Annotated in this window: 69 protein-coding genes and 1 pseudogene (2 of these 70 cut by a window edge); 44 read left to right on the plus strand and 26 right to left on the minus strand. The window is 62.2% G+C overall.

The genetic code is table 11. The features are described 5' to 3' along the window. Positions 1–302 carry the 5' end (the start) of a coiled-coil domain-containing protein gene (locus tag ACZ5B4_RS00225; protein WP_464912425.1) on the minus strand. Its footprint begins 1,261 nt before the window's first position, so the window shows 302 of its 1,563 coding nt (coding positions 1–302); it begins with the start codon at positions 300–302; its stop codon lies beyond the left edge, outside the window. A 462-nt stretch (positions 303–764) separates the two neighbouring features. Here ACZ5B4_RS00225 and ACZ5B4_RS00230 point away from each other — a divergent pair, with 462 nt between their 5' ends. The 4 genes from ACZ5B4_RS00230 to ACZ5B4_RS00245 all read left to right on the plus strand — a co-directional run bounded on the left by ACZ5B4_RS00230 (position 765) and on the right by ACZ5B4_RS00245 (position 7,661). After that, positions 765–1,718, plus strand: coding sequence for an alpha/beta hydrolase (locus ACZ5B4_RS00230; protein WP_464912426.1), 954 nt, complete (start codon positions 765–767; stop codon positions 1,716–1,718). Between the two features lie 200 nt (positions 1,719–1,918). Further along, positions 1,919–2,863 carry a carbohydrate kinase family protein gene (locus ACZ5B4_RS00235; RefSeq protein ID WP_464912427.1) on the plus strand — a complete coding sequence of 315 codons (945 nt, stop codon included), beginning with the start codon at positions 1,919–1,921 and terminating at the stop codon, positions 2,861–2,863. A gap of 129 nt (positions 2,864–2,992) precedes the next feature. Beyond that, entirely contained in the window at positions 2,993–5,437 is a 2,445-nt protein-coding gene (locus tag ACZ5B4_RS00240; protein WP_464912428.1) for a glycoside hydrolase family 10-like protein, read from the plus strand. 226 nt (positions 5,438–5,663) lie between these two features. Then, a complete protein-coding gene (locus ACZ5B4_RS00245; RefSeq protein ID WP_464912429.1) occupies positions 5,664–7,661 on the plus strand; it encodes an FG-GAP repeat domain-containing protein in 1,998 nt (665 codons plus the stop codon). A gap of 92 nt (positions 7,662–7,753) precedes the next feature. On the opposite strand, the gene ACZ5B4_RS00250 is transcribed toward ACZ5B4_RS00245, so the two are convergent. Genes ACZ5B4_RS00250 through ACZ5B4_RS00260 form a run of 3 tightly spaced genes read right to left on the minus strand, consistent with a single transcriptional unit; the run spans position 7,754 to position 11,375 of the window. Then, positions 7,754–8,149, minus strand: coding sequence for a DUF488 domain-containing protein (locus ACZ5B4_RS00250; protein WP_464912430.1), 396 nt, complete (start codon positions 8,147–8,149; stop codon positions 7,754–7,756). A gap of 57 nt (positions 8,150–8,206) precedes the next feature. Continuing rightward, positions 8,207–8,938: an iron-sulfur cluster repair di-iron protein gene (gene ric, locus ACZ5B4_RS00255; protein WP_464912431.1), complete on the minus strand. Its 732-nt coding sequence runs from the start codon at positions 8,936–8,938 to the stop codon at positions 8,207–8,209. A 34-nt stretch (positions 8,939–8,972) separates the two neighbouring features. After that, positions 8,973–11,375, minus strand: coding sequence for a nitric-oxide reductase large subunit (locus tag ACZ5B4_RS00260; protein WP_464912432.1), 2,403 nt, complete (start codon positions 11,373–11,375; stop codon positions 8,973–8,975). Positions 11,376–11,510: 135 nt separating this feature from the next. On the opposite strand from ACZ5B4_RS00260, the gene ACZ5B4_RS00265 reads away from it, so the two are divergent. Continuing rightward, positions 11,511–11,942, plus strand: coding sequence for an RrF2 family transcriptional regulator (locus ACZ5B4_RS00265; RefSeq protein WP_464912433.1), 432 nt, complete (start codon positions 11,511–11,513; stop codon positions 11,940–11,942). Between the two features lie 376 nt (positions 11,943–12,318). Here the strand turns inward: ACZ5B4_RS00265 and ACZ5B4_RS00270 are convergent, their stop codons facing one another. Further along, positions 12,319–13,293, minus strand: a complete 975-nt coding sequence (locus tag ACZ5B4_RS00270) for a glycoside hydrolase family 16 protein (RefSeq protein WP_464912434.1) — start codon at positions 13,291–13,293, stop codon at positions 12,319–12,321. Between the two features lie 276 nt (positions 13,294–13,569). Here ACZ5B4_RS00270 and uvrA point away from each other — a divergent pair, with 276 nt between their 5' ends. The 3 genes from uvrA (at position 13,570) to ACZ5B4_RS00285 (ending at position 19,141) form a co-directional block, all read left to right on the plus strand. Next, entirely contained in the window at positions 13,570–16,626 is a 3,057-nt protein-coding gene (gene uvrA, locus ACZ5B4_RS00275) for an excinuclease ABC subunit UvrA (protein ID WP_464912435.1), read from the plus strand. A 140-nt stretch (positions 16,627–16,766) separates the two neighbouring features. After that, positions 16,767–17,798 carry a ThiF family adenylyltransferase gene (locus tag ACZ5B4_RS00280; RefSeq protein ID WP_464912436.1) on the plus strand — a complete coding sequence of 344 codons (1,032 nt, stop codon included), beginning with the start codon at positions 16,767–16,769 and terminating at the stop codon, positions 17,796–17,798. A gap of 218 nt (positions 17,799–18,016) precedes the next feature. Beyond that, positions 18,017–19,141 carry a calcium/sodium antiporter gene (locus ACZ5B4_RS00285; protein WP_464912437.1) on the plus strand — a complete coding sequence of 375 codons (1,125 nt, stop codon included), beginning with the start codon at positions 18,017–18,019 and terminating at the stop codon, positions 19,139–19,141. Between the two features lie 21 nt (positions 19,142–19,162). Here ACZ5B4_RS00285 and ACZ5B4_RS00290 read toward each other — a convergent pair whose 3' ends face one another. From ACZ5B4_RS00290 to glmM, 3 genes are all read right to left on the minus strand, one after another. Beyond that, the gene (locus ACZ5B4_RS00290) at positions 19,163–22,090 is read right to left on the minus strand and encodes an MMPL family transporter (protein WP_464912438.1); all 2,928 of its coding nucleotides are present in this window, start codon (positions 22,088–22,090) and stop codon (positions 19,163–19,165) included. A 316-nt stretch (positions 22,091–22,406) separates the two neighbouring features. Further along, a complete protein-coding gene (mnmA, locus tag ACZ5B4_RS00295) occupies positions 22,407–23,522 on the minus strand; it encodes a tRNA 2-thiouridine(34) synthase MnmA (RefSeq protein ID WP_464912439.1) in 1,116 nt (371 codons plus the stop codon). 293 nt (positions 23,523–23,815) lie between these two features. Then, positions 23,816–25,174: a phosphoglucosamine mutase gene (glmM, locus tag ACZ5B4_RS00300; protein ID WP_464912440.1), complete on the minus strand. Its 1,359-nt coding sequence runs from the start codon at positions 25,172–25,174 to the stop codon at positions 23,816–23,818. A gap of 1,457 nt (positions 25,175–26,631) precedes the next feature. Here glmM and ACZ5B4_RS00305 point away from each other — a divergent pair. Both ACZ5B4_RS00305 and ACZ5B4_RS00310 read left to right on the plus strand, forming a co-directional pair. Next, positions 26,632–28,458 carry a phospho-sugar mutase gene (locus ACZ5B4_RS00305; RefSeq protein ID WP_464912441.1) on the plus strand — a complete coding sequence of 609 codons (1,827 nt, stop codon included), beginning with the start codon at positions 26,632–26,634 and terminating at the stop codon, positions 28,456–28,458. A 367-nt stretch (positions 28,459–28,825) separates the two neighbouring features. Further along, positions 28,826–29,323 carry an RNA polymerase sigma factor gene (locus ACZ5B4_RS00310; protein WP_464912442.1) on the plus strand — a complete coding sequence of 166 codons (498 nt, stop codon included), beginning with the start codon at positions 28,826–28,828 and terminating at the stop codon, positions 29,321–29,323. Between the two features lie 299 nt (positions 29,324–29,622). On the opposite strand, the gene ACZ5B4_RS00315 is transcribed toward ACZ5B4_RS00310, so the two are convergent. Together ACZ5B4_RS00315 and ACZ5B4_RS00320 are read right to left on the minus strand one after the other, a co-directional pair. Then, positions 29,623–31,068 (minus strand): hypothetical protein, encoded by a 1,446-nt coding sequence (locus ACZ5B4_RS00315; RefSeq protein WP_464912443.1) that lies wholly within the window; start codon positions 31,066–31,068, stop codon positions 29,623–29,625. Positions 31,069–31,320: 252 nt separating this feature from the next. Further along, on the minus strand, positions 31,321–32,424 hold the full coding sequence (locus ACZ5B4_RS00320; RefSeq protein ID WP_464912444.1) for a polysaccharide biosynthesis/export family protein: 1,104 nt from the start codon (positions 32,422–32,424) through the stop codon (positions 31,321–31,323). A gap of 371 nt (positions 32,425–32,795) precedes the next feature. On the opposite strand from ACZ5B4_RS00320, the gene ACZ5B4_RS00325 reads away from it, so the two are divergent. Next, positions 32,796–34,352: a sulfatase-like hydrolase/transferase gene (locus ACZ5B4_RS00325; protein ID WP_464912445.1), complete on the plus strand. Its 1,557-nt coding sequence runs from the start codon at positions 32,796–32,798 to the stop codon at positions 34,350–34,352. A 28-nt stretch (positions 34,353–34,380) separates the two neighbouring features. Here ACZ5B4_RS00325 and ACZ5B4_RS00330 read toward each other — a convergent pair whose 3' ends face one another. Together ACZ5B4_RS00330 and ACZ5B4_RS00335 are read right to left on the minus strand one after the other, a co-directional pair. Next, positions 34,381–34,782: a GlsB/YeaQ/YmgE family stress response membrane protein gene (locus tag ACZ5B4_RS00330; RefSeq protein ID WP_464912446.1), complete on the minus strand. Its 402-nt coding sequence runs from the start codon at positions 34,780–34,782 to the stop codon at positions 34,381–34,383. Between the two features lie 302 nt (positions 34,783–35,084). Then, complete coding sequence (locus tag ACZ5B4_RS00335) at positions 35,085–35,318, minus strand: hypothetical protein (RefSeq protein ID WP_464912447.1); 234 nt, start codon at positions 35,316–35,318, stop codon at positions 35,085–35,087. Positions 35,319–35,592: 274 nt separating this feature from the next. On the opposite strand from ACZ5B4_RS00335, the gene ACZ5B4_RS00340 reads away from it, so the two are divergent. The 3 genes from ACZ5B4_RS00340 (at position 35,593) to ACZ5B4_RS00350 (ending at position 44,018) form a co-directional block, all read left to right on the plus strand. Further along, positions 35,593–38,235: a hypothetical protein gene (locus ACZ5B4_RS00340; RefSeq protein WP_464912448.1), complete on the plus strand. Its 2,643-nt coding sequence runs from the start codon at positions 35,593–35,595 to the stop codon at positions 38,233–38,235. 536 nt (positions 38,236–38,771) lie between these two features. After that, positions 38,772–41,981, plus strand: a complete 3,210-nt coding sequence (locus tag ACZ5B4_RS00345) for a CHAT domain-containing protein (protein ID WP_464912449.1) — start codon at positions 38,772–38,774, stop codon at positions 41,979–41,981. A 180-nt stretch (positions 41,982–42,161) separates the two neighbouring features. Further along, entirely contained in the window at positions 42,162–44,018 is a 1,857-nt protein-coding gene (locus ACZ5B4_RS00350) for a tetratricopeptide repeat protein (RefSeq protein WP_464912450.1), read from the plus strand. A gap of 693 nt (positions 44,019–44,711) precedes the next feature. On the opposite strand, the gene ACZ5B4_RS00355 is transcribed toward ACZ5B4_RS00350, so the two are convergent. Beyond that, positions 44,712–45,197 carry a division/cell wall cluster transcriptional repressor MraZ gene (locus ACZ5B4_RS00355; RefSeq protein WP_464912451.1) on the minus strand — a complete coding sequence of 162 codons (486 nt, stop codon included), beginning with the start codon at positions 45,195–45,197 and terminating at the stop codon, positions 44,712–44,714. 774 nt (positions 45,198–45,971) lie between these two features. On the opposite strand from ACZ5B4_RS00355, the gene cimA reads away from it, so the two are divergent. The 3 genes from cimA to mutM are packed head-to-tail and all read left to right on the plus strand — an operon-like array spanning position 45,972 to position 51,579. Continuing rightward, complete coding sequence (gene cimA / locus ACZ5B4_RS00360) at positions 45,972–47,582, plus strand: citramalate synthase (protein ID WP_464912452.1); 1,611 nt, start codon at positions 45,972–45,974, stop codon at positions 47,580–47,582. After that, complete coding sequence (locus tag ACZ5B4_RS00365) at positions 47,557–50,646, plus strand: class I tRNA ligase family protein (protein ID WP_464912453.1); 3,090 nt, start codon at positions 47,557–47,559, stop codon at positions 50,644–50,646. The genes cimA and ACZ5B4_RS00365 overlap by 26 nt, the downstream gene beginning before the upstream one ends. A gap of 6 nt (positions 50,647–50,652) precedes the next feature. Next, positions 50,653–51,579 carry a bifunctional DNA-formamidopyrimidine glycosylase/DNA-(apurinic or apyrimidinic site) lyase gene (gene mutM, locus ACZ5B4_RS00370; RefSeq protein WP_464912454.1) on the plus strand — a complete coding sequence of 309 codons (927 nt, stop codon included), beginning with the start codon at positions 50,653–50,655 and terminating at the stop codon, positions 51,577–51,579. Between the two features lie 76 nt (positions 51,580–51,655). On the opposite strand, the gene ACZ5B4_RS00375 is transcribed toward mutM, so the two are convergent. From ACZ5B4_RS00375 to ACZ5B4_RS00390, 4 genes are all read right to left on the minus strand, one after another. Continuing rightward, positions 51,656–53,083 (minus strand): DUF3999 family protein, encoded by a 1,428-nt coding sequence (locus tag ACZ5B4_RS00375; protein WP_464912455.1) that lies wholly within the window; start codon positions 53,081–53,083, stop codon positions 51,656–51,658. Continuing rightward, the gene (locus ACZ5B4_RS00380) at positions 53,080–55,212 is read right to left on the minus strand and encodes a DUF2339 domain-containing protein (protein ID WP_464912456.1); all 2,133 of its coding nucleotides are present in this window, start codon (positions 55,210–55,212) and stop codon (positions 53,080–53,082) included. Before ACZ5B4_RS00380 ends, ACZ5B4_RS00375 begins: the two co-directional genes overlap by 4 nt. A gap of 161 nt (positions 55,213–55,373) precedes the next feature. Continuing rightward, the gene (locus tag ACZ5B4_RS00385; protein ID WP_464912457.1) at positions 55,374–58,799 is read right to left on the minus strand and encodes an SUMF1/EgtB/PvdO family nonheme iron enzyme; all 3,426 of its coding nucleotides are present in this window, start codon (positions 58,797–58,799) and stop codon (positions 55,374–55,376) included. A 211-nt stretch (positions 58,800–59,010) separates the two neighbouring features. Then, positions 59,011–61,122 carry a DUF5585 domain-containing protein gene (locus ACZ5B4_RS00390; RefSeq protein ID WP_464912458.1) on the minus strand — a complete coding sequence of 704 codons (2,112 nt, stop codon included), beginning with the start codon at positions 61,120–61,122 and terminating at the stop codon, positions 59,011–59,013. A gap of 302 nt (positions 61,123–61,424) precedes the next feature. Between ACZ5B4_RS00390 and ACZ5B4_RS00395 the strand changes: the two genes are divergently transcribed. Continuing rightward, positions 61,425–64,229, plus strand: a complete 2,805-nt coding sequence (locus ACZ5B4_RS00395; protein WP_464912459.1) for an alpha-galactosidase — start codon at positions 61,425–61,427, stop codon at positions 64,227–64,229. Positions 64,230–64,328: 99 nt separating this feature from the next. Further along, a complete protein-coding gene (locus ACZ5B4_RS00400) occupies positions 64,329–64,757 on the plus strand; it encodes a DUF423 domain-containing protein (protein WP_464912460.1) in 429 nt (142 codons plus the stop codon). A 67-nt stretch (positions 64,758–64,824) separates the two neighbouring features. Here the strand turns inward: ACZ5B4_RS00400 and ACZ5B4_RS00405 are convergent, their stop codons facing one another. The 5 genes from ACZ5B4_RS00405 to ACZ5B4_RS00425 all read right to left on the minus strand — a co-directional run bounded on the left by ACZ5B4_RS00405 (position 64,825) and on the right by ACZ5B4_RS00425 (position 72,826). After that, complete coding sequence (locus ACZ5B4_RS00405; RefSeq protein WP_464912461.1) at positions 64,825–65,481, minus strand: RNA polymerase sigma factor; 657 nt, start codon at positions 65,479–65,481, stop codon at positions 64,825–64,827. 813 nt (positions 65,482–66,294) lie between these two features. Continuing rightward, positions 66,295–69,456, minus strand: a complete 3,162-nt coding sequence (locus ACZ5B4_RS00410; protein ID WP_464912462.1) for a DUF5696 domain-containing protein — start codon at positions 69,454–69,456, stop codon at positions 66,295–66,297. 162 nt (positions 69,457–69,618) lie between these two features. Continuing rightward, positions 69,619–70,062: a COG1470 family protein gene (locus ACZ5B4_RS00415; protein ID WP_464912463.1), complete on the minus strand. Its 444-nt coding sequence runs from the start codon at positions 70,060–70,062 to the stop codon at positions 69,619–69,621. 169 nt (positions 70,063–70,231) lie between these two features. Continuing rightward, positions 70,232–71,686, minus strand: a complete 1,455-nt coding sequence (gene uxaC, locus ACZ5B4_RS00420; RefSeq protein WP_464912464.1) for a glucuronate isomerase — start codon at positions 71,684–71,686, stop codon at positions 70,232–70,234. A gap of 261 nt (positions 71,687–71,947) precedes the next feature. Then, on the minus strand, positions 71,948–72,826 hold the full coding sequence (locus tag ACZ5B4_RS00425; protein WP_464912465.1) for a hypothetical protein: 879 nt from the start codon (positions 72,824–72,826) through the stop codon (positions 71,948–71,950). A gap of 1,102 nt (positions 72,827–73,928) precedes the next feature. Here ACZ5B4_RS00425 and ACZ5B4_RS00430 point away from each other — a divergent pair. Together ACZ5B4_RS00430 and glgB are read left to right on the plus strand one after the other, a co-directional pair. Next, a complete protein-coding gene (locus tag ACZ5B4_RS00430; RefSeq protein ID WP_464912466.1) occupies positions 73,929–74,645 on the plus strand; it encodes an RNase H family protein in 717 nt (238 codons plus the stop codon). A 235-nt stretch (positions 74,646–74,880) separates the two neighbouring features. Beyond that, entirely contained in the window at positions 74,881–77,091 is a 2,211-nt protein-coding gene (gene glgB / locus ACZ5B4_RS00435) for a 1,4-alpha-glucan branching protein GlgB (protein WP_464912467.1), read from the plus strand. Positions 77,092–77,230: 139 nt separating this feature from the next. Here the strand turns inward: glgB and ACZ5B4_RS00440 are convergent, their stop codons facing one another. Then, positions 77,231–77,854: a PH domain-containing protein gene (locus ACZ5B4_RS00440; protein WP_464912468.1), complete on the minus strand. Its 624-nt coding sequence runs from the start codon at positions 77,852–77,854 to the stop codon at positions 77,231–77,233. Between the two features lie 342 nt (positions 77,855–78,196). Here ACZ5B4_RS00440 and ACZ5B4_RS00445 point away from each other — a divergent pair, with 342 nt between their 5' ends. Then, on the plus strand, positions 78,197–79,447 hold the full coding sequence (locus ACZ5B4_RS00445; protein WP_464912469.1) for a ribonuclease D: 1,251 nt from the start codon (positions 78,197–78,199) through the stop codon (positions 79,445–79,447). Positions 79,448–79,543: 96 nt separating this feature from the next. Here the strand turns inward: ACZ5B4_RS00445 and ACZ5B4_RS00450 are convergent, their stop codons facing one another. Next, on the minus strand, positions 79,544–81,898 hold the full coding sequence (locus ACZ5B4_RS00450; protein ID WP_464912470.1) for a hypothetical protein: 2,355 nt from the start codon (positions 81,896–81,898) through the stop codon (positions 79,544–79,546). Between the two features lie 604 nt (positions 81,899–82,502). Between ACZ5B4_RS00450 and ACZ5B4_RS00455 the strand changes: the two genes are divergently transcribed. The 8 genes from ACZ5B4_RS00455 (at position 82,503) to ACZ5B4_RS00490 (ending at position 93,946) form a co-directional block, all read left to right on the plus strand. Further along, entirely contained in the window at positions 82,503–83,642 is a 1,140-nt protein-coding gene (locus ACZ5B4_RS00455; protein ID WP_464912471.1) for a peptidyl-alpha-hydroxyglycine alpha-amidating lyase family protein, read from the plus strand. 649 nt (positions 83,643–84,291) lie between these two features. After that, entirely contained in the window at positions 84,292–85,365 is a 1,074-nt protein-coding gene (locus tag ACZ5B4_RS00460) for a glycosyl hydrolase family 28-related protein (RefSeq protein WP_464912472.1), read from the plus strand. 758 nt (positions 85,366–86,123) lie between these two features. After that, complete coding sequence (gene larC / locus ACZ5B4_RS00465; RefSeq protein ID WP_464912473.1) at positions 86,124–87,326, plus strand: nickel pincer cofactor biosynthesis protein LarC; 1,203 nt, start codon at positions 86,124–86,126, stop codon at positions 87,324–87,326. A 32-nt stretch (positions 87,327–87,358) separates the two neighbouring features. Further along, positions 87,359–87,922 (plus strand): hypothetical protein, encoded by a 564-nt coding sequence (locus tag ACZ5B4_RS00470; protein WP_464912474.1) that lies wholly within the window; start codon positions 87,359–87,361, stop codon positions 87,920–87,922. Positions 87,923–88,076: 154 nt separating this feature from the next. Beyond that, the gene (locus ACZ5B4_RS00475; RefSeq protein ID WP_464912475.1) at positions 88,077–89,183 is read left to right on the plus strand and encodes an FAD:protein FMN transferase; all 1,107 of its coding nucleotides are present in this window, start codon (positions 88,077–88,079) and stop codon (positions 89,181–89,183) included. A 621-nt stretch (positions 89,184–89,804) separates the two neighbouring features. After that, on the plus strand, positions 89,805–91,598 hold the full coding sequence (locus tag ACZ5B4_RS00480; RefSeq protein WP_464912476.1) for a B12-binding domain-containing radical SAM protein: 1,794 nt from the start codon (positions 89,805–89,807) through the stop codon (positions 91,596–91,598). 84 nt (positions 91,599–91,682) lie between these two features. Continuing rightward, entirely contained in the window at positions 91,683–92,333 is a 651-nt protein-coding gene (locus ACZ5B4_RS00485) for a CPBP family intramembrane glutamic endopeptidase (protein WP_464912477.1), read from the plus strand. Positions 92,334–92,542: 209 nt separating this feature from the next. After that, positions 92,543–93,946, plus strand: a complete 1,404-nt coding sequence (locus tag ACZ5B4_RS00490; protein WP_464912478.1) for a choice-of-anchor Q domain-containing protein — start codon at positions 92,543–92,545, stop codon at positions 93,944–93,946. A 109-nt stretch (positions 93,947–94,055) separates the two neighbouring features. Here ACZ5B4_RS00490 and ACZ5B4_RS00495 read toward each other — a convergent pair whose 3' ends face one another. Together ACZ5B4_RS00495 and ACZ5B4_RS00500 are read right to left on the minus strand one after the other, a co-directional pair. After that, positions 94,056–95,027: a hypothetical protein gene (locus ACZ5B4_RS00495; protein ID WP_464912479.1), complete on the minus strand. Its 972-nt coding sequence runs from the start codon at positions 95,025–95,027 to the stop codon at positions 94,056–94,058. Between the two features lie 88 nt (positions 95,028–95,115). After that, entirely contained in the window at positions 95,116–96,708 is a 1,593-nt protein-coding gene (locus ACZ5B4_RS00500) for a sulfatase family protein (RefSeq protein ID WP_464912480.1), read from the minus strand. 277 nt (positions 96,709–96,985) lie between these two features. Between ACZ5B4_RS00500 and ACZ5B4_RS00505 the strand changes: the two genes are divergently transcribed. The 14 genes and pseudogenes from ACZ5B4_RS00505 to ACZ5B4_RS00570 form a co-directional block, all read left to right on the plus strand. After that, entirely contained in the window at positions 96,986–97,771 is a 786-nt protein-coding gene (locus ACZ5B4_RS00505) for an ion transporter (protein ID WP_464912481.1), read from the plus strand. Between the two features lie 178 nt (positions 97,772–97,949). Further along, positions 97,950–99,413 carry an alpha-L-fucosidase gene (locus tag ACZ5B4_RS00510; protein ID WP_464912482.1) on the plus strand — a complete coding sequence of 488 codons (1,464 nt, stop codon included), beginning with the start codon at positions 97,950–97,952 and terminating at the stop codon, positions 99,411–99,413. Between the two features lie 490 nt (positions 99,414–99,903). Then, complete coding sequence (locus ACZ5B4_RS00515; RefSeq protein WP_464912483.1) at positions 99,904–100,551, plus strand: hypothetical protein; 648 nt, start codon at positions 99,904–99,906, stop codon at positions 100,549–100,551. 9 nt (positions 100,552–100,560) lie between these two features. Beyond that, positions 100,561–101,907 (plus strand): hypothetical protein, encoded by a 1,347-nt coding sequence (locus ACZ5B4_RS00520; RefSeq protein WP_464912484.1) that lies wholly within the window; start codon positions 100,561–100,563, stop codon positions 101,905–101,907. 125 nt (positions 101,908–102,032) lie between these two features. Then, a complete protein-coding gene (locus tag ACZ5B4_RS00525) occupies positions 102,033–104,291 on the plus strand; it encodes a GAP1-N2 domain-containing protein (protein ID WP_464912485.1) in 2,259 nt (752 codons plus the stop codon). 69 nt (positions 104,292–104,360) lie between these two features. Then, positions 104,361–107,375 carry an AAA family ATPase gene (locus tag ACZ5B4_RS00530; RefSeq protein ID WP_464912486.1) on the plus strand — a complete coding sequence of 1,005 codons (3,015 nt, stop codon included), beginning with the start codon at positions 104,361–104,363 and terminating at the stop codon, positions 107,373–107,375. A 130-nt stretch (positions 107,376–107,505) separates the two neighbouring features. Further along, complete coding sequence (locus tag ACZ5B4_RS00535) at positions 107,506–108,396, plus strand: DUF4339 domain-containing protein (protein ID WP_464912487.1); 891 nt, start codon at positions 107,506–107,508, stop codon at positions 108,394–108,396. 30 nt (positions 108,397–108,426) lie between these two features. Then, on the plus strand, positions 108,427–109,329 hold the full coding sequence (locus ACZ5B4_RS00540; RefSeq protein ID WP_464912488.1) for a MotA/TolQ/ExbB proton channel family protein: 903 nt from the start codon (positions 108,427–108,429) through the stop codon (positions 109,327–109,329). Further along, on the plus strand, positions 109,322–110,116 hold the full coding sequence (locus ACZ5B4_RS00545; protein WP_464912489.1) for a hypothetical protein: 795 nt from the start codon (positions 109,322–109,324) through the stop codon (positions 110,114–110,116). Before ACZ5B4_RS00540 ends, ACZ5B4_RS00545 begins: the two co-directional genes overlap by 8 nt. Positions 110,117–110,144: 28 nt before the next feature. Then, on the plus strand, positions 110,145–111,029 hold the full coding sequence (locus tag ACZ5B4_RS00550) for a hypothetical protein (protein WP_464912490.1): 885 nt from the start codon (positions 110,145–110,147) through the stop codon (positions 111,027–111,029). A 100-nt stretch (positions 111,030–111,129) separates the two neighbouring features. Continuing rightward, a pseudogene (locus ACZ5B4_RS00555) lies at positions 111,130–112,170 on the plus strand (S1C family serine protease); the annotation flags it as partial. A 30-nt stretch (positions 112,171–112,200) separates the two neighbouring features. After that, a complete protein-coding gene (locus tag ACZ5B4_RS00560) occupies positions 112,201–112,344 on the plus strand; it encodes a hypothetical protein (RefSeq protein ID WP_464914039.1) in 144 nt (47 codons plus the stop codon). A gap of 84 nt (positions 112,345–112,428) precedes the next feature. Further along, a complete protein-coding gene (locus tag ACZ5B4_RS00565) occupies positions 112,429–112,803 on the plus strand; it encodes a hypothetical protein (protein ID WP_464912491.1) in 375 nt (124 codons plus the stop codon). Positions 112,804–113,890: 1,087 nt separating this feature from the next. After that, positions 113,891–115,343 carry the 5' portion of a heavy metal-binding domain-containing protein gene (locus tag ACZ5B4_RS00570; protein WP_464912492.1) on the plus strand. It continues 485 nt past the right edge of the window, so the window shows 1,453 of its 1,938 coding nt (coding positions 1–1,453); its start codon is at positions 113,891–113,893; the stop codon falls past the right edge of the window.

Genomic DNA, 115,343 nt, shown 5'->3' on the forward strand with positions numbered 1-115,343 from the left:
CGCTCGGGCAAGGATGCCGTTTCGGTCGCGGTTAGCTCCCATTCCTCCTCGCAGAAGACGGCTTCAGCGGCTTCATCCTCGCCGTGCGGCGGCGATTTGACGCCGGGTGATACGCCCGGGCCGTGAGGCGTCGGTAGTTTTTGCGCTACGTGGGGAGCGTCCAGGCGTGCCTCCACGCCCGATTCCGATTCCCTCGGCTCGCCCGGCCGGTCCGTTTCGACGAAGGCGCTCGCCTCGTCCTCCACGGTCGTGCGGAGGTCGCCAAGCGTCGGAGAAGGGCGTTCGGCCGAGGGATCGTTCATGGGATGCGAAAAAATTGGGCTTATCACGGGCGGCTGCGGCGATTCGACGTGAAACGAGCGCCCACCGCCGGAGACTCTACACTCCGTAAAGAGTCACGCGTCCCGATTCATCGGCAGTAAAACGCGCAAAGTTTAATGATTATTCGGAATGCAGCGACCCGGGTGGGTGTGTCTCGAGAAAGAACCGCATTCGTCCCACATCTCGGGTGGACTGACAGGGGGAACAAATTCGGCAAGAAACGCGGTACCGCCGTCATCGAAATGTGATCGGATGCCCTTGAGGCGGCCCGACGCGATTGCCGGCGCGACAGAGTCCCCGATAGTGTGATGTGCCTTCCTTTGCTTTTCGCCGCGAGAGGGGATAAACTCACTTCCTACTGCGGAAGAGGTTCCGAAATCGCTCGGCCGGCGCCGTTCGGTCGGCGGGCACGAGGTTCCCGTGATGTGGGAGGAGACACCACGATGCGAATGCACCTTTTGCGTGTGGGATTGTTGGCGCGTCCGAGCCGGCCGGCAGCGGGGATCGGCCTATGGATCCTGGGTTGTGCGATCGGTGCGGCTTTTTGCGGCAGCGTTCGCGCCGCGGAGCCGACCACGGAACTCCTTTGGCCGCAGGGGGCGCCTCTTGCAAAGGGAGACAAGCCGGAAGACAAACCGGGATTGATTATCTATTTGCCGGAAAAAGACTCGGCCGTCGGCGCCGGGGTGGTCATCTGCCCGGGCGGTGGCTACGGTTTCTTGGCGATGGACCACGAAGGGCATCAGATCGCCCAGTGGCTCAACTCGCACGGCGTGGCCGGCTTCATCCTCGACTATCGTCACAGGAACAAAGGGTACATGCACCCGGCCCCAATGCTGGATGTGCAACGGGCGATTCGCTGGGTTCGCGCCCATGCCGAGGAAGTGGGCGTGCTGCCCGACCGTATCGGAGTGCTGGGCTTTTCGGCGGGCGGGCACCTGGCCTCGACGGCGGCCACCCACTTTGACGCCGGCGATCCCAACGCCGCCGATCCCGTCGATCGCGTCAGTTGCCGGCCGGACTTCGCCGTCTTGTGCTATCCCGTCATCATGTTCGACGAAAAGGAAACCCATCGTGGATCGCAGCGGAACCTGCTGGGTGACAATCCCGACCCCGAGTTGGTCCGCAGCATGTCCAGCGAAAAACAGGTCACGCCGGAGACGCCGCCGACCTTCCTGTGGACGACGAACGAAGATACGGGCGTGCCCGCCGAGAATAGCCTGCAATTCTTTTCGGCCCTCCGCCGAGCCGGCGTGCCGGGAGAGCTGCACGTCTTCGAGAAGGGCAAGCATGGGCTGGGTTTAGCCCAAGGCGTGCCGGGCACCGAGTTGTGGCCCGCCGCCTGCATCGAGTGGATGAAGAATCGGGGGCTCTTGGAGCCTCCCAAGCGGCAGTAGCGCGTTCCCAGGCCGCGGCGGCTCGACTCCCAAACGGAATCGCGGCGGAGGTGCCTCCCTCAGCTCACGACCGATCCGGGTGGGGTCGGCTCGCGAGCCTGCTTTCGGGGAGGCACGCACAGCCGGGGCGAGGTCGCTTGCGTTGACCGGGCGACGAAGCGATAAACGGCGTCACAAAACAGAAGATAGGGGGAACGCCGGTGAGTGAAGAGAAATGGGTGCTAGGGCTGGGAGAAGTCCTCTGGGACTGTTTCCCGGATCGCGAGCTGCCGGGCGGCGCGCCGGCCAACTTTGCCTTTCATGCGGCTCAACTCGGCTGCCGAGCTGCCGTGCTCTCCCGGGTAGGAACCGACCGCCGCGGCGACGAGCTTTTGGCTTTGCTGCAAAGCGGCAGCGTCGTTACGGACTTCATTCAGCGAGATGCCGCCCACCCGACCGGTGCCGTCGAGGTCGATACCTCGCGGCCGGATCAACCGCGATTCACCATCCGCCCCGACGCGGCTTGGGATTTCATGGAATGGACGCCGCAGTGGCGGTCCGTATCCGAAAACGCGGACGCCGTGTGCTTCGGTACGTTGGCCCAGCGCTCGCCGGTTTCGCGCGATACGATCCGGCAACTTTTGTCGTCCGTCAGGGATCACGCCTTGGTGGTTTACGACGTCAATTTGCGGCAAGACTATTTCGATCGCGCGCGGATCGAGGAGTCGCTTCGTCTCTGCCACGCGGTGAAACTGAACGAAGAGGAAGAGGCTACCCTGACGGAATTGTTGGAATTGGGTCCCTGCTACCCGCGCGAGTTCGCCGCGCGACTGCAAGATCGCTACGGCGTTCAGGCGGTGTGCATTACGCGGGGAGCCAACGGCTGTTTGCTGATCGAGGAAGACCGGGTCGCCGACGAGCCGGGCGTACCCGTCGAGGTCGCAGATACGGTCGGAGCGGGCGACGCCTTCACGGCCGCTTGGGTCTTCGCCCGACTCCACGGCCGGCCGTTACCCTGGCAGGCCCGATTCGCCAATCGCGTGGGTGCGCTGATTGCCTCGCGTCCGGGTGCGATGCCCGTCGTGAAGGACGAGTTACGCGCATTGCTGCAAGAGTTCTCCGTCGAAGCCGATCCGAACTGCGGCGGCCCCTCCCCGCAATCGTGACGGCTCGCCAATTGCCCCGCTCCACCGTCAATGGAGGCCCCGACCATGGTTCCGCGTCGCATCGCCCAACCATCGAGCCGTGATTTTGCGGGATCTCGCCGGCACCGTTCCAGAGGGGCAAGCCGGGCCGTGCTACTGCTGTTGCTTGCTTTACCGGTTTGGACGGTGCGTCTTGCTCCGGCGGAGGAACTCGGCCGCGCATCCGCGGGATTCCAGGATGACGTGATCGAAACGTTTTCCTACGCCGCGGATTCCGAGGCTCAAGCCGCGTGGAAACCCGACGAGCGATCACAACCGGTTCGCCGAGCCGAGGCAGACGGTATCGCGTGTTTGGAAATTCGGCTTCCCTTTGCGGCGGATACGCAGCGGGCAAGGAGCGTTCACGATCGGGACGTCCGGCTCGACCTATCATCGGCAGGCGTGTTCTTGTTGGAGGCGGCCGTCGACCGCCCCGAGGCTGTGGGATCGGTCTCGCTCTACTTCCGCAGCGGCCGGGGCTGGTACGCCGGATCGGGGCGAGTGACGGAATCGCAGCGTAGCGTCCTGCGATTCCCCAAGTCGCAGTTTCGTACCGAGGGGGACCCTGCGGGATGGAATCAGGTGGACGGCATCCGCATCGCCTTTTGGCGGGGACGGGATGTGGACGCTTCGGCCCGGCTGTTCTCGCTGACCGCGCGGCGTCACGATATCGCGCTGTTGGTGCCGTCGCAAAAGCGACACGGGACCAAGCCGGAGTATCGCACCGCCGAGGAGACGGGCCGCCGCGTCTCCGATTACCTGGAGACTCTGGGCTTGGGGACCGACTGGTTGGAGGACGATGCCGTAGATGAGGGCGTGCTGGCCGCGCACCCGCTGATCATCGTGCCCTACCACCCATTCCTGGACGAGCAGACGACCGAAGCCTTACTGTCCGCCATGCGGAGCGGCAGCAAAGGATTCTTTTTCTATCAGGTGCCGAACGCCGTCTATGCATACCTCGGGATCGGCGGCGCCCGATACGCGGCTCAACGGCAGGAAGGGCAATTCGCGGAGATTCGCTTCGAGCCGTCCGCCGTTCCCGACCTGCCGCAATCGGTCCGGCAGTCGTCCTGGAACATTACGGACGTGCGGCCGGCATCGGACGATGCCCGGGTCATCGGTTGGTGGTACGACCGCGAAGGAAACGCCGCAGACCGAGCCGCGTTGACGATCTCGCCCCGGGGCGCGTTTTTCAGTCATATCCTGCTCAGCTCGGACGCGGCCAACAAGCAAATGATGCTGGCGGCGGTGTTGGGCTATCTGCGGCCGGAACTCCGCGAGGTCATGCTGCACGCCGCCGTGGCGCGGGCGGGAAAGATCGGACATCTGGACGGCATCCCGGCCCTGGAGGATTGGGTATCGCGGCATGCCGCGGGCGACGCTTCGGCGAGTCAGGCTCTGAAGGAAGGCAAGGACCTGTTGGCGACCGCGCAAGAGGCCCCGCCCTCGCAGCCGCGTTTGGCGATGGTCCGAGACGCTCGTGAACGCCTCACCGCGGCCTACCTGGCGGCTCAAGACAGCCCCGCCGTTGAAGGCCGCGCATACTGGAACCATTCAGGTTTGGGAGCTTACCCCGGCGACTGGGAAAGGACGGCCAAGGAACTGAAGGCGGCCGGATTCAATATGGTGCTGCCCAACATGCTGTGGGGAGGCGTGGCTCACTATCCGAGCGATTTGTTGCCCCGCAGCTCGACCTTGGAACAATACGGCGATCAGATCGAGCAGTGCGTACGCGCCTGCCATGCCCACGGGATCGAAGTGCACGTGTGGAAGGTGAATTTCAACTTGAGTACCGCGCCCAAACAGTTCGCGGCGGCGATGCGGGAGGCCGGACGAACGCAGGTCGATCCGGACGGCAATCCGATCGGTTGGCTTTGCCCCTCTCATCCCGAGAACCGGCAATTGGAGCTGGAATCGATGCTCGAGGTGGCGAAAAAGTATCCCGTGGACGGCCTGCATTTCGACTACATCCGTTATCCCGGACCGAACGGTTGCTACTGCGACGGTTGTCGCCGGCGGTTCCAAGCGGAGACCGGTTTGCGAGTGGAGCGTTGGCCGCAGGACTGTTACTCCGGCGGGCTAAAGGAACACTACCGCCGGTGGCGATGCGAGCAGATCACGCGGTTGGTGGCCGCCGTGGCACGCGAAGCCAAGAGCTTGCGTCCCGAGCTTAAAATCTCGGCGGCGGTCTTCGGCGACTATCCGTCCTGCCGCGATTCCGTCGGCCAGGATTGGGTGCAATGGATCGACGCGGGCTACCTGGATTTCGTCTGTCCCATGGATTACACCAATGACGATGCCCGATTCGTCTCGTTGGTACGGCGTCAACGAGAGCTGCCGCAGCGGCGGATTCCGCTTTATCCCGGCATCGGGGCTTGGCAAATGTCCGGCGAGGATCAGGTTATCGGCCAGATCGTGCTGGCGCGGGAATTGGGGGCGGACGGTTACACCATTTTCAACTTGCAGCCCGACTCCACCGTAACCACGCTGCCCGCCGTGGCCGTCGGCGTGGGTCGCAACCCGGCCGTACCGCCGCATCGGCGGCCGAGCCGTTGACGCCTCGCGTGCCGACGGCGGTCCATCCCCCGGCTAAGGAACCGGCCCGCCCGCGGCGACCGGCGGAACCGCCGACCCTCCGCACGAATTGCTTGACACGCCCGCGGCCGCCGTCCAACATGGAACCAATGCAATCGGGGCAAGCAAGAGAAGGTATAGGCGGCTTGCTCAGGTGATCGGCTTGGTTTCAGGTGATCCGTTCGCAACTTCGGAAACGGGAAGCAACATGCATCCGCGCGGGGGGGCCAATGAGCCGGACGCGTGCCAAAACGCGGTTGCGACCCAAGAGTCGCACGACTCTCAGCGATGCCGACGGCGACATCGCCGTTGCGTCCGGGTACTGACGCTATTCCAACTCATCATTTGCATTTGGGGGGGAGCGGCGGAAGCGATGCAAGGTCCTGCCGCCGCCGCGCCCGGTGCCGACGCCGCCCAGGGAGTTACCGCCCCGCGTCGCGTGTTCTTATTAGGGGACAACACCTTTTCCGCCGGAAGCGTGACCAAGATCTTGCAAAAGTTTTTTGCGGCTCGCGGCGAGTTGACGGAGGTACGGGAAATTCCCCTGAAGGGCAGACCGCTGCCGGAGGCGGCCGAGGCGGTCAAGCCGGAAGACACCCGCTCGCAAGACGCCCTCGTCGTGTTCGATCATCCTTTGCGTCTGGTCGTCAAGCGGTCGCCGGATCAGGTGGCGAAGGATCTGGCGGTGTTGGGCGAATGGCTGCCGGTGCGATACGTCCTTTCGCCCTCCCCGCTGCTGAACGATTCCCTGTACCGAGAGCGACGCACGGCGGCGGAAGCCGCAGCCCGGGACACTCCGACGATCTACCTGCCTTTAGTCGGCGCGCTGAAGCAGGCCCAATCGGAGGGAGCGGGACGCCCTTGGCAGTCCGATCTCTCGTTCGAGCGTGCAACGTTATTGACCGACTACCTGACGGCCTGCCTTTTGTACGCCTCGATCTCGGGACGGTCTCCGCAGGGCTTGCCGGCGGATATCCCGCTCGATGAAAAGACGTCGCTTCATGTGGCGCCGGACGCCGCGGAGGTGCTGCAACGGACGGCGGAAGCGATTCTGGCGACCGGCCTCCAAAGGGAATCGCCCGATTTCGTTTACGATGCGGGGCTGGAATCGCCTGTTCAAGTCCTCGCCGCAGGCTCGCCCATCGCCGTTCCCACCGAGGGATTGCAGCCGCTCATCGTCGACTGGAACGGCGACGGGGTCTACGACCTTGTTGCCGCCGGAGTCGGCACCGGCTGCGCCGAGGTATTTCTCGTCCAAAAGACGGCCGAGGGATTCGCGGTTGCCGCGGGAATACCGCTTGAGGCATGCGGCCTCTGGGCGAATCTGCAACCTCAAGGCGTGACCGTCTCGCAGTTTTTGGACTGGGATGGGGACGGGACGACCGACCTCCTACTCGCCACGGGTCGCGGAGAGATATGGTTGGCGACATCGCCGAAGGCGGGTGAATGGGCGCCGCCGCGCCCGTTGCAAGGCCCCAAAGGCGAACCGTTACGCTTGGCCTACGTCGCTTCGGTTTGGGGCGCCGACCTGGATCAGGACGACGACGTGGACCTTTTGTTGGGCGACGAAGCGGGCCAAGTGTGGATCGCCTGGAACGGGGGCGACCGAACCAAGGAGGCATTCGAAGAACCGCAGCCCGTCACCATCGGCGGGTTGGATTTGATGGTAGATCACGACGCCTCGGTGGTTGCCGCCGATTGGGATTGCGATTCCCGCTTGGACCTGATCGTGGGAAGCCACAACGGGGCCGTGTATTGGTGCCGCGGTCTAAAGTCCGAGGGGCGTCCGAGTTGGGCGCCGCCGCTGACCTTGATCGAGCCTTGCTCTGAGGAAAGCCCGGCCGGAACGCCGCAGCGGCCCGGAGCGCCGCTTTGGGCGCCCGTCCCCGGCTGGTCCCCGCGGCCGGCGGTCCTGGATTGGAACGGCGATCACTGGCCCGACTTATTCATCGGCGATTCCAACCGCAAGGTGGTCAAGTATCGCGAGCTGACGGCGGAGGAAGAAGCTGAGCTGAAGGCCCTGCTGGCACAACGCGAGAGCTTGCTGGCCGAGATGGCGGCTCGAGCCGGGGGCCCGACCGCCACCCAAAGGGCCGCCCTACTCGAGCTTACGCTGGCCGTCATCGAGAAGAGCCGCGATCGCCGCTACGAGCGCTGCGGTTGGCTCTGGTACTTCGAACGACGCCCGCCCGCCCCTTCGCCGTAGATCCTCGGCGGGCTCCACGGTTCGTCACGCCGTACGGACCGCGACCGGCCGTCCCGTCATGGATCGGACGACTCCCAAAGGCCGACACGTCGTCATCGGCTCCGGGCACGCGAACGGCGGATCGCGGCACGCACGAAGCGCAGCAGGACCACGGCGCTGTTATGCCTCGGGTCGGATGTGGAATAAACCAGGGTTACAGGACCGGTCCGCGCCAGGTCCAAAAGTTCCCCCACGGCGGCATTCCGTGACAATTCGTCCCGGTAGCGCCGTTGGAATTCCTTCCATTTGACCGGATCATGCGCGAACCACCGGCGCAGTTGGGGCGACGGTGCGGCGGCCTTGAGCCAGAGGTCAATGCGGGCTTTGTCCTTCTTGATGCCGCGCGGCCACAGCCGTTCGACCAGCACCCGCGTGCCGTCTTCCTCGACGGGTGTTTCGTAAACCCGTTTTATTTGAATCGGACCGATTTCAGGAGGCGAGCCGGCCATCGTGGTCGTTCCCCGGTTGCCGGGAAGGCGGTGGGGTCATTTCGATACGAACGAACCTTAGGGGTGCGCTGCGGCGGACCCGGAATGCAGTTGCTCGGCCCGAGGGAACAGGATGTTGTTCTCCTTATGGATGTGCAAATGCAAATCCGTCTCCAGCGCCTGCAAGGCGTCCAACATCGCGCGGTAGGAATTGCAGGCGTCCTCCGGCGGTGCAAAGCCGTCCGTGAGTTCCCGCAGGTCCTTGAGCGCGGTTCCGGCCTGGTCGTGCTCGTACCGCATCATGGCGATCGGGTTGCTGATGGCGCCGAAGGGGAACCTCGGCGGCGCGGACGCCTGCTCGAGCCTACGGATGGCCGGAAAGAGAACCTGCTCCTCCTTCATCATGTGCGGCTCCAATTCGGCTCGCAATTGCGAGAATCGCAATTGGACGTCGCGAAGTTTCGGATGTCGCGGGCCGTGCACGCCGACCACCTTGTCGATCAAGTTCGTCAGGCGCGGCAATTCCGCCTTCAGGTAATCGTGATGGGTGCGTTCGATGTGATCGCAAAGTTCGGTCAGGGATCGCCGCAGCCAGTCGACGTCGGCCTCGTTTCGGCGTCGCTCGCTCGTCGCTTCCTCTGCCGCTATCTTTGCAAGCACGTCCTCCGCGTCGATGCCTTTCTTGCGGCACGCCTCGGCCAAGGATTGCCCTCCGCCGCAGCAATAATCCAGGCCGTATCGCTCCAACACGGCGGCCGCGGCCGGCCGCTCCGCCACCAATTGTCCAAGAGTCGATTCCAAGGGGTTCATTGTTCACTCCTCCGAATGAAATTGGGAAACGGTTTCAGTGCGACGCCGCCACTTGGGCGCGTTCCGCGGACGGTTCGACGGCAGGTGACGCTTCGCGCGGATGCTGCAATGACCAGCCGGTTTTCAGGCCGGCGACGAACCATCCCAGCCCCACGATTCCGAGGGCGAAGATCGTATCGCCGACGATCCGCAGCCAGCGTAGGGTGTCCATGCCCTCCGATTGCAGGAATTCGGCGGAGCGGGCAAACCACAATCCGTGCTCCACCGAAGCCCAGGTCTGGAGCAAGCCTACCGGTAATAGGGACAGCAAAACCATCAACGCCAGACCGATATTGATGGCCCAAAAACTGGCGGCCAGTACGCCCGTCCGCCACCCCGTTTGCGGCGACAGACCTTTGAGGCAGAAGAGCGTGAGGCCGATCCCCAGCATGCCGTAAACGCCGAAGAGGGCCGTGTGGCCGTGAACCGGCGTGGTGTTGAGGCCTTGCATGTAGTAGAGCGCGATGGGCGGATTGATCAAAAAGCCGAACAGTCCCGCGCCCACGAGGTTCCAAAACGCGACCGAAACGAAAAAGTAAATCGGCCACTTGTAAGCGCGAACCCAAGGGCGGACGCGGGCCAGCGAGAGGTTCTCGTACGCCTCGAAGCCCATCAATACCAGCGGCACGACTTCCAGCGCGCTGAAGCTGGCGCCCAGGGCCAGAATTGCCGTCGGCGTGCCGGTGAAGTAGAGGTGGTGAAACGTCCCAATGATTCCGCCGAACAAGAAGATCGTGCAAGAGAGCAATACGGCGGCCGTCGCGGTGGTCGTCCGGAGCAGTCCCATCCGGGTGAAGAGGAATGCGATCACGACGGTGGCGAAGACTTCGAAGAAACCTTCCACCCACAGATGCACCACCCACCAGCGCCAGTATTCGGCGATCGCCAGGTTCGTCTGGCGTTGCCACATGATGCCGGCGGCGTAAAAAAACGCGATGGCGGCCGATGCGACGACGAACAGCCCAAGCAAGTGCTTGTGCTCCCCGGGTTGACGGAAGGCGGGCCACAAAGCGCGGCACATCAGCCCCAGCCAGAGGAATAATCCCACCAACAGGAACAATTGCCAGAATCGCCCCAAATCGACGTATTCGTAACCTTGGTGGCCGAACCAAAAATTGGTTACCAATCCCATGCGTTGGCGCGTGGCGTACCAGGTGCCGAAGAGGGAGCCGACGACGATGATCAGCAGGCATACGAACAGAAAGTTGACGCCTGCCCGCTGCCACCGCGGCTCATGACCGGATACGGCCGGCGCGATGAACAAGCCCGTGGCCAACCAGGCCGTGGCAATCCAGAAAACGGCAAGCTGGGTGTGCCAGGTGCGCGTCACGGCGTACGGCAGCCACTCGGCCAGGGGAATCCCGTAGAATCCCTGACCCTCCACGCCGTAGTGTGCGGTGACGGCTCCCAGCCCGACCTGTGCCAAGATCATGCCCACCACGACCCAGAAGAATTTCTGCGTCGCCCTCATCGACGGCGTGGGGCGTGTGGCCAGTAGCGGGTCTTGCGAGGGAACCCCGGACGGTTCACCCTCGCCGTGCTTAGCCGCGGCATAGTACCAGGCCAATCCGCCGATGCCGGCCAAGAGCAACACCACGCTGAAAACCGACCAAACCACGATCGCGCCGCTTGGTTCGTTGCCGATCAGACGCTCGGCCGGCCAATTGTTGGTATACGTCACGGCAGCCGCCGCAGGGGTGAAGCTTCGCCCGGCGGCGCTTGTCGCATCCCCCGCTGCTTCCCTGGGGCGCTCCGTGCCGCAGGCCCAGGCGGCCCAAAAGAAAAACGCATGGAGCTGCTCGTGACGCTGAGGATCGCGGATCGTGTTCGGCGGAATAGCATACGCCGATCGCAGTTCCGGCGGGGACATGCCGCCGTCGGCAATCCTCGCCAAATCCTCGGGAAAGGTCTCCGCGTCGCCGAAGATGGCGGCGTAGTACCGACCGAGCGCCTCCGTCGCTCGGGCACGGTCGGGGGAAATGGTGATCTGATTCGTCTTTGCGTCGTACGTATTGGTTCGGATTTCCTTCTTGAGCCGAGTCTGTAAGACCGCTTGAGCGTCCGCATCCAGTGACTCGAAGGAAGTTCCATGCTCCCGCCGCGACCAATCCTCCAACAGCCAAAGACACTCGCGGTGCAACCAGTCGGCGGACCAGTCGGGAGCGACGTACGCCCCATGTCCCCAGATGCTCCCGAGCTGTTGGCCCCCGATCGATTGCCAGACGTTTTGGCCGTCCTTGATCTGTTGACCGGTGAACACCACCTTCCCGTCCGGTGTCGCGACATGGTCCGGAATCGGCGGGGCCTGCCGATAAATCTCCCGACCGAAATAACCCAGCACGGCGAACGATCCGATCACAACCGCCGCGAACGCCAGCCATAATCCACGATAGCGCATCCTTCTCAATCTCCTTGTCGCCGCCGGTCCGAACAGGCTAGTACCAAAACCTAGACAAATCTACATGGCCTTATGTAGAATTATCGCGGATTGTATTCTGCACGTCAAGGTGTAGAATCTAAGGGGAGGTAAAAAATGTTGCCCAAGACCGCTGAATACGCACTGCGAGCTGTCGTATGGTTGGGGCGGACGCCGGACCTTCCCCGATCGGCTGAGGAGCTGGCCGGGTCCATCCTGGTCCCGCGCCGCTATTTACACAAAGTGCTGCAAGATTTGGGCAGGGCGGGGTTGGTGCGGTCCCAGCCCGGACCGGGAGGAGGTTACGCCCTCCAACGGCGGCCGGAGGAAATCTCCATCCTCGACGTGATCCGGGCGGTGGGGACCATCCAGCGAATCGTCAGTTGTCCCTTGGGGCTTTCCTCGCACACCAGCTTGTGTCCGCTCCACAGGGAATTGGATCAGGCCTATGCAGCCATGGAACAGGCCTTTACCCGCGTGACGGTAGCCCAAATCTTGAATACGCCCGACGACATCCCCGCGCTCTGCGAGGCCGCCGGCAAGGGTTGAGGGCCGGGACCTCGGAACCGAGGATTGCGACGTGTGCATGGGCAGGGCCTGCTCCTGCTCGGGCGATCACAGCCGGTCGTGTTAGAAGTTCCGCGGCCGACGGACCCATAGCGTCGCCGACTTACGAGGATGGAAACGCGTGGAGTACTCTCGGCCGGGGCCCTGTCGTTCTTGGGTTCTTCTTCTTCGGGGGTGACGGCTACGATGGGAGCCGCAGAGACGGCGAGACGCATCGGAGTCGCGCCATACGGCGTCAGCACGCTTGCGACGACGTTATCGCCCCCAATGCGCGACGCCGCGCTTCGGCGTTACTCCTTATGACAAGCGAGCGGGAAACCCGATCGGCCGGCGGCGAGGCCGCGGCACGCCCGAGCGTCTAGCGATGAAACGGGAGTTTGCCCTCTCCCCGTGGTTTCGGACCGTCGTGCGGCTCGATTCGTTCGTAGACCCGCACGTAATCGACCAGCATTTCGGCCGGGAATGCGGTTGTGCGGTCCGGATTCCCCACGAATCCGCCGCCGACCGCGAGGTTCATGATGAGGTAGAAGGGCTGATCGAATGGGGCCGGCCAAGGATTCAATTCCGATTCGTTGGAGGGGGCGACGCCGCGTCCGCCCTCCATCTTGCCGGAACTCCACCAGAATGACTGAGCCGCGTATTGCCGGTCATCTACGAACCAGCGGATTTCGCCCGGATCCCATTCGATTGCATACACGTGGTATTCGGCGATGCCTCGTCCCTCGGAAAAGACGAATTCTCGGCTGCTGTGGGTATTCGCGGGCCAACGCGCTCCGTAGTGCAACGTTCCCAGAACCTTGTTCGGCTCGTGTCCTCGGGCTTCCATGATGTCGATCTCTCCCGAGGCCGGCCAAGCCCCGTATCTATCCTCCTGGGGCATCATCCACAGCGCCGGCCAGATGCCGCGGCCGGTGGGCAGCTTCGCCCGAAACTCGATCCTTCCATACGTGGTGCAAAACAAGGGACTGCCGTCGCGTTTGCGCGATTTCAGTCGGGCCGAGGTATAGCCGCAACCGTGCAGCGATTCCTTGATCGCCCGAATATGCAATACACCGTCCTTCACGAAGGCGTTTTCCGGTTCCCTCGTGTAGTATTGCAATTCGCCGTTCCCCCAACCGGTGATCCATTGGTTGGCATCGTAGTCGTAGAAGCCGTTTCCGAGATCGAAATCCCATTTGGATGGGTCGATCCGGTCCGCTTGGAACTCGTCGTTCCACACCAGGCGCCAACCGTTGGGCGGCGACTCGGCGTGCAAGCCGCCGAAACAGGCCGCGACGTTCGCCGCCAAGAAGCCGACCACGATCCGTTGTCGCGAGGCACGCCGCAAAGTCATCCGCTGGCCTTTCTCTCCACCTTGCACCCGCGCGTCCAAACGAGATCAGCAGCAGCCGCGCTCGGGTTCGAAATGCAACACGTCTCTATGATAGTCGGCTCGGTGCGGCCGGCCAATTCCGTGGAGCCGTTCCGCCGTCCCAAGCACGACGATTGCTGATCGCGGCAAAGCAGCCCTTGCTTGGATCTTGCGAGACGCGCTTTACAGGCGTCGCCGGCGGGGCATAGACTAAAGGTTTTTGACGTTCCCCGGCAACCGCCCTTGGATAGCGCGTAGATGAGTTTCGCGGGAAACATCGTACTCCGCGGAGTACGGGTGCACAATCTGAAGAATATCGACGTCGATATCCCCAAGAAGCGGCTCGTGGTCCTGTGCGGTCCGAGCGGCAGCGGTAAGACGTCGCTCGCGATGGATACGGTGTACAACGAGGGCCGGCGTCGCTACCTCGAGAGCTTTTCCGCGCACACCCGCCAGTTCCTGGACAATCTCCCCCGGGCCGATGCCGACCTGATCGAGGGCATTTCTCCGGCCGTCGCCGTCACGGCAGGGCAAAGTCCCAGATCGCACCGGGCCACAGTGGCCACGGTGACCGAAATCTACGATTATTTGCGTCTCCTGTACGCCTCGCTGGGCCGGGTGTTCTGCACCGAGTGCGGCCGTCCCGTCGTGCAACACACGCCGCGGACCCTCCTTCGGCTATTGGAGGCTTTCCCCGGCGGGACCCGCATGATGGTGGCCTTTCCGGCCGTCACGCGAAGTAGGAATACCGAGTCGACCGGTCTGCCGGAAGAACTCCGTGCGGAAGGATATACCCGGATCATCGTCGGCGATCGGTCCTACAGCTTGGACGCAGTGCCGTCCGACCTCGCCGCGTCGTTGCCGGCCGAGAGCGAGGTGCTGGTCCTGCTGGACCGCATAATTTGGGGACAGACCGATGCGATTCGGGTTTTGGAGTCGCTGGAATCGGCGTTCCGCGCGGGAGACGGCGTGTGCGTGGTCCTGGCGCAGGAGGGTGCGGATCGCCCGCGTGATGCCGGCGGTGCCCGAGGCGCCTCGTCCGGATCGTCGGCCTTTCAGAACCACGCTACGCCTCCCGGCGAACCTTCCGGCGGCGAAGAGGGGGTGAATTCGGCGGCATATCCTCGCGTCGAAGTGGACGGCGTCCGTTACGTCCGAATGAGCTTTCGCGATCGCTGGACCTGCGCGGAGTGCGGCGCGGAATATGCGGCACCGGAGCCGCGACTGTTCAATTTCAATTCGTCGCACGGTGCGTGTCCTACGTGCGAAGGCTTCGGGACCGTGATGGAAGTGGATCTCGACCGTATTCTGCCCGATCGCGGTAAATCCTTGGCGGAGGGCGCCGTAGTCTTGTGGGAGGGCCGAGGTCGTTCCGAGTACCGTGACCGCATGCTACGAGCGGCTGCCGAGCGCGGGATATCGCCCGAGCTGCCCGTCTCGCAATGGACCGAGGAACAAATTCGCTGGCTCTTGGAAGGGGATTCGGAAACCGGTTTCGGCGGGATTCGGGGCTATTTTCGCGATTTGGAAAAGAAACGCTATCGTGCGGACGTCCGGGGCGTTTTGACGCGATACCGGATCCACCGCACCTGCCCGGACTGCCGTGGAGCCCGGCTGCGGCGCGAGGCCCTGGCCGTCCGGCTGCCGCTTCCGCCGGAATTGCCGGCGGTGGATGAGCCGCACGGCGCAACAGCGGAATCCTCGCTCGTCGCCTCGCCCCAAGCCCCCAATATCACCGAACTCTGCGGCTTCCAGGTCGCTGAAGTTTTGAGGCTGGTCCGACGGCTGGAGCTTTTGCCGGAAGCGAGCCGCATCGCACCTACCGTGCTGGAGCAATTGATCGGCCGGCTTGCCTATCTGGATCAAGTGGGGTTGGGCTACTTGTCGTTGGACCGCCCGATCAAGACCTTGAGCGGCGGTGAACTGCGGCGGGTCCTCTTAGCCGGAACGCTCGGTTCATCGTTGGTAAATATCGTGTACGTATTGGACGAACCTTCCGCGGGCTTGCACCCGCGCGACGTCGCCCGGTTGGTGCAAGCCGTCGCCGCTCTTCGCGATCGCGGCAACACGGTCTTAGTCGTGGAGCACGATGAAGCCTTCTTGCGCAGCGCCGATCGGGTGATCGAATTGGGCCCGGGGGCGGGCGAGCGCGGCGGTCAAATCGTGTTCCAAGGCTCTCCCGCCGAACTGGCTGCCGCCGGGACGCTGACCGCCGACTATTGGAATCGCAAACACGGCTACCGGGAACGCGCAACACGCCGGCGGCACGCCGACGGATGGATCCGTCTGTGCGGCGCCAAGGGCCACAATCTGAAAAACGTCACGGTCGAGTTCCCTTTGGGCGTTCTCTGCGTGGTCAGCGGCGTGAGCGGAGCGGGCAAGAGTTCTCTGGTTCAGCAAACGCTTTACCCCGCGTTGTGCCGTCGCTTCCGCAAGACCTTCGATCCGCCCTTGCCCTACGACGACCTCTTGGGCGACGGGCAAATCGCGGACGTAATTCTCGTGGACCAAAGCCCGGCGGGGCATACGTCGCGATCCTGCGTGGCGACATTCCTCAAGATCTGGGACGACATTCGCCGGGTCTTCGCCGAGACGGCCGACGCCCGCACGCGAGGCATGGGGCCGCGGCACTTCAGCTTCAACTCCGATGAAGGAGCCTGCGAGGAGTGCGGCGGCGAAGGTTATCTCGAAATCGACATGCAGTTCCTGGCCGATGTCCGCATCACGTGTCCCCGTTGCCAAGGGCGCCGCTTTCGCGAGGAAATCCTCGACGTGTACCATCGGGGTAAAAACCCGGCCGACGTCTTGGAAATGACGGTCCGCGAGGCATTCGCCTTCTTTCGCGGTCATCCCAAGGTACAAGCCAAATTGAAGCGGCTGATCGAAGTCGGACTGGACTACCTCCGCTTGGGTCAAGCTGCACAGACCCTGTCCGGCGGTGAATCGCAGAGGCTGCGCTTGGCCGCCCACCTCTCAACGGCTAGGCGGGGCGGCTCGCTTTTCATCTTGGAGGAACCCAGCACCGGCCTGCACGACGCCGACGTGACCCAGCTTCTCGATAACTTCGAGTCGCTGCTGAACGTCGGCCATTCGCTGATCGTTGTGGAACATCATTTGAGGATCTTGGCGGCGGCCGACTATTTGATCGACCTGGGACCCGGGGCGGGGGACGCCGGCGGTCGGGTAGTAGCTTCGGGAACGCCGGAACAGGTGCTCCGCTGTTCGGAGTCCGTCACGGCCTCCTACCTGGCACCGCTGTTGAAACCGCGGACGCGGGCCAAGGCCGCGTCCGAGCAGAATGGGCAGCCGGGGTGATTGCATCGCGGCCGGGGCAGGGGCTTCGGCGGCGATCGTTCACGGCGTAAAATCCCGGAGACTCGGCGGCCGGAGCGACTCGACCGCTTTAAGGAAGGGACGATCCCAATCGTTGGCGGCTTGCGGAGAACCGTTTGACCATGCACGCTTCCGACGCTCGCTACGTTCGCCAAACCCGGTTCGCGCCGTTGGGAATCGAAGGCCAGGCGGGGTTGGCGCGAGGTCTGGCCGTGATCTGTGGTTGCGGGGCCTTGGGCACGACCGCGGCCGATCTGCTGGTCCGCGCGGGAGTAGGCCGAGTCCGCATCATCGACCGGGACCTTGTGGACTGGACGAATCTGCACCGGCAGGTATTGTTCGATGAGGCAGATGCTCGGCAGGCCCGCCCCAAGGCCCTGGCGGCCGCCGAAAAGCTCCGCGCCGTGAACTCGCAAGTGGAGATCGAAGCCGTCACCGCCGATCTCTCCGCCCGGAACGTGTCGCGGCTGCTGCAAGGCGCGGACGTCGTACTCGACGGGACCGATAACTTCGAAACGCGGTTCTTAATCAACGATTATTGCGTGCGGGAAGGGATTCCTTGGATTTACGCGGGCTGCCTGGAAGCGGAAGGGCGCGTCATGACGATCCTGCCGGGAGAGACCGCCTGCCTGGCTTGCGTCGTGCCGGACTGCCCTCCGCCCGGCACCCTGCCTACTTGTGAGACTGCGGGTGTCCTCGGGCCGGCCGTCGGTGTGGTCGCCTCGTGGCAGGCCTGCGAAGCGATCAAGATTCTGGCCGGGAAACGTCAAGACGTCACCCGCGGGCTGCTCGTTTTCGAGTTGTGGCAAGGGCGCGTACGAAAGATCGCCGCCGAACGCGCGGTGGGGGAAACCCCCTGCCGCACATGCGTCCGCCGAGAGTTCCCCTTTCTGCAATCCGGTCGGCAGGTCCCCGCCGCAACGCTTTGCGGGAGCAACGCCGTTCAGGTTACGCCGCCGGAAACCCGGCTCGATCCGGCCGAGATTGCGGCTCGTTGGAGCGGATTGGGGGAGATTCTCCTGGGGGAAGGGTTTGTGCGGATTAAGACTCCCGAATGCGAGCTGACGTTGTTCTCCGACGGCCGCGCCATTGTCCGCGGAACCAAGGATCCCGCCCTGGCTCGTTCCTGGTACGCGCGGCTGGTGGGACTCTAGGATGGAGACCGGGGCGGCGTCTCGGTGGCGCTCGCCCGTTGCCGAACCTTGGGCTGCGGCCTACCATGAGCGGATCCGACCTGCGAGTCGACGTTTTCCAACTAACCGCTGACGGACCCGGATCGCGAGGAGATTCGCATGCGATTCCAAGTCGGTACGTGCGATGCTCCGGCACGTCGGCTCACCCGTAGACATCCCTTCATCCGAGGCGAGGCTCCATGTTGCAGCAGATCCTTCTGATTGCGGCCGGCTTCATCTGTTTGATTCTGGGCGGCGAGGTATTGGTCCGCGGCGCCGTCGGGCTGGCCAAACGCTTGGGCATGTCCGAGCTTATCATCGGATTGACGGTGGTATCGTTCGCCACCAGCGCGCCGGAGATCGCGGTCTCCGTCAACGCCGCCTATTCCGGCTATGTCGATGTGGCCTTCGGCAACGTGGTGGGAAGCAACATCTTCAACGTCCTCTTCGTATTGGGTTTGTCGGCCTTGGCGGCTCCCTTGATCGTGTCGCCGCAGCTCCTCAGCCGCGACGTGCCGATCATGGTCGGGCTGTCGATCCTGACCTACGTCATTGCCCGCGACGGCGTCATCTCGCACCGCGAAGGCATCTTGCTGTTGGCATTGATGGCGATCTACCTGGGGCTGTCCGTCATCCTGGGACGACGGGAAAGAGGCTCTCCGCAAGACAGCAATCCCGACGCCCCGCGAGAAGGCGACTCCCCCGCGACCCCGGCCGCCGAGTCATCGCGACCTGCCCGGGGCGGCGCGACGACGCTCCTGGGATATGCGATCTTGGTCATTCTGGGCGTCGGCATCCTGATGCTGGGGGCCAAGCTGTTCGTGGATGGCTCGGTCGCGTTGGCTCGTGCCTGGGGTGTCAGCGAGCTGGTCATCGCCGTCACGCTGGTGGCGGCCGCCACCTCGCTGCCGGAAGCCGCGACCTCGGTCATGGCGGGTTTGCGCGGGCGGCGCGACATCGCCATCGGCAACGTCGTCGGCAGCAATATCTTCAACATTCTCATTGTCTTGGGGCTGGGAACGCTCGCGGCCAAAGACGGCCTGGCCGTCGCGCCCGAGGCCCTGCGCACCGATCTGCCCGTCATGATCGGCGTGGCCGTGGCCTGTCTTCCCATCTTCTTCAGCCAACGCACGGTCACGCGTGCGGAGGGCGTGCTGCTCTTCGCCTACTACCTGATCTATACGGCCAATTTGGCGCTGGCGGTTACGCATTCGCCGTGGTTGGAGCCGTTCCGCAATAGCGTCTTTTACGGGGTCTTCCCACTGACGGCCGTTTTCCTGGCGGCGGGCGTGTTGCGATCTCGCGGCAAGAACGACGCTTCCTAGCGTCGCGGCGATTGCCAGGACTCAGGCGGCGGCGCGGTCGGAGCCGTCCCGCGAGGCGGTTTCGTCCGCCGTGCGACGCACCGCGATCCGGCTCGCCGGCTCGGTTGCCGGGCGGTCACCCACGGCTTCTTCATCGCCGGTTCGGCGACGGAAGAGCGTCTCTGCCAGGACTGTCTCGATCCCGGCGGAGTCTTCGCCCGATCGGTCTTCCGCGGAGTTTTGCAAACCGGAAAGAACGCGGAGCACGGAGGGCAGGAGGAGAGCGGCCGTCAGGCAGGTCGCCATGCCCAGGGTCAGAACTCTTCCCAGACTCTGCAAGCCCTGATGCGGAGAGAGCATCAAGGCTCCGAAACCGACCATCGTCGTCAGGGTATTGACGATCACGGCCGTCAGCGTGGACGGCTGCGGAGCAAGGTATCGCCCTCTTTGGCGCCGGTAATCGTGGATGATGTGAACCCCGTCGTCGATGCCGATTCCCAGGATCAAAGGCAGCGTGATCATGTTGGCGGGATTGAGCGGGATATCCAAGTAACCCATCAGTCCGAACAGGGCCGCCATGCCGCACGCCAGCGGAATCAAGGCCAGTCCGACGTCGCGAAGCGAACGGAAGTCCAGAAAGAGCGTGAGCGCGATCGCCACAAAGGCGTACAGTGTGGCCTCGATGTACGCCCGATTCATCTGCCGGGCGGCTTCGTAGATTTGGAACGGGTTGCCGGTGGCTTCGGGGTCCACGCTGCGGACATCCGTCACGAATTGCCGCATCACCTTGGGGTCCCAAAAGTCCCCCTTACAGTACACCTGTACCAAATGCCGCCCGTTCCGGCCCACGAAACGGACTCGCAGGCTCTCAGGCAGGTCGTTGAGCGTCGGCGGTTCCGGATCCGCGGCTTGTCGCAGGGCGGTCCATTGGGAATCCAAAGCGATTCTCACGGCCTGAGGAACGGCGGCCAAACGTCTCGCCAGCTCCTCCGGCGGTATTTGACGCAGTAGAGACTGTAAAGCCGCGATCTGCCGGGCGAAATCGGCCAAGGCGGGCACTTGGGATGCCGCGGCATACCACTCGGAAAGGGCGGCGTCCAATCTGTCGGGTAAGGCCTCCGTGAAATCCCCCGACCCTTGTTGTGCGATCCGGTTCAGCCGCTCGGCGATCGCCCGGACGGTCGGTTCCCGTCGCGCCGCATCGGGCGGGATGAGCGACACGATTTCCTCCACGTGGTCGACGGTCGGCAATCGCAAAAACTGTTCTTTCCGAGCCAAGGCGATCTCGGGGGTGTCGGCGATGGAGAGCGCGAAGTAGCTGCTCCGGCTCATGTGCTCCACGAGTTTGTTCTGAAACTCCACGCTGGGCAATCCCTGCGGTTGGAGGTTGAGGAGATTGTAGTCGTAGCGAAGCAAGGGCAATCCGCAGGCCAGCGCGGCCGTTGCCAAAACCAGTACCAAGCTGCCCGTCCGCGGCAGGCCGTGCAGCGGTCGGAACCAACCCGACAAATCGACCAGCGACGTCGTTGCAGGGGAGGGCTTGCGATCGACGAGACAAATCATGGCCGGGAGGACGGTCATGTCGGCCAACCAGCAAAGCAGAATGCCCCCGCCGGCGATGATTCCCAACTCCGCCACGCCCAAGAAGTCGGTCAGCGCCCCCGCGAAGAAGGCGGCCGCCGTGGTCACTGCGCCCGTGGCGATGCTACCGCCGACCGCGGCCGCGGTTTGGATGAGCGCGGCTCGCGTTCCTCGGATCTCTTTACGAACCGAAAGGTAATGGGCCACGAAGTGGACCCCGTAATCCCCCAGTCCGATCAACATGGCGCCGAAGGCGCTGGTCAGGATGTTGAGGTGACCCACGGTGAACGCGACGTATCCGCAGGTCCATGCGACGGCCGTCACCAGCGAGATGGTAATCATGGCCGGGTAGCGAAACCCGCCGAAGCCGGCCGTGAACACCAGGACGACTCCCAGCAAGGCGGCTCCCGCGGCGGTTCCCGAGGAGCTGCTGGCCTGCATTTCGTCGAACTCCAGCACCGGCAATCCCGTGGCGCCGAGATGCACTTGAGGATGGCGCTGCTGCACGGTTTGCAGGGTTTCGCGCAGTGCCGCCACCCTTTCGGCGTAGCGGGCGAATTGTTTGCCGGAATCGGGGACGAATCGCAACGCGATCAGGCCCAGCTTGCCATCGGGGGAGAAAAATCGCCGCTGACTCAACGGCGCAGCGGCCGCGGTCCCGGCATCGTTGCCGCCCTGGGTCGGGGCGCCGCCGGGAACCCTATCCATCGGGCCGTCGGGCGAACTGCCGGCCCCAGTCGGCCATGCCGTCGCGCTGGGAAGCTGCCGGAGGACATCTTCGCCTTTTCCGGCCAACAAGGCGGCCGTTACCGCGAAGGCGTTCTCGACCTCATGCCAGTAGGCATCCACCTGGACCTGATCCGCCCCGGCCATCGCCTTGCCGCGCTCCAAGAGTCGATGCAGATAGTCGCCCGGGTCGGCCAAGGCGCCGGCTTGAGCGGCGGCGGATTCCAGTCGGTCCAATTGCGGCGGAATCGCGTCCAGCTCCTCCTTCGGCAGGAAATAAAGCCCTTTGGCGGCCAGTCGCCCGGCGTCGAACGCTTCAAGGACGTGCTGAAAGTGTTGCGGTTGGGCCTTCAAGGCATCCGCCAACTCGGCCAAAACCGGCTCGATTTGAAGCGGCGAATCCCCCTCGACGACGACGTAGACGTCCTCTTGATCGCCGAATTCTCCGACGTACCGCAACCAGCGCTGGTGATACTCGGAGTGCGGATTCAGGAGGTCCGCACGGCTGGTGTGGAATTCGATGAAATGATAGCCGGCGGCTGCGGCAAGGGCGATGCACGCAAGCCCGACGCATAGCGTGACGATCGGCTTGATCGTGGCCGTGCGAACGAGAAAGACCGAGAGCTTATCGAGGACGCTCTCACGTTCCGGTGATTGGGACATCCTTTCCCCCCGAAGGCGAGATTTTTCGTGCGCCGCGGGCGGTCAGGGCGTTGTTCCGGCGCGAATACCGCCGCTGGGCCGCGCGGACATCCGCCGTTCCCTCCATGTTTCGCCGGCCGGGCGTCCGGTCGCACGGCATGGCAGCCTTCCGGCGATCCGCCCTGATGGTGCGTACCGCCGGTGTGACCGTGGGTTGGTCCGCTGCGGCATTCTACAGTAGCCGGCTCGAGCATCTCAAGACGAATTTCGCCCTTTTTCGGGAGGAACCGGAATCTACCCGGATTGGCGATGGACGTTCGTTCTCGCTTTCCTCGGGCTATTCGATCCAGCCTCCCGCGATGACTTGGTCGCCTTGATAACAAACCACGGCTTGCCCCGGCGCCACGGCGTAGCAGGGCTGATCAAAGACCACCTTCAGACGGCGTTCCCGCAACGGCTCAACCCGTGCCGGGACGGCGGGGGCGCGATAGCGAATCTTGGCATGGCACGGGATCGATTCGTTCGGCGGGTCGATCAGCCAGTTTGCGCGGCAGGCGGTCAGCTCGCGCCGCGCCAAGTCCTCCCGGGAGCCGAGCACGACTCGCCGCGTCTCGGGTTCCAAACGAACCACGTAGTAGGGCCGGCCGAGGGGAATACCCAACCCCTTCCGCTGGCCTACCGTGAAACGTTCCCAGCCGTCATGCCGACCGACGACCCGGCCGTCGGTCGTTACGATCTCTCCCGATGTGTCCGCGTTTCGCCGCCGTCGCACGAGGGAGGCATGGTCGCCGTCCGGCACGAAGCAGATCTCTTGGCTGTCCGGCTTGTCCGCCACGCGCAGTCCGACCTCGCTCGCCAAGCGGCGAATGGATGCCTTGGAGTGTTCGCCGACGGGAAAGCGAATGCGGGCCAGCCGCTCGCGCGGAATGCCGAAAAGGACGTACGACTGATCCTTGGTCGGATCGCGACCGGCGAAGAGACCCCAGGTCCCGGAGGCCGTCTCCTGCACTCGGGCATAGTGGCCGGTCGCCACGAAATCGGCTCCCCAGGTGTCCGCATACTCGAAAAGCTTGCCGAACTTGAGCCGGTCATTGCACACGATGCACGGGTTGGGGGTCCTTCCGTCGACGTATTCCCGGACGAAGTAGTCGATGATCGAGTCGAACTCGTCTTCGAAATTGAGCGCGTAGAATGGGATGCCGAGCTGTTGGGCGACGCGCCGGGCGTCCTCCGCGTCGGCTGCGCTGCAGCAGCCTTGTTTGCCCGGCCGAATGACGGACAATTGCGTGCCCCTGTTTGGCTGAGCGTTGCCGTCGACGGCGCATGCCGGGTGGCCTGCGCGCACTCCGTGTCGCATGAATAGTCCGACGACCTCGTGGCCGGCGTGGCGAAGCAAATGCGCGGCCACGCTGCTGTCCACTCCTCCCGACATTGCCAGGACCACGCGTGCCATAAAAGGTTATTCAGCAAGAAGTAATGAGCGGTGTCCTCAACGCGATCGCCGATCGAACCGACGGTCCCCCCGCCGGGGCGACGGAGGATATCGGCCTCCATCCGAGCAAGAGACGGCGTGAATTTCGGCTACCCGGCCCGGTCGTCGCCGAACCGCGAAACCGAGCGGCGTTCGCGGCCGGTTTCACGGCAGCGACGCCCACGCATCCATTGTACGCGACGGGCGGGAAGAGATCGCGGACACCCTCCCGGTGCACGCTAAAAAGAGGTTGCCGCGAGGACGCTTCGCACTTCTCAACCCCCTGCACCGAGGAAAGCTTCGATCCGGCGGCGAACGTCTTCGCATAGCTCGCGGGTCCGACCTTCGTCGGGCGACTCCGCAATCACACGGACGATGGGCTCGGTATTGCTGGGACGCAACAATACCCAGCTATCCGGCCAGTCCAAGCGGAGTCCGTCCAGCCGGTCCGCCTTTGCGTCGGAGTAATGCCGGATCAGCATGTCGTAGGTCGCCGCGAGTTTTTCGCGAGGCATGGGCACCTTTGTTTTGAGAATGGCGTAGCGCGGCAGCCGATCGGCGAGGTCCGCCACGGGTAAATCCTCGGCCGCCATGGCGTCCAGAACGCAGGCCATTCCGACAAAACTGTCGCGGACCAGTCCCACCGTCGGATCGATCGGTCCCCCGTTGCCTTCGCCTCCGAATACGGCTTGGTGCTGCAAGATCACGTCTACCACGTTCGCTTCCCCCACCGCCGCGGCGTAAAACGGCACGCCGTATCGGGCGGCCAAATCTCGGGACATGCGACTGGTCGCGCAATTGGCCACAATCGGTCCGCGTCGAGTTTTCAGCCGGTGGTCCACGCAGATCGCGAGCGTGTATTCCTCACCCAGATATCGCCCCGACGAATCGATGATCGCCAATCGATCCGCGTCCGGGTCCTGGCAGAAGCCGACGTCGGCTTGCACCGCCCGAACGGCTTCGGCCACGGAGACGAGATTCTCGGCCAGCGGCTCGGGAGGGTGCTCGAACAGACCGTTGGGGACGATTCCCCGCGAGACGACTTCGCAGCCCAGCGATTCCAGCAAGGGGATTCCCAGTACCCCGCCCGCCCCGTGATTGGAATCCAATAAGACGCGATACCGCTTCTGGCGAATCCGATCCGCATTGACGGTTCGCAAGACGGCTTCCAAGTGCGGTCCGACGCTATCCGGGCAATTCTCCAGCGACCCTACCCGGTGGTACTCCTGCCATCGGGGATCGGAATCGTAGAAGCGTCGGCGGATCTCTTCTCCGAACTCGGCGGGAATGACCCTTCCTTCGGGGGAAAACAGCTTCAAACCGTTGTATTCGGGTGGATTGTGGCTGGCGGTGATTTGCACTCCGCCGGCGGCCCGGTAATGACGAACAAGTAGCCCCAGGGTGGGCGTTGCGACAATATCGGCGTCGAGTACGTGGCGGCCGGAGGCCATCAAGGCGGCCTGCACGGCGAGCTGGAGCATCCGGCCGGTCGTTCGCCCATCACGACCCACGATGACGGGGCCGGCCGGCGCCGCGGCAGCCCAGGCAGCGACGTAGCGGATGGCCGTCTCCGGCGACAGATCGCGTCCAATGACGCCTCGTAGGCCTGAAACGGAAATGATCAGTTCACTCATTGAGATACCCTTGTTTCGAAGCCCCGGCCCCATGTGCATTCGCAACTCGCTCCGTTCTAGCAAAACCGTCTGAGATGTCCAAGGCTATTCGAAAAAACGAACCGCCGGATTCATTCCGCCGTCTGTAACGATGGTGATGGATACACGGGAGAACTGGCCTGATGGCCTTGCCCTTGCTAGTATTGCAGAGGGACCCTGAGGCTAAGGCCTTGCGGCGGTAAGACGTTCCGGCAGCGAGTTCCATTGGCACGGGAATTGCTATCGTTTGCGTTGACTTACTTCCCGCGATCATTTGCACTGTTTGGACCGGGTGTTTGGCGTACGTTTTTTGCTCCGCTACATAGTGATATCATTGTGACTACTAGTCACGCCCGTGTGCAATTCAGGTAGACGCTTGATTTCGGAAATCTCATTACCCGAACCGTTGCTTTCATGTCCGTGCCCTCGCGAATGGAGGATACCCCTCTTTGGAGAGTGGGTGGCGGTGAAGCCGGATCGTGGGTATCCTAAGGCTTGGAGAAAGAGCGAAGAAGTCGCGACATTGTGCATCGCGGCGATCTTTTCTTCCGGCACAAAGATAAGTATTTTTCGACGGGAGTTGGTCGGATTTGACTGGTTGCTTGAGAAAGGCGGGTTGTTCATCGAAATGCGGCAGGTTGTGGGACACGGCATCCTCTTGACGTAGTCAACCGTTGACCTAAGTTCCTTCACAACACCTTCGCAGGAAGAGAAACCACATGAGCTGTGGCAACCCTCGATTCCCGCTGCGGACCATGCGTCTTGCCTCGTCAACGTGCGAGCCGGACAAACCGATACGGATGGGAAGAACGGATAGCCCCGGGAAACTTTTTGCCCGATTCCCTCGGTCGAGTCATCAGAGGGCGCAGGCGGGCAAGAAGTGGAAGATCTCCATCTGTTATCTAGGTTGAAAATCCGGCAGGTTCGATTCAGGTCGGTTTGCTGATGCGACCTTCGCCGAATGCCGGACCTTTTCATGAGTGATAGGTTCGCCCGGCGGGCGACGCTGCTGCCTCAGCCGTTCCGGGCAGCTCCGCCCCGCGTTCTCCGGTGCTCGCAACACCAGTGCTATCATTGACGCAGGCGTGCCGAGCCGGTTTCTCTCCGTCGCTGGTCGTCAGCGTTGCTCCCGTGGCGCGGACGCGTGCGGAGTTGCGAGGCTGCCGGGCCTCCGTCGGCCGACGGACCTCACGGAGCGAGTTACCCAAGGGGGCGCGATCAAAGACCGCGGGGTTCCCCAAATGCCAACGAGGGCCGCGGTCCGTCTTGACCGAGCATAAATCACATAAATCAACCGGGTCCTCGGTCGTCGCCGACGCTGAAAATTGTAATAATGCGTGCAATTGTCGACGAAGCTTTCGGCCGGACCTGATCGCGATGCTGCGTGTCGCCGGAGCTTCGTCGGAAGACGCACAAGACGATTCGAGGAGGCGAAAGACTTGGGAGCCGAACGCATGGTGGGTTGGGGAGAATCGCAGGCCGCTTTGTCCGAGGCCGAAAAACGAGGCGAGATTTCATCGTCCGCCGCCGAGAACATTCGGGCGTGGCTCACGGAGCCGTACTACGCCGCTTACGCTCCCCAGGTGGCGGAGATGATCGAGGCGCGGCGGTGGAAGGAATTGAATGATCTGTTTTGGCAGGTCATCCCCTTCGGCACGGGCGGGAGACGGGGACGCATGTTCCCGATCGGCACCAATGCCATCAATGATCGTACGATCGGCGAGAGCGCCCAGGGGGTTGCCGACTATGTCAAGAGCGTGAAGCCGGGAAAGGCGTGGTCCTGCGGCATCGCGTACGATACCCGGCACCGCTCGCGGCATTTCGCGGAGCTATGCGCCGGCATCATGGCGGCCAACGGATTTACGGTGCACTTTTTGGACGACTATCGCAGCACCCCGGAGATTTCCTTCCTCGTCCGCTACAAGCGGTGCGACTGCGGCATCATGGTGACCGCTAGTCACAATCCTCCCAGCGACAACGCAGTGAAGGTGTACTGGTCCACCGGCGGCCAGGTCCTTCCGCCGCATGATCGCGGCATGATCGAATGCGTCAAGCACGTGAAAGAGATTCGTTCGATGCCGTTCACCGAGGCGGTGTCCCGAGGATTGGTCGTCCCGTGCACGGAGGAGGTGGATGCGGCTTACCGGGCGGCCTTGGCGCGGCAGTCGCGGCCGGGACCGCGCGATCTCAGAATTCTTTATTCTCCGTTGCACGGCGTCGGCTCGACGGCCGTGCTTCCCGGTTTGAGCGCGGCCGGCTTCGAGCAGGTCGAGGTTTTCGGGCCGCATGCGGAACCGAACGGCGACTTTCCCAACGTCGTGGATCACGTGGCCAATCCGGAGAACCCGCGGGTCTTCGACGCCATGATCGATGACGCCCGACGACGGGGTTTTGATCTCGTCTTGGCGACCGACCCCGATGCCGACCGGCTGGGCTGCGCGGCACCCGTGAGGTTCGGTGCGGATGCTCCTTGGACGACGCTCACCGGCAATCAAATTGCCTCCTTGATGGCGGACTACCTCTTGTCGCGCGCTCGAGAGGAAGGAACCCTGACGCCGCGGCACTACGTGGTCGAAACCTTGGTCACGACACGGCTAATCGGACGGATCGCCGAATCGTACGGCGTACGATGTATCGACGATCTGATGGTCGGATTCAAATGGATCGGCGGCACCATGGAATACGAGGGGCCGGAGTGGTTTCTCCTAGGGGCCGAGGAATCCTATGGTTACCTGGTGGGGGACCACGCGCGCGACAAGGACGGCGCCGTCGCGGCGATCATTCTTTCCGAGTTGGCCGCTCAGCTCAAGCAGCGCGACATGACGCTGCCCATGCAACTGGATGAGCTATTCCGACGCTACGGCGTTCACACGGAGCGGGCGTTCTCCGTGGCCATGCCGGGAGCCGAAGGAATGGCGAAGATGGCAGCCCTCATGAATCAGTTTCGCACCGCTCCGCCGCGGCATTTGGGGGGATTGGAGGTTACCAAAACGCACGACTTGCGGCGACCGATCGGCAACTACGAGGACGAATTGGAATTGGCCATGGCGGTCGCCCGATCCGGGGACGTCGTCATTCTCGACCTCGCCGGCAGCGGTAACCGTGTCGCCGTGCGACCGTCCGGTACGGAACCGAAGTGCAAGTTTTATATGTTTGCGGCAGAACCGCCGGACCCCATGACGGACCCGGCCGCCGTGCGCCGCGTCTTGGATGCGCGTCTGGCGGCCGTCGAGGCGGATTTGCGCGCATACGCGGCTCGGGTGTAACTTGCCGCAGGCATCCATCCCTTGAGCTCCAGCGTCGGTACCGGCCGCTTTTTGCCGGTCGCCTGGCGGTTTGCTCGATGGGCAAGCCGGGCACATAAAAACACTTTATCCAGATTCGCCGCGCTGTGCAGTTTTCCGTCTTTCGTGGACATTCTCTTGCTTGTTTGGCGAAGCAAAAATACAATCCAAAGGGGTGGAAGGCCGGTATTCGTCGTTTCGGTCGCGCAGGGATGCGTAGGCGCGGCGAATCTCCCACTTAGGGCGGTTGGACCCGTCTCGAAAGGGTTCTCCAGTGGTGCTTTCCGAAATCGATCGCCATCTGCTCGACCGTTGCTTGCATCGCAAGCCGAGGGCCTGGGAGGATTTCGTGGATCGATTTCTGGGCCTGGTGATTCATGTTATTCAGCACACCGCCCAATCGCGGAGCGTTCGGTTGACTCCCGAGTTGCGGGACGATCTGGCCGCCGACGTGTTCTTGGCTCTTCTGGAAAACGATTTCGCGGTGCTGCGGCACTTCAAGGGGAAGTGCAGCCTGGCGGCGTATCTCACCATTGTCGCCCGTCGCGTGGTAGTCCGTTCTTTGATGCAGCGGAAGACCCAGGCGGTTACGCTGGGCGACGCCGCCGCCCAAGCGGCGGACGGCGGTGCCGGAAAGCGGACGGAGGAGGATCGCCTCATGTCCCGGGATGAGGCGGAACGCTTGCTCGGTTTGTTGGAATCCCAGGAAGCCGCCGTGGTGCGGATGTACCATCTGGAAGAGAAGTCGTACCAAGAAATCAGCCAAGCGACCGGCATCCCCGTCAACAGCATCGGTCCGATTCTCAGCCGCGCCCGATCCAAGATGCGGCGTCTTAGCCCGGCCTGAATCACGCTTTCCATTCGGAGCACGCGCGGGATTAGCGGCGGCACTCACTCGATCCCATGTGCCGGCCCATCAAGAAACGGCAAGAGCCGCCGAAGCGGCTCACGCCTTCACGACTCCTCCAATCGCTCACACGCAAAAGGTGACTTCAACCCTGTGGATGAAGGATGCGCCTTGTTCAAGCCGGGGTGTTCGGCACAGTCGCCCGAAGTTGCGAGCGAATACCTCCCCCTAGAGCTCTGAACGTACCGACGGACGGTGCCCGGGAACGTCCCGTGGCCCAAGGCCCCGGTCATAACGAGTTACGGGTTGGCACTCGCGGCGAACGCGGCATACGGACGCGGCGATTGCCGGAACCTCGCGAGTGTGGCCGCACTGGAAAACATGTACAAGCGGCCGTCGTACACCACGCAATAGTCGGTCAGTCCGTCCTTGCGTTCGCCCGCCATCAGCATGACGGGATCGAGGCCGGACAGCACCGGCGTGTAACGTTCCGCGTTCGCGACGAACTTGTTGAGCGCGGCGGCATCGGAAAGCCAATATACCCGGCCCTTCCATTCGGCCGCGAACCTCGGCGCACCTTTGATCCACTGCTCGTTTTCGACGAGTTGGACCGGGCAGAAGCCGTCCAGCAAGGGGGCGGAGGTCGCGTTCCTGCCGGACTCGAAGCCGACCTGGGAAGCGGATTCCGGGATGCTCAATCCGACGTAGCCGACTTGTTGCATTTCGGAAGAAGCCGGCCTTTCCGTCTGGATTGCGACGGCCGGGGCGGCCGGGGCGACGGCCCGGCCGGAAGCCGCCCCAACGGAAAACGCGTTCGGTCCCGGTTTCACCTCCGGCAACCATTCGCGCCGCGACACTTCCGTGCCGAGCGTTGACTGGGCCGTCGTCGCGGGGGCCGGCCGCGCACCCGGGGCCGAGGACGGTTCGCCGCCCTGCACCATCGGGTTGCGAATAACCAGGGGAGACGATGACGCAGCCGCGCTGCCCCCGGAGGCTCCCAACGAGAGTCGCATCGGTGCCCCGCCGTTGGAGCCGGAGTAGTCGTTGCCCCCCCAAGCCGCGTTGGCGCTCGTGGACGCAGATGGTGAGGGCGGCACGGACGAACTCACCTCGAACCGATCGACCGGCGGAACGCTAATCACGGGGCCGCGTTGAGGAGTGACCGACGCGGAACTGATCGGCGGCACGATCAGCGGCAGCGTCATGCTTTGGGACGCGGAATCGGGGGTGGCGGCCGGAGGCGCGGCAGGGACTTCATCGGCATTCGGTAACGGTGCCGGTGCGGCAGGCGACGGCATCGGCTCGGTGCGAAAGGGCGTGGGTGGTGCACTTGGTTCCGGAATTACCGTCGGCGGTTGCGGTGACATATCGGTCGCCGACGGGGAAGGCGGCGCCGTTTCCCGATCGTCGCCGCCATCGGCGGGGGGATATCCCGGCAGGAGTGACGAGCGTTGCGGCGTTAAGGGTTCGAGTTTTTCGACAGGCACCTTCGGCTTGGGGCTGCCTTGCGGACGCCGGACCTCTTCGGCCCCGATGGCTTGTGGAAAGCGGATGTCCATCCGCGATTCGCCGGGCCAGGGACGCCAGCGCGTGGGATAGTGGCCGTAAAAGTCCACATTGGCCTTGCACGTGGCGCAGACGTCCGGGCATTGGTGGGCGTAATGCTGGGCAAAAGCGCGTGTCGTTGCAGACACTGCGCCGATTCCCAGAAGCGAAAGCAACACGAGTCGTCGTGCATGAGTCATGCCGGGATTTCTCCTTACGCATCCGAAAGTTTGTTTCCGCTTGGGCGAGGTTACGGAAACGGAATATCCTTATCGAGTTGCCGTCACACGCAGGACGCGGCAATTCGCACGCCATGACTTCGGGACTGCTTACGAAACCATCCTCCGTGCGTCTCCAATCGTATGGCAGTCTTTCCGCCGATAATCGTTATCCTTTTGCCACGAGAGGGTTTTCCGTACCGCGAGGCGATTTCTCTTGCGATACGTCGTTGTCTAGAACCCGCTGCGGTTTCGGTTGTATCCGCGGCCCATGGTTTGCAAGCTGCGGACCGTCGAGGTTCCCAGGCTGGTGAAGCCGAACAGGCGTTCCACCGGGGCCACCATCTTGTCGATCCAGGCGTGCATGGCGATCATCTCGTCGTGGGCGATGAAGATGCGGTCGCCCGGCAAGACCTGGTAGTTCGTGGCGGTGTTGCCGCCCCGCGTGATGGCGTTCCAATCCACGGGCAGGACCTGCTCGCAGCCGGTCCCCGCCGGCGACGGCCGCGCGATCCAGATTTTCTTGCTGGAGACCTGCGAGACGCCGCCCACCTGGGCGACCGCGTCCAAGACCGTCTCGTTGCCGGTGCAGGGCAGCCGAATGACGTTGTCATCCTCGCCCGGCCCCTCCGTGATCACGTAGTACACCTTGCTGTTGTAGGCCAGCACTTCCAGCGAGACCTCCGGCGAGTCGAGGAATTGCCGGAGGTGCCGCCGCACGGCCTCGCGGGCCTCGGGGAGCGTCATCCCCGCCACGTACACCGCCCCGTATTGCTTGAGGTTGATCGTCCCGTCGGGACCCACCAGGTAGACGCCGTTGATCGGTTGCAAGCCGCTAGCGCGGGCCAATTGGACGGCGACTTCGGGAGCGCGGAGGATCTGCCGGAGGTGTTGGTCGATGGCCCAGCGGGCCTCTTCCACGGTCATGCCCGCCACCCGGACCGAACCGTAGGCCGGCCCCAGATTGATCGTCCCCTCGGCCTCCACCATGTAGTAGCCCGCGATGGGCTGGTCCAACAGCGTTCCGATCACGTCCACTTGCAGCACGTCGTAAACCTCCAACCGATACGGCGGGAGGGGGACCATCTTGGGGACCTCGATCTGGACGACGTCGGGCGGCTCCAGGCGGTAGGCGGGCAAGGAGACCTTGGCCAATTCCCGCGGCGGCTCCAACTCGGCGGTGGGCGGCGTCTGTTCCAGCCCCGGGTCGTAGAAGTCCATGGTCCGACAGCCCGATGCAACAAGCGTCACGGCCGCGATCAGGGAGAAGATCGCTGCGAAGCGGGCGCGGGACGGGAGTAGGGAACCAAGCAGGTCGAGATTGCGACCGGGGATCATGGCGTAGGGTACCCCTCAACCGAGTGAGGCATCAGGTTCGGCACGCAAACCGAACGCAGGCGGCAAACCCGTCGCCGCCGTTGCTGTCGGAATAATCGGCAAACTTTGCCAACAACTTGCCTGAAAGTTGGCAAACCAAGGCCGCTATTTCGCCGCCGCCTGCAATCAGGCAAGATAAAGGAGGTCGATCCGTCCCCAACGTACAAGCGAGCGAGGTTGACCTGTGCGTCCGTGAATTGGCGATGACCGACTTCCTGAGCCTTGCGCGAAGGGCCGGAATTCCACCAAATATTCCGTGCTCGGGGGAGTAAGACCGGTGCGGCGATTCGCGAAGCGGGAGCGATTGCCGAAGGAAAGGATAAACGGCAGCCATGCGAAATGCGATCGTGATCGTTGTTGATGGGCTGCGGCCGGAATACCTCGGCCCATACGGCAACGCTTGGGTTTTCACGCCGCACCTCAACCGCCTCGCCGCTGAAGGGTTTGTCTTCGATCATTGCGTCGCGGCGGAACAAGATGCGTCCCTTCTGTTCCGTTCGCTGCTGACCGGCCGGCATCCGTCATTGCTTGCGCGACAAGGCTTGAAGGACTGGGACGGCACCGAGGCTACTGTGCCCTTCCTGCAAGCGGTTCGAGCGCGCGAGGGTACGGGCTTGTTTGTGACGGATGATCCGCGGCTTTTCCAAGATCCGGCGGCACGGTCATTTGACACGGTGGAGCTGCTCTCCGGTCGGCGGATCGAGGCACGGCGGGCCGATTCGTGGGAGGGGGTTTTGGCGGGCCTGCCGCCGACTCCGTGCTCCGATTGGTCGGAAACATGGACGGCCGGGTTTTTCTCCCAGGTTTCGGATATGTTGGCGAACCTGAAGGATCGGCCGTTCTTGTTGTGGTGTCACTTCGGCGGGTTTTCGCGGATTTGGGATTGTCCGACGGAATTTCGGGAGCGATATCAAGAAGAGGGAGATCCGCCTCCCTGGAATGGCGTGTCTGCCCCGCGACACTATTTCCCTCCTGGCGCGGATCCCGATTCCTGGTTGCCGTTCGTCCAAGCCTATGCCGGCCAGGTTGTGCTTTTGGATCTGTGTTTGGGGGGACTGCTTCAGGCGATTTCGCTGAGCGGCCTCAAGGACCAAAGCGTGCTTGCCCTGGCCGGTTTCGGGGGATTTCCGTTGGCAGAACACGGATGGCTTGGTATGTGGAAAATGTCGCCCCGGAATGAGCGGATCGGTTGCCCCCTGCTGCTTCGCTTTCCCAGCCACGAGGGCGCAGCCGATCGTAGTCACGCCCTGTGCTATATTCACGACCTTGCACCGACGTTGATCGAAGCGATGAGCGACCCTGCCGCACCCTCGCCTGAGACTGCAACCCAATCCAACCAAGCGACTTGCATAAACGCTATCGATTCCGGTGGCGACCTGCCGCTTCCGTCGATTCCCGAGGTGGATGGGCAAAGTCTGATGCCGGTCATTCGCGGCGCCTTGGAAGGGGTGCGAGATCGGCTGTTTTGTTATTGTGATGAGCCGGCTGCGGTGGGTGTCCGGACGCCGTCTTGGTTGGCACTGGTGGATATGACTCTGGAGCTGCTGCCGTTCGACGAGGGAACGAGCGATGCCGCGTTAACATCCCGCGGATCGTCCGAGAAGCCCGGCGAATCGGTTGGTTCCGAGTTGCCCCAACTTACCGCATCGGGCGGCGATTGCGCGGATGATTCGGACTCGCCGCAACTCCCGGATGTGGCGACGGTTCGGCGGATCGCGGAGCTTTACGTCAAACCGGATGACCGTTGGGAAATGAACGACGTGGCGGATCGCTGTCCGGAGGCGGCCGTGGCGGCAATTCGACAGGCCGCGGCCTTCCGTAATCTGGTGAGGGGGGAGCTTTCCGCCCTGCCGCCCCCGGATCCGAGGTTGACGGAACGCCTCTCTTAATGCCTCGTCGGCGGAAAGGCCGGGGGCTTCAATCCTCATCTTCGGGCGGATCGAGGAACCATCCGCCTCGGACCGAAGCCGGGCGTCGCCGCGCCCCTTGGCGAGTGGTCCGCGCGGCCTGCTCCGCCGCCAAAACCAAGAGGAATCGATAGCCCACCAGCAGAGCCGAAGCCCCGGTGACTGCCGCTACGGCGCCCAGCGGGCTGATGGGGTGAAAGGATTCGAATCGCCAAACGGCTTGCAGAGCGAGCGGTCCGATGGTCGAGCCGAGCAGGCCGATGACCAAGATGCCGAGAGCGCCGCTCGGTTCTTCACCGGGAAATATGATGCGGGCGGCCAAGCCGACCAGGAAGCCGAAGCCGATCCAGATTAGGATCAGATAGATCCAAAATTGAACGGATTCGGAGAATTGGAGTTGGAGAAAGACCATCGCGGTCGCTCCGCTCCGGGTAGAGCCGTCCCCACAAAGTCGTCGATCAGCGGCTGTTTTCGAACATGGCTTTTCCGAGCAGTCGCGCAGGCCGGGCGGTCTTTAGGTGGGAGCCGGCAGTTCCGTTCGGCGGAACGTGGGTCGGCCGCGAGCGATTCCGAAATTTGCGGGAGTTGCCTCCCTCAAGGAATCGGCCGACCTCCGGTCGCAACTCGAAACGATTCCCTCGGAAAAAAGCTCGGACGGCCCTCGGCGACTTGCCCGGACCGTCCTCGGCCTCGCATTCTCACGAGAGGGTTTGGCTATTGGGCTTGGTTTTGCCGGGCCTGAGCTTCCTTCAGAGCCGCTGCTTCGCGCGAGAGCTTGAATTCCGTCCCCGGCGGGAAGTATTGGACGTCGTCCTTGAGATAATATGGGCTGGGGAGCATTTGTCCTCCCACATCCACTTGGCAGCCCGTCCCGGCGAACAGTGCCCCGGAAACGACCCCTGCCAGAATCCAGATCAGCCCTTTAACGCGGGTCTTCGGGCCGCTCATCGCCAACCTCCTGCTGTATTATCTTCCTGACCGAGGACTGTACGTCGCTGCATGGCGAGCCGCCCGGCCGCACGACGTACGATGCTGTCGGAACCCTGCAACCCACAGGATCGTCAAAGTCGTTATCGTCATTACAGGCGATGCGACTTTAGCCTGACCCGCCGTGCGTTGGAAACATCTCGCTTCCAGACGTAAGATCAAGAGAGATCAAACGGCGTACGGCCCGTTCGGCGGTGTCGGGCGAGGGCGGTGCTACCGGCAAGAACCGAAGCTCATGGAACGGAAGGCGGAGGAGGAACGACCCATGGCGGCGTGGACCGGCGGCCGGCAGGCGGTGTTTCTATTGACGGTTATCCTTTCCGTCCCCCCCGCGACGATGGGGGCCGAAGTCGGCCTACCGCCGGACAAGCTGCCGATCGTCGCCGGGGATCATCCCCGCGTGTTTTTCTTTCGCCAGACGGAATCCTTCGCCCGCGGAAAGAGAATGCCTTACGACGACTGGGACGCTTGTTTCAGTCGGCTTCTGGGCATCATGGGTAAGGCTTTGGATGAGGAAATCCCTGGCACGATCCCGGACAACATCGACTATTTTACGCGTTTCAAAGACCGCCATCCGGATCAAGCGGTGCTGCTGCATTACAACGGCAACGCCCGGGACCCGCGGTTCGAGCCGGAGGAATTCTTCGCCGGGCATTGGCTGTATCACGTAGGCTCTGTGATTTTGGAGGATGTGCCCGCCGAGGAGGGGCAAACGGTCATTCGCGTGGCCGATCCCACGTTGTATCGCATGAACATGGGCCGATACCGCGACAAGAACGACGAGATCGGGCTATGCGAGCTGGATGAAAACGGGCGACCGAACTGGTTCCGTTCCGAGCAGGTGCAACTGGTCGCCGCCGACCCGGCAAACAAGACGATCACCGTCCGGCGGGGATGCTACGGGACGAAGCCTCGCGCGTTTGCCGCGGGCAAGGCCTACGCCGCGGCTCACGCGACCGAGGGGCCGTGGGGACGGCGCTCCAACCTCTTGTGGTTCTACAACTACGCGACCTGCTGCCCGAAAGACCTACAGGGCCGAACCTGTTGGCAGGTCCATGCCCAGGATTTGGCCGACCGTTTCGCCCCCGGCGGGGAGTTGGCCGCCTTCGACGGCCTGGAGTTCGACGTCCTGGCGTTCCGTCATAGCGGCGGGAATCGCCCCTTGGACTGCAATGCCGACGCGATCGGCGACGACGGCGTCATCGAGGGAGTCAATGTGTACGGATTGGGCGTCATCCGATTCCTCGAAGAATTACGGCAGCGGATGGGAGGTGACAAGCTGATCTTGGCCGACGGGCAGCAGCAGGACGGCGGCCAGCGCGGCTTCGGCATCCTCAACGGGATCGAAAGCGAGGGCTTTCCGCACCTGTCCGACCACGACATCGAGGACTGGTCGGGCGCCTTGAATCGTCATGCCTATTGGGCCGCTTTTTCCCGCCCGCCTGTGTTCAACTATGTTAATCACAAGTTCATCGCTCCCGGCGAAAAACCAGGAGAACAATATTATCCTGAACTGCCTTGGGGCAGGCACCGGCTTGCGTTTGCGGCGGCCGTGTTTACCGATGCGGCGATCTGCTACTCCTACGCTCCGCCGCGGGGCGACTCGGAATTTCCCATCGCCGTTTGGGACGAGTTTTGGGCGGGCAAGAAACGGCGATTGGGTTGGTTGGGCAAGCCGCTGGATCCCGCGAAGACCCTTGCCGTCGAGGCACCGAACCTTTTGGCGTCGCTGAGGCAGCACGGCTCGGCCGGTACGGCGGCAGTCTCCTACCCCATGTTGGTTGATGCGCCCGCATCGGCGAAGCAGATTGCACGAGCGATCACCGTAACCATCGACGGGGAGGATTTGTACTTCCGGATGACCGCTTCGTCGGATCCGCTTGCCGGCTATCCCGCCACGATGGCCCGTTACGTGAAGGTCGGGTTGCGGTCGCAGGGAGACCTGATGCGCCTGGAGAGTCTAGGCTCGGCGATGATGCAGTTGCGGGGCGAGGAACCGCGCGCTTTGAGTGGCGAGACCGGCGCCTCCCTGCGGTGGGCCGGTCCGACGACCTTGGGCGGGACGACTTTGCCCGCCTTTGCCGCGCATCCGCCCTACAAGACTAAGAAGGGATCGGTCTGGTGGAGCACGACCGTTTCCATTCACAAAGGCTCTCGCCTGCACTTTGCGACCGGGATGGGCGAGCGAGCGCCGGGCCGAAGCGACGGCGTCGTCTTTCGCGTCGAAGCCCGACCCATCGAGACCGGCAAGGGTTCGATCACGCTCGGTCCGCCGACCGTCTTGTTCGAGCGGAATCAGGTGGCGTCGCGATGGGAGACCCACGATATTCCGCTGGATGAGAAGCTCGCGGGGAAAAACGAGGGCAAAGACGATGGGGAAAAGGAGAGCCGATCCTTTGAGCTGCGGTTTATCGCCGACGCCGGTCCGAACGACGACGCCACGACCGACCACGCATTTTGGGGCGATGTATGGGTGGGAAGCTCGGCACCGGTTCGCCTCTCGTATCGATCGGCCGAGCACGGATCTTGGGTGGGGCGAACGCCGTTTTCTTCGGAATTCTACTTCCGCGGCCTGAAGCCCGGCACGTACGAATTAGAGATCGTGTTCGAGGGCCGGGAACAGGTGGTCATTCACGACATGTCCGCACACGCTGCCCCCGACGCACGTTACCGGCGGTTCGAGCGGGGCATCGTCCTGGCGAATCCGTCGTTGCATCCGGTCGCGTTCGATCTCGCGGCGATCGCCCCCGGAGTACGGTTCAGGCGGATTTCCGGAACATCGGGACAGGATACGGAAACAAATAACGGACAACCGATCGGTCCGACGGCGGCACTGCCGCCCCTGGATGCGTTGTTCCTGGAGGTTGCCGAGGATTGATCGCCGCCGAGCGGGCACGTGCTTCCCGCACGCCTGAGATACAACGGAAGTTTTGCGAAGTATTTGTACAGCATGCCGTTCCGACGGCAGACAGGCGACTTGTGAAAACAAGCAAACACGAATTTGCAACGTTTTTTACTCCTTTAGGTTTGCTGCGCGGAATAAGAACTTGGGCTCACTTGGGCGCGTCGCTGTGTGGGCAGCGTAACGTCGGCAAGCCGGTCCCGGCGACCCTGCGCAGTAAGATTTGATGTATTCGATGTGGGGGGATATATACATCTAGCCGGGTGCTGACGCCGCTGAACCAATGCTGTGCGCAACTCCGAATACAAAAGCCGTCAGGGTTTCGCATAACCATTCACGGGAACTTTCCCGATTCTCGCGGGGAGATCGACGAAAGTCGCAAAGTCCCCTTGAGCGAGTGAATGGCCCGGCTACGTTTTTCGGGCGGCAACGGCCCATAAGGCGTGCCTGCGGCCGGCGCGGGAACGGCTACGGTTTCGTGTTGTGTGGTTCGAACGTGGAAGGGCAATAGCATGCCGCGACCGGCAGTGATCCGATATGGTTGGTGCGGTGATTCGCCCCGGTTGGCAGGGTTTCGTGGCGAGTACCGATCATGGCGGCCGGTTCTGCGCATCGGGAAAGCGGCTTGCTGCCTGCTGGTCGTCGCCCTGGTATGGGCTGGTGGATGGCGTACGGCGACGGCTCAAGTGGCCGCCGATACCCGCATTCCGCCCGGCCTCTACTATGCCGGGATTGTTGCGCTGCAAGAGGGCCGCGTGCGCGACGCCTTGCGGAACTTCGAGAGTTGCTACCGCAGCGCGATTCGGGTGGGTGCGCAGCGCTGGGTCGATTCCATCTGCTATTTGACCATGCAAGGCGAAGCCCTGTACGCAATGGGCCGATTGGATCAAGCCTTGGACAGCTATAACGCGGCCTTGCAACTGTCGTTGGCTTATCCCGATTGGCTCAACTACGTGCAATTCCTCCCTCAATTGACGCCATCCACGCAGGCGGCGTTTCAATCGGTTCCGTGGCAAGGACGAACCCGTACGTCGCGATTCGCCAATTATCCCGAGGAGATGCTGATTCTGCTGGGCAACGTGGAGTGGGCCAGGGCGTTCCAAGAGGGCGGCGTGGCCATGCCGGCCAAACTCAAGCCCATCAACGTGGTCGAGATTCTGCGCTGCAACGCCTTGGCCATGCGTCGCCGCATGGAGCTGCTGGGACCGCTGGCGCCCGTCGATCCCATGACCAAGGACTTGTTGAACCTTTGGTCGCGGCGACCGGGACCGCCGAATCATTGGTCTCAATGCTGGATCGATTTGATGCTGGGTCTGGCCATGCAGGCCGACGGCCGGCTGGACGAGGCGATTCCCATGCTTACGCGGTCCGCCACGGCGGCGGGACAGTACGATCACCCCATGACGGCCTACGCATTGATCGAACTGGGACGATTGGCCTTGAGTCGGGGGGATTTTGCCGCCGCCCAGGGGTTTTTCCACGAGGCCACGTTCCCGGCGGTCGTCTATCCCGACGCCGCCGCCTTGGAGGAGGCCTTTCGTTGGGCCGCCTTGGCGCACCTCTTGAGCGGGACGCAAGGTGTTTATCCGCCCTCGGTGCCCGCTGCGGCCTGGGCACGTACCAAGCGGCTCCGCCATGTGCAAGCGTCGTTGGCCTTGTCCTCGGCGGAACTGCAAGCGGCGGCGGGCAACTGGGTGGCTGTGGGCACGCTTCTGGACGAGGCCCAGTCGGCCTTTGCGCGGACCGATCTCGCGGCGGGGCGGCTTGCCGATCGCTGGAATTTCCTCCGCGCCGTCATGTTTCTTCACGCCGGCAACATCAAGGACGGTGAAGCAGCGCTGTCAACCTCCCTCGGCGGCATGCGGACTCGCTCGCTCTGGCTATTCCAATTAGGGCGGCTGTCGACCATCTACACGAGCGGACGAATCACCATGCGGGGACCGATCACCCCCAAGACGGCCATGGAACTGTACGGGATCCTTCTTCGCGATCCCAGCCGGCTGGATTGGGCCGTCGATCCCTTGGAGTCGCTGACCGTGACGGCGACGCCGCACCCCACCTTGTTCGAGCAGTGGTTCCTCATCGCTTGGGAGAGAAACCTGACGGACGAGGCCTTGCAGATCGCGGAGAGGGCCAAACGCCATCGTTTCGAAGCGGCGCTACCATTGGGCGGAAGACTGGACGCCGTAAGGCGATTGGTCGCGGCGCCCGAAGAGGAGCTGAGCAGTGCGGCCCGCGTCGAACGGACCAACGTCTTGGGTAAGTATCCCACGTTGGCCGCGATGATCCGGGAATCCCAGGAGATGTACGCACGGCTCCGCGCGATGCCGTTGCCCCCCGCGGATAACGCCGGTTGGCAGACGTTGGGGCAGGCCCTCGACCAATGGGCGGCGACCAATGGGAGAATCGAGGCCTTGCTTCGGTCGGTGGCCGTCGGTCGGGAAACGGCGGGCGAGCGGTTTCCGCCCGTTCTGCCTACTAAGGAGATCCAGCGTCGCTTGCCCCAAGGGACGGTTTTGCTATCGTTCTTCGCCATTGGAAACGACCTCTACGGTTTTATGCACACGCAGGATCGGTACGAGGCGTGGCGCGTTCGCGGAGGCGTTGCACCCTTGGCAAGGCAACTTACCACCTTGCTCCAGCAGTTGGGGCAATACGATGCCAATCGGGAATTTTCCATCAAAGAGGCCGCGGATACGACGTGGAAGAATACGGCGGAAAGTATCCTCGACGCTATTACCAGCGGATCGAAGGCTGATTTGGCGGCGGAATTCGGCGAGCTAATCATCGTACCCGACGGGGCGTTGTGGCATCTGCCGTTTGAATTGCTGCAAGTGCAAGCGGACGAACAGCGAGTGCCCTTGGTGGCCAAGCACCCCATTCGCTACAGCCCGACCGCCGGATTGGCGGTTACACCGGCACCGGGGCTGGGCGTTCAGCCGCGGACCGGGGTGTACCTCGGTCGGCTCTTCCCGCAAGAAGGGGCGTCGGCCGCACAACAACGCTTCGACGTGCTGGCCCAAGCCGTGCCTGCGAGCGTTCCCTTGTCCCCCGGCAATGCCCTCAACGGCAGCGTTTTGGCGTCGCTCTTCGATCGCCTAGTCGTGCTGGCGGACATGGAAAACACCACGATGCCCTTGGATTGGGCGCCATTGCCGTCGGGATCAGCGGGCAATGCCTTGGCCGACTGGTTGGCCTTGCCTTGGCAGGCCCCCAAGGTTCTCATCGCGCCGGGATTTCATACCGCGGCCGAATCGGCTTTCAAGCGATCGGGAGGCGTGCCCACCGGTCAAGAGCTGTTCCTTTCTCTCACGGCTTTGGCCGCTTGCGGCACGCGAACGGTGGTTATCAGCCGATGGCGAACCGGCGGCGAAAGCGCTCTTACGCTGGTGCGAGAGTTCCTGCAAGAGCAAGGGGAAAGGGGGGCCGCGGAGGCCTTTCGCCGGGCCGTACTGCTGATCATGAGTACGCCGCTGGATCCCGCCCAGGAGCCCCGGGTTCAAAAAAAGGCGCCCGATCAGCCCCTGCGGATGGAGAACCCGTTTTTCTGGGGCGGCTATCTCCTTTCAGCGCCCGGTGAGATTGCCGGCGCCGACGGGAACGGTCCGGTCGGGGCACCTCCGCCGGGCGGCGACGCGCCGGCTGTTGAGCCGCCAGCCCCGCCTGATGCCGAAGCGGGGGATGCCGCCCCGCCGGCCGACGATAACAACGCCCCGCAGTAGCCGAGGCCGAGCTATTCCCGTGGGATGATTTCGACGCTTCGTGACGAACGGCCCTTGGACTTGCCGACCCCCCGGCGCGAGAGAGACAATGATAGTGCCGAACCGGAGCGGTCGCGTCCGGCTGCCGCGTACCTGAATATGACCTCTTTTCAGCAATCGATTGATGCTAGGAGTTCGATGATGTTCGAACGGAAGGGAAACACGCTTCGCAGAACGCCGTCCCTCGGAACCCTCGCCGCGCTGGTATGCGCGGCGACCTTCGTCGCAGCGAACCACGCTTGGCGCGGGGCGACCGCGGAGGAGGCGGCGGCCGTGCAACCGGCACCGTCCGCGACCGGGCAAGCCGATCTCGACAAAGCGATCGAATTGAAGCTGAGCGCTTCGACCTTCAGCGATCTCGGCGAAGTCATCCGGCTATGCGAAAGCGCGATCGAGAAAGGACTGGACGAAACCAACGCCGAGTTCGCCAAGCAACTGCTGGGGGCGACGCGGTTTCAACGGGGACTCTTGGTGGGCGAGACCGTGCTGAGCACGCTGCCCCTCGATAACAACTGGCCCACCTTTCGCAAGATGGCCGTCGAAGACCTGGAAAAGGGGTTGGCCATCGACCCCGAGCAACCCGAGGCGTGGTTGATGCTGGCGCGGCTGAATGTCCTGCCGAACGGCGATTTGGAGCGGGCCAAATCCGCGGTGAACCAAGCCGTCGAGAAGGCGGGAGACGATCGCCGGCTTTTGGTCCAGGCCCTGCTTCTGCGAGCCGATTTGACCGACGATAACGAGAAGAAACTGAACGACCTCAACCGTTTGTTGGAACTGGAGCCGGATGATCCGCGAGTCTTGCGGGCACGCGGGGCCGCCCTGCTGGCACTGAACAAGGCCGAGGAAGCCGTCGCCGATTTCGACAAAGCCCTGACCAAGGCGCCGGGGCATGTCCCGACGCTGGAGGCCAAGATCGACGCCTTGCTGGAGCTGAAACGATTCGATGACGCCATGGCCGTGGCCGATCAGATCGAGGAAGCCGCTCCCCGGAACGCGGCGGCCTGGTTCCAACGCGGTCGAATCACGGGCGTCCGCGGCGAATTTGAAAAGGCCTTGGAACATCTCAACAAAGCGGCCGAGATGGAGCCTCGCAACGTCGCCGTGCTGATGATCCGCGCGGCGGTCCTGCAAGAACTGGGCAAGAGCGAGGAGGCCATGAAAGACGTTAACCGCGCGCTCGAATTGCGTCCGGACAACCCTGCCCTGCTTCGGCTTCGGGCGGCGATCCTGGCGGGGAGCGGACAACTCAGCCAAGCCGTGCGCGATTTGGAACAGGTCCGCGAACAAGGCTCCGCCGAACCGTCCATCGACTTGCAACTCGGCCTGCTCTATTCGATCCAGAAGCGGCATGGCAAGGCCCTGGAGCAATTTGACAAGGTCTTGGCGGCGGAACCGCGGAACGTCGCGGCCCTGCGGGGGCGGGCTGATACCCTGCTTTCCCTGGGACGACACGCGGAAGCCATCGTGGATTACGAAAAGGCCTTGGAGGTCGATCCGAATGACAGCGGCGTGCTCAACAATTTGGCTTGGGTCCTGGCCACGTCGCCCGACGAGAAGATCCGCAACGGAAAGCGGGCTCTGGAGTTGGCCACCAAGGCCTGCGAGTTGACGGAGTATCAGGCGGCGCACATCCTCAGCACCTTGGCGGCCGCCTATGCCGAGAACGGCGACTTCGAAAACGCGCGTAAATGGTCGCAAAAGGCCGTCGAACTGGGGTCCGAAAGCGAAAAAGAGGCCCTGCAAAAGGAGTTGGAAAGTTACCAACGCAACGAGCCGGTCCGTGAGTTGATCCAGGAACCGCTGGAACCGGCGGCCGAGGCTCCGGCCGAGCCGTCACCGGAATCGCCGCCCCAAAAGGACGAGGGCTCGGAGCCGGACGCGGGACCGGAGGATAAACCTTTGGATACGCCCGACGCGCCGGAGGCCCCCCAAGATTCTCCGACCGGAAAGCAGCCGAGCGCCCCGAAACGGGAGACCGACACGTTTCACCGGGCGTGATCGGCGATTTCATGGGCCGAGTTGCGCCGCTCGTCGCCGCAAAGGGCGATGGGCGATCGTCCGGCTGAGTCTCGGCGGGGGCGGATTGCAGCGGCGGACCTTGCCGCGGATGCAAGAAAGCGGCTCCCTGACTGGGCGAGCCGAAGGGATGGGCGGCGAAAAGGGATCGTTATTTGTGGATTGTGTTAGGCTCCGTCGTCGATCTGAATTCGACGGCACGCCTTTCCGATGAAAAAAAGAGCCGTGCCCGCTTCGCGGACCTTTCGTTTGGAATCATCCACGGCTGACTCCCAACCCATCCGTGGATGCCTCATCAGCCTTGCGATTCGGGTGACACATTCGCACCGGGTGAGAGACATCGCCGCAAGCGGGCACGGCACGGCGTCCGTTGCCTTGGAATTCGGCCGCAAGCGGCCGCCCTCCGTGAATACGCAGGCTTCCGTTCCTTTCCGCGGACCGATTCCCTGCGAACGCCGCGCGGGTTCCGGCCGCCGCCTCCGTGTTTAGCTACTCCTCGTGCGCCCATCGGTGGGGCGCCAACCCCTCATGGGCCGTGCGGAAGCCGTTCCGCGTTTCCCGGTCGTCCGTAAGGGAATTCCTCGCCCAACGCTCCGTCCGGGCTGTCCTTCACGAAGTCCTTTCGCCCTTCGTACCCACCCCGTCGTCTCGTCCCGACGTCATTCCGACAATCGGTCATTCCGACAACTGTTGGAATAGGGCGGTGAACTTGGGCATTTGATTCTCTAAATAACTCCGCCATTGCTGGGGATGCCACAGTTCCACACAGACGGCCGCCCCGACGACCATCACCTCGCCGCCCGGCTCCACCGCCAAGAATTCGCGAAAACCCTCGGGGATGACGAGCCGCCCTCTTTGAGCCAAGGCGACCGTGCGATACCGGCTGGAAAGCAGGCGTCCGAACCGCTGCACATGCTGAATTCGGCCCTCCAGACGCCCTAATCGCATCTTCTGACGAATCAGGTCGATGCCGCCTTGCCAACGTGCCTCCCAGACCTTTGGATTCCATGCGCTCAGACAGCCGCGGCGTTCCTTGACGAGAACCAGCTCCGCGGCGTCCTTGGCCAAAGGCTCCAAAAGTTCGTTCGGAAGGGACAGACGAAAGCGATCGTCGATCGTGCGCGGAAACTCGCCGATGATGAACGCTTCGTCGTGCAACATGCGCGGTCGTCGTACGAATCACGGATTGAACACGGCGACCGGATTCCTTTCCGAACGTTTTGGGCCGGTTTCCCGCAAATCCTTTTATTTAAAGCCAGCTAGTGGGTCGAATTCCCATAGAGATGAGTTTAGCATCCTGTTTTGTGTATGCAATACCCGAGCGGAAGATTTTTCCGAAATTCCGCTACGATCGTTCCGCGGCCAGGGCTGAGCAGTCGGGGGACGTGGGTATGCCGGCGGCAAATCGATCGGCTCGCCATCGCAAACCCTACAAACGGAAGCATTCGGTGCAATCTTCGGGGAAAGACCGATGTAATCTGACTGGCGGTAAGCCCGGCGAAAGGCTCCCGAAGACGTGGCCGACGGCGGCCTTCCGTGAGGCGGCAGCCGGGATTCGGGACGGATGCAGTTTCCGGCGAGGCTTCCATCCGGGATTGGCGAGTCGCCCTTGACACCGAATCGACCCCGGCGTAGTCTTAAGAAGTTCGCTAGTTTGGGAGCGATAAAGATGCTTTCGGCGGTTTCCCCGGAGTTCTCGATCGCGGTCGGCGGCGCCATCAGCGTCGGCGGCATTATTGCGATTATTGGCTGACCGGGGACCGCAAGGGCATCGGCAAATATCCGATTACGAATTCAACGAAGCCCCGAGGTCCCGAGATCGACCCGGGGTTTTTTGTTTGCCCGATTTTCGGCTCGGCGGGCCGGCACGTACGTGGGTCAACCGCCTTCGTTTCCCTGCGTGCCGTCCGACGGTTCTTCGATTCGAGGAATGCCATGCGACGTATCGAGATTTACGACACCACGCTGCGTGACGGGTCTCAAGGTGAAGGGGTTTCTTTCTCGACCTTCGACAAGATCCTCATCACGCGGCGGCTGGACGAGCTGGGTGTCGATTTCGTGGAGGGCGGCTATCCCGCCTCGAACGAGAAGGATTTCGAATATTTCCAAAAGGCTAAGGAGCTCGATCTCGGCTATTGTCGCGTCGCCGCCTTCGGCATGACGCGCCGCAAGGGATTGACCGCCGCTGAAGATGCCGGCCTGGCCTCGCTGTTGCAAGCCGATACGCCGGTGGTGACGATCGTCGGAAAGGCCTCGGCGTTCCAGGCCGAGGAAGTCATCAAGGCTACCCGGCAAGAGAACTTGGCGATGATCGCCGAAACGGTGGCGTTTCTCCGTCAAGCCGGGCGCGAGGTGATCTTCGACGCGGAGCACTTCTTTGACGGCTTCAAGTACGATGCCTCCTATGCCTTGGAGGCGGTGCGGACGGCGGCTGAGGCCGGAGCCGGGATGATTGTTCTCTGCGACACCAACGGCGGCAGTCTGCCGGAGGAGGTGGCCGCAATCACGCGTAAAGTGGTGGATGCCCTACCCGTGCCGATCGGAATTCACTGCCACAACGATTCCGACTTGGCCGTGGCCAATTCCCTGGCGGCGGTCGATGCGGGAGCTTCGCAGGTGCAGGGTACGATCAACGGTTTCGGCGAACGTTGCGGCAACGCCGATTTGATCTCGGTGATCGCGAATTTAGGGTTGAAAAAAGGGTACCAAGTTCTCCGCGAGGGATCGCTGCGGCAGCTCACGGCGGTCTCGCGTTTCGTGTACGAGACGGTCAACATGCCGTACCGAAACAACCAACCCTTCGTCGGCCGTAGCGCTTTCGCGCACAAGGGGGGCATGCACGTCAGCGGGATTGCCCGAAACACCGCCAGCTACGAGCACATCGCTCCCGAGTCGGTCGGCAACGAGCGCCGCATTTTGGTGAGCGAGCTGTCCGGGCGTTCCAACATCACGGCCGTCACGGCCCGTTACAACCTGGCTCACGACCCCAAGACCATGGACCGTATCTTGGCCAAGGTCGTGTCCAAGGAGCACGCCGGCTACCAATACGAGGCCGCGCAGGGATCGTTCGATCTGCTGGTGCGTCAGTGTCTGGGTATTTTCCGGCCGCACTTCGAACGGATCGCCTATCGCGTGAATATCGAAACCGAAGCGGATGGTCGCATCACCACGGAGGCCACGGTCAAGATTCGGGTGGGTAACGAGATTCGGCACGAAGTGGCCGAGGGGGACGGTCCCGTGAACGCCCTCGACGCAGCCATGCGGAAGGCCTTGAACGGCACGTTCTCCAATCTGGCCAAAATGCAATTGGCGGACTATAAAGTGCGAGTAATCAACTCCGAAGCCGGTACCGCGGCGGGGGTTCGCGTGATGATCGAAAGCCGTGATGATTCGGACTCCTGGGGCACGGTCGGCGTCAGCGAGAACATTGTGGAGGCCAGTTGGATCGCCCTGGCCGACAGTTACGAATACAAGCTCTGCAAAGACGAGGAGCGGGAATCGCAAAGGAAGGTCGCGGACTATGTCGCAGACAGCGTCTCAGTTTGAGGAAGCCGCCGGGGAAGACGGCCGTTCGCTTCCCAAGCAATACGATCACAAGGCCGCCGAGACTCGATGGTACGCCTTCTGGGAAAGCAAGGGATACTTCCACGCCGACCCGGACCCCGACCGAGAGCCGTACACCATCGTCATACCGCCGCCCAACGTGACGGGCGCGTTGCATCTGGGGCATGCCCTCAACAACACGCTCCAGGACGTTCTTATTCGTTGGAAGCGCATGCAAGGCTACAACGCCCTTTGGGTCCCGGGTACGGACCATGCGGGCATTGCCACGCAAGCCGTCGTGGAACGCCGGCTGCTAAGCGAAGAGGGCAAGACCCGGCACGACTTGGGACGCGAGGGACTGGTCGCACGGATCTGGCAGTGGAAGGACGCCTACGAGGCCCGCATCCTCTCCCAATTGAAGAGCATGGGCTGTAGTTGCGACTGGCGGCGGACGCGGTTCACGCTCGACCCGATCTGCGCGCGAGCCGTGCGGCACACCTTTTTCCGGCTCTTTTGCGACCGTTTGATCTACCGCGGCCGACGATTGGTGAACTGGGACACCCTACTGCAAACGGCCGTCGCCGACGATGAGGTCTTTCACGAGTCGGTGCCGGGGCACTTTTGGTACTTCCGCTACCCGGTGATCGATGCCCGGCCGGACGAGCCGCCGTACGTGGTTTTGGCGACGACCCGCCCGGAAACCATGCTCGGCGATACGGCGGTGGCCGTCCATCCCGACCCCGAAGCCGCCCTGGATGCCGCCGAGAAGGAGCTTGCGGCGCGTTGGGAAAACGCGTCCGAGAAGGAGAAGCCGGCCTTGGAGGCCGAACTTCACGACGTACGCGACCGCCGCACGCGGCTGTTGCCCACGCTGGTGAAGCTGCGGGATATGGCCCTTCAGGGACGGTGCGTCCGGCTTCCCCTGCAAGACCGGCCCATTCCTTTGATTACGGACGATTGGGCCAAGCCGGAAATGGGGACCGGCTGCGTCAAAATCACCCCGGCCCATGACCCGAACGACTACGAGGTGGGGTTGCGGCACGATCTGCCGATGGTGAACATCTTGAATCCCGACGGCACCTTGAACGAAAACGCCGGGAAGTACCGCGGTTTGAGCATTGCGCAAGCCAGGGAACGGGTCGTCGCCGATTTGGCAGCCCTGGGGTTGGTGGAGCGGATCGAGGATCGCGTCATCGAATTGGCGCATTCCGATCGTTCCAAGACCCCGATCGAACCGCTCTTGACCGATCAGTGGTTCGTCCGCATGGAGACGTTGGCGCAAACGGCCATGGACGCCGTGACGGACGGTCGCGTACGGATCACGCCCCCCCGCTATGCCCAGGGCTATTTGGCGTGGTTGAGTGAAAAGCGCGACTGGCCGATCAGCCGCCAGCTTTGGTGGGGGCACCGTATTCCGATTTGGTATTGCGACACGGCCGACGAGGAGGACCTGCGACGCGCTTTCGCCGGGCGCGACGACGTCGCCTGGTACCGCGACGAGGACGGCTCGCGCTGGCTGATCTGCCTGCGCGACGGGGAATTGCCGGAGGACGCCGTTCCCGGCCATGCCTTGCGGAGGGAGGAAGACGTTCTCGACACCTGGTTCAGCTCCGCCCTGTGGCCGCATTCCACGCTGGGTTGGCCGGAGCAGACGCCGGAATTGGCCTACTTCTACCCCACCAGCACGCTGGTCACCAGCCGCGACATCATCACGCTTTGGGTTGCGCGTATGGTGTTGGCCGGGCTTTACAATGTGGGCGAAGTGCCTTTCCGCGACGTGTACATCCATCCCAAGATCCTCGACGGCTACGGCGAGGGGATGTCCAAATCGAAGGGCAACGGCGTCGATCCGGTCGATGTGATGGAAAAGTTCGGCGCGGACGCCCTCCGCTTCGGTCTGGCGTATCTGACCACGGAAACGCAAGACATCCGCATGCCGGTCAGCTTCGAGTGCCCGCACTGCGAACACCTCTTGGAACAGACGCGCGAAAACCGCGTCCGACCGCGGATCACCTGCCCCAAATGCAGGCAGGCCTTTTCCACGCAATGGGCCGAAAAGCCGGAGGACAAGGCGTTGCCCCGAGGGGCGGTGGTTAGCGAACGCTTCGAACTGGCCCGCAATTTCTGCAACAAGCTGTGGAACGCTTCGCGGTTCGTGTTGATGAACCTCGACGGCTACCGGCCGGGTGAAACGTCGCCGGACGCTCTCCCGCTGGAGGACCGTTGGATCCTTGGTCGCTTGGCGAGCGTCACTCGGACGGTGACGCAGGCCTTGGAACGGTTCCGTTTCTCGGAGGCCGCCCGTTGCCTGTACGACTTCGCCTGGGATGAGTTTTGCAGCTTCTACGTGGAGATGGTCAAATTGCGGCTGCAAAATCCGCACACGCGAGCGGCCGCCCAACGCATCCTGGTACACGTGTTGGACGTGCTGCTGCGGCTGCTCAGTCCCTTCGTGCCGTTCTTGGCGGAGGAAGTGTGGCAGCTCCTTCGGTCCCGCGCTCCGCGACGCGGCTATCCTTCCCCGGCGGAGGCTTCCGAGAGCGTGATGATCGCCTCTTGGCCCGTCGCCCGCGAGGAAGACGAGAATTCGGAAAACGCGGCTCGTTTCCGGCGGTTCCAAGAGGTGCTCGGCGCCCTCCGCGAATACCGCATGCGAAACGGCCTGCCGCCGGCTTCGCAACTTCAGGTGCTGATGTCGGCCGAGTCGCCCGTTCGCCAATTGCTGGAGCCGATGACGCCGTATTTCCAAACGATGGCGGGCGCCGTCGTTCTCGGCTACCGACCGCCCCGGCCCGGCGAGCTGGCCACCGTGGTTCACGTCGGGGAGGGGCTGGAGGTGCGGGTCATTCTCGACGAGGCGGAGCGACGCCGGGAACTGGAACGGAAACGCCAGGAGTTGGCCAAGTTGGAATCGTTGATCGCCGCCAAACGCCGCAAACTGGCTGATGAAAAATTCACCAGCCGCGCACCCGCCCCGGTAGTGGAAAAGGAGCGCGAATCGCTTCGGGTGCTGGAGGAACAATACGCTGCGGCCGGCGAGGTGGTGGCCCGCCTTTCTCAGACCTGATCCTCCATGCCGGAGCTGCCCGAAGTCGAAACCATGCGCCGCGGGCTGCTGCCGATCGTCGGCGGTCGCATCGTTTCCGCCGCGATCCCGCCCAGTTCCCTCCAGCCGATCACCTTTCGACCTGACCGTCCCACGGTGCTTCGTACCTTGCGGGGGCGCCGCATTCACGACGTGGCCCGACTCGGCAAACGCGTGGTCCTCCGACTGGACCGCGGTTGGCGGTTGGTGTTGGAGCCGCGTATGACGGGCCGGCTGCTCCTCGACGTTGCCGAGCCGATTTCCCATGTCCGCCTGATTTTGGAGGTGGTTCCCGCCGAGCCCGTCGAGGCGCGTTCGGAATCCGGCGCGGCATCCGGGACGGCCGCTTCTTCCGAAGCAGGGAACGCCGTGCGGCGGGTAATCTTTCGCGACGTTCGCGGATTGGGCGTGGTGGCGTTGATGGACGAGCGGACTTGGCAACGCGCCTTGGGACCGCACAAGATCGGCCCGGACGCCCTGGAGATCGACGCCTTGACCCTGCGCAACCGGCTTGGCTCGCGCCGCACGGCCGTCAAGGTCGCTTTGCTCGATCAAAAGGCGGTGGCCGGAATCGGAAACATCTATGCTTCAGAGGCCCTGCATCGGGCCAAGATTCATCCCGCCGAACCGTGCATACGGCTTACGCGGCGGCACTGGCTTCGCTTGCATCAGGCGATCCGCGACGTTCTCACCGAAGCCGTCGAACTGCAAGGGTCCACTTTGTCGGACGGCGCATACGGGACGCCGGGCAATCAGTCGGGGCGTTACCAGGATCGCTTTTTGGTGTACCAGCGCCACGGGCGGCCGTGCCTGCAATGCGGCAGGGGTGTGATTCGACGCCTGGTCTTGGCCCAGCGATCGACCTTTTACTGCCCGCGTTGCCAGCGACGCCTGCCCCGCCGGGGCGACGAGTGACAGCGGCCGGACGCTCGCTGCGGACACCCCGATCCGCTTGCCCGCGGAGAGATACGTTCTGCGTGCGGGTCGGTCGTCATTGGTCGGATGACGGTGGAGGCCTCTTCGCCGCCCGATAGAGACTCCAACCCATACCCGCCGCCAAGACCATCACCAGCACGATGAGAAGAGCGGCGGTATTCACGTTTTTCGTCAACCGCCGCAAGGGATGCGTCGCCACGGCCCGATGTTCCGCGGGACCTAACTCGGCCTCCACCGGCGTCAGCTTTCGCGACAAAGCCGCTTGCACCGCGGCGATGTCGTAGTCCGGCGGGTCGGCGAACTCATCACCGTAGCACAAAAGGTACTTCCCGTCGGTCCCGGGCGTTCCTTCGGTGAGGAAAACCGCTTGATCGACGTGCGCCAGGCCGCGGACGCCCGTGATGTCGAGCGGTTCGTTGTCGCCGTCGTGAATGGTCAAACGATATTGCTCGGCCCGCTGCTCCGGGAACTTGATCGTGAGGTCTTCCGATCGGTAACCCGGCAACTCCAGCCGAATCAAGGTGTCTTCGGCGATGATGCGCCAGGTCCGCCCGGCGGCGCCCGGTTCGGGGACCTCCACTTTGACGGTTCGCCGAAAATTGCGATCTTTCGTTTCCACGACCAAGCCCGCCAGGGGGCGGCGTCCCATGTCCACGGTGACCACGGTAGCCTTGCCGGATCGATCCGATGTCGTCCGGAACGCATCCGGCATCACTTCGCGCTGCATCCATTCATGTTTGCCCGCCTCCACGACGTGGTGCCACGATTCGATGCGATCCACGCGGAAGGGTCGGCGTTCGATTCGAGAACTCTCGGACCGCTCCGTCTCTTGCCCGCCTCGCATGCGTCGTACGATTTCCCGCAACTCGGACTCGCGTTCGATGGACGGGCTGGAGAACACGACTCGCAAATGACGCAAAGCGCGACGCGGAAAGGCGATATCCAAATTGCGGACGTCCATCCATTGCGAATAATCGCAGATGACCGCATCCTCGACCAAGACCTGCCATTCCGTGCCGTCCTTGCTTGTGAACACGCGGACGGTTTGCTCGAAATTCGTCAGCGGCGTGCCGATCCGCAGGCCTTCGACCGGCGGGTGATCGTCCGGGACGCGCAGGACCACCTCCAATTCCCCTTGCGGATGAGGAGTGAGGTCGACCGCCGCCCCGGGATACAGCGTTTCGTAACGGCGGACCGTAACCTCCTCTTGCGAGAACGCCTTGCGGATCATCCTTGGGATTTCGCGTCCATCGGGGTCGAGGATGCGAACATCGGCGAAGTCCTCCTTGGCCGCGGCGTAAACGTCGTCCGGGAGCGTCACCGATACGAGGGCGACTCCTCCGTCCTCGGTTTTGGGCACGAGAATCGGTCGGATAAACCGGAACTCGACGGCGGAGCATACGGGGCCGCCGTCGCATAGAATGCCGCTGATTCCCGAGGCGGTGACCATCATCGCCGCCCACAAGCGTGCGGAACTCTTCATGAAATCGGTCCTCCGCTATTGCCGGTATCCTGGGCCGCGCCCGTTCTAAAGCGGAGATAGAGCACGGACCCGCTGATAATCACAAGCCCCAAGATGACAAAAGCGATGATACGGTAGAAGGCACTCAATTCGCTGAGGTCGCTGAAGAACACCTTGTAAGTCACGATAACGAATAGCAGCAGACCGGCGGCTCTGATCCACCGCTGGGATTTCCACATGCCGAGGGCGATCAAGGCAATGGCGAACAGGGACCACCAGATCGATACGGCCCCGCTCTCCAGTCCTTGGAAGTATGCCGAGACGCCGGCTGTAATCTCGTAGGTGCCGTACAGGAACAGCATCAAGGCCGCCGCGACGGCCAGCGCGATACTTTCGGCGGGCGCGCTCCGAGCCGGTTTGGCAAGGCGGGACGCGGCGTCCGCCGATCTTCTGCTTCGCGCCGACATCCGCGCGCCCCAAGCCACGCAAAGGATGGATCCGCCCAGGGCCGTCAGTCGGGGAAGAAAACGTGCGATGTCTTCCGGCAAGATCCCATCCCAGCTCAAGACGAAGGTCCTATCCGAAGCGGCATCGACCGCGAAAAATCGCAAAACTGTAATCACAAAGAGAATTCGGGCCGCCGCGCGGAGCATTCGGCTCTCCATCCGCAGCGATAACCACAACATGACCAGGGCCTGGACGGCCCAGGCGAAGGTGATCCATTCTTCCGACAGTACGATCGGTACGGCGAGGGCCACGAACACCGCTGCTAGTCCCAAGGAAGCGTGGAACAAGACGGCGTCTTTGCTGCGGCGTAAGAGGAGAATATACGTGTGACAAGAGTAGAAGGCCGCGATTCCCAGCGGGATCAAGGCCGTCCAACGCCAGGTATGCTGTACGTCGTGGAGCCATCGTTGCGTGACATGGTTACTCAGGCCGAAGAATAATAGGGCATTGAGCCAGAGCATTGCCAGATCGAATAGATCGGCACGAGCGCGCAGCCGCGACGATAGAAAGACGATGGTCGAGAATAGCAAGAAGAACAACACCAAAAAGAAGAAGATGATCGTGAAGACATCGGACGAATATGCGGCCGCGATGGAAGTGACGAGCAGGCCGTACGTGCCCAGGAAGCTCAGGAAGTTCAGTTGCGGCCAGTTCTTGCGAACGGAGTTTCCGAGCACGCCGACCCCGAGGATGGTGAGATAGGTGTAGAGCGAAACGAATTGAACTTCGTCGCTCGGCAACACGACCGGCGTGAGATAGCCGCCCACGACGCCGATCACGGCGGTCAAGGGGCTGCCGAAGATCAGGGCCAAGAGACACGCCAAGGCGGTGACGCAGGCCATGAGGGCGAATCCGACGGGGACCGGGTCGATGAGTTCGAGGAAGACGGCGGCGGCGAAGACGCTGAGATAGAGGGTCACGATTCCGCCGCCTTGGAGGCCGTGGGCCAGCAGGCGGTATCGCCCGGCCAGAAGCATGCTGCCGGCGGTCACCATGGCCAGGCCGGTCGCAGTCCCCAGCATTACCCGTTCGAAAGGCCCGATCCAGCCTCTTTCAATCGAGTATTTGAGAAAGAACGCGATTCCCAGGATCAAGATCAACATGCCGATCCGCAAGAGCCAATTGGCGGCAATGGCGATTTCGATCGAAGCGCCGACGGGGGCTTGCTCCTGCCCGAATAGGAACCAATTCCCGATCCGCTTCAGCGTGTGCAGGGTGCCGGCGTCGGTCGAAGGGGCGGCGGAGCGTCCCGCGGCGCGTTCCCTCGCAGCGGCCTCATCGGAGGAATCGCTTTCCGGTGATGGGGAGACGACCACCGCTTCGACGAACTCAGCGGAAACCCCGGCCGGTTCCGCTTGGCGTGAATGAACTTGTCCTTCCGCGGGCTTCTCCGGCCGGGCAACGGGCGGCGCCGTCTCAGCCGCCTCGGTCGTCGGCGGGCCTGGCGGGGTCTCGTATGGCGGCCTCCCCAAATCTCGGCGTAAATCGTGCAACGCGCGATTCAAGGCGGCCAGCGCCGCCAACGTCTCGTTATGCTGTCTCCGCACGCGCCGGAATAGAATCAGAATCGCCAATAAGGCGGGGCCCGATACGATCAAAAGGACGACGAAGAGAAGGAAGGGAAGAATCGCCAGATCGTGCATGTGGACCGCCTATCTTCCAAATTAGGCTGTGAGTGCCCAATGCTCAACGTACGCGACGCGATTCCGCCGGTCAATGTGATCCGAGAAGCGGCGGTACGAGCAGCCCGCTCGGCGGAGGCAAAAGGGACTGAAACGCGGAGCGCGGAAAGCCGGCGGAGACGTTAGGGCTTGGCGCCGGCCTCCGGCAAATCGGCCACCACCCTAAATCCAACATTGAAGGCTCGACCGAACGGCGGCAGGGATGACCGTCGCGAGGCCGTTGCCCATGCCGGGCGGTCGTACCACGACCCGCCCCGGATCACACGCGGATCTTGGCCCGCCAGGTCGTTCCGACCGTCGTCTTCGGTGTAGGGATAGGGTAAATAGCGGGTTCGCGTCCATTCCCAAACATTGCCGTGCATGTCGAAGAGTCCCCAAGGGTTGGCGGCGTAGCTCCCTACCGGCATCGAGACGAAACCGCCGTCATCGAAGCGATCGTCTTTCGGGACCCAATCATCGTAGGGCGAGAAATCTTCGAGGTAGCGCACGGAGATGTACGTGTCGATGACGTATTTGCGGAGCCGGCGATCTCCCAGGTTGGCGAAGGGCGAAAAGTCCGCATCGGGTTCGCCGAACCAGAAAGGCGAGGTCGTGCCGGCGCGGCACGCATATTCCCACTGGGCTTCGGTGGGGAGATCAAAACGGAATCCCGTGCGTCTGGAAATATGGTCGCAAAACGCCCGAGCCTCGTGCCAGGATACTCGCACCACCGGCTGTCGCGGGCCGTTCAAGACGTAACCGTGGACGCCGAACTGATATCCGTGCAGCGACTCCACGTGGCTGTCGTGCCGGGGTGCAAAGGTCGCAAATTGCTCGTTGGTAATCTCGGTGGTGCTGATCCAGAAGGGGCGGGGAATCGTCACTTGTGCTCGCGGTTGCTCGTCGGGGTAGGCATCTTCGCCGCCCATGATAAAGGATCCCGCGGGAATCCGGACCAGTTCCAGCGTGACTCCCGGCGCCAGTTCGATGGTCCGTCGCACCGGGTCGGTGGGCGGAGAGGAAATTGCCGACGTCGGTCCGGAAACGCCCGACGGTGCGGCGGCCGCTGAGAGCGACGTCCTGGTCGCCCGCGCGATCGCGAGGTCCTCGCCGGAAGCAGGGGGTGGGAAGCTTTCGGACGGCTTTCGCGGGGGAGACTGCGGTGAAGACGTGAATGCGCGGACGTCGGGGAGGGTTTCCGGATCATCGCTAATCCCCGTGTATCGCCGGCGCAATTCCAAGGCCCGTCGGTGCGTCGCGGCGATCGTCTCCGCTCCCACGATTTCGCTCCACCGGCCGTGGAAAGGTGCGTTCAAGTCGATCCATGTGGTCAACCGCTCCCACGACTCGGGGTCCAACTCGACGCCGTAATGTCCCTTTTGCAGGATGCGGACCAGCTCGGTGGCGCCTGCGTAGAATTCCAGGGGCGCCAGGAGATGGAGGTCGCTTTCGATCCCCGGTCGACGAATCAAGCCGTGCAATGCCACGTAGGATCGAGAGAACTTTCTCCCGTAGGCGGGCGAGACGCTGCCGGCGATCTTGGAGGACCAATCGCGAACGATCTCGTCACCGCGGAGGTCCGGCAGAGGTTTGCCGTTCCAGGACGGCCGGCCGTCATGACAAGTCACGCAATGGCGATCGAGGACGGGCTGGACTTCTCGCGCGAAACTGAACCCTCGGGGCGGGCCGTACCAGGGCTCGATGGGCCGCGGCGGATTCCGCGATGCCAACGTATATTGATTGGGCGGCGCCGTGTTGGGGTGTTCGTGGCAGCCCACGCAAGAGAGCACCTCGCCGGGCATGGCGGTAAACCAGCTCCGCATCGTTTGCAAGGCGCGGCCATGTTCATCCAGGGGTTGCACGGCGATGGGAGTATACGCGGGCACTCGAAACAATGCCGATCCATCGGCTTCGACCGGCACCGTGCCGATCATGCGCTTGACGTCCCACGGACCGTCCATCCCCACGGCGCCCAGCAACCCGCCGGTTTCTCGATAGCTGAACTGATAGCCGACGAGCCGGAGCGACTTCACCGCGCCGCGTGGAATGCCCGTGAGGCCCGGCCCTTGGTAGACGTCGACCATATAGACCAATGCCTCGGGATTGGAAGGATCGGTGCGGTCCGGTACGACGGGCGGACGGCGGCGGGGGGCAAGCGGGATCGGCTCCAAGTAAGCGTAACCCGGCTCTTCGTGAAGCAACAGCATGTTGTCGAACACATCGACCAGGTAAATCCCCCAGGGGGCGTTCGGGCTGAGTTTGGCCGATACCAAGAAGTATTTATCGCTGAGGGGAAACGGGTTCAGGAATTGGGGCCAAACGCCGTCGACGAGTTGGTCTCGAATGGTCGGCTCGACTTCGCGGCCCCGTCTGGGGATTTCCTGGACGATGCCGCGGGCTTCGTGACGTCCCACGGCGGGATCCAGAATCAAGAGACGCCCCGAACGCCGCGTTCCGTGATGGCCCGTCGCCACGCCGATCACCCTTCCGACGGTCCCGGGGATCGGTTGCGCATCGAAGAAGGAGTTGGGGAAGTAGCTGTTGCTGCCGTAATAGGCTGCCTGATTGGTGCCGTCCGGATTCATGCAGAACAGGATCCGAGAATGAGCGTGGGGCAGGTCGCTGTACTCCCAGCGAAGGTAGAGAAGGCGGCCGTCCACCATGACGCGGGGATGCCAATTATGTTCCTGGTCGACGGTCAATTGACGAATACGACCGTCGGGATCGCGGCGATAGAGGTTGGTCACGTGCGAACTACCGGCGACGCAAGGGACGCCGATGAACGGGGCGGTGGAGGTGAAAGCGACCCCGCCGTCCGGGAGATAGCAGGCGTCGTAGTTGTCCACGTCGGCATCGGGGATCAAGGGTAGTTCGCGAACCTCACCCGACGTCAAATCCAATTCTTGTACCTGAAAGCGACCGTTGCCGCCGGGCATGCTAAAAAGTAGCCGGGAGCCGTCCCAGTGCAGATCCATTTGACCCACGTAACGCCCGTCTTCGGGTTGCAGCAACGTTTTCGCGCGGACGGGATGATCGCGATGCGCCAGGGCCACGATTTGATTGTCGTAGCCGGTCGTCGGCAGGCTGGAATTGCTTTCCCAGTTGGCGGGCAAGCCCAGTTGACGCTCGCCGCGTCGCACCGCCAGGATGCGATCGAAGCTGAGGAGCGGATTGGCCGACAAGGCTTCTCGTCGGAGGGCCGCGAATTGCGCCTCCAGCTCCGCCCATTCGGCCGTGAGCCGGGACTTTTGCTCGTCTTCTTGCGTCAATTCATCCAAGCGTCGCCGCAAGGATTCCAGCCGCGGAAGGTACTCCGCACCGCGATAGCTTTCCGGGAAATCCTGGGTCAGGTCGCGAATGGCCGCTTCCAGTGCGTCGAACTGTGCCGCCGACACTTCGAGCGAAAAGGGCGGCGGTAACGACGCTTCCTCTTCAAGGGGCGTCCACTCGGGCGGAGCCGCCGGGGCTGCCGCCTGTGTTTCCGTTGCTTGCACGTCGCAAGACGGCCTCACAAGCAACGCGGCCAGGATCCACAGGGCCGAACCCAGACAAGATCTTGGAATCGGCATTGAGGATTTACTCCCATTTACCGAACAGGGTTTTTCGGGCAGTGAAAGCCGGCAGCCGTGACGCCCGGCCGGGACCAAGGACGTGCGCGGTGCGTGCCCCCGGTCGTATCATCAGCGCGACCATTATGATGCGTATCGCTTTCCGTCGTCAACGAAGCGAGCCGCAGCTTCATTGCGAGTGGGGGACGCATGGACGCCCGCCGGCCGGCGCTCACGGATTGCCGCCGGCGCTTTGTAGCAGAGTGATCGCTTGGCGGAGCAAGGCGGCGTTGCGGGCCTTGCGCGCGGAGATGACTGCCGCGGAGGCCAGGGCTTGCGCCGCGTCTCGATCCCCGGAGGTAAGCGCGGCCTGCACGGCTTCGAGGAGTTCGGAGGCGACGCGTTGGTGCAGCGAGGCCGGTGCCGGCGATTGTGACAGGCTTTCGGCAACCGTCCGCCGTTCGTGCGAGAGGTCGACCGCATATCGGGCCCCCAACTCCTCGACGGATTGCAAGGCCAACCGAGCCTCTCCGGCCTCGACGGCCAGCCGGGCGGCCTCGCGGAGCAAAAGGTAACGAACGGCCTCGTCATTCAAGGCGGAGTCGCGGGCGGCTTCGAGCATTTTCCGCGCAGCGTCCGCTTTGACCGGAATCGTGGGTGCGTCCTGGTAGGCGGCGGGAAATTGAGACTCCACCCATTGTCGCGACTGGGCTAGTTCGCCCCCGTCGCCGGGGATCGGCATTCGCGATGCCGTCTCCACGGGCCCGCCGTCGGGAGCGTAATCAAGGGCTTCCATCAATAGGCCGACATCGGCTCCCGAGTTTTTCGCGGCTTGCCACAGACGACGCGCTTCGGCCGGGTCACCCTTCGGGTCCACGGCCAGAAATGCTCCCAGCAGGATTTGCGTGTCGGGACCCTTTTGGAAGCGTTGCTCCACGACGGCCCGGACCAGAGCGGTGGGCATTTCTCGCACGGCGTAGGTGCGGTTCCGTCCTGCGGCGCGGACTACGATCCGCTCGCGATCGGCTTCGACGACGATGACCATGGTCTCGCCGATGGGCAGTTCTTCCGTGCTACGAAGCGAGGCCGTCGCCTGTGTCACTCCGCGCCAGAACTCTTCCAGGTGCATGAGCAGCGCATCCAAGGCAGTCACGCATGTTCGCTCCGGCGGACGGCGCACTTGGGACGCCAAACCGTTGAGCGTCTCGCGCGCCTTGACGAGGTCCCGAGCGGCCATCGCTTGCCAAACCTGTCGGGCAGTGGCACGGAAGTCACCCGAAAGCTCCCCGACGTCGCCTGCACTCTCGGCACCGTCGGACGTTTTACTCGGCGCAGTCTCCGGATCGGAGGTCGCCTGTGCACCGGCGGCAAATGGTGCGGATGCGGGGCCCGCAACCGGCGGGAGCGGTTCACCTTGGACTACGGGGGAAGGCGCTGCCGGAGCGCTGTCAGCGGCACCGATCGGGACGGTTGAGGCTGGAGTATCGGCGGCCGGGGGTTGCCGGGGTGTGTCGGCCGAAGAAGTGGTCGCGGCAGGCTCCGTCGCAGGATTTGCGGGGGGCGGGTCGGTTGCGTTCCCCTGGGAGCTCGTCACGGGGCCGGCGGTCGAACTCACCGTGTCGCGGCCCGGTACCATCGGATCGGAAGACGCCCCCAACACCGCCGACGGGTCGCGCATCGCGAGCAGGTCCCGCAAGTAGCTTCGGACGGCGTCCCGCCGACTGATGAGGGCGCCGGCCAGGATGACGGCCGCCATGACGAATCCCAAGGCCGCGGTGCGATACGCAACGTCCAGCCAATTCAGCCGGAGCCGGTTTGAAGCGGCGGAAATGGGCCGCGCGTCGTCGCGATTCGCTAGGCGGTAACCTTCCGCGTTGTCGTAAAGGGTTTGGGCATTCATCGCAGCCGGCCGACCATCAGGCGTTGGGGCAAGGGGTGATGTTTCGACGGAGGGCGCTGTTCCGACCGTTCGGCCCGCTGTGGGCGCCGACGACGGCCGGGAGGCGGCCGCGGAGTCCGTCGCCGCGGAGGGCATCTTGGATTCGGCGGCGAGGTCGGCTGGAGAACCTTGGGCACGGAGCCGCGCGTCGTACTCTGCCTTGCGTCGGGCATCGGTAAGACAAGCCTTGGCGGTGCAAAGCTCGTCCAAAAGAGCCGCCCATTGCGCGGCGAAGCGGCCGGGGCGAATCCGGCGGACCTCCGCGATGACGATGTCAGCTTCCCGCGCGATTAGCTTCAAGTCCGGCTCGAAGCGTTCCAAGCGAAACAACTCATAATAATCTTGCGGGAGCCGACCGGCGGGAAACCCCAGCCACTGCCGGTAGGGATCGAATTCGTCAGTCACGTTTTGCCTCTCCATCAACACCCGTTCCGGCGGCGTGACGTCCGACCGACCGCCGCCTCCTCCCGGTCCGGGCGGTGACCTCGGGCGTCCGGTAGCGATCGGGGACATCCCGGCGGGAGTCGGTCGGTATTTGCCAAGCCTCTTGTACTATCCCATTGTAACGCGCCCTTGACTTCCCGGTTTCGGGAGATCAAGTTGAATGCCGCTTCCACTCCGCATATGGGGCTTGCTTGGAAGCCTTTCGCGTCCGGGCACGCAATCGCGCGAGGCGACCCCTTCTTCTTGAGATTCAGGAGAACGCCGTGAAGTTCCGAATGAAAAGAACCGGCTGGGGGGTGATCGGGATCGCGGCCACAAGTTTTTCGGCCGTGTGGGTACTCTCTTTGGCGGCGACGGCTTACGGGGGAGATGACGACCTGACTTGGGAGAACGACGTCGCCCGTTTGGTGTGCGACGCGGCGGGACGTTGCCGAGAATTGACGGAGAAGTCGTCCGGGAGGAACTGGATCGTTCCCGATCGCCCTTTCTTCTTTGTCCGGCAGGGCGGCAAGGAATTACCGTGCCGATCGCTGGTCAGAGACGGGGAGCGTCTTAGGGCGGCGTTTTCGGATACGGACACGGAGGCATGGTTCGAGATTCGAGTCAAGCCGCGCTATTGCACCTTGCGACTGATCGGTATCGAAGGCAGCCCCGTCGAGACGATCGCACTGGGAAGCCTGACGATGCGCGACGCGAAGCGGCAGGGGTGGCTGTGCAACGCCGCGTGGAACGAAGATTTTACGGTTTGTCTGATGGGCTTGAGCGAACGGGTGGAGACGTTCCATCTCCGCGTTCTGGCACATCAAGAATTCGGTCAGGTAGGCGAAGGCTTCGCCTTGATAGCCGTGCCGACTTCTCAATTCCTGGATGTCGTGCAGGAGGTCGAAAAGGACCATGAGCTTCCGTTCGCGACGATCGAGGGCGTCTGGGCGAAGCGTTCGCCCGACGTCCGTCGCGGTTACTTCTTCACCGACCTGACGGAGGCCAATGCCGACGAACAGATCCGGCTCGCGAAGCTGGGCGGTTTCCGGTACATCATGACGTATGACGGTACCTGGGCCGCGTCGCTGGGGTCGTATCCCATCAACTTAAAAAACTTTCCGCGCGGCGAGGAGAGCCTGAAGGCCGTCGTGGACAAGTGCCATGCGGCGGGACTGAAGGTCGGCTTGCACATGCTGACCAGCTTTGTGGGCAAAAACGATCCCTTGGTCTCGCCTCGTCCGCATCCCGGGTTGCTTAAGGATGCCTCCGCCGTTTTGGCGGCCGATATCGGCGAAGAAGATACCGTCATTCCCCTGGAGGGCGACTTGTCGGGTTTTCCCATCTCGCCCGCCTATTACGGCGACGCCAGGCAGGGGTTCGAGATCCAAATCGGTGACGAGATCATTCGTTACGGGAAGGTCGATCTCGAGGGAAAGCGTCTCTTGGATTGCGTTCGGGGCTATCTAGGCACGGCTCGCGCTTCGCACGGGAGGGGCGGCCGGGTGGACCACCTGTGCGAGAGGTACGGCTGTTATCTGGCCGACCTGCGTTCACCCCTGATGGAACAGATCGCCGATCGTATCGCAGGCGTCGTGAATCGCTGCGGATTCGACATGATCTACTTCGACGGCGGCGAATGCAATGCGGCCGTGGGACCGTGGTGGTATTGGGTGGGCGTCCAGCAGACGGCCGTCTGGAAACGTTTTCAGCGGGATGTATTGGTGCAGGGGTCCGGCTTCACGCCGTTCACGTGGCACTTCTACACGCGAGGCGCATGCGATGACTTCGCCGCCGTCGCGGTTAAGGAATATCTCGACTACCACAAGATCGCGGATTCCTGGCGGCATTACAACGACAGCTTTTTCCCTGCCGAGTTGGGCTGGTGGGGATTCCTGGACTGGGCCCCGCACCAAAACGCCACCGGGCCGGATGAAGTGGAATATTACGCCGCACGCATGCTCGCCTTGGATACCCCGGTTTCTCTGGAAACCAACATGGCCGCGCTTTCGCGCAACGGTCGTACCGAGGAACTGCTGGAGTTGCTCGGCCGCTGGGAATCCTTGCGGCTTTCCGGGATCGTGCCGGACGACGTACGAAAGTTGCTGGAGGCGGGCGAATGGCATCTCGAAGCAACGGGGGACGGCCGGGCCATTCTACCGATGCGATATCGGGGGCTACGCGTGGAATCACCCGGCGACTTCACCATCGACAATCCCTATTCAAGCCAGGCGTTGCGATTTCGGCTGCAAGCGCTCCCCGCATTGGCCGAGTGGAACGATTCGGAGAATCTGCCGATCCTGAACGCGGATGAGAGCGGCGTCCCCATTCCGCAGCCTGGCGCGCAGGCCGCTATGCCCGGCGCCTTCTCGGGGGCGATCGTTTGGGACGGTCCGGACGGCGGTACGGTGGAAGGCTTGGATGCCCCGTCCGGGACGGCGGTGCTGAGGGTCCCATCCGGGCAGAAGAGCGTGGACTTCCTCAGTCACCGCGCCCTCGCCGTGCGCGTGAGGCATGAAGGCCCGATTTCCGACCCGCCCGGCGTGCTCAACTTCCAGTTGGAGGCCGGCGGCGCGCGATTTCGAGACTATTACGTGGACTTGGACTTTACGGGCGAAAAGTTGATCGTCCTGCCCCAGCCGACTCCCGAGCGGATTTTGACGGAATTTCGTCCGGCCCACGCCAATTATCCGTTCAAGGCCGCCTTGTATGGTTTCGACTTCGGTCGCATTCGAGCCTTGAACATCCGCTGGATGCGGAGCCCCGCCGCCGACTCCCGATGTCATGTCCTTGCGATCAAGGCATTGAAGGAATTCCCACGCGAGCTGCGCAATCCTACCCTGACGCTGGGTAGCAATGCCGTGCGGCTTCCCGTCACTCTGCGAGAAGGCGATTACGTTGAGTATTGGGGCGGCGGAAAGGCCAAGGTCTTCGACAAGAATAATCGGCTCCAGACGGAATTGGCCTGGGAAGGCGACATCGAAATTGCTCCCGGTGAGAACACCGTCACCGTGAACGCCGACGCATGGACGCCGATCGTGCTGACTCCTATCCTGTTAGGGGAGGCCGTTTGGCGAGAAAAACCGTAAACTGCCGCGAACCGCTGCCGGCTTGACCGAAAACGGACGAGAGGACGCGACGATATTCGCGAAGAATTAAACGCCAGGAACGACGGAGCGAGAGTCTCCATGCAAGACAGGATTCTGTTTTTCTGCGGGGCGATCTTAGGGGCCTTCGGCGTGGCGCTGGCCGCCATGGGCGATCATCTCGTGCGCGGGGGAGTCGATGCCGCGGCTTACCACGGCTTCGAGACGGCCGTCCGCTATCAAATGTTCCACGCCTTGGCCCTCATGACCCTGGGCGCTTGGAGCCGACGGCAGCCGTCCCGCTTGCTCACCGTCGCCGCCGTCTTCTTCTTGTTCGGGACGGCGGGATTCAGCGGCGGATTGTACCTGCGGATCGTCTTCCCACAAGTCGATTGGGTGTGGATCGTGCCGGTCGGCGGGACCTCGCTGATCTTGGGGTGGTTGGTCGCCGCGCTTGCGGCGGTTGGGGCACGGGCCGACGCCCGCCCGGATTCGCCGAGCCCTTCGGCGGATCCCGTTTCGCGCGAGTAAACAGCGCCGCCGCGGCGTCCCGGGACTATGGCCCCGGAAGGTCGCGGCGGCATTTTTTCGCGCGCCGTCAGGCGGCGTGGAGTTCGGTCAATTCCTTCGCCAGCCGCTTTCGGGCGGTGTGCAGGCGACGCTTGATCGTGCCCACGGGCGAATCGAAGCGACGGCTCATTTCGACCAGGGAGTTGCCCTCGATGTAGAAGGCCACGAGGGTCTCGCGGTCCATCGCTCCCAACCGTTGCAATCCCTTCCAGACCGCTTGGCGTTGTTCGCGGCGGACGGCTTCCGACCAAGGCTCGCTGCCGGCGTCGGCCTGGTCGAAACTCTCGAAGTTCACCGTGCGATCCCGCCGCCGCCGAACCAACTGATTGATGGCCAATCGGTCCGCGATGCGGCGGAGCCATCCCGCGAAGCACCGCTTGTCGTGCAACTGATCGAGCTTGCGGAACGCTTGGATGAAGACGTCCTGAGTGGTCTCCTCGACGTCGCTCTCGTCGCGCAGGCGCCGGCGGACGGTATCCCGGACGTACCGCTCGAACATCTGCACGATTCGATTCGCCGCGCGGCGATCGCCCCGCGCGGCGGCGGTGAGCAGCAGCGAGACGGGGTCCGGCGGCTCATCCGGATCCGCCGAGCGCGATTCCCCGATCTCTTCCTCAACAAGGCCTTCGGCAAGGCCGCTCAGCTCAATTCCGAATTCCTCTAATTCCTCGATGACCGTAGCCATGACTCCCTCCGTTGTGCGACAACGGACGGAGACCGAGGACCCGTCGGAGAAGGCAAGGAGGGAGAGGCCAAGCCCCACCGATCCCAGCCGGACCGTGGGCCTTGGTCGACGTCCCCTGCCGCGTTGATGATCGGGCAGTGTTAACTTCTAGGTGGACGTGACCAAGACCTTGCGGCCTCCGCGCGAGCGGCCAGCCTGGCCGCCGCGGCCGGCTGCCACGACAAAGACGGGGATTGCCAACAACCCAATCCGGATTGGGATCCCCCAAAGGAATCCATGGCATGGATCGGATTCAAGTCACGGCAACGGCCGATCCAGTCGGTGCGCAAAGACAGACCGGCGCGGAGAATCTTCGTAACCTTCGTGCAGACTACCGTGACGACGTGTTTGCTCACCCGAGCGACGCGAGCGAGAACCACATGCTTAGCCGTCTTCAGCGTCTTCACGAACGTACGCATGATGCACCTCTGCGCCAACGCGCACCCAAAAGAGTTAAGGACTAACACCGCGGATCAATTAGCCCGCGGCAATTCAACCACCATTATTTCCACGACGGCCTTGATGAGCAAGTCCTGTTCCTAAAACGCCGTTTATCCCTCAGGCGACAAAGTCGATTTGCCGCGGAACAGGCCGCCGCGCCGTTTCCCAAGGTCCTCCCGGCGCGAAATCAGGTGTTACCCATGTTGGCGAGACAACCGTAGGTTGACGGAGGTTCGCGTTCTTTTCACAGAAATGCGTCCCCGTTTGTAACCCGCGACCCGAAAAACGCCTTCCGGTCGAAAGCGAACTCCTGGCACACTGCCTGTTACATCGTCAATTTTGCCTTTTGATCAAGCAGTCGAATTCATTCGGTTGAATCTTCACGGAGACCGCCCCTCTCGTGGGTAGGTCGAGGTTTTCGCTCCGGACCTGTTGTCCGCCCTCGTCGTGATAGACAAGTCGCACGCGCTGCACGGGGCCGCCCCAGAGCTTGTCCAGACGAATCTCCGCCTCGACGGTGTCCTGGGGATGGGGCAGCGCGGTGACCCGGACGCCGTCGCCCTCACGGGTAATCCGAAGCCCTTGGGTGGTCCGGACGACTCCGAAGTCGATGACCTTCCCCGCGGCATTCATCCTGGCTTGCAACGGGTCTTCGGTGCTTTGGGCGGTCCAGGTAAGCTTGCCGCCCTCACCCACGGCCAAGGTTCCCAGGCGGATTCGATTCCCCTCATCGCTGGGACCTGCAAGGACCGGTCGGCGACCGTTCCGCGGATCGTAGGCCCCGATCCGCAGTTCGACGGTGTCGCCCGGCTTGAGCTGTTCGGGCACGACGGTGCGGATTACGGTGGACACGGTGCCCGGGACCGGACCGTCGGGGCGCCGCGGTTCGAGACCTCCTTGGAACACGATTTCGCCCTCCCTGTCGCAGAAGTGGGCAAAGAGGACGTAATGATCGGGGAGGCTGCGACGGAGCTGCCAATCGACCTGCAATTCCAATCGCCGTTCGCCCAAATCGCGGAATGCACCGGCCAGGGGACGCGCCGGGAGGACGCCGCCGTAGCTCTTACGTCCGTTGACGTACAGCCATTCCGGCGAGTGCATGTATTCGACGATGATGCCGTCGCGTCGGAGGATGGCAGCTTCGACGAATTGCGATTCGGAGTTGTCCCCGGCCGAGGGGATTGGGACCTTGGCCAGGAATCCGTATTGGGGCAGCACGGTGCCCTGCACTTCCCAGTCGCTCTCTCCGCGATTGCACCAAACCTCGCCGCCGCGCTGCCAGCGAACATGCTGCCGGTGGATGTCTCCGCCGACGAATTCGACCGACTCGATTCGGTCCAAAGCCAGTGCCCGCATGAGAGGAGACAGCAGCCAGTACTTTCGCACGACGTCTTCACCGAAGGGGCGGGAGACCATGGCAGGGTGGCCCGTCAGGACCTCGGTCGCGATGTAATCGTCGCTATACATGCCGTGGAGCCGGGTGTCCAATCCGGCGGCGTAGCGTCCCTCGTAACCGGCCCCGTGGAGGACGAAACGGTCGTGGTGCGCGGCATCGAACCACGGCACCCGTTCCGCGTCGCGGCATTCCCAGTTCCAGACCGACCATTGGTAATAGCCCGGGAAGGGATTGCCCACCCGCAAGTGATTGGTCTGCGCACCGTCCAACCAGCCGATCAATTGGTCGTGGCCGCTCTCCGAGATTTGCGGCGCGTTGTTTCCCAGCAATTCACGGATCCAGGCGAAATGATTTCCCCAACTGTCGCGGGTAAAGACGCGATCGAAGAACCGGCCGTCGGAAGTCCAGTAATCGTACGGTTCGATACTGCTCCACACGTCGATGAAATAAGCGGTGGGCGCGAGGTTTTCGCGAATCCAACGCAAATTCGCCTGCAAAAAGGGTTCGACTTGATCGGCCCGATAGCGGTAGGACTGGGCTTGCCGGCCTTCGTTCAGCCACGCCCGGACGGGGGTTCCATTGGAGTGAAACGCGATCCGTTCCCGATAGGAGAAGCCCTCGGCATCGGGGTAAAAGTCGATGTAGTTATCGTGAAGGGCGAAGAGAACGCCTGCCTGACGACAGGATTCGATCAAATAACGGCAGTCCTCAAGGCTGCCGAGTTGGGGATTGGGAGGGCAGATTTCCGGCAAACGATAGTCGTATCCCCATCGCTGCCAGTTGTGCCAAATGACCATGCTATCGGTCAAACCGTAACGGAAGGCCCGTCGAAGCTCGTCGGCGCTGTCGCGGTACCGCCCGCCCCAAAGGTCGAACACGAATCGTCCGGCCGCTTGTTGCACTCCTCCGGCGGGCCGCAAGCCGTTCACATCGCGCCATTTTTTGACGCCCTCCCAAGCGTCGGCGGCGGGAATGAACGTGAAGCGAACATCGGGCGACGCGTGAAGCGAGAAATGACGCTCAGCCGGAATCACGTCGAGATAACTGGGCGGGACGTCGCAGGCTTGAATCACACTCAGCCGCGGCGTGAATTCGAAGCCCACGAACGAGGTGGACAACCGGTGGCCGTCGAAACCCAGACGGTACCGCTCCGGTTGAACCACGACGTTACCGTGGCCGGCGAACAGCTTTTCCAGCGGAAGGCTCCAGGATCCCACGGCGGCATCCTCGATGTGAATGTGTCGCCACGGTTTCGGTTCCGTGGCATTCTCCACGCGAAAACTCGCAGTCAAGACGCCGCCGACCGCCGCGAGTTCCCCGATCAGGTCGAATTCGCAATCTTGGCCGACGAAATGATGTCTCGCTCTCAGCGGAGTTCCCACGCCTGCGGGTTTTTCAAGATCGACGCTTTGCAGCGTCAACGCCGACCGAAAGCCGTCCAATCGGGCGGAGTCGACCGTGATCTGGAATCCGCGGAACCATACGGTCTGTTGGGGTGTCACAAAGCCCACGGCGGCGTCCAAGAGGCCGCGGTTACCGGGAAGCACACGATATTCGCAATCCAGCCCGGCTACCGTCCCGCTTCCCACAGTGAGGGCGCGATCCCACGCCGGCGGCGACTGATCGGGTTGCGGCGGGTTGCCGACGACCAGCGTCGGTTCCGCCCAGAAGGACGAATCCCAGCCTGTGTTGTTCTTCGGGCCGGGATGCGACTCCAATTGCAGTCGCACCGGCTTGCCCGCGTATTGCGAGAGGTCCACGCGATGGCGTTCCCAGGTCTTGGCGGCCGTGTGCCGCTCCCAAACGATCTCGCCCCACGCCCCATCCGGAGCATCCCACGGAACGACGCGAACCCGAAACGTCACGCCGTCGCTCTGCCCTTCCGGGGTCATACCAAGGGAGAAATCCAAGGTGGCGGGCGTACCTTCGGGCAAGTGGATCGGGAATTCAGCGGCGAGGGTTCCCGTTTGTCCGTCCCGCCACGGCGGATGAATACCGAGGCACGGCCGCGTCTCGTTCTCTAACGTCAAATCGACGCGGTTGAGACTGCCGGAGTGTTGAGGATGGCTACCGCTCCAACCGAGTTCACTGACTTCCACCGGCTTCCCGAAGACCTGCATCACCGCGCGGCGGGTGGCGGATTGCTCCAGGGCGAACGCGCTATTCGGCGAAAGGACGATCGGCTTCCACTCACTCGTCCGGCGCGTCCGGCCGCCCGTCGCTTTGTCGACGACAAGAATCGCGATGGGATGCAGTTTCAGTTAGGGCTTGTCGGGACGGCGGACCGTCGCCCAGACGTGGATCGGATAATGGGCGGCGTAGCTGTCCGCGGCGGATTGCACGCGTGCGGTCAGTCGCCGAGATTCGCCTGCGGGCAAACTAACCGCGGCGAACTCGCCGGGATCGGCTTGCCAGCCGTCGATCAGGCCGATGCGGAGATTCGCGGCGATCGGCCCCTCTCCGGCGTTTTCCACGATGACGGCGACGTCGATCGGATCCCCCGCCTGCTCGATCCGTTCCGGGGCCTCGATACGCACCGTGACACCCTCCGCCTTGTCCACCGGTGGGTTGTAGGCGAGGACCAAGGAGGGGAGCGCGAAGAACGCCGCCGCAACCGACAACAGCGCGACACCAGACCGTGCCGCCGGGTGCCGAAGTGCCGGTCGAAACGGCCGAAAACCGACATCAACCAGAAGGCGGGACATGAGAGAGTCCTCCGCGTTAAAAAGACGTTGGTCCGGGCGGGAACAATCGGCGGCTTTGATGCTACACGATAGCCCGGCGTAGGCCGGAACTCAACACCCCGGGAAAACTACGACGGAGCGCGGCCGCTCACAAGGAGTTGCCGCGCTGTCTGTTTCCGCAAGGCCTTACTTACTTGGCCTCGGCGGCGACCTGAGATCCCAGCGTGGGGGCGCGGAAGCCGAAGTACCGTGCGGCATTGTTGTAGCAAATGTCGCGCACCACCGAACCGACCAAGGCAAAGTCACGGGGTAGGAGTCCGCGATCCATCTCCCCGCCCAACAGATTGCACAGGATGCGGCGGAAATAGTCGTGCCGTGTGAAAGAAAGGAACGATCGGCTGTCGGTCAGCATCCCCACGAATCGGCTCAGCAGCCCGAAGTTGGAAAGCGTCTCGAGCTGTCGCAAGATGCCGTCGCGCTGATCGAGGAACCACCACGCGGCTCCGAACTGCATCTTGGCCGGCTCGCTGCCGTCCTGATAGCAGGCCAAGATGGAGGCCGTCGTTTCGTTGACGGCGGGGTTCAAGTTGTACACGATGGTCCGCGACAATTTTCCCGCCCGTTCCAGGCGATCCAGGAACCGCGTCATGTTGCGTGCCAGATTGATGTCGGTGATGGCGTCGAAACCCGTATCCGGACCGAGAGTCTCGAACATCTTGGAGTTGACATTCCGCAAGGCGCCGACGTGGTACTGTTGCGACCAGCCCTTCTCGTAGTTCATCAAAGCGCATTCGTAGAGGACGGCCGACTTGAACTTGGCGCGGTCCACGATCGACACGGCCTGATTGTTGTACACCTCTCGGAAGATGCGGTTGAGATCCGCCTCCTCGTAGTCCTCGGCGAAGAACTGTTCGATGCCGTGATCCGAGAGGCGGCAACCGTGTTCGTGGAAATAATCGTGACGTTTCCGCAAGGCCTCGATGAGGGTGGTGTAGTCCTTGACCTCGATCCCGGAAGCCTCGCTCAGTTTATCCACCCAAACGTGGAACCTTTCCGGATGTTGGAGGAGCATCGCGCGATCCGGGCGAAAGGTGGGTAGCACCTGGACCGGAAAATTGGGGTCCTCCGCGATTTTCCGGTGAGCCTGGAGATCGTCCGTGGGATCATCGGTGGTGCAAACCAAAGTCACGTTGAAGTAGCGGAGCAGGCCGCGGCAGGAGAACTCCGGCAGAGCCAGTTTGGCGTTGCACGTTTCCCAAACCTCCGCCGCCGTTTCGGGGTTGAGCAGACGATCCGTGATGCCGAACGGCCGCTGCAATTCCATGTGCGTCCAGTGGAATAGGGGATTGCGCAGGAGCTTGGGTACCGTCTCCGCCCACTTCAGGAACTTCTCATAGTCGGAGGCGTTGCCGGTGCAATAGTACTCGGGGACGCCGTTGGCCCTCATGGCCCGCCACTTGTAGTGGTCCCCCCGTAGCCAAAGCTCGGTCAGGTTGGCGAACCGATGATCCTCGGCGATCAATGTCGGCGAAAGGTGCGAATGGTAGTCGAGGATCGGCATGTCCTTGGCGCACTCGTGGTACAGGCGTACCGCAGTCTCGTGCTCCAATAGAAAGTTCTCGCTTGGGAACGTCGATGGCGTCATGTCATTCGCTCCATGGGGGTAAGAACCGTTTCGAGACCTATGCGAGCCGCAGGGGAATGCCCACTCGGTCCCAGCGCGGTAGACGGGTCGTTTGCCGCCTCGAACCGTACGGAAGGTCCTCCACGCTTGCGGCCTGCCGATCGCGGTTGCACGGAATTCGTGTGACCGGATGATCTCGACATGCCACTTCAGGCGATCGTCGTAGGGATACCCTATGCTAGTGGACGCGAACGGCGTCAACCACCCAACCCCCCCGAGAGATTACGCCTCGGTCAGCGACGGAGGGGAGGATAGAAACCCCCTCGCCGCCTCGGTCAAACGTTCCGCCGCGTTCGCCCGGCGAAGCAGCAGCAATTGAAATATGCTACGGACCGTGACGCCCTTTTCCAGGCATAAAGGGAACAAGCGATAGACGAGGCGGAAGCTTCCGTTCCGGAAATCGAGCGTCCAAGGGGCGATCGGCTCGACCTGTTTGAGAGGGCGGATCCCGGCCGGATGAACCAATAGCCCCAAGACGCAGGGTGCTCCGGATAATGCAACGACGGGAAGCGAGAACTCCGTGACACCCGCCGATTCCGCCGCCTTGTCACTGGAGGGTTCCTGGTGGGCCGAAAGTGGGATGGTTGCCGTACGCCGGCCGCTTGGATCCACCGTGCATCGCTGCCACCCGATCTCCTCGGCCCGCCCCCGAAAGGCGATCCGTACGTCGCGCTGCACGCTCGGATTCTCCGTCTTGGCACTGATGACGGCTTCCAAGACGTACTCTTCCTCTTCTGTTTGTTTCGAAAGGTCGGTTTCCCCACAACCCACTGCCGCAACCCGTCCGGCGGTCAAACCGACATGAATGTCCAAACCTTCGCGAGGGTTGCCGGTCGTCCAATCCTCGTAGCGCGTGTAGAGGTGGTTGGCCTTGGCAAAAACATCGGACAGTCGCAGGGGCTGCGCCGATCCTCCCTCCAGGGACAGCCCGAAGACCGTAGCCCGCGGTTCGGCATCCCCCGTCGATGAATCTTCGCCTGAATAGTGCAGAGAGACGCCTTCCTCCGGGTGCCGCGCATCGAGTCGCCACAGCCGCCTTGGGCCGCCGCACGTGGCGATCGTATGCTCCAGCTTCCATGCTACGCTCGAGGAGATTGCCATACGTTCCCCCCTACTTTCTCGAAGGCGGGCAAGCACGATTACGCTTGGACACGAAGCGGCGGCACACGCCTCAGCCGGAGCCGACCGGATGCCGCTCGGATGAGCAGGCGACATTCGGTGCCGCGTTCGCCGCCGATGAGTTTGAGATTAACAAACTGATACCCGGCGGCACAAGGACGCGGGCATTTCGGGGCTTACTTTCATCCGGGTTTCGGCCTGACGATCGCCGATTCCAAGTGCAATGCCGCGGAAGTCGGTTGCGGCGTCATCCTCACCAGACAGGGGTAATTCGGGGGGATGGTCCATCAGACGGATGCCTCGGGGACACAAGCGAAAAGAAAAACCCCGCCGTTCGCAATTTTCAGCGAGACGACGGGGCCGGAACAGAGAAGAGGCCGATGGAACGGGCACCGCGATGATTGATTTCCCGTTCACCTTCTATGATATCGACGCTTTTTTCCGTGTCCAGCGATTTTTCTAATCGCGGTCAACGCCCCATCTCTGGGGATCGTCGAAGAGACCTGAGTGCCTTTCATAACCCCTCCACGTAGTGGGTGAAACCCAGTCGATGGAGCCGGTTTCTTTTCCCGTTGATTCGGTCGGCCTTGTCAAAATGCAGACTTTTCCAGTTTCAAAGGAAGGACATCAAGCCGGGAGGTCGGCAATTCGCGCGAAATACGTTTCGGATGGCGAAAATGGTAACTGGCGATCGTAGGGCGATCGTCGACGGGTCCGCATCACCCCCTCTTAATTCGGAACGCGGGACTGCGTCCAATCTTCGGCGCGTCGCAATGCTTAGAAACCGGTATTTCGGAATTATTGAGGGCCGAGACCGCTGTCAGCGCAAGGAATCTTCACTGGCTAGGATGGATAACTTGAGAAGCATGGGACGATAAGGGTATTGAGGAAGAATTGAACGCACGCCGTTTGGCCGTCGAAGCGAGGGCGGATTCGGCCGCCCCCCAACGTATTGATATCGCTTTAGGCGCCTTGATATCCCTTTAGGCGCCGCAACGCGCCGGGGGAACCTTCGTCAGGTCGGTACGGCTGGATAATGGACTTTGCTCCGCCCGTGTAGGCGGCTCGCGAGGACGAAGCATCCATGATTGGGTTCAATCCGCTGGGACGAGCAACGGACTCCGAAGGCCTAAACCACTTCATGTTGATTAGCCAAACCGGGGTGGCCGGCGATCCGCACCGATGGCGATTCACTTTGCGTACCCCCGATGGGTACGACGAGATGACGGCCGAAGATATCGAGCCGCATGCAGCCGGAGAGCGGTTGGAATTGCTGACGTTGGTGCGGGCTTTGGAATCGCTCAACCAGCCGTCCCACGTCACGATCCTCACGACCAATCGTTACATTCGCGAGGGACTGCTGCGGGGTCTTCCCGAATGGCGCGAAAATGGGTGGGAATGGGAGTGTTTCCAGTATCGGGTGCCGGTCAAAAATCATGACCTATGGAAACGGGTGGATCGTGCCCTACAATTCCACACGGTGGATTGCCGCATCCTCAGGTTGGACCCGCCTCACCACTCAGCCGGTCGAGCATCCGGCCGACGCGCTCGCTCTCAGGCCGACCCCCGTTCGGTCCAAGGAAAGAGACTTAACGGCAGTCGGTCGATTGCGGAACCGGTAACGTCGCGTCGATTGGGGGACCGCGTCTGGGTCGCGGTCTTGACCGCCGTTCGTGAAGGGCTGCTGTCTCTTCAGGAACGAGGTTTGTTTGTATTGCCCTCCCCGGCAAGACAAAAAACGAATGCAGACGGGGTGATGCACGGTCGGACGCGGGTGGGGGCAAAGATGCCGTGGGGCTGATCAGCGCGCGGGACATGGCCGATCGGTTGGGCTGATGCCGCGATCATGCTGCCGCTCGGCTTAGCCGGGAGACCTGGTCGGCATGAAGACGCGACTGCGGCACACGAAACAAAAGCGAACGGTGCCGGCCCGAGGGCGAATGCGACTCTTTGGGGTGGCACGCGTGCTTTGAGGTATTTGAGATAAATGCAATAAGTGGGTAAGCTTTGAGAATATGGAAAGCAAGGAGGTATCCGTGCGTAGCACCTTGGGATTGGAGCAGGTCGCTCAACTGGTGGAGGGAAGGCTGGAGAACCCGTTCGAAATCCTGGGGCCGCATCCGATTCAGGAGGCGGACCGCCAAGCGATGGCGATTCGCGCGTTTTTGCCCCGTTCCCAGCAGGCATGGGTGATTGATCTGGCGCACGAGGGGACGCCCCGACCGATGCGCCGCATTCACCCGGCGGGCCTGTACGAGGCGGTTTGCCCGATCAACGGCAGCGCTCCTCACTATCTGCTTCAAGTAGCAGAGGAAAGCGGCAAGAAGATCATCATGCAAGACCCGTACGCTTTTCCGCCGATGCTGACCGACTTCGATCTGTACTTGTTAGGCGAGGGCCGGCATTGGCGTTGTTACAACAAGCTGGGTGCCCAGTTGTGCGTGCGCAACGGAGTGGAAGGCGTCAATTTCGCCGTTTGGGCGCCCAATGCCTCCGGGGTCAGCGTGGTCGGCGATTTCAACGGTTGGGACGGTCGCGGCCACTTGATGCGGAAGCACATCCCCAGCGGCTTTTGGGAACTCTTCGTGCCGGGCTTGAAGCAGGGCGACCTCTATAAGTTCAAAATTCGGCATCACGATCAGGTCTTCGAGAAGGCCGATCCCTTCGGTTTTTGGGCCGAAGTGCCCCCCAGGACCGCCTCGCGCGTCTACGATCTCAGCCGCTATCGCTGGCAGGATGACGCCTGGATGGATGGCCGTAAGACGCGGAACTGGCTGGAGGAGCCGGTCGCGATCTATGAGATGCACTTGGGAAGTTGGCGGCGGCCGGGCGACGATCCCCATCGCTGGATGAATTACCGCGAAATCGCTCCGCTGTTGGTCGAGTACGTCAAGCAGATGGGGTACACCCATGTGGAGTTGTTGCCGGTGGCGGAGCACCCCCTGACCGCAAGCTGGGGATACCAGGTGGTCGGGTACTATTCGGTGACCTCGCGATACGGCACGCCCGAAGACTTCATGTACTTCGTCGATTACTTGCACCGGCACGGCATCGGCGTGATCATCGATTGGGTGCCCGCGCATTTTCCCCGCGACGGCCACGGACTGCGGCAATTTGACGGCACGGCGCTCTACGAGCATGCCGATCCCCGACAGGGAGAGCACCGCGATTGGGGCACGCACATCTTCAACTACGGCCGATACGAGGTTCGAAACTACCTCATCGCCAATGCCCTGTTTTGGCTCGATAAATACCACATCGACGGCCTCCGCGTGGATGCCGTCGCCTCCATGCTGTACCTCGATTACAGTCGTCAGCCGGGCGACTGGATCCCCAACGAATTCGGCGGCCGGGAGAACCTGCAAGCCATCGCCTTTCTCAAGCTGCTGAACGAGCAAGTGCATCTCCAGTTTCCCGGAGTGTTGACGATCGCCGAGGAATCCACGGCCTGGCCCGGCGTTTCCAAGCCGACGCATCACGGCGGGCTCGGGTTCAGCATGAAATGGAATATGGGTTGGATGAACGATACGCGCAGCTACATGCGGCGCGAACCGATCCATCGCAAGTACCATCACGATCAGTTGACCTTCAGCTTGATCTACGCCTTCCACGAAAACTTCGTGCTGCCGCTCTCGCACGATGAGGTCGTGCATGGGAAGGGGGCATTACTCGACCAAATGCCGGGCGACTTGTGGCAGAAGTTCGCCAACCTCCGCTTGCTGTACAGCTACATGTGGACCCACCCCGGCAAAAAGCTGCTGTTCATGGGCGGCGAGTTCGGGCAGTGGCGGGAATGGAACTGCGAACACTCTCTGGATTGGCACCTCTTGCAATGGGAAACGCATCAGGGCGTCCAGCGGTGCGTGGCGGATCTGAATCGGCTGCTCCGGCGCGAAAAGGCCCTGCATGAGCAGGATTTCACCTGGGAGGGCTTCCAGTGGATCGACTGCCACAATTGGGAGGAAAGTACGCTCGCGTACATCCGCCGCGGGAAGAATCCCGCCGACTACCTGGTCGTTGCCTGCAATTTCACTCCGGTTCCTCGTTACGAGCACCGTATCGGCGTGCCGGAGGCCTGCTACCTCGAAGAGATCTTTAATAGCGACGCGGCGATTTACGGCGGGGCGAATATCGGGAACTACGGAGGGCGACAAGCCGACCCCATCCCGTGGCACGGAATGCCGGCCTCGCTTAAGTTCGTTCTGCCTCCGCTGGGGGCGGTTATTTTCAAGCCGCGGCGCTCCTGACGCCCAGGCGATCCTCCCGACGAAGCCGGAAGCATCGGGTTTCCCGTCACGAAAAGCGGCGACAGCTCAGCGGGCCGCCGCTATCGTGCGGCGGCGGATCGAACGCGTGCGGCGCGGTAGCCCTGGGGACTTTATCCGGCTAGGCGATGTTGATTCCCCGGCGGATTCGTTCGTCGCGCCGCGCCCCGTCGATCTTCTGGAAAGCGATTTGAGGATCTTTCAAGCCGCTGATGACGAAGAACGGATCGGAGGGGTCTTTGGTACGGAGCACGACCCTGCCCACACCCACCATGCGTTCCAGAAGGTTTTGTTCGAGCGACATGTCGTCGATGTCGATAATTTCCATCGCATTGACGCTGCGAAAAAGCAGCCCTTTTTCGTTGTAAAATCGGTAGCTAGTGACACGGTAGCTGACCGTGTAGCGGCGATAGAGGTAGAGCAAGAGGTAATAGATCCACAGCAAGGCGACGATGCCCAGTAGCACGGCCCAAATCGTGAGGGGATACTCCACGCGTCGCGAGATGACCACTGCCAAGAGAATCGCGCCGGCCGTAATCAAGGTCAAGAGTATCCAAGTGGGAAACATGGCCCACCCGGAATAGCGGCCGCGCCAAAGTTCCACGTCGGGATCGCCTCGATGCGGCGGCCGATGAGGCTCTTGTCCGGGAGGAACGGACTGTCCCGCGGGTGCGCCGTCACGCGCTGCGGACATGGCTTCTTCCAAGGGATTTCCGGATTCCGGCGCTTCCTGGTTTTGTGACATCGCCTTGGCCTTTCTCTGCGAGAGCCGTGCGTCCACCGCATGGGACGCAATACCGTGCCGCCGGTCGCCGACCGTTTAAGGACCGGCAAAACCTTCTTCGCCGCAGCGGCTTCCATATTTTAATCTGCGGTAAGGGCCCCGTCACTACTTCCGATCGGGCCCGACGCCGGTCATCGTGCCGCCTATCGATTTGTGCGCGCACCGTCCGTCGTTCGCGCTCTCGTGCGGCTTTCAGGGAAAGGTCGGTCGTACTAGAATCGAGAAGGGGCGCGGAATCGACTCTCGCCGCGGCAGTGGGAGCCGTTGGTTGGTGCTTGGAGGATGCAGTGTTAGGGGGCTACAGTGACGGAGACAATCACAGCCGGCGGCCGAAATACTTCCCATCCGCATCGCATCATTTCGACTCCCCACGATTTCCAGGCGTTTTGTCGCGGCCTGCGGGGTTGCCCGCGGTTGGCCCTCGACACGGAATTCGTCGCCGAGGATAGCTACCATCCCAACCTGTGCCTGATCCAAGTGGCTCTCGACGACGAGTTGGTTTTGATTGACCCGTTCCCCCTGGGTTCGGTGAGCATCTTCTGGGAGACCGTCGTCGGCGAGGACGTAGAAACGGTCGTTCACGCCGGCCAGGTGGACTTGCAGTTCTGCTATTTTGCGACGGGTCGCTTTCCCCCGCGCGTCTTCGATGTGCAAATCGCCGCGGGCCTGGCCGGCACCGATTATCCGAGCGGGCTTACCAATCTGATTCAAAAGTACGTGGGCGACTTCTCGCCGCAACACGAGACGCAGAGCGATTGGCGGCGTCGCCCGCTGTCGGAATGGCAGATCGTCTACGCTTTGGACGATGTGCGGTTTCTGTTGCAATTGCGAGATCGGTTGGACGACATCCTTGCGAGGCTGGGGCGTCAGGCATGGCTGGGGGAGGAAGTGGTGCGGCATCAACACGAGATTCAACGGCGGCACGAGAGCGAAAGGTGGCAGCGATTGGCCGGGCACCGCGCCCTCGGTGCCAGAGAGCTGGCGATTTTGCGGGAGTTGTGGCTGTGGCGTGAGGAACGCGCATCCTATCAAAACGTCCCCGCCCGGCGCATCCTCCGCGACGATCTCTTGGTGGAACTCGCCAAAAAGAAGACTTGCGACGTCAAACGCATCATGGCCGTCCGCGGGATGAATTATCGTCACACTCGGCCGTGGATTTCCGACATCGCGGAAAGGATTCGCCGCGCGCTGGCCGTCCCCGACGAAAACCTTCCCCGACCTGAACGCCGCGAGGGCGTCTCGCAGTCTCCCTTGCTCGGGCAATTCCTCTTCGCGGCGCTCAGCAGCCTCTGTCGCCGAGGCGATATCTCCGTGGGCCTGGTGGGAAGCACCCAGGATGTCCGCGACTGGGTTTCTTACCGCTTGGGCGAGGGGAACGAGGATCCGCCGCTGCTGGCCCAAGGTTGGAGGCGCGAATTCATCGGCGACTTGTTGGATCGGCTATTGTCGGGGAAGGCGGCGATCCGTGTCGGCGACGCAAGATCGGAGCATCCCTTGGAACTCGTGGAAATCCGGGACCGAGAGCCGCCGGCGGAATCCGATGCGGCGGATTGACCCCGAGGGGAACGGAACGAGCTGGTAGCTCGCCGAGTAGGCCGGCCTTGCCCTCATCTCGCCACATGCCCGCGCTGGGTGCCGTTCCACGTGCGGTCAGCGGCCTGCGGTTGTGTTCGCGCCCGAGACCTGCCCGCGGGGGATGGGCCGATACAACGGTAGGTGCCGGTAATATACCTGAAGCGTCATCAAGGCCAGGGACGTGGCGTAAATCCGTCCGCCGCGTTTGCCCCAATCGGCTCCCGCCGGGTTCCAACTTCCCTCGCGGTGACCGGATCTTTCTTGCGTGCGAATCAACAACTCTCGCATCCGGTGGTTCCACAAGTCCCAGTCCTCGCCTTCCATGTGGTGAAGGACTTCGGTGGCGTAGTAGTAGAAGTAGAGGGGGCCCACGTTCGATCCCTCGGCGGGCGGAAGGGCTTGGGCGATCTTTTTACAGCCGGCCTGGAGATGGGGATTGTCCTTGGGCCAACCGAGATACTGCCGCGTCAGCAGGCCGGCGGCGGTCAAGGGATTGGTCCCTTCTTTTCCCGGTTGGTAACAGTATTCCGAGAGCTTGAAGGGTTCGGGGCCGACCGCGCAGGTATCAATGAAGCGTGCCGCGCGGGTGAGGGGGCTGCTCTCGATCCTTAAACCCGCAAGCTGGCCGCTGCGAATCGCGAGAAACACCCAGGAGACGACCGACATATCACCCGCCTCGCGAAAGCCGTAGCGCCATCCGCCGGCCGTGTGTTGGGCGTTCATCAGATACTTGATGGCGCGTTGCGCCGCCAACTGCAGCCGTTCATCTCCCGTTAAGGCGTAGGCCTCGCAGAGCGCGATGGTCCCCACGGCGTGGCAATACGTGTTGCCGCCGAGGTGCCCGTCCTTGTCCGACTGCGGATCGTTGACCTGGTTCTTCATCAGCCAGGTCAGCCCGCGGCGAACCAAGTTGCGGTAGCGAGGCAAATCGGCGGGTTCGTCCGGTGCGGTCGTGGGGCCGATTCCCTCTGCCAAGAACGGCAACAGGGCCAGGGCGGTGCCGGCCGTGTCATTGTCCACGATTTCCGCTTCGGCGTCGTCCGGTAGGTGGCAATCGCAGCTGGAAATCGTGCGGCCGTAATTCTTGAGCGACCATCGGCCGTCGTCTTCTTGGTGGGCGGCCAGCCAACGTAGTCCCCGCAGAATTGCCTCTTGCGATTCCGGCGTGCCGCCGTAGGCATCGCAAAGCGCCGCTTTGGCGTGGGCCGTCAATCGACCGCCGAACGAGCCGCGTCGCAACAGCGGGGCGATCTCCGGGTCGAAACCGATTTCCCGAGGCAGAAAGCCCGACTCGCCCCACGAGACCGGCACGATGATCGGATACCGGGCGCTGAGGCTTCCCGCTTGGGACCGAATGTACACGGATCGCACGCGCTCCTTGGCATCCTTTTCCGCCGCGAATCGGATCCTGGCGGAGGTTCCGCCGGGCGGCACGTCCAGCGGCGCCGCGGAGACCTTGTCGGGGAGATTCTCGAACTCCAAGTGAATCGGCCCGGTGTATCCCCGGCGCTCGATGGGAACGGCGACCTCCTGCGTTTCGCCCGGTTTCAGCATTACTACACGGAACGAGTTGATGCGGTAAGGAGAACGTTGTACGCTCAGCGAGAACTCCGCCCCCGATGATTTTCCGGCAATCACCGCCGCCAGCTTGACGGAATGTCTGCCTTCCGCCGCGTTTGCGTCGGCGCGAATTCGCAACTCGGCCGTCTCCGATCCTTCCGGCACGACGACCGGATCGGCACTCACGCCGGAAGGAGGATTCTCCAGGCGGATCTGGACGGCGCGTTTGCAGGGGCCGCGATCCAGTTTCACGGGCACCACGATTTCTTCGCCCGGGCGGACCAACTGCTCGACCGGCGGTTGAACCTTCGGCAGAACCACCGGAGTGATCGACAGCGAGAGGTTTCGAGAACCGTGGGCATCGCCGGTTTTCGCTCGAATGATGACCACCGAGAGCGATTGCGTGTCCGCGAGTCGGTCTTCCGCGCGAATCTTCAACTCCGCGGCATCCGCGTCGGCTGCGATCTCGTCGGGGGTGATGACGATTCCGTCGGGCACGTTTTGAAAATCGAGCCTTACCGCGCCTTCGACTCCGGCACGCTCTACTTTCAACTCGCGCGTGACTTCTTCGCCGGCCGAGATTTCCACCGGATCGAGGGCGCTGAGCGTGAACGTCGCCGCTTTCGCCGGCTCCGGAGCCGCGAGCGGCGGAGCCTGTTGCTCCGGGGAAAGACCTTCGACCTCTTCCACGGCCGTCGGGGCCGGGGTCGGAGGCTCGGCCTTGCGGCAGCCCAGACCGGACGTTACCCAGAAAACCGCGGCCACGGTCAGCCCGACAGCATAAGGCTTGGCGATCCGCGGTGCTGCCGAACAACCGGGTCGCCGCACGCCATTTGCCGCAGTAGGTGAAAAGAGGCGTCTACTGAGCATGGCGGTCCTCCTTCAGGCGATCCGCAGGCGTCGGCCGAGCGGTGCCCGAGTCCGATCCCGCGAATGCCCGAGTTAGCCTGAGGTAGAGAAGAATGCGCCACGAACTCGCGAGTTCCGCGATTCGCGGCTATACTCAGCGATTTCTTTTATACACGCCCCGCAATGCGTGTCAAGGAATTTGCGGGATTTCGAACGAGACCTCTGCAACGTCAGTATTCCGTGGGAAAGCCTAGGATTTTCAAGGTCTCCGGAGGGCGCCGATAGCCTCGCACGGCGATGGTCTGCAAAGCTATCCTGCGAGACTTCGGGGAGTTTCCGCAGACGACTTGTTCCATGAACGCAAGCATGGTGATGGGCACGCCGGTCAAGATCGCACCCGGTCAAGATCGCACAGAGAGTCGGCCGACACTCGGCCATCTCCGGTTTCCCACGGGCGAAGCGTTTTCGCCCGGCAGACCGACAACCGTGTCAATTCCACCGCGTCCGCTTGCTCTTACCTTCCGACCATTCGCCTCCGTGCTTCAAGTTTCCACGTCGCCGAGGCACAATAGGGAAGCCGGTTGACGTTTCCTGTGTGTCCAACACCTTACCAGGAGTGACGCTCATGAAAGCAACGTCTGTCTTTGGAGCGCGAGGGCAACGAGCGGCCTGCACGTGGGCGACCTGTGCCGCGGCAGGTTGGGCAGTCTTGGTCGCAACCGCGGCTGCCGTCGCCGAGGAGGCGGCAACTCGGGAACCAAACGTTCCCAACATTGCCCAGCAGGCGCCTTATCCGCGGATCACCGTCTCCACCTGTTACGAGGTTGACCCGACCTGGCCGCAACGCCCGGCCGAGTTGGTTTGGGGTCAGACGCCGTCCGTGTTTGTGGATAGCCAAGACCGTGTGTGGGTTTATACCCGGGCCGTGCCGCCCGTCCATGTGTATGACGCCGCCACGGGGAAGCTTCTCTTCACCTGGGGAGAAGAAGTCTTCGGCAAGCACCTGGAAGGGATGTTGGCCCACGGGATCAAAATCGACCACCGCGGTCACGTTTGGCTGTGCGACGTGGGCAATCATGCCATCTTCGAGCTGGACCAAGACGGCAAAATACTCCGCATCCTGGGTACGCCCGGCGAACCCGGCTGCGATCAAACTCACTTTTACAAGCCCACCGACTTGGCCGTCACGCCCCAAGGCCATATCTTTGTTACGGACGGTTACGGCAATGCCCGCGTGGTCCATTTCGATGACCGGGGACGCTACGTCGGCGAATGGGGCACGTTAGGCGTTCAGCCGGGCGAGTTCAATCTGCCTCACGCCGTCGTGGTGGATTCCCAGGGTCGTGTCTACGTTGCCGACCGCAATAACGCCCGGGTGCAGGTCTTCGATCAGTCGGGAAAACTCCTCGACGTCTGGCAGGACCTTCTCGTTCCCTGGGGATTTTGGATCACCGCCGACGATCAGATCTGGGTCTGCGGTTGCTCGCCCATGTCGTGGCGCGAAACCGACGAGGTGCTTAGCTGCCCGCCCAAGGACCAGCTCTTCATGCGATTCGATCCCGACGGTCGGTTGCGGCAACTTTGGACCGTGCCGAAGGGAATGGATGAGCAGGAACAGCCCGGCGAGCTCAACTGGGTCCACGGCATCGCCTTGGATTCGCAAGGGAATATCTACGCTTGCGACATCATCGGCAAACGGGTTCAGAAGTTCGTTCGCAAGACTCCGGGCTGGTCGGTGCCCTTCGTACCCAAGCCGAAGGAATGACCCGTCGGCGTAGCATCTTTCGGACTGGTGAAAGTCGGAACGGGTGCTCGTCCACAACGGTTCGGTTGCGGTTGCGCGCTTGCCGGCCACGGTGATCCGTCGGTTGGATGCTATGGCTTGTTGTTGCAGCGCCGCTGAGCGCGCCGACCTGGGACCTGTAGGCGGGCAATCAAACCAATCATGCAGCCGGCTTGACCAAGAAACCACGACGGCAAAGCGATGCCGGAATCCACGTGGATTCCGCAGGTCGGGCACCCGAAGAGGGACGCGGCCGCCTGTGGTTAGGCGTTACCACCCACCGTGACATGGGACTTCATGCAAATAGCCGCAACGTCAGTCTCGCGACCATTGGACTCTTGGTTCCGCTCCGACCTTGTGCATCAAGTCACCCTTCCACCTGAGACGATGGCCGCGACTCTGGACAAGACACGTCGCTAGCAGATCCCCATTGTTCACGATCCCAATGGTGCAGGTTAAACTTCACGACGTCGGGAGATTCGCGAAGACTTAGCGAAGGTTGTGGACTGGTGCAACGTATTCCAGTTTTGCTGAGCCGACATCGCCGCGGCTTCGCTTGAGCGAGGGTCGCAATTTGGCGCGTCTCGCCTGTCGTCGCTCGTCGTCGGCGGCCGACTCGAGGAGCATGATCGTGACCAAGACGCGGAATCTTGCCGGACTGCTTGCTGGATTGACCGCCATCGCCGTTCTGGCGACCCATTCCTTTCTACTGGCCCATGGTGACGGATTGTGTGTTGCTAATGAACCGGCCGCCCCCTCGGAACCTGCGGCCGCCAAGCCAAGGGTGTTCAACGTCCTCGATTTCGGCGCGGTAGGTGACGATAAGACCGACAACACAGCCGCGTTTGCGCGTTGCCTGGACGCACTCATCCAAGCGGGAGGCGGACGGATGTTCTTGCCCAACGGCGTGTACCGTGGGCGAATCGTGATTCCGCCCCTCTCCCGACCTCTCCCCAGTTGGATCACGATTGAAATCGCAGGCGAAAGCGAACCCACGCACGTCTTCGGCACGATCGGTGACTTTCCGCTGCAAGACCGCGGGGTCATCGTGAAGTGTTTGGACGAATCGGGACCGGCCGTCATTTCCGTTCAAGAATCGTCCGACTCGCTTTACGGTGGTTTCTCCGCCGTGAACGTCGTGCTGAAGAACCTCGAAGTGCGAACGTATGACAATCCGCAGATCGGAGGTGTGGATTTACAGCACGCGCTCCAGTGCAAACTCGAGAATGTTTTCATCAATACCGGCGTGTACAACGTGCGGGCGTCGGAGCCGACTCACGGCACGAGCGGCCTGATCACCCCACGAATCAACAACGCAGCCTGGACCGTTCTGCGCAATGTAACCGTCACCGGGTATTACCATGGGATCGTAGTCAACGAACACACGGACGGTGACAACATCGTGATCGGTTGCAACGTCCATGGTTTGAATTTCCTGACGGCACATCACGCCTCGCGTTTTGGGCGGATATGTTCATGCCGAAATGTCAATACGATCACCGTGACGGGAAGACATGCCTTTTCGATTCAACAGTTGGATATCGAGCAGCCGGGGCCGGGACAGACCGATTCTCAAAACGCCTGGCAGGCAACGGTGAGCGACGTCAATGACCCTGAGAACCTGGGAGTCGCTGATATCAATTACTGGGTCGTTATTGGCAACGTAGGGGCTCGTGACGTATTTATCTTGAAAGGTGGGGCGTAGATCCGCGCACGGCGTATCGGCTCGGCGAGCCCCGCTCCCGAGCCACAATAACACGATGCACAGAACGACATGAGTGTGGGAGCCAATTCAGACCCAGCCCTACCCGAGCACTGCTTCACACTTCGCTTCGCCAGTTTCGCGGGTAGAGACCGGCTGGAGGACGAGCACGAAGGCGTTCTGGCAGGAGGGCTGAGGAACAAGGCCTGCAAACGTCACATGGCGTCGGCTCGTGCATTAACCCGCCTCCCGTCAAACGGCATCCCGCCACCGTCTTGCATGACGATTCATCACCAATCATCCGGTCACTCCGGAAGTGCTGCGGGGCGGCCATCGGATGCTGATGATTCCGAAAAAAACCGCACTTGCCGACGGCGTACCGCCTTCACCTGCCGTGATAACCGTCCTCAATCTAGTCTCTCCAGCCACGGCCGTATCGCCGCTCGCCCTTGCCCCTTCCAGCGGTGACACGCTGCTTCCACCCCGGCTTCCCGCTCGTCCTCTTGCGGAAAGATCGCCACGGTGTTTTCGAACCGGCGGCAGGTTCGCGGCGAGTCGCCGTTTCCGCCATGACGGCAGCCCGGTCGGTTTGCACATCAACTTTCACGGCGTAGAATCACGCTATATTCAAATGCCGGGCCGGCAGTACCCTCTTCGGCATCGCCCGAAGATCGAGTCTGAAAACGGGATCGGTCAGCGTGGAGCTGCCCGGTCGCAGCATACACCCCAGTTAGGCGTGCCATTAGAAGACGGCGGGCTGCATGAAGATTGCCTATTTTGACTGTTTCAGCGGGATTAGCGGAGATATGATCTTGGGCGCCTTGGTGGATGCCGGGGCCGACTTCGAGCAGTTGACGTCGGTACTCGACTCCTTGGGCTTGCCCGGTTGCCGCCTGGTTGCGGAGGAGGTTCGCAAAGGCGGCTTCCGCGCGACGCACGTCCGCGTGGAAACGCAGCCGGAGCATGGCCACCGCCACCTGCGGCATATCTTGGAACTCTTGGATCGGTCGAATTTGACCGCCGCTCAAAAGGGCAAAGCCGAGGCTGTTTTCCGGCGATTGGCGGAGGCGGAGGCCAAGGTCCACGGCACGACGATCGAGAAGGTACACTTTCATGAGGTCGGAGCCGCCGATTCCATCATCGACGTGGTAGGCGCGGTGGTGTGCCTGGACCTGCTGGGGATCGAGTGCGTTGTTGCCTCGCCCATTCCGACGGGCCACGGTACCATCCGCATCCAGCACGGCGAGGTGTCGATCCCGGCGCCGGCGACCGCCGAACTCCTGCTGGGCGTTCCGATCTTGGAGGCGGATGTCCCCTTCGAGCTGACGACGCCCACCGGGGCAGCTTTGATTACCAGCTATGCTCGACGTTTCGGGCCTCCGCCGGCCATGACCGTACAATGCATAGGGTACGGGGCGGGATCCCGCGACATACCCCAGCGTGCCAATCTGCTCCGAGTGCTGATCGGATCCTCCGAGGACGTCGCCCTCGCGAGCGATGAATCCTCGGTGGAGCGGATTTGGGTCGTGGAAACGCACCTCGATGACGTTCCGGGCGAAGTGGTGGGCTATACCGTGGAACGCTTGCTGGAGGAGGGCGCGCTGGACGTGTTCATTGCCGGCGGACACATGAAAAAGAATCGCCCGGCCGTGCGGCTGACGACGTTGTGTCGAGCCGAACACTTGGCCGCGGTCGAAAGAGTGGTCTTGACCGAGACGACGACCTTGGGAGTGCGACGTTGGCCCGTGGAACGCCGCGTCTTGAGACGAGAATCCGCCGACGTGGAAACCCGATGGGGCACGGTAGCAGGCAAGGTGGCGTATCTTCCCGATGGCACGCCGCGGTTTTCCCCGGAATTCGAATCCTGCCGAGATGTGGCGCGAAAACACGGCGTTCCATTGCAAGCGGTGTATCGGGAAGCTGTGGAAGCCTACGGCGATACTTCCGCCGCGAAAGAAGGCTGATGATTGGGAGGCGGTGCAAGCCGATCTGAAATATGGATTTCCAGCTCCTTTTCCCCATCGCCGTGGTGGTTGTACTGTGGTACCTGATGTGGCGACTGCGGCGGCGGACGCCCGATCGTGTGGCATTCGAGCCGCAAATGTGGGGCAAAAGGCAGCTCGCACGCGAGGAATCGGCGCTCTCGAACAAAGAGGATGAGCTGGAAGTTCGGTTGCACGATAAATCACGCGAAGTATTGGCCCGGATCGATAGCAAGCTGGCGGTGTTACAAGAATGGACGTCCCGAGCGGAGGCGGCCGCGACCCGATTGGAACGGGCGTTGGCGGCGGCAGAGACGGCGCGGGATGGGGCCGTTCCCCGACTTGCCCCTTTGCCGGCGATGGACGAGACCGTGGAGCCGGCACGAAGCGACGAAGCCTCGGCCGGTGCGCACGCCGCCCGCGCGGCATCAGCGCGGGGTCCCGAGTGCGAGGAACCGTTGCCGCAAACGGTGCGGGAAGAAGTTCGCAGCCTGGCGACCTACGGCTTCAGCCTGCTCGAGATTTCTCAGCAACTCGGCATACCGGAGACCCAGGTTCGCCGCGAGCTGGCGAAATAATCCTCCGGCGTCCGGCAATGGAATTCGATGAGAAGCTTTGGAGAGGGGCGCGCTCCGTTGCGTCCATGGTTCGGATCTTACAGCGGAGGAGGCTCCAGACGCTTCCCGCCGATTCGCGGACCCTTTCCGATCACTCGTTTCACAGGTTCCCGTGATGACGTTCGACGCAGCCCGCCGAGAGTTTTTGCGGCGATTGACGAAGCCACGTGCGGTCGGGCGCGGCCCAAGCGATGGCGACGAGACGCAGAGGGAGCGCGGAGCCGGGGAGCAGGCCCCTGAACGAGTCGGACGGGAGCTGTCGCTGACCGCCAAGGCGATGGGCGGAGAGTTCCAGGTCGTCTTCAATCTGGCCCAGTATGAACAGGCCATGGAAGCGGGGTTGGCAGCGATCCGGTTGCTGGAACCCCTGGAGGACATGATGTCCTTCTTTCGGCCTCGGGGGGAGTTGGGCAGAATCAATGCCCTAGCGTCTTTCGGGCCGGTTCCGGTCTCGCCGGAGCTTTGGGACCTGCTGCGATTCTGCCGCGAATTGTGGGAAAAGACGGACCGCGCATTCGACATCACGGCCGCGGCGATTTGGGAGGCCTGGGGATTTGCTAGACGGCAGGGTCGGCTCCCTTCCCAGTCCGAATTGGACGAAGCCATGGGCAGCGTCGGCTGGGATTTCGTGGAGATGGACGAGGCAAACAAGACCATCGCCTTCCGAAAACCAGGACTGAAGTTGAATCTGGGTAGTGTGGGAAAAGGTTATGCGTTGGATCGGCTGGCTGAGGCGATCGAAGGGCACGGCGTCAAAGACTTTCTTCTCCACGGGGGGAAGAGCAGTATCCTGGCCCGAGGGAGCCGGATAGAGGTGGTCGGGGGGGATTTTAGCGGTGGGAAGGGATGGCCGGTAGGGTTAGCCGACCCGCTCTCCAGGGGTGGTCGACTGGGCGAGATTGCCATTCTTGACCAAGCTGTGGGGACCTCCGGCACGGCCTTCCAATTCTTTTACCACGAGGGCAAGCGGTTCGGGCACGTCCTTGATCCTCGTACCGGTTTTCCCGTGGACCATTGTCTTTCCGTAACGGTTATTGCGGCAACCGCTGCCGAAGCCGATGCGCTATCGACGGCGTTTTTCGTGACAGGACCCGCCGCCGCCCAAGCGATATGCGAAAAAATGGGTAATATAGGCGCATTTTTCGTTGTGCAGGGTAAGTCATCGGCAAGGCCGGAGGTGATCTCCGTCGGCGATGCCCCGGCGATCATGCATTCACTCTAATTGGGGGTCGGTTGTCAAGAGGGTGGCGAGAATGCGTGGTCTTGATCCCGGTTCAGCCGCGCCGCCCGTTTGATTAGTTCAAAACGAATGTTTTTCCCGCAAACTGGAAAAAAATATGGCCCTGAGAATTGTCTTTTATCATTGCATTTCGGCCGACCGAACCCTATGATGATTTGATCCTTCGGCCCCTTGGCGGGGTGGGGGTGGGCCGCCTGGGCGGCGGCGTGTTCAAAATCGAGAGGGTTTGATATTCCGACGCGTCGAAAATCCTTGCGGCGACTTCTTGTTGGTTGCCCGCCTTTTTGTGCGACACGCGGCGGTTGGGGGCTCCTTGGGGAATAACGTTAGCGTGCATAGTCCCAACGATCCGGCCGACTCGCTTCGCCTCGCCGTCTCTTCCTCTGACCGCCCTCTGCGGGTAGGCTCACTTTTCCATGGTGGGCAGTTTTGCATTTGGTTGAGCGGACGTATACAATTCGCCCAATTCGGTTGTGTCATCGGTTTCGCGCGGAAATCGGGCACCAGGGATCGACGGTACGCTCGGGCCGCTTTGAATGACGGGTTGCGTATCGGGGATGCCTCCGGCCGCACGAAAGAAAGGTCTTGAAGAAGGTTAGTGAAATGGAACTTCCACGACGAGAAAAAAATGATCGTTATACCCCGGCGGGGAGATATCGGGAATTGGAACGCGAGGTGCGCGAGCGTGCCTATCGCGAGGACATTCCCACCCTCTTCATCTACGCGTTCGACAAACGGACCAGCCTGGGTCCGTTCGTCATCATCGAGAAACTGCTGATTCCGGGGTCGCCGCGGGCCGTGGCATCGGCGTTATACGCCGCGGGCTTCACGAAGCTGCGGGTGGTTATGCAGCAATGGAACCCCAATATCCGGCCGAGTCGCGCCAAGATCGACGGCCGAACGCCGGAGTTGTTGCTCGTCTCCAGCATGCAGATTCACAGTGCGCGGGCCTACGATCTGATCCGTGATGCTTGGCAGCTGGGAGAGGATCGTCCGTTGATCATCGCCGGCGGCGCCAAGGCCATCTACGAACCGTGGGATTTTTTCGGGCTGTCGGAGGACGGCTCGGTCGGCGCCGATGTGGTATGCACGGGCGAGGAATATGTCTTACTCGAGCTGTTGGATCGAGTTCTGGAGTACAAATTGCCCGGCGAGCACATGCGGCACGCCTTTGAACGGGCACGCAGCGAAGGGGCCTTGAACGGGATACCGGGCTTGGTCTTTCGTCCCGATCCGCCGGTCGGGATGCCGGAGTATCTGATCGACACCGGCATCCAGCGATTGGTGCAAGACTTGGACGAGCTTCCCTTGCCGTTCGACGCCTTTTCGCTGTTCGAGCCGCCGCATCGCCGCGAGACGCTTTCCGCGGAACCGATCCCAACCGAGAAGATGGGCGAGTATGCGAGGGTGGTTTCCGTGATCACGACCCACGGGTGCAAATTCCATTGCCCGTACTGTCCCATTCCGGGCTACAACCAGTACACGTTTCGTTGGCGGAGTCCCGAGCGATTAGTCGAGGAGTTCCTGGGAATCAAGGAGCGGACCGGAATCACGAACTTCTTCGGCACGGACGACAATTTCTTCAATAATCGGGAGACGGTGGAGGAGATTTTCACCGCGATGGCGCGGGCGACGTTCCATAATCGTCCCTTCCGCGATGAGATTCGCTTCGCCACGGAGGCCACGGAGTTCGACGTCCACAAGAACTTGGATCTGGTGCCGCTGGCTCGGGAAGCCGGTCTTCGTAGCATCTGGTTCGGCATCGAGGATCTTACGGCGGATTTGGTCAAGAAAGGCCAATCGCCGGAAAAGACGAAGATCGTCTTCAATCATCTGATCGAGCATGGGATCGCCCCCATGCCCATGATGATGCATCACGATAGGCAGCCGCTCTGGTCGTGGAGGAGCCTCCAGGGACTGTTGAACCAGGTGAACTACCTGTTCAAGACGGGCGCGATTACCTGTCAAGTGACGATGCTGACGCCCTCGGTGGGAAGCAAGGGTTACGAGCAGCCTTATCAAGACGGGATCGTGCTCAAGAGCGCGGGCGGAAAGCCGGTGGAGGATTGCCATTACGATGGGAATCACGCCATTGCGACCGGCCATTCCAGTCCGTTGGTGCGGCAACTCAACATGATTGCCGCCTATCTCGCGTTCTACAATCCCATCAACCTTTTGCGATCCCTGCCGAAGATCGATCCGCTGTGGAAGGAACGGATCGTAACACAGGTTTGGGGGATGTACGGCGTGGCGAAATCGCTGTGGAATACCGCCGGATGGCTGTGGCAATTGACCTCCGGGCCGATCGAGTATCATACGGCCCCGCCGCAACCCAAGTTCCGCTTGGTTTCGGTCGAGCCGGCCCTGGCGAGACCGGTGTTGAACGTGTTGGGTTAAAGCGAGATGTCGGACGACTCTCGGCTTTACAAATCAACGCCCAGTGTGATTCCAGTCCTGATAGCAGCTATGGTTCTGCCGGCCGTGGCTGCTTTTTTTTATTTTGTGCAAGCTCAAGCCCTCCCCGTCTTTTGGCAGCGGTCGGCGTATGCCCTGGGAAAGATCGTGTTCGCGTTGCCGCTATTGTGGCACTTCGGCGTCGAGAGGCGGCCTTTTCCGCGCCGGCCTCGCTCGGCGGCCGGGTTGGTGACCGGCTTGGCGTTCGGCGTGTCGGTCGCGGCCGCGATGATGCTTCTCTATTTCGCGGGGCTGCGAGGGACCCCGCCGTTTCAGGCCGCGGCCGAGGCTGTTCGCGAAAAGCTGATCGGCTTCGGCCTCGATTCCGCGCCGCGCTATGCGGCCTTCGGGATATTCGTGTCGCTCGTTCATTCGGCGCTGGAAGAGTACTACTGGCGCTGGTTCGTCTTCGGCCGCCTGCGAGATTTTATGTCGTTCACTCCCGCCGCGGTGATGGGGAGCCTGGCCTTCACGGCCCATCACGTCATCATCTTGGGAGTGTATTTCGGCTGGGGTTCCGTGGCGCAGGTCGTCTTTTCGGCGGGGGTGGCACTGGGCGGTTTTGTCTGGTGCTGGATCTACCACCGCTCCGGGTCCCTACTGGGACCGTGGTTAAGCCACGCCTTGGTCGATGCCGCCATCTTCGCGGTCGGGTATGATCTCGTCCTTGCGGGATGAGTCGTTTCCGCCGCTTCGTTGAACCGCAATCCCCTTCAATTGGAACGGATCACGTGAGCCGCGCCTTGGGTGGCGACGTGCCCCACGCAGGCGATTATAATGGCGGCATGTTCGCGAGGGTCGCGCCGAACCGTATCCGGCGAACACGGGCGACGTGAGCGACGGCCAGCAAGATGTCCCCCCGGTTTTCCATCCCAAGGAAGCTCCCGATGATCCACTCTTGCCCTATTCTGCGATCTTGCGCGGGCGTCATGCTGGTCATGTTTCTCTCGGCGCTATCCGCGCAGTCGGCGGAATTCTACGTTGATCCGCAACAAGGCGATGCCGCCAATGACGGCAGCAAGGATCGCCCCTGGAAGAGCCTCCAGGACGTGTTCGACCGCGGTTGGATCGAGACCCGCGATTGGGAGTCGCTGCCGTATAAACCCGACGCCGCCTTGGTGCCCAGGCATGAGGGGGCGCCGATCCGGCCGGGAGATACGATCTGCTTGCGGAGCGGCGATTACGGCGACCTCGTCATCCGCAGCCATTACAACGCGGATTTCATCACGATTCGGGCGGAGGACGGTCACACGCCGCGATTTCGCAGTATTCGCATTCAGTCCGCCTCGCATTGGATTCTCAAGGGCTTGCACGTAAGTCCCGAGTACGGACAAGGCGAAAAGCCGCGGACCATGATCTTCCTAGAATCGCACGGTTGGCGGGGACCCGTTCACGATATCGTGGTCGAAGATTGCCGGCTCCAATCGGCGGCGGATACCTCGCGGTGGTCGGCCGAGGATTGGAATCGGCGGGCCTGCGACGGGATCACGGCCAACGGGGCCCGGATCACCGTGCGGCGGAATCGCCTCAAAAACGTCGATTTCGGCATCTCCATTGGCGGCCCGAACGGTCTCGTCGAGCACAATGTCGTCGAGAACTTCGCGGGCGACGGGTTACGCGGTCTGGGGGACTACGGTGTTTTTCAATACAACCTGGTCAAGAACTGCTACGACGTCAATCAAAACCATGACGACGGATTCCAAAGTTGGTCCGCGGGGCCGGGCGGCGTAGGCACCGGGCAGGTCAAGGGCATCGTCCTCCGCGGCAACGTGATCATCAATTACGAGGATCCGAACCAGCCGCATCGCGGCACCCTGCAAGGCATCGGTTGCTTCGACGGTATGTATGTCGATTGGGTCGTCGAAAATAACGTCGTCTTCACGGACCATTATCACGGCATCACGTTCGGCGGTGCGGTGAATTGCAGAATCGTCAACAACACGGTGATCGATCCCAACGACCGCCGGCCGGGCCCCGCCGCCGTCCGTATCGGAAACCACAAGAACGGCACGCCGTCGCGCAACTGCATCGTGCGCAACAACCTGGCTTCCGCGCTCAACGTTCGCGGGGAAGGCATGATCGTGGATCATAATCTGATCGTGGGCGATCCGGCCGAAATATTCCTCGATTTCGCGAACGCGGATTTTCGTTTGCGGGCGAAGTGTCCCGCCGTGGACGCCGGTGTTGCCGAGGGCGCACCGCCGGTCGATATCCGCGGGACGGCTCGCCCGCAAGGCGACGCCGTGGACATCGGCGCTTTCGAGAGGACGGAAGAACCGCCGGCAAGCTGACGGCGGCGGGGCCGTGATTCGAGCGACGTCGGCGGCGACACGGTCCAGGCCGGTGGACGACCCTTGGTTCCTGTGCGGCGGCATCGGCGCGCCCATCAACCGGTGCTCATCAGGGTTCCTTGGTCCAGGCCAGGCGGGCGACGGCGATTCCTTTCAGGCTCGGAAGCAAGGCGGCGACGAAGTACTCTCCTTGGTGCCGTAGAATCTCCGGCGCGGCGATGGGCAACGTGCATACGAAGTGATCCTCGTCGCGATCGACGCCGAAGTCCAGCGGATCGTGCGAGAAGTACACGCTCGTTTGCGCATTCTCGCCGTAGCGTTGCGTGCGAAATAGGTAATAATTTTCGGGGCTCAGTTCCACGACGAACGGGCACTCGGCCGAATAAGGCCCATCGCCCGCTCGCCCGCCCCCGGCTACGATGCGTGCCTCGCTCCATTCCCTCAGGTCGAGTGAGGTGCGGCAATAGACGGCCCCACGGTCGTTGGGATGGGCCGTGTAGTAGCAGTACCACCGATCACCCACCCGCAGGACCATCGGGTCTCTGGAATTGCCGGACGCGTCGCCGAAGAGGCCGGCTCGGCCCTCGCGGTCGAGAATACGGCGAAAGGCCTTTCCGTCGCGGCTTTCGGCGGAGCAGATGACGGTCCATCCGCCGTAGAACATCAGGTAGCGTGAGTCATGACGGAACACGAACGGGGCCTGCAAGCCGCCCTCCTCCTCTCCAACGGCCGGGTCGGCCCGCATGGCGATTCCCATCGGCGTCCAGTTCGCATCGGTCAGCCGCGAGCCTTGCCATCGATAAAAGAGGCGAGTCTTTCCGGCCTCTTTCGTTTTGCGAATGCACGACCAAAGCTGCCATGTGCCGTCGGCGGCTTGCCAAATACCGAAATCGACCGGTTGTTGATTCTCACCGGTCAGTTCGCGCAAGTCGGGGTTGCCGGCGATCTGCCACCGCGCGCCCACGATCCGGGGCTGAAGAGGCCCATCGTCCGCGCGGGCCGCGTGATGCAGCATCGGTTGGAGGCCGTAGCCTAAAACCAACAGTAACGCGACACGGATGAAGCTACGCATGGACTTCATGAGGGTGGTTCCTGTCTTGCACGCTGAGGATTGCGGGAGCCGCCTCCACGCACGTCGGCCGTGGAATAAACGAACCGCATGTGAACGCTCAGGGATGGCGGCGTACCTTCACGTCGTTTTTTTGGCGAGGGCCGGGCGTACTGCGGCCTTCGACGATCAGCCTCTCCAAGAGCGATTGCATGGCGGTGACTCGCTCGGGATGTTGATCTGCCAGGTTGGTCGTCTCGCCCGGGTCGGCAAGAAGGTCGAACAACTCGGGGGGCTTGGAGAGGATCAATTTCCACCGCCCGTCGCGTATTGCGGGCACGCCTCCGCCGCTGCAACTGACGGCGTGCGTTCGCACCGCACGATCATCCCCGCGAAACAGCGGAAGCAAGCTGATGCTGTCCTCGCCGGCGTTGTCGGGGACGGGTACCCCCAGCACTTCAGCCAACGTGGCAAAGATATCGGCTTGGTGGACGAGTTGGTGGCAGACGCCTCCGGCAGCAATGGTGCCGGGCCGGCGCACAATCAACGGCACGCGGTGGCCCCCTTCGTAGGCCGAGAATTTGTATCCGCGAAAGGGGCCGCTCGAATAGTGGCCCATGCTCTCCAGCTCCGACGCGCCGGTATATTCCGCCTTGCCGTTGTCGCTGGTGAAAATGACCAAGGTGTTCTCAACAAGGCCGGCTTCGTCCAAGGCCCGAAGCACTTCGCCCAAGGCGTGATCAGTTTCCATGACGAAATCGGCGTAGACGTTCAGCCCGCTTTTTCCCCGCCACTGCGGATTAACCGCCAACGGTTCGTGAGGTGAAGTCAAAGGAAAGTACAGCAGGAACGGTTGACCTTGTGCTGCGCAACGCCGGATGAACTCGCACGCCCGGCGTGTGATGGTGGGAAGGACCGGCTCGAACTGCCAACCTTCGACGGCCGGTCCGGGCTGGGATGCCATCTTCGGCTGGGAGTTGAAGAAGCGAGCAGGTAACAGCACATTGGGAACTCCCACGGTGCGATCATTATCGATGAAACAAAACGGGGGCCAGTTAGGAACATCCGTGCCGAAGTATTCATCGAATCCCCGTTCGGTCGGACCGCCTGGGATCCGGTTGCCGAAGACGCGCCGCCAGCTCGCTTGCTGCTCTTCATTGGACGCCGGCGGCTCATTTTGATTGCGAGGGAGGCGAAAGTATTTCATTTCCTCCGCGGGGATGGGCCAATCCCAGCCCAAATGCCACTTGCCGAGGCACGCGGTTCGATAACCCCGCTGCTTCGCCAAGGTGCCGATCGTCATCCGGTCGGGAGCGATGAGAGGCTCTCCGAACACGCCGACGATGCCTGATTGCAGTCGCGTTCGCCAATGATAGCGGCCGGTGAGCAACGTATAACGAGAGGGCGAGCAGACACTGCTGCTCGAATGGGCATCGGTGAAGCGCATTCCTTCGCGCGCTAGGCGATCCATGTTGGGAGTGGGAATCTTCCCGCGATCGGGATTGTACGCGGAGACGTCTCCATACCCCAGGTCGTCGGCGTAAACGATCACGATGTTGGGCGGGGTGCCGGCCCCCTCGCCTTGGGTCGCGGCAGGGCAGGAATATGCGATACCCAGACCGACCGCCGGAATCAAGAGAAATACGGCGATTTGCGTCCGCGCGGCTCCACGAAGCCTCGGGGACATCCGCCGATCCCGGATTGTTTTGCACATGACGCGGCTCCTTTACGGTTCACTCGCAAGACGGCCGATTCCCCGCGTGGTTTTCGCCCGTCGCAGGTTCGATCCAAGGGCGCAACCCTCGGATCGTCCCAGCCGGCACACGGGACTGGAGCACACCGGCACGCGAACGGCACGAAGTCCCCGTGAATAAGACACGGACAGTCGCCCTCTGGGCCGCTTTCGTGATTCTCAGGCGATGCCACCCCAAATATACTGAGGGGGGCGCGCGAAAACCATACGACGAACCGAGGAAAAGGAGGGTGCCCGATTGCGAAAGCGCATCTGGGAAGTCATGGAAGCGGCCAAGCCCGGTGATATCGCCAGCCGTCTTTTCGACGTAGTAATCGTAACGGTCATCGCTCTGAATGTGATCGCCGTAGTTATGGGGTCGGTGCCGTCGATCCAACTGCGGTGGGGCAAATACCTTGAGGTATTCGAACGGGTATCGGTATTGCTCTTCAGCCTCGAATACATCGCGCGGCTCTGGTCCTGCACGGCGGATCCGCGCTTTGCCGGGGCGATTCGCGGACGCCTTCGCTGCGCGCTTTCGCCGATGGTGATCATCGATCTCTTGGCCATTCTTCCGTTTTATGTGCCCTTTATTACCGGCGATCTACGGGCGCTCCGGGTGCTGCGCATGCTTCGCATATTCCGAGTATTCAAGTTGGGAAGATATTGGTCCTCACTGATGGTTATAAGAGACGCGATCCGGGCCAAGAAGGAAGAGCTGATATTGACATTGGTCATGATGATGTTGTTGCTGGTGGTGGCGGCGACCCTTTTGTACTATTGCGAAAATGAAGCGCAGCCGAATGCGTTCTCGAGTATTCCAGCGGCAATGTGGTGGGCGATAGCAACGCTGACAACCGTCGGTTACGGCGATATATATCCGATAACGGTCCCGGGGCGATTGCTGGGAGGTGTGGTGGCGATCATGGGTATCTTGATGTTCGCGCTCCCCACCGGCATTCTGGGAGCCGCCTTTGTCGAGGCGGTCCAAAAGAAAAAGCAGTCGCCGCGGAGGTGCCCTCATTGTGGGAAACTGCTATCCTGAGCAACGTCGGCTTTGGGAATGATCTCCTTGAGAGCGCAAACTACGCTGGATGTGCGGATTCGGACCGGCCATTCCTGGAAGGAGGCAGGGGCAGCCGAACACCGGCAACGGGATGGCCGAGGAAAAGGCGGACGCAAAGGGTCACCGAGGACGACTCCGGAAGGGAGGAGGCATTGAGATGGCGAGATGTGCGACGGCGGCGGTTGTCGTCTTATCCTTGGCGACATCGTTGTGCGGCCAAGAACGGGCGCCTCACAAGACGGACTGGTTCGCGGAGGCGAAGTACGGAGTCTTCGTGCATTATTTGAATGGTTTGCAAAACAACCCGGACCATGTCGCGAGTTTGAATCGTCGGACGACATGGGATGAGTGCGTCCATGAGTTTGATACGGAACGGTTCGCCGAAAGGATGAAAGAGGCCGGCGCAGGTTACGTGATCTTCACGGTCATGCAGGGAGAGCGTTTCATGATCGCGCCGAACACCACGTTCGACAAACTCACGGGTTACCAGCCGGGCGAGGCGTGCGCCACGCGGGACTTGATCGAGGATCTGTACCAGTCGCTCAGGAAAAGCGATATTCCGCTCATGCTGTACTGGACGGGCGACGGGCCGCGGCGGGATCCCCAGGCGGCCCAAGCCCTGGGATTCGCCGGCGAAGGGGCCGTTTCCACGGAATTCGTGACTAAGTGGGCCGACGTGGTCAAGGAATACGGTCTTCGTTACGGCGACCGAGTGAAGGGTTGGTGGGTGGACGGATGTTATCCGTGGATCGGCTACGACGAAGATAAGCTCGCGATTCTCGCCCAGGGGCTTCGCGCCGGATATCCCGACCGCATCGTGGCCTTCAACCCGGGCGTGGAGGAGCGCGTTCGCCCCTATTCCAAGCACGAAGATTTTACGACCGGTGAGCAGAATATCTTTTTTGATTGGCCGGCCTCTCGCTTTGTGAACGGCGAGCAGTGGCACCTGTTGGCCTATTTGGGCTGCGGTTCCGACGGTACCGGTTGGGCCCAGCCGGGAACGAAAATGGGCAAATGGGCACTGGGTGAGTATGTCCACATGGTTACCAGCGCGGGTGGAGTGGTTTCCATCGATGTCGTGCTCTATCGGGACGGCGATGTGGACCGATCCCAATTGGAAATCCTCAAGTCGCTGCGCGGCACTTTGGCGGAGAGAGCACGAGACTTGGATGCATGGCGGGAGGGCCGCGCCGTGCCGGCCGCTAACAAGGCCTGGCACAAACCGACGCGAATGCTGAACGTCCACGGAGGATATCCGTTGGGGCCGTCCGCAGGCTTATTTCACCCTTGGAACGGAGTGGACGGCGATCCCCGCACGTGGGCCCAGGCCGGCGGAGAATGGGCGTGGGCCTATGACGTGCATCTCATCCACGAGGAAAATGTGCGACGCATCGTCATCCACTTCGGACCCGGCTTTGCGACCGAATTCGACGTCCTGGCCTCTCTCGACGGCGATGCTTGGACCACCCTGGGCACGTTTGCGGACCAGACGGGGGGAAGCGTCGAACTGAATTGCGAGCTGATTCAGGCGAAAGTCATCCGCATCCGCGGACTCAAGCCTGACGGGCCGAACCAACGCGGCGGCCAGATGTCGATCGCCGAGGTGGAAATCTACGAATAGCGCCGAATTTATCGGCTCTGGTGATCTTCGTGTTTTGGGAAGAGTGTGGAAAATCGCCATAATTGGGAAATGCGGCGAAGCCTTCCCAAAAGACCGCGCGAAAGATAGGGGCGCCGTTTCTCCCGCCCGGCCACCCCGCCATAGTTACGCTCGGCCCGCGTTCGAGGGCTGCCGGCCGTTCGAGATAATCCCTACTCTGTCTGGTTCTTCCCTTTTCTCCGGCTTAAAATACCTGGTGACTCCGCCTGCGTTGGACTCCGTTGCCCGCCCGTACGGAGACAATATACCGGTCTCATGAGCGGCTCCCGAATCGGCGGGGTTGGACTTAGGTTGTCCAATCACGCAAGTACGATACGTGTTGATGCCCTCTTCGAGCTTCCCGGCGATGAAAGGGGCCTTCGCATGCAGGATGGATGTCGTCAGAGTTCTTTCGGAACCTTCGTGTTTGCCGAGACGGACCCTGCGTGTTTTTCGCAGTGAAGGGGTAGTTATGCGAGTACCAGCGGCAATTTCCGTGATGGTGGTTCTGGCGGCCGTCTTTGGTTGCCTGTTGTGCGTGGGCGGGTGTCGCCGGCCGAGCAATCCCGGGGCCGATACAACGGCCGCCGAGGAAGCTTCGCCGCGGGATAGCACCGCCCATCCTCCGGCGGCGGATTCCGGAGAATCCAGTGAGTCGCGGAAGGAAGCGAAGTCATCGGCCGATTCATCCCAATCCGACGGCCAAGAGGGCAGCGGCAATCCAACACACGGCCAAGGGCAAAACACGGACGCCGGTGCGGCGGCCGGGGGCGGAACGGGCGAGTCAGCTTCCGGCAGTCGCGGAGGGAAAGGGGCATCGGGGATACCCGGATCGGACGCCGGGCTAGGAGCGTCGCCCGCCCCGTCGGGCCAATCCTTGCCCGGTCGCAAAGCCGCGGTGCAACGGGCGCGCGATGCGATCGCCCGGGCCGCCGGCAGCAATGCTCAAGGGGGCTATCGGGAGTTGGTCGAGGCCTGGCAAGGCCTTCAAGGCTTTGTCGAAAACGACGCCGAGTCGGCCGAACTGGCTGCACGACTGCTGAAGGAGATGGAACGGTTGGGCGCGGGGCTTGATCGAACAAAGAGGCCGGCCGCGGACAGGCCGCTGATCGCGAGGTGAGGACGCCCGATGAGTTTTGCACAACAGCGGAATAGTCCCTTGCGTTCCAAGGTGGTGTGCCCGCATTGTTGGCACGCCTTTGCCGTGTACGACGTGCTTTATATCGCCGGTCACCCGGACTTGTTGGGAGATCCGAGGCTGGGTTCCGAGCATCCACCGCGGTTCCTGCCGACTCGATTCACCCCGGACTGCGCCGCCTTGGATATCAAAGGAATGCCCTGCCGGCGTCTGGCGTGCCCTCGATGCCATTTGGAGATTCCCCGCGCCGTCATCGAATTAAAGCCGCGCGTGGTGTCCATAATCGGGGCGCCGGCCTGTGGAAAATCGTATTTCATCACGGCCCAATCGTGGTCTTTGCGCACGGTGTTGGCCGGGCAGTTCCGGGTCGCCTTCGCCGATGCCGATCCGCTCATGAATCAGAGATTGAACGACTACGAGTCGCTGCTCTTCTTAAATCCGGACGACGATGCGATAGTGGAATTGCCGAAAACCGAGACTTTCGGCGAGTTTTACAGCAGCGTCCTCTTCGGCGGACAAGCCGTGTATTATCTCAAGCCGTTTCTATTTACACTCAAGCCGACGGCGGACCACCCGAACGCGCGAGGCGCATCGCAATTGGGACGTGTGTTGTGTGTATACGATAACGCGGGCGAGAGCTTCTTGCCGGGGCAGGAGAGTATTGCGCGGCCGGTGACGGGACATCTGGCCGCGTCCGATCTGCTGCTGTTCTTATTCGATCCCACGCAGGACGTCCGCTTCCGCCGCGCCATTTCCGCCGGTGCTTTAGGCGATCAAGACGTGGCGGCCGCCATCAAGAACCGGCAGGCCGCGTTCCGGCAGGAATCCGTACTGAACGAGGCCGCACAGCGGATCGCTCGAAGCTACCGCTTTGCAGATAAGCGGCTTCGCCCGCCCCTTGCCGTCGTGGTAACGAAATTCGACGTTTGGCGGTCGCTGTTGGGGGTGGCGGACCTGCCGCAGGCCTGGCGCTGGATCGAAAGCATCGGTTTGGCGGGGGTCGAAACGCACGCGATCGAGGCGGTCTCGCGCCGCGTGCGGGCCATGCTCATGCAATGGACGCCCGAGGTCGTTAATACGGCCGAAGACCTTTGCGATCGCGTGATTTATATTCCCGTCTCGGCGACCGGCACCGCTCCCGTCTTCGACGAGGCGCGCAACACCTGGGGCTTTCGCCCCGGTTCCTTGAAGCCCATTTGGACTGAAACGCCGTTGCTGTACTACTTGGCGAAATGGGAGCGCGGAATCATTGGAAGCACGCGGCCGCGGAGATCTTCCGCCGTCCCCGGCGACGGACTGAAGCCTCCCCCGGCCGATCAGCCCGTTTCCGGTGGATAACCTTCGCCGAATGGCATTGAGGACGGTTCCACCCGGGATCGGCGAGGGATGCGTCGAAGATCAGGCTATTACGGCCGAAGGTGAACTGTGGAAGGGATTTCCTCGCGAGAAGGGAGACGTGGATCGTGAGTCATCAACTCTGGTATACGTCGGCCGAAAAAGGGTTATCGGCGGGTAGCCGGGGATTTTGCACGGTGAAGGCCACGCGGGGCATTCCGCAGCCCTTGGCCCAACGGTTGGAATCGCTCAGTGCCTATACCCATCTATTCTCCCCGCAAGAGAAGGGTAATCCCAGCAATCCGGTGGCGTACCATTACATCCAGCTCCGATACGGGGGACGTATCTGGTACGTATTGAGTCGGGTTTGTGATGCGGGGTTGGACTATTCGGGACGCACCAACAAGTTCGCCCATCACATCGTGTTGGATCGCGACGAGTTGCCGCCGGGCGGCCCGGCCTGGTTGATGTCCCGGCCCGGCCTTTTCGATGAGGCTTGGGACGGCGTGGTGGGCGTGGTGGACGGCCGCAAGTCGATTCCCCGGCAGGACTGCTCGCCGCGCCCTTGCATGCAGTGGCACGAGGCGGCCGGCGACGCGGGTTGGGCGGGCGTCTTGGCGGAATCGGCCCTCAATCCAAGCGGTCCGCCGGTCCACATCATCGTTCCTCTCCAGGTTTCCGTGCTTCCCTTACTAGAAGAGGCCCTGGCCCTTTTACCCCCCGACCTCCGTTGGTCCGCTCCGTTTTCCACGTATTACACTGAGCAATTTCCGGCAGACGTTTCGGTGCGATGGCGAGTAGTGATTGAGGGTACGCGCGAGGCGACTCGGGCGGCAGCGATCCGCCATCAACCGGTTATCAATCTTACCGAGCCGGGACCCGTTCCGGCTCAGCTCCATACGCAGGGTGTCGAAGCGGCAAGAAGCGGGACGCTCCTTCGCCCGGCAGTCGCGACGGCCGCCCCCGCGAAGCAGCCGGTGCCCGCACCGTTGTCCAACGAGGACGAGGCCTGGGACATGCACCCGACGATCCGGCCGATCTCGGCTGCCCCACCCCCCGGGGCGCGTGCCGCTTCCCGGCCGCCGGACCTCGGGCCGACAACTCCCCCGATCGTCGTCCCGAGGCATCATCCCACATATTCCACGAATCACCGCACCATACTCAAAGGCGTCTTGATCTCGGCGCTTCCCTTGATACTGTTCGGTCTGGTCTTGGGGGTGTCGGTGCAACGGCTGAATCTCCTGTCGAAGCTTGCCAAGACCGTTTCCATGGTGCCGGCCGGCGACAAGCAGAATACCTCCTCTGATGGTGCGGAACAAAAGGAAAACAAATCACAGGAGCAGCGGGAGAATGATTCAGGTGACCGCGGGCAGGGATCGCCCAAGTCCGAAGACGGCGGTTCTAAGTCGGATAGTGGCCGGCAAGATCAGAAAACGGCTGACCACGGTTCGCCGACAACACCGGAGCCGACAACAGCCGGCAATCAATCGCCCGAGCGCAAGCCGGAGTCTTTGGATACGCCGAGCCGTTCCGAGCCATCGCAGACCGAGTCGAAAAAGGAAGATGATCACGCAGCCGGCGATTCCGGCGACTCGGCTAGCACACCGCCCAAGAAAGCCGTCGATCCATCCCCGAAAGCCCTCGATGCAACCAAGCCGAAATGGCATGTTCGTGAGATTCCCCACGGCTTGTCAAAGTGGATCAAGCTCGGCGTCATCGAAGAGGTTCACAACGGGGAAGAGGTTCAAGACGGAGCAATGGATACTAGTAAGGACTCCTTCCATTACCTGATCGATCGCGATCGACTGATCTTTGTGGCCCGCCCTGAACTGGAAACGCAATTTCAAAGGGTTCAGATGGAGGCTGCCGAGAGCGCTATCCCGTTCTCCTTGCGATTTACGCTCCACGTCCCGGAATGGGCGATGCCTCGTGACCCGAATGAAGCAACGACGGAGGTGAAGCTGACCATAAACAAGATTGGGCTCACCATCTCCTTTTCTAAGGATGGCAAAGAGGGCTCTGCGGAGTACGAGTTAGAAGCTCCTCGGGAGATTCCATACACCTCGGACAAATCCAATCGCCTTACATTCAAGTTAAAGCCCAACGACAGTCAAGACACCTCACATCCCGGCACTGCAATGCCGGGCGTTGAATCCTTTGACTGCAATATAAAGTTCAGGGAGGGCTACGATATAAAGCGCAAGGAGGGCGAAAGGTCGGCCTTCATAATCGAAATGATTGATCCGAAAATTGGCGGGTCCGGGCCATCCGTTCGCAAAATGGAGGTCCTTCACATGGAGGGCAGGCTGGAGGTCGACATCGTGCCGGAGGAATTGGGGGGCACGCGGATTCGCGTGTTCGATCAGAAGTGGACGTACAACAAATAATCAGGCGGAATGCGAATCGTCGAGTGTGGAGGCAGACAAGGAACGGGCGATAGAAGGCAAATCCGACTCATGCGGGATTCTCAAGAACTGATCGATCTGCTGCAAGCCGTGGTCGCCGCGCCGGGCGAATGGGATCAGGGCGAGTTGGCCGAATTGGCGGCAGAGTATGCCGAGCAGTGCCGCGCCGTGAATCAGCGGATCGGAGAATGCTTTAAGCTGTTGCGGGAAGGGCAAACGGCCGAGGCAGTGCGGTGGGCGGAGTTCGAGCCGAGATTGATCGAGTGGGCGGGAACGCTCGATTTCTCCGAGCGCGAGCGTTGGGTTGCGCTGTGCCAGCTGCTGGGCATGCCGGCGCCCCCCGCCTTGCTGCACGACCGGCTGAAAGCGATCCATGATGCCTACTCCGTTTCCCCCACGCTGGAGACGCTGACACGATTGTGGCGCTATCAGAACCTGGCCCGGGCGACCGTCAGCGAACGCCTGGAAACGTTGCGGCGGCTGGCCGCTGCCGACGAGACCAACTTGACCTGGCATGACGACATTCGAGCATTCGAACAGGCATGGCTTAAAGAGATCCGGCAGGAGGTGGCCGCAGCGGTGAAGCGGGAAGACCGGGACCAACTCCTGCGGATGCGAGCGCTGATCGAATCCGCGACATGGACCGTCCAAGTGCCGCGCGAGGTGATTGAGGAGATCGACCGTTCCGTGACCGCGGTGGATCGCAACCGCATGACGGCGATGCTGGGTCAGGTCGTCGAACGCCTGGACGCGGCCTATGCCGCCGCCGACGAAGAAGGGCTGGGTGAGGCGCTCCAGGAGTTTGATGCCCTGTGCGAGGCTCTCAATCTGGAACACGACGATTCTCGTCGAATTGCGGTCGAGCCGGCCCGGGAGTGGTGGACGCAGCGCCGGCGGGATGCGGAGCAACGGCGACGTGCCGCTACGGCGGAGGCGTCCTTGGAGCGCGCTCTGGATCACCCCCAAACATTGGAACAGTTGGTGAAGCTGCACGACGCCGCCACTGCCGGAGGACGGAGCCTGCCGATCGAGCTGGAGCGGCGTTACCGGTTGGTCGTGGAGCGGTTGACGGCGGAGCGACATCGGGGGCATCAGTTGCGCATGGTGACCGCCGGCGTCGTCGCGTTGACACTGCTGGTCGCGGTATTCGCGACAACGTGGCTGATCATGCGCTTTCAGGATCGAGCGGAAATTGCGAAAAGCGTGGACGAATTCATTGCCAAAAATGAATTGCAAGCCGCGGATGAATTCGTAGCGCGTTTGAAGGAGGATCGGCCGACCGTGTTTGAATCCGCCACGGTGCAAGCCGCTTTGGCACGCTTGAAGGATGCCCATGAAAAGGAAGATGGGCGGCTGCGGGAATTCAAGAGTTTGGTCGGTCGGATCGAGGAGCGTCTCGCGAGCCCGGAGGGCAACCCCTCGAAGGAGGACGTAGAACACCTGGCCGCGCTTGCCCGATCGGATGAGGAGAAACTCGACGCGCAACGCCTGGCGGGCCGCGCCGAGGAGCGATGGCGCGATTTGGATCGCCTTGCACGGGAACGGTGGAAGGAACGGCTCAACGAGGCTACGGAAAAGATTCGTCGTCTGGAGGCGACGGACATCTCGCTGGTGACGGAGAAGGAGATCGGCGAGGTGGAAGCGGCGATCCGCGAGTTGAGTCACGACACCACGGTCCCGGAATCGCTGACGGCATCCGCTTCGCCTTTGCTGGCTCGGCTGACCGTCATCAAGAGCCGCCGCGAGGAGCTGGTGCGTAATCTACAGCGGGTACAACCCTTGATTCAGGCAATGGAACGGAGGGGGGCGTTCGAGGCCTCCCTGCGGGAGATTGCGGGAGACCCGAACAATCGATTCGCCGAGGAATGCGCCAAGACGGCCGACACGCTGCCGTGGGACGCCGTTGATGCTTGGAACGCCGTGGCCGAGCTTTGGAATTCCCGCCGCGCAGCCCCCGACCCGAATTCGGCGGCGCGGCTGCTCACGGCGGTCAATAAGATCGGATTTCCCACCGGCGGGAACGACAAATGGAACGAATTCCTGCGATCGCGATGGCTGCCCTATGTGGAAGCGGTCACGAAACGCGACCAGGCGGCCTTGCAAGCGATTCTGAAACCGTGGGAAGCGGTGATCGTCAAGCAGACTTATCGCTATTGCGAATTGGCGGACGGGCAGGAGACGATCCTCTATTCCCTCGAGGACTTGCGCGATAAGCTTTCGGCTTCCAGGACGGGCATTCCCGCGCTTGTCATGGACGACCCATTCGACGAGACGCCGGTGAGGCAGATGAAGACCGTTTCCGGGCCTGCCGTGATCTTCGCCGACATCAGTCCGCAACGCCGGCTCCGCGAAGAGTCGGATACGTTCCTGAGTGCAGTGCCGGATCAACCCGAAAACTTGGAAAAGCTGGCTTGCGATCTCCTCGTGAATATGATCCGAAACCAGGAGAAGGCGAAGGAGGACTGGGCATCGGCCGCCCGATCGGCCCAAGATTCTTCGTCTTCCGCCCGGCCGTCCCTGCGCGTCCCGGTCAACGACTATATCTTTGCCCGATTGTTCGCGGACACCGTCCTGGCGACGTCCGCTCTTAGTCCGATATTCGCCGAGCAATGGGGACCGGCTATTAATGATCTGAAAAACCAACTCCAGCGGACTCGAAAGGAATGGATGCAATATGAACCCCGTTGGGTGAGCGATTCCAACGCCGGCCCGGCAATTCCGCTGCGGACCCCGTCGCTGCGGGAGGCCGAGGCGATGGCGGCGGCCACGTTGCAATCCGTGGAAGACGTTCAACGTCCGCTGCCGGTACTTCGCTGGGTCGGATTCGTGTATTACGTCGACGACAGTTCGCGAACCCCGCGATTCTACGGTGTGAAGGATTCTTTACGTCCCAACACGATCCTCGTCGGCGTGCCCTCGCCGTCGTCATCCACGTCCGACGTGCGGGGTATTCGGATTATCGCTCGGGTCGATGAGGGATCTAGCTTGAATTGGCAGTACACGACCGTGCCCTTCGGCACGCCCATCTTCGAGTTCGGAGATGCGTCCCGGACTTCCGAGAAATGATCGGAAAGAAACGGCGAGCATCGCCGGCAAGAGAGGATGGACGACGGACGGTGCGATGATGGACGGGGTGCGACCTGGGTTTTTCCGGAGTTCAGCCGGTAGGTAGCACGAAATGCATGGGAGCGAGGGCATGTCCGGACCGGAAACGTATCACATCCGCATTCGGGGCAATGTGTTGGGGCCGTTTCGCCGAGACCAAGTTTTGAAGATGATCGAGCGTGGGCAGTTGACACGAAAGCACGACGTTTCGTGCGACGGCTCGGAATGGCGGCCTGCCGGCGAGGTTCCCGAATTGTTCGCGCCGCAGTCCTCTCCCGCGGACGACCAGGTAAGGTTGGTGGAGCCGAATGTCGTTTCTCAAGTGCCGGACGCCATGCCCGCTCAGCGGGCATCGGAAACGGTTTGGTATTACGAATTGGATGGCAGGGAGAACGGCCCCGTGCCGGTTTCTCAACTGACGCGATTGATCGCGACGGGGGTTGTCGGAGCCGATAATCGCGTCTGGACGGACGGCATGGCGGATTGGCAGCCGGTACACGCCACGGAATTGGCCGTCCATCTTCCGTCGCGCGCCGGAAGTGATGCCGCCGCGGCGGTCGGCAAATCACCTAAGCTCGATGCCGGGGAGCAAGCATTATCTCCCAAGACCATCCAACTACTGTTGGATATCGGCTTGTGGTCGGGGATTGCCGCGGTCTGTTGGAGCGTGCTTTTAGTCATCCTGTTCATCATTGGTTTCTTCGGGATGTTGTTCGCGCCGTTGGCCGGCGTCAGGGTCGCGGCCGTACTCCAGTTGTTCGGTTGCATCATGTGGTTCGTTCCGCTTGCCTATCTTTTCGCCGCGAATAAGGCCATCGGGGCGTTGAAGTATACACCGTCCGCCTCTGTTCTGGACACGGTCTTGGGCCGTTGGCGCACGTCTTATCTTTGGCAGGGCATACTCGCTTTGATTACGATCGCCGTAATTGGGATTATATGGATTGTCGTTATGGCGGCGGACGTGGACGCTTCTCGTTGGTGATTGCTCATGGTGCTCCAGGAAAGCGCGGGAATGACGATGAATCTCGACCGAGACTGGTTGTCCGCGGAGAAGGAGGCGGTGAATACTCCCTTGCGATGGCATCGCGCGGACCCCGAGCGCCGTTGGGGTCTTCGCGGGGGCCGCTATACCCGCGTCAATATCCTCTTCACGGGAGTTTTGGCGGCCATCATGAGTGCGGCGCTGTTCGGGGCATTGCTCGCCCTTCCCGATCGCTGGGCGCGTTATGCGGACATTCTCCTCCAGCGCGGGCCGACGCAATACGCCACGGTATTCTTGGCCATGTGGTCGCTCGTGTTTCTCTGGATCAAGTGGCGCAAGCTGAAGGTCCAACGAGCGGCCTTGAATTACTCGGTCACTCCCGAGCAACCCGACTTCGTGCTGTCGCCGCTCACCGCGGACGAAGTGGTTCAGCGAATCTACGCCGTGGCCGACGAGCCGCAGGCCTATCTCCTCTACAATCGCATTCTTCTGGCGCTCTCGAATCTTCGCAATCTCGGCCGGGTTACGGACGTGGACGACATCCTGCGTTCCATTGCCGAGCAGGACGAATCGGCCTTGGAGACGTCGTACAGTTTGGTGCAGGGCTTTGTTTGGGCGATCCCCGTGCTCGGATTCATCGGCACTGTCTTGGGGTTATCTCAATCCATCGGGGCGTTCTCGCAAGTCCTGGCAGGCGGCGGCGACATGAGTTCCTTGACGAACGGACTGCGCCAAGTCACCGCCGGTTTGGGCACGGCGTTCGATACGACGCTGGTGGCCCTCATCGCCGCCCTCATCATTCAAATGGGGATCACCTCGCTGCGAAAGGCGGAGTACGAGTTCCTCGAAGGTTGCTCCGAATACTGTAGCCGTTACATCGTCGGTCGTCTAAGACTGACCATGGAGGAAGCGAAGGAACCGGAACATGCGTAGAGGCGGCGGGCCCGCGATCAGCCTTTTTTCCTTTCAAGACATCATTACCTCGGTAATGGGAATTCTCCTCTTCATTGCGCTTCTCTTGGCCTTGCAGTTGGTGCAAGCCGCGGCTCGAGTGCAAGAGATCGCGACGGAAACCGGGCCGACGGACGATGAGGTCCGAAGCCTGGAACAAAAAAAGGCCGAGCTGGAGGAAGAGTTGCAGCAAATGACGCAGGCGTCGCAAGACTACCGTGAAATCTCACCGGAGGCCGCGGCGGCGCTGCGGCGGCACGTCGAGGAGTTGGCCGAACGGCTGCGAGAAATCGAGGAACGGACCGAAAAGGAGTTCGCCCGCGGAAATCAAGAAATGCGGGAGGGAGCGGATGAAATCGCGGCCATGACGCGGCAAATCGAACAATTGGATCGGGAGCTGGCCCGCGTGGATGCCGAGTTGCGTCGCGTCGGCATGATGAAGGAATTGACCTTCACCATAAGCGGTTTCGAAGATTCCAATCGCTATGTGTTGGATTTAGGACCGAACGCGTGGACGGTCATGCGTTTGAGCCGGACGGGTGATGCCGCCCTACTTCAGCGTTGGACGGGCGGCACCGCCGAGCGGATGTCGCAGGCGTTCGGCTGGTGCGATAAGCGAAGCGCCGGCGACTACGTCTTCGTTCTGGTGAGGCCTTCGGCGAGTGAGGCGGCGAGGCAGATCTTGCATTGGCTCCGCAGCCGCGGCATACCGCGAGGTTTCGAACCCCTGGGCGAAGATCAGCAATTCCATTTGATATCGGGCTCGTAAATGATCGCCCTTGCAGGAGGATGACCGAATGCGACGCGAGGCAACGGGCGACAGCCTTGAGCTGATGCTGGACACCATTTGCAACACGTTCGGTGGGATTGTTTTGATTACGATCCTTCTGGCCGTCTTGACTCGCAATTCCGTGACCTCGCGCGAACAGGAATTAAGGGACACCCTTGAGCGTCTGACGAGCGTTGCACACCGCGATCGTTTGGCCGCGGAAGTCCGGACGCTCGAAGAGAGTATCGAGGCCTTGCAACGAGCGGAAGGTGATTTGCCGCAACAAATCGCCGAACTGTTGCGAGAAAAGCGAGAGTTGGAGAAACGTGAACAAGAGATCCGTGAGCGCATCGAGGACCTTTCCGAACATGAGCGGCGGTTTGCCTTGCGAGAACAAGAATTGCACCAGGATCTCGAAGACATGCGAAACGAAGTGGAACGGAAGCGACGCGATCTGAAGACGAAAACAGAGGAACTGGCGTCGGCCAAGACGCGGGCGACGTTCAGCATCGTACTGCCGCGAGAAAAAGAAGATTATGTGGGCGGGCCCGCGTTGATCCTCCGCTACGACAGGATGTACGTCTGGCATGAGTATGATGCGCGGGGGAACAGGTTGGGATTGAATGTTGAGGAGTTTTTCGTCTTGAGCGAGGGCTTGGACGGCATCCACGTCACGCCGCGGCCGGAAAAAGGCATCCCCATCAGGCCCGAAAACGCCGCCGCCTTTGTGAATCGCATCGAAAAATGCCAGGCGGGCAGGGGTCTACACATCGGCCTGTGGCCTGATACGCATGACACCTGGCCCGTCTTTCGTGAAGCGGTCGTAAAAGGCGGTTTTCGCTATCGCGTATTACTTGTGAGTGAAGAGGGCGGACTTTTCGATCGCGGCGATGGCGATGTCTTCTTCCAGTAAGAGGCTTACCCGCAGGCGGCCGTCCTGCGAATCAGACGAGGTGGATCGCCGGCGGCGGGGCTTGATCGTAGCGAGGCATTCCGGGGAAAGGGCGGAGACGATGCCGACGCGGTTCTTCTACATCTTGGCCGAGGGTAAAGTTCGCGGCCCATTTCCCGAGAAAGGCATCGTTCAACTTGCCGACCAAGGGCGGTTGCCGGCGGATGCGCGGCTTTCTGAGGATGGGCGGACTTGGTTTGCGCCCGAGGCCGTCCTGCCGCCCGGTTCAGTGCGAACCGTAACACCGCGCGCGGAGGCCGAAACGCCCGCGGTTTGCGGTCCCCCACCTATCGCCAAAAGCATCCGAACGCAGTTTCCCGAAGTGCAGCTTCCCAAGATCGGCGGGCGAACGGCGATCATCGTGGGGGCCGTGATCTGCGGCATCATATTTTTCGCGGCGTTTTCCGCGACAGTGCGGCAGATCGCAACCGCTCGGAAGGCCGATGGCGACCTCGTGCCGCCTGGGAGGGAGGCCGGTAGCACGACGCCGGAAACGCCGGGCGACAACGGTTCGGGAGACCCACCGGTCTCGAGTCCGCCCCCCACGACAAGCTCGCCGGAGGAGGATGCTTCCGGGCCGACGGGGCCGAGTTCGGATTCCAGTCCGGCAGGGACGGTCGCGGCCTCTCGTTCGGCTCCCACCGGGCCGGCCGACTGGTTGGAGCAGGTTCAGAAGGCCACCGTCACCGTGCTCACCGACTCGGGCCTAGGCAGCGGTTTCTTTATCGACGGCCCATCGACCTATCCCGTAGTGGTGACGAATTCCCATGTGGTACAAGGTGCCGGGGCGGTGCAGGTTCGGTTGCACGACGGCAGCTTGTTCGGCGTGACGCGCGGGGCTGTTTATCCCCAATACGATTTGGCGTTCATGGAGGTCGACGGGCTGCTCCACCCGCTGGCCGTCCTTCGCTTGCGTGAGGGATTGCCGTCGCTGACCGAGAAGGTCTTTGCTTACGGCGCTCCTTTGGGGTTGACGGGGACCGTCACGGAGGGAATCGTGAGCGCGGTACGGACGACCGAGGAACTCGATCGAGTCTTGCAGAACTAAAGCGGGGAAATGACACCGTACGAGAATACCCGCTGGATTCAGACGACGGCCGCGATTTCTCCCGGCAACAGCGGCGGTCCTTTGGTGGATGCCCTGGGCCGAGTAGTCGGCGTCAATACCCTTGGTTTGCCGCCCGGGATACGAGCGCAGAATCTCAATTTCGCCGTGAGCGCGGATCAAGTTGCCGCGTTGTTGCCGAACGTGCAAATGGCTAGTTTCCCGCCGTAGCCTCCGCATCGTGGGGGCAACGGCGGAGAAGATCTTGGCGGGCTATCCGAAACCGGCATCGCAACACTGCGATATTGGCTGACCATGAAAACCGCCTTGCAAACCTGGAAGGAATTGAACTCCACCTTGCCCGAACTGGAACGATTTTCGGTCGTGGAGCAAATAAAGATTCTCGTCGCCTTCAAGTCGTCCTGCACGGCCATGATCGCGTTTCTCAACGAATTGGATGAATCGCACGTCGATCGCGAGGCGATTGAATGTAAGGCGGCAATTTGCGATTTGATGAACGTTTTTGTCCAGTCGCTGCAAGCGTTGGTTCAGGATCCCGGCAATCCCTTGTTGCAAGGCCAAGTGGTTATCAATTTGGATCGGACGGCATCCGCCCTGAATCACGCGGAGCAGACCGCGAGAACGACGCTCAGCGGAAGGTACGGTGTGCTGTTCCCCAGCCTATTCTAGTGAGGTGCAGGCGTCCCCCCGATGATCGGCCGTGTGGGTTGCCGCGCGGCACGGATAGGCTAGAATTGCAATGGGCAGGATCGATAGTTAATAGAAATCGTCGCGATGATTCCCCCGGCTCGGGTTCTGTTGGCTGTTTGGTTGCTGCTGGGATGGACTCCCCACGGAGTCTGTGCGCTTCAACTCGGCGCCAAGCAGCTTCTTGCGTCACAGCCGGTTTCGAAGGGCTGTCCGCTCTGCCACAGGACCGTCAATGCCGATATCCGCGTGTCTCCGTGTCCGGGAATGCCGGGGCACGCAAGCCCGACAAGCACGGGTGGGCCCGGCCGAAATGCGCCGGATTCGCCGCCGGGCAAGTGCTGCTCGCCGGATGCCGGGATGACGTCCCGGAGCATCTCGGCGAATGAGGTGAACCAACCGATATGCTGGGGTTACCTCTCGGTACCATGCGTGGCAGCCTTCTCCGTGGCGGTGCCGAGCGTGGACTTCCTCGCCGCTGCACAACTTTGTCTGAACTGCCCGACGGTTCCTCTCCATCTGCGCCTTTGTGTCTTGCAGATCTAATCTCGCGTGCCCAACGCACGCTCTTGCATGCGGACGGATTGACGCTTTCTGCAACCTTGTGCCTTGGGCGGTCCTGATTTCTCGCCTCGCCCGGCGCGGAAGGGGTTGTTCATCGGCCTAAAAGGCGCGTCTCGACCATGCGTCTTGAAGTTCTCAGGTCGGATAAACGGCCCTTGCCGTACCGGGGTCGAGTGTCGCGGGTCGCGGCGATCCGCCGAGGTGATCGATCGTCCGCAAAGCGTTTCCCCGGACCCGCAGCGAAAGAACCGCGGCCCGATCTTTTCGTGAGACCGGGCGCAACAAAAACTGCAAGCATGATCCGAATTCAGTAGGAGAGAGAATTATGGCGGAATGGGACTCATCCAAAGAACGCGAAGAAGCTTCGATTTCGTCCGGAGTGTCTCCGGAGGATTCTCAGGCCCCACGACGCGAGAAAGGTGTGACGCCGATTGCGTCTAGGTGGTGGCAACGCTGGCGCCTGGGAGGCCGTTATGCGATTGTCGCGGCGCTGGCATTGGTCTTTATGGCGGGTTGGTGGCTGGGAAGGGGCCGCGCGACCGCGCCGCTTCCGCACTCGGAGCCGCATGCCGAAAGCGGACATCCGCAGGAGAGCCGAAGCACGGTATGGACGTGCTCCATGCATCCGCAGATTCGGCAGCCTCAGCCCGGTAAGTGCCCGATCTGTTTCATGGACCTGATCCCGGTCTCGGAAAATGAGAGTTCTTTGGGGCCGCGCCAATTGCGAATGACGCCGGAGGCGGTTGCCCTTGCCGAAGTGGAGACGCTGCCCGCACGGCGGCTGTTCCCCGTGCGAGAAGTACGCCTTTGGGGGCGAATCGAGTTCGACGAGACTCGCTGGACGACGATCTCCGCGCGATTCCCCGGGCGGTTGGATCGGCTCTACGTCGACTACACGGGGGTGCCGGTCCGCAAGGGCGACCACCTGGTGGAGATCTACAGTCCGGAACTGAATGTAGCGCAGCAGGAATTGCTGCGGGCGATGTCAGCGCTGGAGTCCTCCGCGCCGGGCAGTCCCGCGTATACCATAGCCGCCTCGCTCTTGAAGAGTTCAGAGGAGAAGTTGCGATTGTGGGGCATCCTGCCCGAACAAATCGCGGACATCAAGGCACGTCGTACAAGCACGGACCACATGACGATCTACGCGCCGCAAGGGGGAATCGTCATCACGAAGCACGCCAAGGAAGGGGATTACGTTCAGACCGGCAGCCCGATTTACACGATTGCCGACATGAGCGAGCTGTGGGTCTTTTTTGATGCCTTCGAGGCGGATTTGCCGTGGGTGCGATACGGGCAACCGGTGACGTTCGAGACCGAGGCTTATCCGGGCGAGACGTTCACGGGGCGGGTGGCCTTTATCCAGCCGACCCTGGATGAGAAGACGCGCACGATCCGCATTCGGGTCAACGTGGAAAACCCGGAAGGCCGCCTCAAGCCCGGCATGTTGGCGCGAGGCGTGATCGAGTCCCGACTGGCGGACGGTGATCAAGTCTTTGAGCCGGAACTCTTGGGCAAATGGGTGTGCCCCATGCATCCGGACGTGACCGCCGATGGGCCGGCGCGTTGCACGCGATGCGGCATGGACCTGGTCCCGTTGACGGAATTGGGCTACCCGACCGCCGAGCGCGCGGAGGCGCTGACGCCGCCGCTCGTGATCCCGGCCTCGGCGCCGCTGATAACGGGAATAAGGTCGCTGGTGTACGTCCGCGCCGCCGGGACGGAGGAGCCGATCTTCGAAAGTCGCCAGGTGGTTTTGGGGGCCCGCGTCCGAGAGGGTTACGTCGTGCTCGACGGTCTCAAGGAAGGCGAGCAGGTAGTGGTCCGTGGCAATTTTAAGATCGACAGCGCGGCCCAATTGGCCGGCCTGCCCAGCATGATGCACGACGGCGGTGAAGCGAACGTGCAGCCGGGGCATCACCATGGCGAAGCCGTCAAAAAGACGTCGGACGAGCGGCTCC

It is taken from the genome of Thermogutta hypogea (assembly GCF_055386265.1).

Coding starts and splice junctions, on each gene's coding strand:
- ACZ5B4_RS00415 (WP_464912463.1), bottom strand. CDS start 70,062: ATGTCCCGCCTTCTGGTTGATGTCGGTTTTCGGCCGTTTCGACCGGCA.
- ACZ5B4_RS00320 (WP_464912444.1), bottom strand. CDS start 32,424: ATGATCCCCGGTCGCAATCTCGACCTGCTTGGTTCCCTACTCCCGTCC.
- ric (WP_464912431.1), bottom strand. CDS start 8,938: ATGAACCCCTTGGAATCGACTCTTGGACAATTGGTGGCGGAGCGGCCG.
- ACZ5B4_RS00530 (WP_464912486.1), top strand. CDS start 104,361: ATGCGGGATTCTCAAGAACTGATCGATCTGCTGCAAGCCGTGGTCGCC.
- ACZ5B4_RS00510 (WP_464912482.1), top strand. CDS start 97,950: ATGGCGAGATGTGCGACGGCGGCGGTTGTCGTCTTATCCTTGGCGACA.
- ACZ5B4_RS00540 (WP_464912488.1), top strand. CDS start 108,427: ATGACGATGAATCTCGACCGAGACTGGTTGTCCGCGGAGAAGGAGGCG.
- ACZ5B4_RS00500 (WP_464912480.1), bottom strand. CDS start 96,708: ATGTGCAAAACAATCCGGGATCGGCGGATGTCCCCGAGGCTTCGTGGA.
- ACZ5B4_RS00565 (WP_464912491.1), top strand. CDS start 112,429: ATGAAAACCGCCTTGCAAACCTGGAAGGAATTGAACTCCACCTTGCCC.
- ACZ5B4_RS00400 (WP_464912460.1), top strand. CDS start 64,329: ATGCAAGACAGGATTCTGTTTTTCTGCGGGGCGATCTTAGGGGCCTTC.
- uxaC (WP_464912464.1), bottom strand. CDS start 71,686: ATGACGCCATCGACGTTCCCAAGCGAGAACTTTCTATTGGAGCACGAG.
- ACZ5B4_RS00245 (WP_464912429.1), top strand. CDS start 5,664: ATGCATCCGCGCGGGGGGGCCAATGAGCCGGACGCGTGCCAAAACGCG.
- ACZ5B4_RS00550 (WP_464912490.1), top strand. CDS start 110,145: ATGCGACGCGAGGCAACGGGCGACAGCCTTGAGCTGATGCTGGACACC.
- ACZ5B4_RS00545 (WP_464912489.1), top strand. CDS start 109,322: ATGCGTAGAGGCGGCGGGCCCGCGATCAGCCTTTTTTCCTTTCAAGAC.
- mnmA (WP_464912439.1), bottom strand. CDS start 23,522: ATGGCACGCGTGGTCCTGGCAATGTCGGGAGGAGTGGACAGCAGCGTG.
- ACZ5B4_RS00515 (WP_464912483.1), top strand. CDS start 99,904: ATGCGAGTACCAGCGGCAATTTCCGTGATGGTGGTTCTGGCGGCCGTC.
- ACZ5B4_RS00365 (WP_464912453.1), top strand. CDS start 47,557: ATGTCGCAGACAGCGTCTCAGTTTGAGGAAGCCGCCGGGGAAGACGGC.
- ACZ5B4_RS00315 (WP_464912443.1), bottom strand. CDS start 31,068: ATGACTCATGCACGACGACTCGTGTTGCTTTCGCTTCTGGGAATCGGC.
- ACZ5B4_RS00520 (WP_464912484.1), top strand. CDS start 100,561: ATGAGTTTTGCACAACAGCGGAATAGTCCCTTGCGTTCCAAGGTGGTG.
- ACZ5B4_RS00230 (WP_464912426.1), top strand. CDS start 765: ATGCGAATGCACCTTTTGCGTGTGGGATTGTTGGCGCGTCCGAGCCGG.
- ACZ5B4_RS00450 (WP_464912470.1), bottom strand. CDS start 81,898: ATGCTCAGTAGACGCCTCTTTTCACCTACTGCGGCAAATGGCGTGCGG.
- ACZ5B4_RS00405 (WP_464912461.1), bottom strand. CDS start 65,481: ATGGCTACGGTCATCGAGGAATTAGAGGAATTCGGAATTGAGCTGAGC.
- ACZ5B4_RS00330 (WP_464912446.1), bottom strand. CDS start 34,782: ATGGTCTTTCTCCAACTCCAATTCTCCGAATCCGTTCAATTTTGGATC.
- ACZ5B4_RS00480 (WP_464912476.1), top strand. CDS start 89,805: ATGGAACTTCCACGACGAGAAAAAAATGATCGTTATACCCCGGCGGGG.
- ACZ5B4_RS00440 (WP_464912468.1), bottom strand. CDS start 77,854: ATGTCACAAAACCAGGAAGCGCCGGAATCCGGAAATCCCTTGGAAGAA.
- ACZ5B4_RS00495 (WP_464912479.1), bottom strand. CDS start 95,027: ATGAAGTCCATGCGTAGCTTCATCCGTGTCGCGTTACTGTTGGTTTTA.
- ACZ5B4_RS00280 (WP_464912436.1), top strand. CDS start 16,767: ATGCACGCTTCCGACGCTCGCTACGTTCGCCAAACCCGGTTCGCGCCG.
- ACZ5B4_RS00535 (WP_464912487.1), top strand. CDS start 107,506: ATGTCCGGACCGGAAACGTATCACATCCGCATTCGGGGCAATGTGTTG.
- ACZ5B4_RS00335 (WP_464912447.1), bottom strand. CDS start 35,318: ATGAGCGGCCCGAAGACCCGCGTTAAAGGGCTGATCTGGATTCTGGCA.
- ACZ5B4_RS00260 (WP_464912432.1), bottom strand. CDS start 11,375: ATGCGCTATCGTGGATTATGGCTGGCGTTCGCGGCGGTTGTGATCGGA.
- ACZ5B4_RS00250 (WP_464912430.1), bottom strand. CDS start 8,149: ATGGCCGGCTCGCCTCCTGAAATCGGTCCGATTCAAATAAAACGGGTT.
- glmM (WP_464912440.1), bottom strand. CDS start 25,174: ATGAGTGAACTGATCATTTCCGTTTCAGGCCTACGAGGCGTCATTGGA.
- ACZ5B4_RS00490 (WP_464912478.1), top strand. CDS start 92,543: ATGATCCACTCTTGCCCTATTCTGCGATCTTGCGCGGGCGTCATGCTG.
- ACZ5B4_RS00380 (WP_464912456.1), bottom strand. CDS start 55,212: ATGCACGATCTGGCGATTCTTCCCTTCCTTCTCTTCGTCGTCCTTTTG.
- ACZ5B4_RS00425 (WP_464912465.1), bottom strand. CDS start 72,826: ATGGCAATCTCCTCGAGCGTAGCATGGAAGCTGGAGCATACGATCGCC.
- ACZ5B4_RS00430 (WP_464912466.1), top strand. CDS start 73,929: ATGATTGGGTTCAATCCGCTGGGACGAGCAACGGACTCCGAAGGCCTA.
- ACZ5B4_RS00375 (WP_464912455.1), bottom strand. CDS start 53,083: ATGAAGAGTTCCGCACGCTTGTGGGCGGCGATGATGGTCACCGCCTCG.
- ACZ5B4_RS00290 (WP_464912438.1), bottom strand. CDS start 22,090: ATGTCCCAATCACCGGAACGTGAGAGCGTCCTCGATAAGCTCTCGGTC.
- ACZ5B4_RS00355 (WP_464912451.1), bottom strand. CDS start 45,197: ATGTTGCACGACGAAGCGTTCATCATCGGCGAGTTTCCGCGCACGATC.
- ACZ5B4_RS00345 (WP_464912449.1), top strand. CDS start 38,772: ATGCCGCGACCGGCAGTGATCCGATATGGTTGGTGCGGTGATTCGCCC.
- ACZ5B4_RS00340 (WP_464912448.1), top strand. CDS start 35,593: ATGGAACGGAAGGCGGAGGAGGAACGACCCATGGCGGCGTGGACCGGC.
- ACZ5B4_RS00455 (WP_464912471.1), top strand. CDS start 82,503: ATGAAAGCAACGTCTGTCTTTGGAGCGCGAGGGCAACGAGCGGCCTGC.
- ACZ5B4_RS00470 (WP_464912474.1), top strand. CDS start 87,359: ATGGATTTCCAGCTCCTTTTCCCCATCGCCGTGGTGGTTGTACTGTGG.
- larC (WP_464912473.1), top strand. CDS start 86,124: ATGAAGATTGCCTATTTTGACTGTTTCAGCGGGATTAGCGGAGATATG.
- ACZ5B4_RS00475 (WP_464912475.1), top strand. CDS start 88,077: ATGACGTTCGACGCAGCCCGCCGAGAGTTTTTGCGGCGATTGACGAAG.
- ACZ5B4_RS00325 (WP_464912445.1), top strand. CDS start 32,796: ATGCGAAATGCGATCGTGATCGTTGTTGATGGGCTGCGGCCGGAATAC.
- ACZ5B4_RS00270 (WP_464912434.1), bottom strand. CDS start 13,293: ATGACTTTGCGGCGTGCCTCGCGACAACGGATCGTGGTCGGCTTCTTG.
- uvrA (WP_464912435.1), top strand. CDS start 13,570: ATGAGTTTCGCGGGAAACATCGTACTCCGCGGAGTACGGGTGCACAAT.
- cimA (WP_464912452.1), top strand. CDS start 45,972: ATGCGACGTATCGAGATTTACGACACCACGCTGCGTGACGGGTCTCAA.
- ACZ5B4_RS00350 (WP_464912450.1), top strand. CDS start 42,162: ATGTTCGAACGGAAGGGAAACACGCTTCGCAGAACGCCGTCCCTCGGA.
- ACZ5B4_RS00385 (WP_464912457.1), bottom strand. CDS start 58,799: ATGCCGATTCCAAGATCTTGTCTGGGTTCGGCCCTGTGGATCCTGGCC.
- ACZ5B4_RS00265 (WP_464912433.1), top strand. CDS start 11,511: ATGTTGCCCAAGACCGCTGAATACGCACTGCGAGCTGTCGTATGGTTG.
- mutM (WP_464912454.1), top strand. CDS start 50,653: ATGCCGGAGCTGCCCGAAGTCGAAACCATGCGCCGCGGGCTGCTGCCG.
- ACZ5B4_RS00285 (WP_464912437.1), top strand. CDS start 18,017: ATGTTGCAGCAGATCCTTCTGATTGCGGCCGGCTTCATCTGTTTGATT.